Source organism: Streptomyces sp. NPDC048338, assembly GCF_043201055.1.
Taxonomy (GTDB): Bacteria; Actinomycetota; Actinomycetes; order Streptomycetales; family Streptomycetaceae; genus Streptomyces.
Genome location: NZ_JBICYQ010000009.1, coordinates 282,077 through 389,269 on the forward strand (window position 1 = coordinate 282,077; position 107,193 = coordinate 389,269).

93 protein-coding genes and 1 riboswitch (1 of these 94 running past the window's edge) are annotated in these 107,193 nt (G+C 73.2%); of the genes, 69 read left to right on the plus strand and 24 right to left on the minus strand.

All coding sequences use genetic code 11. From position 1 onward, the window contains the following. From alaS to nusB, 12 genes are all read left to right on the plus strand, one after another. Positions 1-2,303: the 3' portion of an alanine--tRNA ligase gene (alaS, locus tag ACGFZF_RS22440; protein ID WP_393556617.1), read on the plus strand. 367 nt of this gene lie to the left of the window's left edge; only the last 2,303 of its 2,670 coding nucleotides appear in the window; its start codon lies off the left edge, out of view; its stop codon occupies positions 2,301-2,303. Positions 2,304-2,305: 2 nt separating this feature from the next. Beyond that, positions 2,306-2,770, plus strand: a complete 465-nt coding sequence (ruvX, locus tag ACGFZF_RS22445; protein ID WP_393556767.1) for a Holliday junction resolvase RuvX — start codon at positions 2,306-2,308, stop codon at positions 2,768-2,770. Positions 2,771-2,871: 101 nt separating this feature from the next. Then, positions 2,872-4,662, plus strand: a complete 1,791-nt coding sequence (gene mltG / locus ACGFZF_RS22450) for an endolytic transglycosylase MltG (RefSeq protein WP_393556619.1) — start codon at positions 2,872-2,874, stop codon at positions 4,660-4,662. Beyond that, positions 4,662-5,492: a shikimate dehydrogenase gene (locus ACGFZF_RS22455; protein ID WP_393556621.1), complete on the plus strand. Its 831-nt coding sequence runs from the start codon at positions 4,662-4,664 to the stop codon at positions 5,490-5,492. Before mltG ends, ACGFZF_RS22455 begins: the two co-directional genes overlap by 1 nt. Positions 5,493-5,702: 210 nt before the next feature. Then, on the plus strand, positions 5,703-6,887 hold the full coding sequence (gene aroC, locus ACGFZF_RS22460) for a chorismate synthase (protein WP_393556623.1): 1,185 nt from the start codon (positions 5,703-5,705) through the stop codon (positions 6,885-6,887). A gap of 44 nt (positions 6,888-6,931) precedes the next feature. Then, positions 6,932-7,417, plus strand: coding sequence for a shikimate kinase (locus tag ACGFZF_RS22465; protein ID WP_384871847.1), 486 nt, complete (start codon positions 6,932-6,934; stop codon positions 7,415-7,417). Beyond that, positions 7,414-8,508, plus strand: a complete 1,095-nt coding sequence (aroB, locus tag ACGFZF_RS22470; RefSeq protein ID WP_393556625.1) for a 3-dehydroquinate synthase — start codon at positions 7,414-7,416, stop codon at positions 8,506-8,508. Before ACGFZF_RS22465 ends, aroB begins: the two co-directional genes overlap by 4 nt. Further along, a complete protein-coding gene (aroQ, locus tag ACGFZF_RS22475; RefSeq protein ID WP_147977100.1) occupies positions 8,505-8,951 on the plus strand; it encodes a type II 3-dehydroquinate dehydratase in 447 nt (148 codons plus the stop codon). Before aroB ends, aroQ begins: the two co-directional genes overlap by 4 nt. 114 nt (positions 8,952-9,065) lie before the next feature. Then, on the plus strand, positions 9,066-9,965 hold the full coding sequence (locus ACGFZF_RS22480; protein ID WP_393556627.1) for an AAA family ATPase: 900 nt from the start codon (positions 9,066-9,068) through the stop codon (positions 9,963-9,965). Positions 9,966-10,275: 310 nt separating this feature from the next. After that, the gene (locus tag ACGFZF_RS22485; RefSeq protein ID WP_393556629.1) at positions 10,276-11,382 is read left to right on the plus strand and encodes an aminopeptidase P family protein; all 1,107 of its coding nucleotides are present in this window, start codon (positions 10,276-10,278) and stop codon (positions 11,380-11,382) included. Positions 11,383-11,431: 49 nt separating this feature from the next. Then, a complete protein-coding gene (efp, locus tag ACGFZF_RS22490; protein WP_147977098.1) occupies positions 11,432-11,998 on the plus strand; it encodes an elongation factor P in 567 nt (188 codons plus the stop codon). 2 nt (positions 11,999-12,000) lie between these two features. Then, positions 12,001-12,432 (plus strand): transcription antitermination factor NusB, encoded by a 432-nt coding sequence (nusB, locus tag ACGFZF_RS22495; RefSeq protein ID WP_393556632.1) that lies wholly within the window; start codon positions 12,001-12,003, stop codon positions 12,430-12,432. 290 nt (positions 12,433-12,722) lie between these two features. On the opposite strand, the gene bldD is transcribed toward nusB, so the two are convergent. Then, positions 12,723-13,223, minus strand: a complete 501-nt coding sequence (gene bldD / locus ACGFZF_RS22500; RefSeq protein WP_030214967.1) for a transcriptional regulator BldD — start codon at positions 13,221-13,223, stop codon at positions 12,723-12,725. Between the two features lie 246 nt (positions 13,224-13,469). On the opposite strand from bldD, the gene pyrR reads away from it, so the two are divergent. The 14 genes from pyrR to ACGFZF_RS22570 all read left to right on the plus strand — a co-directional run bounded on the left by pyrR (position 13,470) and on the right by ACGFZF_RS22570 (position 30,423). Next, entirely contained in the window at positions 13,470-14,045 is a 576-nt protein-coding gene (gene pyrR / locus ACGFZF_RS22505; RefSeq protein ID WP_147977096.1) for a bifunctional pyr operon transcriptional regulator/uracil phosphoribosyltransferase PyrR, read from the plus strand. A gap of 115 nt (positions 14,046-14,160) precedes the next feature. Further along, on the plus strand, positions 14,161-15,141 hold the full coding sequence (locus ACGFZF_RS22510) for an aspartate carbamoyltransferase catalytic subunit (protein WP_147977095.1): 981 nt from the start codon (positions 14,161-14,163) through the stop codon (positions 15,139-15,141). 2 nt (positions 15,142-15,143) lie between these two features. Then, on the plus strand, positions 15,144-16,430 hold the full coding sequence (locus tag ACGFZF_RS22515; protein ID WP_356600866.1) for a dihydroorotase: 1,287 nt from the start codon (positions 15,144-15,146) through the stop codon (positions 16,428-16,430). Continuing rightward, positions 16,427-16,996 (plus strand): hypothetical protein, encoded by a 570-nt coding sequence (locus ACGFZF_RS22520; RefSeq protein ID WP_393556635.1) that lies wholly within the window; start codon positions 16,427-16,429, stop codon positions 16,994-16,996. Before ACGFZF_RS22515 ends, ACGFZF_RS22520 begins: the two co-directional genes overlap by 4 nt. Next, complete coding sequence (gene carA / locus ACGFZF_RS22525; protein WP_393556637.1) at positions 16,993-18,150, plus strand: glutamine-hydrolyzing carbamoyl-phosphate synthase small subunit; 1,158 nt, start codon at positions 16,993-16,995, stop codon at positions 18,148-18,150. The genes ACGFZF_RS22520 and carA overlap by 4 nt, the downstream gene beginning before the upstream one ends. Continuing rightward, a complete protein-coding gene (carB, locus tag ACGFZF_RS22530; protein WP_393556639.1) occupies positions 18,143-21,451 on the plus strand; it encodes a carbamoyl-phosphate synthase large subunit in 3,309 nt (1,102 codons plus the stop codon). The genes carA and carB overlap by 8 nt, the downstream gene beginning before the upstream one ends. Positions 21,452-21,750: 299 nt before the next feature. Further along, positions 21,751-22,860 carry a quinone-dependent dihydroorotate dehydrogenase gene (locus ACGFZF_RS22535; protein WP_393556641.1) on the plus strand — a complete coding sequence of 370 codons (1,110 nt, stop codon included), beginning with the start codon at positions 21,751-21,753 and terminating at the stop codon, positions 22,858-22,860. Further along, positions 22,857-23,744: an orotidine-5'-phosphate decarboxylase gene (gene pyrF, locus ACGFZF_RS22540; RefSeq protein WP_393556643.1), complete on the plus strand. Its 888-nt coding sequence runs from the start codon at positions 22,857-22,859 to the stop codon at positions 23,742-23,744. Before ACGFZF_RS22535 ends, pyrF begins: the two co-directional genes overlap by 4 nt. A 309-nt stretch (positions 23,745-24,053) precedes the next feature. Next, positions 24,054-24,377 (plus strand): integration host factor, encoded by a 324-nt coding sequence (locus ACGFZF_RS22545; RefSeq protein ID WP_147977088.1) that lies wholly within the window; start codon positions 24,054-24,056, stop codon positions 24,375-24,377. Positions 24,378-24,426: 49 nt separating this feature from the next. Continuing rightward, positions 24,427-24,990 carry a guanylate kinase gene (gene gmk / locus ACGFZF_RS22550; protein WP_393556645.1) on the plus strand — a complete coding sequence of 188 codons (564 nt, stop codon included), beginning with the start codon at positions 24,427-24,429 and terminating at the stop codon, positions 24,988-24,990. 71 nt (positions 24,991-25,061) lie between these two features. After that, entirely contained in the window at positions 25,062-25,334 is a 273-nt protein-coding gene (gene rpoZ, locus ACGFZF_RS22555; protein WP_005319902.1) for a DNA-directed RNA polymerase subunit omega, read from the plus strand. Positions 25,335-25,436: 102 nt separating this feature from the next. Beyond that, positions 25,437-26,651 (plus strand): bifunctional phosphopantothenoylcysteine decarboxylase/phosphopantothenate--cysteine ligase CoaBC, encoded by a 1,215-nt coding sequence (gene coaBC, locus ACGFZF_RS22560; protein ID WP_393556647.1) that lies wholly within the window; start codon positions 25,437-25,439, stop codon positions 26,649-26,651. Positions 26,652-26,910: 259 nt separating this feature from the next. Beyond that, positions 26,911-28,119 carry a methionine adenosyltransferase gene (gene metK / locus ACGFZF_RS22565; RefSeq protein WP_147977085.1) on the plus strand — a complete coding sequence of 403 codons (1,209 nt, stop codon included), beginning with the start codon at positions 26,911-26,913 and terminating at the stop codon, positions 28,117-28,119. Positions 28,120-28,269: 150 nt separating this feature from the next. Continuing rightward, positions 28,270-30,423 carry a primosomal protein N' gene (locus tag ACGFZF_RS22570; protein WP_393556650.1) on the plus strand — a complete coding sequence of 718 codons (2,154 nt, stop codon included), beginning with the start codon at positions 28,270-28,272 and terminating at the stop codon, positions 30,421-30,423. 129 nt (positions 30,424-30,552) lie between these two features. Here the strand turns inward: ACGFZF_RS22570 and ACGFZF_RS22575 are convergent, their stop codons facing one another. After that, positions 30,553-31,074, minus strand: a complete 522-nt coding sequence (locus tag ACGFZF_RS22575; RefSeq protein WP_393556652.1) for a hypothetical protein — start codon at positions 31,072-31,074, stop codon at positions 30,553-30,555. A gap of 305 nt (positions 31,075-31,379) precedes the next feature. On the opposite strand from ACGFZF_RS22575, the gene fmt reads away from it, so the two are divergent. The 7 genes from fmt (at position 31,380) to ACGFZF_RS22610 (ending at position 38,464) form a co-directional block, all read left to right on the plus strand. Then, complete coding sequence (gene fmt / locus ACGFZF_RS22580) at positions 31,380-32,312, plus strand: methionyl-tRNA formyltransferase (RefSeq protein ID WP_393556654.1); 933 nt, start codon at positions 31,380-31,382, stop codon at positions 32,310-32,312. A gap of 189 nt (positions 32,313-32,501) precedes the next feature. Beyond that, the gene (locus tag ACGFZF_RS22585) at positions 32,502-33,941 is read left to right on the plus strand and encodes an RsmB/NOP family class I SAM-dependent RNA methyltransferase (protein ID WP_393556656.1); all 1,440 of its coding nucleotides are present in this window, start codon (positions 32,502-32,504) and stop codon (positions 33,939-33,941) included. A 138-nt stretch (positions 33,942-34,079) separates the two neighbouring features. Next, positions 34,080-34,763: a ribulose-phosphate 3-epimerase gene (gene rpe, locus ACGFZF_RS22590; protein WP_393556658.1), complete on the plus strand. Its 684-nt coding sequence runs from the start codon at positions 34,080-34,082 to the stop codon at positions 34,761-34,763. Positions 34,764-34,907: 144 nt separating this feature from the next. Beyond that, positions 34,908-35,954 (plus strand): sugar-binding transcriptional regulator, encoded by a 1,047-nt coding sequence (locus ACGFZF_RS22595; RefSeq protein WP_147977079.1) that lies wholly within the window; start codon positions 34,908-34,910, stop codon positions 35,952-35,954. A 145-nt stretch (positions 35,955-36,099) separates the two neighbouring features. Then, positions 36,100-36,597 carry a ribonuclease domain-containing protein gene (locus ACGFZF_RS22600; RefSeq protein WP_393556662.1) on the plus strand — a complete coding sequence of 166 codons (498 nt, stop codon included), beginning with the start codon at positions 36,100-36,102 and terminating at the stop codon, positions 36,595-36,597. Next, the gene (locus ACGFZF_RS22605; RefSeq protein WP_393556664.1) at positions 36,584-36,916 is read left to right on the plus strand and encodes a barstar family protein; all 333 of its coding nucleotides are present in this window, start codon (positions 36,584-36,586) and stop codon (positions 36,914-36,916) included. The genes ACGFZF_RS22600 and ACGFZF_RS22605 overlap by 14 nt, the downstream gene beginning before the upstream one ends. Before the next feature lie 105 nt (positions 36,917-37,021). Beyond that, positions 37,022-38,464: a GuaB1 family IMP dehydrogenase-related protein gene (locus ACGFZF_RS22610; protein WP_187282602.1), complete on the plus strand. Its 1,443-nt coding sequence runs from the start codon at positions 37,022-37,024 to the stop codon at positions 38,462-38,464. A 242-nt stretch (positions 38,465-38,706) separates the two neighbouring features. Here ACGFZF_RS22610 and ACGFZF_RS22615 read toward each other — a convergent pair whose 3' ends face one another. Continuing rightward, positions 38,707-39,735, minus strand: coding sequence for a GDSL-type esterase/lipase family protein (locus tag ACGFZF_RS22615; RefSeq protein WP_393556667.1), 1,029 nt, complete (start codon positions 39,733-39,735; stop codon positions 38,707-38,709). Between the two features lie 343 nt (positions 39,736-40,078). On the opposite strand from ACGFZF_RS22615, the gene ACGFZF_RS22620 reads away from it, so the two are divergent. Together ACGFZF_RS22620 and ACGFZF_RS22625 are read left to right on the plus strand one after the other, a co-directional pair. Next, on the plus strand, positions 40,079-41,542 hold the full coding sequence (locus tag ACGFZF_RS22620) for an amino acid permease (RefSeq protein ID WP_393556669.1): 1,464 nt from the start codon (positions 40,079-40,081) through the stop codon (positions 41,540-41,542). A 10-nt stretch (positions 41,543-41,552) separates the two neighbouring features. After that, a complete protein-coding gene (locus tag ACGFZF_RS22625; RefSeq protein ID WP_015032260.1) occupies positions 41,553-42,008 on the plus strand; it encodes an Lrp/AsnC family transcriptional regulator in 456 nt (151 codons plus the stop codon). Between the two features lie 94 nt (positions 42,009-42,102). On the opposite strand, the gene ACGFZF_RS22630 is transcribed toward ACGFZF_RS22625, so the two are convergent. Further along, positions 42,103-42,645 (minus strand): Repetin, encoded by a 543-nt coding sequence (locus tag ACGFZF_RS22630; protein ID WP_393556671.1) that lies wholly within the window; start codon positions 42,643-42,645, stop codon positions 42,103-42,105. 273 nt (positions 42,646-42,918) lie between these two features. On the opposite strand from ACGFZF_RS22630, the gene ACGFZF_RS22635 reads away from it, so the two are divergent. Together ACGFZF_RS22635 and ACGFZF_RS22640 are read left to right on the plus strand one after the other, a co-directional pair. Beyond that, positions 42,919-43,728: a carbon-nitrogen hydrolase family protein gene (locus ACGFZF_RS22635; protein WP_393556672.1), complete on the plus strand. Its 810-nt coding sequence runs from the start codon at positions 42,919-42,921 to the stop codon at positions 43,726-43,728. Between the two features lie 59 nt (positions 43,729-43,787). Then, positions 43,788-45,497, plus strand: a complete 1,710-nt coding sequence (locus ACGFZF_RS22640) for a flavin monoamine oxidase family protein (RefSeq protein ID WP_393556674.1) — start codon at positions 43,788-43,790, stop codon at positions 45,495-45,497. A gap of 55 nt (positions 45,498-45,552) precedes the next feature. Here ACGFZF_RS22640 and ACGFZF_RS22645 read toward each other — a convergent pair whose 3' ends face one another. From ACGFZF_RS22645 to ACGFZF_RS22655, 3 genes are all read right to left on the minus strand, one after another. After that, positions 45,553-46,266 (minus strand): DUF5995 family protein, encoded by a 714-nt coding sequence (locus ACGFZF_RS22645; RefSeq protein ID WP_147977071.1) that lies wholly within the window; start codon positions 46,264-46,266, stop codon positions 45,553-45,555. 130 nt (positions 46,267-46,396) lie between these two features. After that, positions 46,397-47,791 (minus strand): uracil-xanthine permease family protein, encoded by a 1,395-nt coding sequence (locus ACGFZF_RS22650; protein ID WP_393556676.1) that lies wholly within the window; start codon positions 47,789-47,791, stop codon positions 46,397-46,399. Between the two features lie 165 nt (positions 47,792-47,956). Further along, complete coding sequence (locus ACGFZF_RS22655) at positions 47,957-49,225, minus strand: MFS transporter (RefSeq protein WP_393556678.1); 1,269 nt, start codon at positions 49,223-49,225, stop codon at positions 47,957-47,959. Positions 49,226-49,326: 101 nt separating this feature from the next. Here ACGFZF_RS22655 and ACGFZF_RS22660 point away from each other — a divergent pair, with 101 nt between their 5' ends. Beyond that, positions 49,327-50,493 (plus strand): ROK family transcriptional regulator, encoded by a 1,167-nt coding sequence (locus ACGFZF_RS22660; protein ID WP_393556680.1) that lies wholly within the window; start codon positions 49,327-49,329, stop codon positions 50,491-50,493. Between the two features lie 161 nt (positions 50,494-50,654). Here the strand turns inward: ACGFZF_RS22660 and ACGFZF_RS22665 are convergent, their stop codons facing one another. Beyond that, entirely contained in the window at positions 50,655-51,416 is a 762-nt protein-coding gene (locus ACGFZF_RS22665) for an SDR family oxidoreductase (RefSeq protein ID WP_393556682.1), read from the minus strand. 165 nt (positions 51,417-51,581) lie between these two features. Then, on the minus strand, positions 51,582-53,945 hold the full coding sequence (locus ACGFZF_RS22670; RefSeq protein ID WP_393556684.1) for a chitinase C-terminal domain-containing protein: 2,364 nt from the start codon (positions 53,943-53,945) through the stop codon (positions 51,582-51,584). Between the two features lie 287 nt (positions 53,946-54,232). Beyond that, a riboswitch (FMN riboswitch) is annotated at positions 54,233-54,362 on the plus strand. A gap of 221 nt (positions 54,363-54,583) precedes the next feature. Here ACGFZF_RS22670 and ribD point away from each other — a divergent pair. The 10 genes from ribD to ACGFZF_RS22720 all read left to right on the plus strand — a co-directional run bounded on the left by ribD (position 54,584) and on the right by ACGFZF_RS22720 (position 63,212). Next, positions 54,584-55,648, plus strand: a complete 1,065-nt coding sequence (gene ribD / locus ACGFZF_RS22675; protein ID WP_393556769.1) for a bifunctional diaminohydroxyphosphoribosylaminopyrimidine deaminase/5-amino-6-(5-phosphoribosylamino)uracil reductase RibD — start codon at positions 54,584-54,586, stop codon at positions 55,646-55,648. Between the two features lie 2 nt (positions 55,649-55,650). Then, positions 55,651-56,259, plus strand: coding sequence for a riboflavin synthase (locus tag ACGFZF_RS22680; protein ID WP_393556686.1), 609 nt, complete (start codon positions 55,651-55,653; stop codon positions 56,257-56,259). A 44-nt stretch (positions 56,260-56,303) separates the two neighbouring features. Beyond that, the gene (locus tag ACGFZF_RS22685; protein WP_393556771.1) at positions 56,304-56,894 is read left to right on the plus strand and encodes a nicotinamide riboside transporter PnuC; all 591 of its coding nucleotides are present in this window, start codon (positions 56,304-56,306) and stop codon (positions 56,892-56,894) included. After that, entirely contained in the window at positions 56,891-58,168 is a 1,278-nt protein-coding gene (locus ACGFZF_RS22690) for a bifunctional 3,4-dihydroxy-2-butanone-4-phosphate synthase/GTP cyclohydrolase II (protein WP_393556688.1), read from the plus strand. The genes ACGFZF_RS22685 and ACGFZF_RS22690 overlap by 4 nt, the downstream gene beginning before the upstream one ends. 88 nt (positions 58,169-58,256) lie before the next feature. Then, entirely contained in the window at positions 58,257-58,742 is a 486-nt protein-coding gene (gene ribH, locus ACGFZF_RS22695) for a 6,7-dimethyl-8-ribityllumazine synthase (protein ID WP_147977061.1), read from the plus strand. A gap of 67 nt (positions 58,743-58,809) precedes the next feature. Beyond that, on the plus strand, positions 58,810-59,082 hold the full coding sequence (locus tag ACGFZF_RS22700; protein ID WP_147977060.1) for a phosphoribosyl-ATP diphosphatase: 273 nt from the start codon (positions 58,810-58,812) through the stop codon (positions 59,080-59,082). A gap of 64 nt (positions 59,083-59,146) precedes the next feature. After that, positions 59,147-59,995, plus strand: a complete 849-nt coding sequence (gene hisG, locus ACGFZF_RS22705; RefSeq protein WP_147977059.1) for an ATP phosphoribosyltransferase — start codon at positions 59,147-59,149, stop codon at positions 59,993-59,995. Between the two features lie 49 nt (positions 59,996-60,044). Further along, entirely contained in the window at positions 60,045-60,497 is a 453-nt protein-coding gene (locus ACGFZF_RS22710) for a PH domain-containing protein (protein WP_393556692.1), read from the plus strand. Between the two features lie 208 nt (positions 60,498-60,705). Beyond that, positions 60,706-62,049 carry a hemolysin family protein gene (locus ACGFZF_RS22715; RefSeq protein WP_393556694.1) on the plus strand — a complete coding sequence of 448 codons (1,344 nt, stop codon included), beginning with the start codon at positions 60,706-60,708 and terminating at the stop codon, positions 62,047-62,049. Next, a complete protein-coding gene (locus ACGFZF_RS22720; RefSeq protein WP_393556696.1) occupies positions 62,046-63,212 on the plus strand; it encodes a hemolysin family protein in 1,167 nt (388 codons plus the stop codon). The genes ACGFZF_RS22715 and ACGFZF_RS22720 overlap by 4 nt, the downstream gene beginning before the upstream one ends. 118 nt (positions 63,213-63,330) lie before the next feature. Here ACGFZF_RS22720 and ACGFZF_RS22725 read toward each other — a convergent pair whose 3' ends face one another. Continuing rightward, positions 63,331-63,996, minus strand: a complete 666-nt coding sequence (locus ACGFZF_RS22725) for a DUF4097 family beta strand repeat-containing protein (protein WP_393556698.1) — start codon at positions 63,994-63,996, stop codon at positions 63,331-63,333. A 234-nt stretch (positions 63,997-64,230) separates the two neighbouring features. Here ACGFZF_RS22725 and ACGFZF_RS22730 point away from each other — a divergent pair, with 234 nt between their 5' ends. After that, positions 64,231-64,983, plus strand: a complete 753-nt coding sequence (locus ACGFZF_RS22730) for a helix-turn-helix domain-containing protein (protein WP_393556700.1) — start codon at positions 64,231-64,233, stop codon at positions 64,981-64,983. 109 nt (positions 64,984-65,092) lie between these two features. Here the strand turns inward: ACGFZF_RS22730 and ACGFZF_RS22735 are convergent, their stop codons facing one another. Next, complete coding sequence (locus ACGFZF_RS22735; protein WP_393556702.1) at positions 65,093-65,290, minus strand: hypothetical protein; 198 nt, start codon at positions 65,288-65,290, stop codon at positions 65,093-65,095. A gap of 81 nt (positions 65,291-65,371) precedes the next feature. On the opposite strand from ACGFZF_RS22735, the gene ACGFZF_RS22740 reads away from it, so the two are divergent. Continuing rightward, positions 65,372-68,008, plus strand: a complete 2,637-nt coding sequence (locus tag ACGFZF_RS22740) for a hypothetical protein (protein ID WP_393556704.1) — start codon at positions 65,372-65,374, stop codon at positions 68,006-68,008. Between the two features lie 72 nt (positions 68,009-68,080). Here the strand turns inward: ACGFZF_RS22740 and ACGFZF_RS22745 are convergent, their stop codons facing one another. Next, positions 68,081-69,976, minus strand: coding sequence for an AAA family ATPase (locus ACGFZF_RS22745; RefSeq protein ID WP_393556706.1), 1,896 nt, complete (start codon positions 69,974-69,976; stop codon positions 68,081-68,083). 363 nt (positions 69,977-70,339) lie between these two features. Continuing rightward, complete coding sequence (locus ACGFZF_RS22750) at positions 70,340-70,966, minus strand: uridine kinase (protein ID WP_393556708.1); 627 nt, start codon at positions 70,964-70,966, stop codon at positions 70,340-70,342. Between the two features lie 309 nt (positions 70,967-71,275). Between ACGFZF_RS22750 and ACGFZF_RS22755 the strand changes: the two genes are divergently transcribed. From ACGFZF_RS22755 to ACGFZF_RS22765, 3 genes are all read left to right on the plus strand, one after another. Next, on the plus strand, positions 71,276-72,655 hold the full coding sequence (locus ACGFZF_RS22755; protein ID WP_393556710.1) for a peptidase C39 family protein: 1,380 nt from the start codon (positions 71,276-71,278) through the stop codon (positions 72,653-72,655). 73 nt (positions 72,656-72,728) lie between these two features. After that, complete coding sequence (locus tag ACGFZF_RS22760; protein WP_393556712.1) at positions 72,729-72,875, plus strand: SCO1431 family membrane protein; 147 nt, start codon at positions 72,729-72,731, stop codon at positions 72,873-72,875. A gap of 300 nt (positions 72,876-73,175) precedes the next feature. After that, positions 73,176-74,348, plus strand: coding sequence for an acyl-CoA dehydrogenase family protein (locus ACGFZF_RS22765; protein ID WP_393556715.1), 1,173 nt, complete (start codon positions 73,176-73,178; stop codon positions 74,346-74,348). On the opposite strand, the gene ACGFZF_RS22770 is transcribed toward ACGFZF_RS22765, so the two are convergent. Continuing rightward, a complete protein-coding gene (locus ACGFZF_RS22770; RefSeq protein WP_356600786.1) occupies positions 74,311-74,592 on the minus strand; it encodes a hypothetical protein in 282 nt (93 codons plus the stop codon). The two genes, ACGFZF_RS22765 and ACGFZF_RS22770, sit on opposite strands and share 38 nt — an antisense overlap. Before the next feature lie 193 nt (positions 74,593-74,785). On the opposite strand from ACGFZF_RS22770, the gene ACGFZF_RS22775 reads away from it, so the two are divergent. Further along, complete coding sequence (locus tag ACGFZF_RS22775; protein WP_393556717.1) at positions 74,786-75,907, plus strand: hypothetical protein; 1,122 nt, start codon at positions 74,786-74,788, stop codon at positions 75,905-75,907. 12 nt (positions 75,908-75,919) lie between these two features. Then, positions 75,920-77,020, plus strand: coding sequence for a phosphotransferase family protein (locus ACGFZF_RS22780; protein WP_393556719.1), 1,101 nt, complete (start codon positions 75,920-75,922; stop codon positions 77,018-77,020). 21 nt (positions 77,021-77,041) lie between these two features. On the opposite strand, the gene ACGFZF_RS22785 is transcribed toward ACGFZF_RS22780, so the two are convergent. Further along, positions 77,042-77,410, minus strand: a complete 369-nt coding sequence (locus tag ACGFZF_RS22785; protein ID WP_356600780.1) for a hypothetical protein — start codon at positions 77,408-77,410, stop codon at positions 77,042-77,044. 225 nt (positions 77,411-77,635) lie between these two features. On the opposite strand from ACGFZF_RS22785, the gene ACGFZF_RS22790 reads away from it, so the two are divergent. From ACGFZF_RS22790 to fxsA, 4 genes are all read left to right on the plus strand, one after another. Further along, entirely contained in the window at positions 77,636-78,076 is a 441-nt protein-coding gene (locus ACGFZF_RS22790; RefSeq protein WP_017242178.1) for an Lrp/AsnC family transcriptional regulator, read from the plus strand. Positions 78,077-78,141: 65 nt separating this feature from the next. Then, the gene (locus tag ACGFZF_RS22795; protein ID WP_393556722.1) at positions 78,142-79,761 is read left to right on the plus strand and encodes an amidohydrolase; all 1,620 of its coding nucleotides are present in this window, start codon (positions 78,142-78,144) and stop codon (positions 79,759-79,761) included. Between the two features lie 519 nt (positions 79,762-80,280). Continuing rightward, entirely contained in the window at positions 80,281-81,060 is a 780-nt protein-coding gene (locus ACGFZF_RS22800; RefSeq protein WP_393556724.1) for a polyprenol monophosphomannose synthase, read from the plus strand. A gap of 47 nt (positions 81,061-81,107) precedes the next feature. Then, on the plus strand, positions 81,108-81,698 hold the full coding sequence (gene fxsA, locus ACGFZF_RS22805) for an FxsA family membrane protein (protein ID WP_393556726.1): 591 nt from the start codon (positions 81,108-81,110) through the stop codon (positions 81,696-81,698). A gap of 265 nt (positions 81,699-81,963) precedes the next feature. Here the strand turns inward: fxsA and ACGFZF_RS22810 are convergent, their stop codons facing one another. From ACGFZF_RS22810 to ACGFZF_RS22825, 4 genes are all read right to left on the minus strand, one after another. After that, entirely contained in the window at positions 81,964-82,338 is a 375-nt protein-coding gene (locus tag ACGFZF_RS22810; RefSeq protein ID WP_026278069.1) for an RNA polymerase-binding protein RbpA, read from the minus strand. A 255-nt stretch (positions 82,339-82,593) separates the two neighbouring features. Beyond that, the gene (locus ACGFZF_RS22815) at positions 82,594-83,949 is read right to left on the minus strand and encodes an MFS transporter (RefSeq protein WP_393556728.1); all 1,356 of its coding nucleotides are present in this window, start codon (positions 83,947-83,949) and stop codon (positions 82,594-82,596) included. A gap of 40 nt (positions 83,950-83,989) precedes the next feature. Next, a complete protein-coding gene (locus ACGFZF_RS22820; RefSeq protein WP_393556730.1) occupies positions 83,990-84,754 on the minus strand; it encodes a glycerophosphodiester phosphodiesterase in 765 nt (254 codons plus the stop codon). After that, positions 84,751-85,431: a YitT family protein gene (locus ACGFZF_RS22825; protein WP_393556732.1), complete on the minus strand. Its 681-nt coding sequence runs from the start codon at positions 85,429-85,431 to the stop codon at positions 84,751-84,753. The genes ACGFZF_RS22820 and ACGFZF_RS22825 overlap by 4 nt, the downstream gene beginning before the upstream one ends. A gap of 101 nt (positions 85,432-85,532) precedes the next feature. Between ACGFZF_RS22825 and ACGFZF_RS22830 the strand changes: the two genes are divergently transcribed. Next, positions 85,533-87,032, plus strand: coding sequence for a PLP-dependent aminotransferase family protein (locus ACGFZF_RS22830; protein ID WP_393556734.1), 1,500 nt, complete (start codon positions 85,533-85,535; stop codon positions 87,030-87,032). A 127-nt stretch (positions 87,033-87,159) separates the two neighbouring features. On the opposite strand, the gene ACGFZF_RS22835 is transcribed toward ACGFZF_RS22830, so the two are convergent. Then, positions 87,160-88,809 carry a hypothetical protein gene (locus tag ACGFZF_RS22835; protein ID WP_393556736.1) on the minus strand — a complete coding sequence of 550 codons (1,650 nt, stop codon included), beginning with the start codon at positions 88,807-88,809 and terminating at the stop codon, positions 87,160-87,162. A 37-nt stretch (positions 88,810-88,846) separates the two neighbouring features. After that, positions 88,847-89,041: a hypothetical protein gene (locus tag ACGFZF_RS22840; protein WP_329122987.1), complete on the minus strand. Its 195-nt coding sequence runs from the start codon at positions 89,039-89,041 to the stop codon at positions 88,847-88,849. A 454-nt stretch (positions 89,042-89,495) separates the two neighbouring features. On the opposite strand from ACGFZF_RS22840, the gene ACGFZF_RS22845 reads away from it, so the two are divergent. From ACGFZF_RS22845 to ACGFZF_RS22860, 4 genes are all read left to right on the plus strand, one after another. Then, positions 89,496-89,888, plus strand: a complete 393-nt coding sequence (locus ACGFZF_RS22845) for an ankyrin repeat domain-containing protein (RefSeq protein ID WP_393556738.1) — start codon at positions 89,496-89,498, stop codon at positions 89,886-89,888. A gap of 243 nt (positions 89,889-90,131) precedes the next feature. Further along, the gene (locus tag ACGFZF_RS22850; RefSeq protein WP_393556740.1) at positions 90,132-91,547 is read left to right on the plus strand and encodes a HEAT repeat domain-containing protein; all 1,416 of its coding nucleotides are present in this window, start codon (positions 90,132-90,134) and stop codon (positions 91,545-91,547) included. Between the two features lie 159 nt (positions 91,548-91,706). After that, positions 91,707-91,976 (plus strand): hypothetical protein, encoded by a 270-nt coding sequence (locus tag ACGFZF_RS22855; protein ID WP_393556742.1) that lies wholly within the window; start codon positions 91,707-91,709, stop codon positions 91,974-91,976. Further along, complete coding sequence (locus ACGFZF_RS22860) at positions 91,973-95,614, plus strand: hydantoinase B/oxoprolinase family protein (RefSeq protein WP_393556743.1); 3,642 nt, start codon at positions 91,973-91,975, stop codon at positions 95,612-95,614. Before ACGFZF_RS22855 ends, ACGFZF_RS22860 begins: the two co-directional genes overlap by 4 nt. Positions 95,615-95,666: 52 nt before the next feature. On the opposite strand, the gene ACGFZF_RS22865 is transcribed toward ACGFZF_RS22860, so the two are convergent. The 3 genes from ACGFZF_RS22865 to ACGFZF_RS22875 are packed head-to-tail and all read right to left on the minus strand — an operon-like array spanning position 95,667 to position 97,920. Continuing rightward, entirely contained in the window at positions 95,667-96,530 is an 864-nt protein-coding gene (locus ACGFZF_RS22865; RefSeq protein WP_393556745.1) for a biotin-dependent carboxyltransferase family protein, read from the minus strand. After that, positions 96,527-97,153: an allophanate hydrolase subunit 1 gene (locus ACGFZF_RS22870; protein ID WP_393556747.1), complete on the minus strand. Its 627-nt coding sequence runs from the start codon at positions 97,151-97,153 to the stop codon at positions 96,527-96,529. The genes ACGFZF_RS22865 and ACGFZF_RS22870 overlap by 4 nt, the downstream gene beginning before the upstream one ends. Beyond that, positions 97,150-97,920 (minus strand): LamB/YcsF family protein, encoded by a 771-nt coding sequence (locus ACGFZF_RS22875; protein WP_393556749.1) that lies wholly within the window; start codon positions 97,918-97,920, stop codon positions 97,150-97,152. The genes ACGFZF_RS22870 and ACGFZF_RS22875 overlap by 4 nt, the downstream gene beginning before the upstream one ends. A 197-nt stretch (positions 97,921-98,117) precedes the next feature. Here ACGFZF_RS22875 and ACGFZF_RS22880 point away from each other — a divergent pair, with 197 nt between their 5' ends. The 5 genes from ACGFZF_RS22880 to ACGFZF_RS22900 all read left to right on the plus strand — a co-directional run bounded on the left by ACGFZF_RS22880 (position 98,118) and on the right by ACGFZF_RS22900 (position 107,044). Beyond that, the gene (locus tag ACGFZF_RS22880) at positions 98,118-98,822 is read left to right on the plus strand and encodes a GntR family transcriptional regulator (RefSeq protein ID WP_393556751.1); all 705 of its coding nucleotides are present in this window, start codon (positions 98,118-98,120) and stop codon (positions 98,820-98,822) included. A gap of 269 nt (positions 98,823-99,091) precedes the next feature. Beyond that, complete coding sequence (locus ACGFZF_RS22885) at positions 99,092-100,618, plus strand: hypothetical protein (protein WP_356600748.1); 1,527 nt, start codon at positions 99,092-99,094, stop codon at positions 100,616-100,618. Continuing rightward, positions 100,615-101,382, plus strand: a complete 768-nt coding sequence (locus ACGFZF_RS22890) for a hypothetical protein (protein ID WP_393556753.1) — start codon at positions 100,615-100,617, stop codon at positions 101,380-101,382. Before ACGFZF_RS22885 ends, ACGFZF_RS22890 begins: the two co-directional genes overlap by 4 nt. Continuing rightward, the gene (locus ACGFZF_RS22895) at positions 101,379-102,275 is read left to right on the plus strand and encodes a hypothetical protein (protein ID WP_393556755.1); all 897 of its coding nucleotides are present in this window, start codon (positions 101,379-101,381) and stop codon (positions 102,273-102,275) included. The genes ACGFZF_RS22890 and ACGFZF_RS22895 overlap by 4 nt, the downstream gene beginning before the upstream one ends. Positions 102,276-102,322: 47 nt before the next feature. Next, the gene (locus ACGFZF_RS22900) at positions 102,323-107,044 is read left to right on the plus strand and encodes a hypothetical protein (RefSeq protein WP_393556757.1); all 4,722 of its coding nucleotides are present in this window, start codon (positions 102,323-102,325) and stop codon (positions 107,042-107,044) included. Positions 107,045-107,193: the final 149 nt, after the last annotated feature.

Below are 107,193 nucleotides of genomic sequence, written 5' to 3' on the forward strand. Positions count from 1 at the left end.
GGCTCTGGATCACCGTCTACCAGGAGGACGACGAGGCCGAGCAGATCTGGCGCGACGTCGTCGGCGTCCCCGCCGAGCGCATCCAGCGCCTCGGCAAGAAGGACAACTACTGGTCCATGGGCGTCCCCGGACCCTGTGGCCCGTGTTCCGAGATCAACTACGACCGCGGCCCCGAGTTCGGCGTCGAGGGCGGCCCGGCCGTCAACGACGAGCGGTACGTGGAGATCTGGAACCTGGTCTTCATGCAGTACGAGCGCGGTGAGGGCTCCGGCAAGGACGACTTCCCGATCCTCGGCGAGCTGCCGTCGAAGAACATCGACACGGGCCTCGGCCTGGAGCGCCTGGCGATGATCCTCCAGGGCGTCCAGAACATGTACGAGACGGACACCCTCAAGGTCGTCATCGACAAGGCCACCGAACTGACCGGCGTCGACTACGGCAAGTCCCACGAGAGCGACGTCTCGCTGCGCGTGGTCGCCGACCACATGCGCACCTCCGTGATGCTCATCGGCGACGGCGTGACCCCCGGCAACGAGGGCCGCGGCTACGTCCTGCGCCGCATCATGCGCCGCGCCGTCCGCAACATGCGCCTGCTCGGCGCCACCGGCCCGGTCGTCCAGGACCTCGTGGACACCGTCATCGGGACGATGGGCGAGCAGTACCCGGAGCTCGTCACCGACCGCAAGCGCGTCGAGACCGTCGCCCTCGCCGAGGAGGCCGCGTTCCTCAAGGCCCTCAAGGGCGGCACCAACATCCTCGACACCGCCGTGACCGAGACCAAGTCCGCCGGCGGCACGGTCCTCTCCGGCGACAAGGCGTTCCTGCTCCACGACACCTGGGGCTTCCCGATCGACCTCACCCTGGAGATGGCCTCCGAGCAGGGCCTCTCCGTGGACGAGGACGGCTTCCGCCGCCTGATGAAGGAGCAGCGGGACCGCGCCAAGGCCGACGCCAAGGCCAAGAAGACCGGCCACGCCGACGTCACCGCCTACCGGGAGATCGCCGACACCAGCGGCGCCACCCAGTTCACCGGTTACACGAACACCGAGGGCGAGAGCACCGTCGTCGGCCTGCTGGTCAACGGACTCCCGTCGCCGGCCGCCTCCGAGGGCGACGACGTCGAGGTCGTCCTCGACCGCACCCCCTTCTACGCCGAGGGCGGCGGCCAGATCGCCGACCAGGGCCGGATCAGGCTGCACAGCGGCGCCGTCATCGAGATCCGCGACGTCCAGCAGCCGGTCCCCGGTGTCTCCGTGCACAAGGGTTCCGTGCAGGTCGGCGAGGTGACCGTGGGCTCCACCGCCTACGCGACCATCGACGTGCGCCGCCGCCGGGCCATCGCCCGCGCCCACTCGGCCACCCACCTCACCCACCAGGCGCTGCGCGACGCCCTCGGCCCGACGGCCGCCCAGGCCGGTTCCGAGAACCAGCCCGGCCGCTTCCGCTTCGACTTCGGTTCGCCGAACGCCGTTCCCGGCGCCGTCCTCACCGACGTCGAGCAGAAGATCAACGAGGTCCTCTCGCGCGAGCTGGAGGTCCACGCCGAGGTCATGCCGATCGACGAGGCCAAGCGCCAGGGCGCCATCGCCGAGTTCGGCGAGAAGTACGGCGAGAAGGTGCGTGTCGTCACCATCGGCGACTTCTCCAAGGAGCTGTGCGGCGGCACGCACGTCGGCAACACCGCCCAGCTGGGTCTGGTGAAGCTGCTGGGCGAGTCCTCCATCGGCTCCGGCGTGCGCCGGATCGAGGCCCTCGTCGGTGTCGACGCGTACAACTTCCTCGCCAAGGAGCACACGGTCGTGGCCCAGCTCCAGGAGCTGGTCAAGGGCCGCCCCGAGGAGCTGCCGGAGAAGATCTCCGCCATGCTCGGCAAGCTGAAGGACGCCGAGAAGGAGATCGAGAAGTTCCGCGCGGAGAAGGTCCTCCAGGCCGCCGCCGGTCTCGTCGAGGGCGCCCAGGACATCCGCGGCGTCGCCCTCGTGACCGGTCAGGTCCCGGACGGCACCGGCGCCGACGACCTGCGCAGGCTGGTCCTCGACGTGCGCGGGCGCATCTCGGGCGGCCGTCCCGCCGTCGTCGCCCTGTTCACCACCGCCAACGGCAAGCCGCTGACGGTCATCGCCACCAACGAGGCGGCCCGTGAGCGCGGTCTCAAGGCCGGCGAGCTGGTCCGCACGGCCGCCAAGACCCTCGGCGGCGGTGGCGGCGGCAAGCCGGACGTCGCCCAGGGCGGCGGTCAGAACCCGGAGGCCGTCGGCGAGGCCATCGCCGCCGTCGAGCGTCTCGTGACGGAGACGGCGTGACGATGCGCCGCGGTCGCCGTCTCGCGATCGACGTCGGGGACGCCCGGATCGGGGTCGCCTCGTGCGACCCCGACGGGGTCCTCGCCACCCCGGTGGAGACCGTGCCGGGACGTGACGTCCCGGCCGCCCACCGGCGGCTGAGGCAGATCGCCGAGGAGTACGAACCGATCGAGATCGTGGTCGGCCTCCCTCGCTCCCTCTCCGGGGGCGAGGGGCCGGCCGCGGCCAAGGTGCGGGCCTTCGCCCAGGTGCTGGCCCGGGGGGTCGCCCCCGTCCCCGTCCGGCTGGTGGACGAGCGGATGACGACCGTGACGGCGGCCCAGGGGCTGCGGGCCTCCGGTGTGAAGTCGAAGAAGGGCCGGTCCGTCATCGATCAGGCCGCCGCTGTGATCATCCTTCAGAACGCTCTTGAGTCCGAACGGGTATCAGGTAATCCGCCCGGCGAGGGCGTCGAAGTGGGCACCTGATCGCGATACGGTAACGTTCCGCGCGATGCGGCGGCATTCGAACAACTGCCGCACTACGTAGAGGCGGACCGTCCGGACGTCTCGCGGCTGTTTGGGGATCGATGACTGAGTATGGCCGGGGCTCCGGCTCCGAACCGTGGCATCCCGAGGACCCGTTGTACGGGGACCAGGGATGGGGAGGCCAGCAGCAGCAGTACCCGCAGCAGGCGCAGTACGACCAGCAGGACCCGTACGGCCAGGGTCAGGCCCAGGGGCAGGGGCAGCCTCAGGGCCAGGCCCAGGGCTACCACCCCCAGTACCAGCAGCCGCAGCATCCCGAGCAGCAGGCGTACCAGCAGCATCAGCAGTACAACGATGCCCAGTACAACGATCCTCGGTACGCCGATCCCGCGTACGGCGACCAGACCTACGGCGGGCAGCAGCAGGGCGCGTACGGGCATCAGCAGGGGCAGCAGGGCCAGGGCTACGACACGCCCGGGTACCCCGCACAGCAGTACGACACGAGCTGGGAGACGGGCCAGGCGGCGATGCCGTACGGCGTCACCCCCGCCGATCCCTACGGGGGCCAGAGCCCGGACCTCTATGGCACCCCGGAGGCGTACCCGCCGCCGCAGCCCCCCGGCCGACGGCAGGCACCGCCCGCCCGGCCGGCCGAGCCCGAGCCGGCGACCGACTGGGACGCGGAGGTCCCGGAGGAGGAGAAGCACCCCTTCTTCACCGGCGAGGACGACGGCGACGACGAGTACGACGACGACCCGGCCGAGTCCCGCTCGCGCACGGGCGGCCGTGAGCGCCGCGGCAAGGACAAGGGCAAGAAGAAGAGCAGGAACGGCTGCGCCTGCCTCGTCGTCGCGCTCGTCCTCGCGGGCGGCGTCGGCGGCGTGGGCTACTTCGGCTACCAGTTCTGGCAGGGCCAGTTCGGTGCGGCGCCCGACTTCGCGGGCGCGGGCTCCGGCTCGGTCGAGGTCGAGATCCCGAAGGGCGCCGGCGGCTACGAGATCGGCAACATCCTGAAACGGGCCGGCGTCGTCAAGAGCGTCGACGCCTTCGTCTCCGCCCAGGGCAAGAACGCCAAGGGCAACACCATCCAGGCGGGCGTGTACACGCTGAAGAAGGAGATGTCCGCGGAGAGCGCCGTCTCGCTGATGCTGAACCCGGCGAGCCAGGCCAACTTCGTCATCCCCGAGGGCCGCCGCAACGTCTGGGTCTACGAGCAGATCGACAAGAAGCTCGAACTCGAGGCCGGCACCACGCAGGGCGTGGCCAAGGCGCAGGCCGCGAAGCTCGGCCTGCCGGCCTGGGCCGCCGGCCATTCCAAGCTCAAGGACCCGCTGGAGGGCTTCCTCTTCCCCGCGAGCTACCCGGTCGCCAAGGGCCAGAAGCCCGAGGACGTGCTGCGCAAGATGGTCGCGCGGGCGAACCAGGAGTACGCGAAGTTCGACCTGGAGGCCAAGGCCAAGGAGCTCGGCGTCAAGGGACCGTGGGAGCTCGTCACGATCGCGAGCCTCGTCCAGGCGGAGGGGACCTCGCACGACGACTTCCGGAAGATGGGCGAGGTCGTCTACAACCGCCTGAAGCCGGGCAACGTGCAGACCAACGGCATGCTCGAGTTCGACTCCACGTACAACTACGTGAAGAACCAGAGCAAGCTCGACCTCAGCCTCGAGGAACTGCGGAAGTACGACAACCCGTACAACACGTACTACTACCGCGGGCTGCCGCCCGGCCCGATCGGCAACCCGGGGGCCGAGGCCATGCAGGGTGTGGTCAACCCGACGCACGACGGCTGGTACTACTTCATCTCCCTCGACGGGAAGTCGTCCAAGTTCACCAAGACCAACGCCGAGCACCAGAAGCTGGTCGAGCAGTTCAACAAGTCGAGGAAGAACTGATGCCCGCACCACGGCGCGCAGCCGTCCTCGGCTCCCCGATCGCCCATTCGCTCTCCCCGGTGCTGCACCGGGCCGCGTATGCCGCGCTCGGGCTCACGGACTGGTCGTACGACCGCTTCGAGGTGGACGAGGAGGCGCTGCCCGGCTTCGTCGCCGGTCTGGACCCCTCATGGGCCGGGCTGTCGCTGACCATGCCGCTCAAGCGGGCGATCATCCCGCTGCTCGACGGGATCAGCGACACGGCGGCCTCGGTGGAGGCCGTGAACACGGTCGTCCTCACCGAGGACGGCCGCCGGCTCGGCGACAACACGGACATTCCCGGCATGATCGCGGCCCTGCGCGAGCGGGGCGTGGAGAAGGTGGAGTCCGCCGCCGTCCTCGGCGCGGGCGCCACCGCGTCCTCGGCGCTGGCCGCTCTCGCCCGGATCTGCTCCGGCCCCGTCACCGCGTACGTCCGCAGCGAGGCCCGGGCGGCCGAGATGCGGGGCTGGGGTGAGCGCCTGGGAGCGGACGTCCGCACCGCCGACTGGGCGGACGCCGCGGAGGCGTTCGCCGCGCCGCTGGTGATCGCCACCACCCCGGCCGGGACCACCGACGCGCTCGCGGCGCAGGTGCCGGACGCGCCCGGCACCCTCTTCGACGTGCTCTACGACCCCTGGCCGACCGCGCTCGCGGCGGCCTGGGAGGAGCGCGGCGGAGCGGTCGTCGGCGGCCTCGACCTCCTCGTCCACCAGGCCGTCCTGCAGGTCGAGCAGATGACGGGGCGCGCGCCGGCGCCCCTGGCGGCGATGCGGGCGGCGGGCGCCGCCGCGCTGCCCTCCGCCCACTGACCCCGGCATCCGCCGCACACCGGTCCGGCGCCCCCGTCGAACCGGTGTGCTGCGCTCCGATGATTGCCCGGGCTTCTCGTTCCGCATCGTCCGACTAATGGACCGGCTATCAGGTCGGGGCCCCGGACGTGGGAGGATCGAGGTCGGCGGGCCAGGGCCGCGCACCCGGTCGTGCCGTTGCAGTGCCAGGCGCGAGCATGAGGAGCATCGTTGAGCAGGTTGCGTTGGCTGACTGCGGGAGAATCCCACGGACCCGCCCTGGTCGCGACGCTGGAGGGCCTTCCCGCCGGCGTCCCGGTCACCACTGAGCTGGTGGCCGACCACCTCGCGCGGCGGCGTCTCGGCTATGGACGCGGCGCGCGGATGAAGTTCGAGCAGGACGAGATCACCTTCCTCGGCGGCGTCCGCCACGGGCTCTCGCTCGGTTCCCCGATCGCCGTGATGGTCGGCAACACCGAGTGGCCCAAGTGGGAGAAGGTCATGTCGGCGGACCCGGTCGACCCCGCGGAGCTCAAGGAGACGGGCCGCAACGCGCCCCTGACCCGGCCCCGCCCCGGCCACGCCGACCTCGCCGGCATGCAGAAGTACGGCTTCGACGAGGCCCGGCCGATCCTGGAGCGCGCCAGCGCCCGGGAGACCGCCGCCCGCGTCGCCCTCGGCGCCGTCGCCCGCTCCTTCCTCAAGGAGGCCGCGGGCATCGAGATCGTCTCCCACGTCGTCGAGCTCGCGGCGGCCAAGGCCCCGTACGGCGTCCACCCGACGCCCGCCGACGTGGAGAAGCTCGACGCCGACCCGGTCCGCTGCCTCGACGCCGACGCCTCGAAGGCGATGGTCGCCGAGATCGACCAGGCCCACAAGGACGGCGACACCCTCGGCGGCGTCGTCGAGGTCCTGGCCTACGGGGTGCCCGTCGGCCTCGGCTCCCACGTCCACTGGGACCGCCGGCTGGACGCCCGGCTGGCCGCCGCCCTCATGGGCATCCAGGCCATCAAGGGCGTCGAGGTCGGCGACGGCTTCGACCTCGCCCGGGTGCCCGGATCGCAGGCGCACGACGAGATCGTCACCACTCCCGAGGGCATCAGGCGCACCTCCGGCCGCTCCGGCGGCACCGAGGGCGGCCTGACCACCGGCGAGCTGCTGCGCGTCCGCGCGGCGATGAAGCCCATCGCCACCGTCCCGCGCGCGCTGGCCACCGTCGACGTCGTCACCGGCGAGGCCACCCAGGCCCACCACCAGCGTTCCGACGTCTGCGCCGTGCCCGCCGCCGGCATCGTCGCCGAGGCCATGGTCGCGCTCGTCCTCGCGGACGCCGTCGTCGAGAAGTTCGGCGGCGACAGCGTCCCGGAGACCCGCCGCAACGTCCGGTCGTACCTCGACAACCTGCACATCCGGTGACGGCTCCCGTGCCGCACGGACCGCTGGTCGTCCTGGTCGGGCCGATGGGCTCCGGCAAGTCCACGGTGGGCGCGCTCCTGGCCGAGCTGCTCGGCGCGCCCTACCGGGACACCGACGCCGACATCGTCGCCGCCCAGGGGCGCGAGATCTCGGACATCTTCGTCGAGGAGGGCGAGGAACACTTCCGCGCCCTGGAGCGGGCGGCCGTCCGCACCGCGGTCGCCGAGCACGAGGGCGTCCTCGCCCTCGGCGGCGGCGCGATCCTGGACGCCGGCACCCGTGAACTCCTCAGCGGCCTGCCCGTCGCCTATCTCTCGATGGACGTCGAGGAGGCGGTCCGCCGTGTGGGCCTCAACACCGCGCGGCCGCTGCTCGCCGTCAACCCGCGCCGCCAGTGGCGCGAGCTGATGGAGGCGCGCCGCCACCTCTACACCGAAGTCGCACGCGTCGTCGTCACCACCGACGACCGCACCCCCGAAGAGGTCGCGAGCGCGGTCCTCGACGCACTGGAGCTGAAGAAGGACGTATGACGGACCAGGAAGTCACCCGCATCGAGGTCGGCGGTTCGGCGGGCACGGATCCGTACGAGGTGCTGGTCGGCCGGCAACTGCTCGGCGAGCTCCCCACCCTGATCGGCGGCAAGGCCAAGCGCGTCGCCGTGATCCACCCCGAGGCGCTCGCCGAGACCGGCGAGGCACTGCGCGCCGACCTCGCCGACCAGGGCTACGAGACCGTCGCCATCCAGGTGCCGAACGCCGAGGAGGCCAAGACCGTCGAGGTCGCGGCCTACTGCTGGAAGGCGCTCGGCCAGACCGGCTTCACCCGCACCGACGTCATCGTCGGCGTGGGCGGCGGCGCGACCACCGACCTGGCCGGCTTCGTCGCCGCGAGCTGGCTGCGCGGCGTGCGCTGGATCGCCGTCCCGACGACCGTGCTGGCCATGGTCGACGCGGCGGTCGGCGGCAAGACGGGCATCAACACCGCCGAGGGCAAGAACCTCGTCGGCGCCTTCCACCCGCCCGCCGGCGTGCTGTGCGACCTCGCCGCCCTGGACTCGCTGCCCGTTCACGACTACGTCAGCGGCCTCGCGGAGATCATCAAGGCCGGCTTCATCGTCGACCCGGCGATCCTCGACCTCATCGAGGAGGACCCGCAGGCCGCCCGTACCCCGGCCGGCCCGCACACCGCCGAGCTGCTCGTCCGCTCGATCAAGGTGAAGGCCGAGGTCGTCTCCGGCGACCTCAAGGAGTCCGGCCGCCGCGAGATCCTCAACTACGGCCACACCCTCGCGCACGCCATCGAGAAGAACGAGCGCTACAAGTGGCGGCACGGCGCCGCCGTCTCCGTCGGCATGGTCTTCGCGGCGGAGCTCGGCCGGCTGGCCGGACGGCTCGACGACGCCACCGCCGACCGGCACCGCAGCGTCCTGGAGTCGGTCGGCCTGCCGCTCACCTACCGGGGCGACCAGTGGCCCAAGCTGCTGGAGACGATGAAGGTGGACAAGAAGTCCCGCGGCGACCTGCTGCGCTTCATCGTCCTCGACGGGCTCGGCAAGCCGACCGTGATGGAGGGCCCCGACCCGGCCGTGCTGCTCGCCGCCTACGGCGAGGTGTCCGCGTGAGCGAGCTCCGGCGGGTCCTCGTGCTGAACGGCCCGAACCTCGGCCGGCTCGGCTCCCGCGAGCCCGACATCTACGGCGCCACGTCGTACAAGGGCCTGGTCGAGTCCTGCCGGGCCCTCGGCGAGGAGCTGGGCTTCGACGTCGACGTGCGCGAGACCAACGACGAGGGCGAGATGATCCGCTGGCTGCACGAGGCGGCCGACGGATCCGTGCCGGTCGTCCTCAACCCGGGCGCGTTCACGCACTACTCCTACGGGATGCGCGACGCGGCCGCCCAGCGGACCGCGCCGCTGATCGAGGTGCACATCTCGAACCCGTACACGCGGGAGGAGTTCCGGCACACCTCGGTCGTCGCGGCCGTCGCGACCGGGACCATCGCCGGCTTCGGCATCGGCTCCTACCGGCTCGCCCTGCGCGCGCTCGCCGAGGAACTCACCGCCTGACGCACCCGAGGCGGCCTCCGGGCACGTCGAACCGCCCCCGCCCGTTCCCTTGTTCGGGGCCGGGGGCGGTAACGTTCCCCGGAGTATCGGCCGTACGAGACGGAGTGGCGCCGGATGCAGCACAGCGTGGGGGCTCCGTTGCCACCGCCCGAACAGCACGGATGGGCCTCGGGCGGGCCGGGAGGACACCACCCCGTGCCCCCCGCGCCCCCGCACGGGCACCAGCCTCCGCCCCCTCCGCAGCCGGCCGCGCCGCATCAGGCGCCGCCCGGTCCGCCGCCGGCCCCGGGCTGGGTTCCCGGCCCGGTCCCGCCGCACGCCGGCCCGCCGCACGCCCCTGCCTCCCGCCCGGGCGCCGCGCATCCGGCCGGCCCGCCCGCCGGTGACGCCACCGGGTACGTCCAGCTGCCGCCGGTCCCGATGCCGGCCGCGCCGCCCGCCGAGCCCGGCACCGGAGCCGCCACCCTGGCCGTCCTGCTGATCGGCCCCGCCGGAGCGGGCAAGACGACCGTCGCCCGGCACTGGGCCCGCAGCCGCCGCGTGCCCACCGCGCACATCAGCCTCGACGACGTGCGCGAGTGGGTGTGCTCGGGCTTCGCGGACCCGCAGTCGGGCTGGAACGAGCACTCCGAGGCCCAGTACCGCCTGGCCCGCCGCACCTGCGGCTTCGCCGCGCGCAACTTCCTCGCCAACGGCATCTCCTGCATTCTCGACGACGCCGTCTTCCCCGACCGGCCGGTCGTCGGCCTCGGCGGCTGGAAGCGGCACGTCGGCCCGGGCCTGCTTCCCGTCGTGCTGCTGCCGGGTCTGGAGATCGTCCTGGAACGCAACGCCGAGCGCAGCGGCAACCGGCGCCTCTCGGACGAGGAGGTCGCCTCCATCCACGGCCGTATGGCGGGCTGGTACGGCTCCGGGCTGCCGATCATCGACAACTCCAAGTACGACGTGGAGACCACCGCCCGCGTCCTGGACGAGGTGCTGGCGCGTTCCATAGCGAGCCCGCCCACCTGGTAGCCGCGGCGAGCCCGCCCACCTGGGTGCCGCCCGGCCGGACCGGCCCCGGTGCCGGGCGGGCCCGCGTCGGTCGTCGAGGAGCGCCGCCGGCGTCCGGTGCGCAGAGGCCGTCCGCGTCGCCGGCCACCCGGGCGATCGCGCGTACCGGGCCGTCCGCCGCACCGCTCACCGGACCCGCCCGCGTCGCCGGCCGTCCGCCGGCCGGGCACCCTGGACGAACCGCGGGGGCGAGGCGTCCGGACGCCTCACCCGTGGCCCGGTCGGCGGCGCTGAGCAGGACGGGCCGTCCGGCCCGTCCTAGGCTCGGAACATGTCAGAGGTGTATGCGGACCGTCGAGTGCGGCTGCGCGACCGGTGCGCGGCGGCCGGCAGCCCGGCGGCCCTGGTCTCCCGCCCCGCCAACGTCCGCTATCTCGCGGGCGGTTCGCCCCTCGGGTCCGTCCTCCTGGTCGGACCGGACGAGGACGTCCTGCTCTGCCCCGTCGCGCCCGGCGGCGATCCCGCCGACGGGCGGCTCGACGAACGGCTCCGGCAGGCCGTGCTGCCCGCGGGCGGCGGTGATCCGGCCGTCGCGGCCGTGGACTTCGCCCGCAAGGCCGGAGCGGACGCCCTCGCCGTCGAGGAGCACCATCTGACGGTGGCCCGGCACCGCGCGATGGGGTCGGTCGCGCCCCGGCTGCGCCTGGCCGACCTCGGCGGGGCCGTCGAGCAGCTGCGGATCGTCAAGGACGAGGACGAGATCGCCTGCCTGCGGATCGCCGCCGAGATCGCCGACCAGGCGCTCGGGGAGCTCCTCGAGTCGATCCTGGTCGGGCGGACCGAGCGCCATCTCGCCCTGGAGCTGGAGCGCCGGCTGGTCGACCACGGTGCCGACGGCGCCGCCTTCCCGACCTCCGTGGCCACCGGCCCGAACTCGGGCCGGGGCGGCCACCGGCCCTCAGACCGCCGGGTCGAGGAGGGCGATTTCCTCTCCGTCTGCCTCGGCGCGAACTACCGCGGCTACCGCTGCGAGATCGGCCGCACCTTCGTCATCGGCACGACGCCGGCGGACTGGCAGATCGAGCTGTACGACCTCGTCTTCGCCGCTCAGCGGGCCGGACGCGAGGCGCTGGCCCCCGGGGCCGAGTGCCGCGACGTGGACCGCGCGGCCCGGCAGATACTGGCCGCGGCGGGCCACGGCGAGGCCGTTCCGGCCCTCACCGGCCACGGTGTCGGTCTGGAAATCGACGAGGACCCGCAGCTCGCACCCTCGGCCATGGGTAAACTGGACGCTTGTGTGCCGGTCACCGTCGAACCGGGGGTCCACCTCCCGGGCCGGGGCGGGGTCCGGATCGATGACACGCTCGTCGTGCGCCAGGAGGCGGACGGCGGACCCGAGCTACTCACCATTACGACCAAGGAGCTGCTCGCGCTCTAGGGCGCGCACGCCTCTCTGGTCCCACGTCAGTCCAGGAGATTCCGCAACCGTGGCTTCCACGAACGACCTCAAGAACGGCATGGTGCTCAAGCTCGACGGGGACCAGCTCTGGTCCGTCGTCGAGTTCCAGCACGTCAAGCCCGGCAAGGGCCCGGCCTTCGTGCGCACCAAGCTCAAGAACGTGCTCTCCGGCAAGGTCGTCGACAAGACGTTCAACGCCGGCGTGAAGGTCGAGACGGCCACCATCGACCGCCGCGACATGCAGTTCTCGTACATGGACGGCGACTACTTCGTCTTCATGGACATGCAGACCTACGACCAGCTGCACGTCGACCGCAAGTCCGTCGGCGACGCCGCGAACTTCCTGATCGAGGGCTTCACCGCCTCGGTCGCGCAGCACGAGGGCTCGGTGCTCTACGTCGAGCTCCCCGCCGCCGTCGAGCTCACCATCCAGCACACGGACCCGGGCGTCCAGGGCGACCGCTCCACCGGTGGCACCAAGCCGGCCACGCTGGAGACCGGCCACGAGATCCAGGTCCCGCTCTTCATCACCACCGGTGAGAAGATCAAGGTCGACACCCGCTCGAGCGACTACCTCGGCCGGGTGAACAGCTAACCGTGGCTGCCCGGAGCAAGGCCCGTAAGCGGGCCTTCCAGATCCTGTTCGAGGCCGACCAGCGCGAAGCGTCCGTGCAGGAAGTGCTCGCCGACTGGGTGCGGCACGCGCGGTCCGACGACCGCCAGCCGCCGGTCAACGAGTTCACGATGGTGCTGGTCGAGGGATACGCGGACCACGCGAACCGGATCGACGAGCTCATCGCCACCTACGCGGTGGACTGGGACCTGGACCGGATGCCCGTCGCGGACCGGAACATCGTCCGGCTCGGCGCGTACGAGCTGATCTGGCTGGACGAGACCCCGGACGCGGTGGCGATCGACGAGGCGGTGCAGCTCGCCAAGGAGTTCTCCACCGACGAGTCCCCGTCGTTCGTGAACGGCCTGCTGGGCCGCTTCAAGGACCTGAAGCCGCGCCTGCGCCGGGACGCCTGAGAGGCGATCTCCCGGCATACGAAGGGGCCCGCAGCACTCGGTGCTGCGGGCCCCTTCGTATGCCCGGACACGGCCCCTCGCGCTGCCTCCTGGGGCCGCGGGGGTCTGTGCTACCTCCTGGGGCCCGCGGGGCTCCCAGAGCCTCCTGGGGCCAGTGGGGCGCGAGCCGGGACCGGGGCCAGGGCCCCGAGCCGGGCCGGGCGTGAAAAGACCGCCAGGGTGACGGAAGGCCCGCAGGCCTTCCGTCACCCTGGCGGCAACGTTTCTGCTGAGTGTTCAGCGGGTGTGGTTCAGCTGTCCTCGTGAGCCACGGCGCGGCGCGCGTCCGCGTCCAGCACCCCCCAGCTGATGAGCTGCTCGGTCAGCACCGACGGCGACTGGTCGTAGATGACGGCGAGCGTGCGCAGGTCGTCCTGGCGGATCGACAGCACCTTGCCGTTGTAGTCACCGCGCTGGGACTGGATGGTCGCTGCGTAACGCTGCAGCGGACCGGCCTTCTCCTGCGGGACGTGGGCCAGGCGCTCCAGGTCCAGAACCAGCTTCGGCGGCGGCTCGGCGGCCCCGCCGGGGGTCGTGCCGGGCAGGAGCTCCTGCACCGGGACGCCGTAGAAGTCCGCCAGCTCGGCGAGGCGCTGCACGGTCACCGCACGGTCGCCGCGCTCGTACGAGCCGACCACGACGGCCTTCCAGCGGCCCTGGGACTTCTCTTCCACACCGTGGAGGGAGAGGCCCTGCTGAGTGCGGATCGCGCGGAGCTTGGCCCCGAGCTGCTTTGCGTATTCGCTGGACATATAGCTCCCCGGACGCTGTGACAACGTGCGGCTCCGCCGCGTGGCTGGTAACTCACTGTGAGGTTACGCAGCGTTACTTGGCTCCGTCAAGCCGAATGGTCCGTACCGGCCCCTCCCGAGGGACGGCGCCCGGAGGGTCGGCAGGGTGGTGAGCAGGGCACTCGCCCGCCCCTGGTAAAGTCGAGGACGCAATTCCGACGTCCTTTAAGATCCGTCCCGTGAGGCGGAGAAGGAGGTCCGTTTCATATGGACGCACCGCAGCACGACACGCAGCAACCTCTCGACGAGGCCCGCCCCGTTCTGGAGGGCCCCGACATCGCACGGGTCCTGACCCGTATCGCCCACGAGATCGTCGAACGCGCCAAGGGCGCCGACGACGTGGTCCTCCTCGGCATCCCGACCCGCGGCGTCTTCCTCGCCCGCCGGCTGGCCGACAAGCTCGCCGGGATCACCGGACGCACGATTCCGGTCGGTTCCCTCGACATCACGATGTACCGCGACGACCTGCGGATGAAGCCGGCCCGCGCCATCGGCCGCACGGAGATCCCCGCCGACGGCATCGACGGCCGCCTGGTCGTCCTCGTCGACGACGTGCTCTTCTCCGGACGCACCATCCGCGCCGCCCTCGACGCCCTCGGCGACATCGGCCGCCCCCGCGCCGTGCAGCTCGCGGTCCTGGTCGACCGCGGCCACCGGGAACTGCCGATCCGCGCCGACTACGTCGGCAAGAACCTCCCCACGTCGCTGCGCGAGACGGTCAAGGTGCAGCTCGCCGAGGAGGACGGTCGCGACACCGTGCTGCTCGGCGGCAAGCCCGCCTGACCCGACCGGCACCACCGGCGGGTCCCGGGGCACACCCCTGCGCACCCGCATGTCCGACGGACCTTCTGGGGGCCACCCCGGACCCCCGACCTCCCCACCCCGGAGAGACATCCCGATGATGCGTCACCTCATCTCGGCCGCCGACCTCACCCGCGACGACGCCGTCCTCATCCTCGACACCGCCGAGGAGATGGCCCGGGTGGCCGACCGGCCGATCAAGAAGCTGCCCACCCTGCGCGGCCGCACGATCTGCAACCTCTTCTTCGAGGACTCCACCCGCACCCGGATCTCCTTCGAGGCCGCCGAGAAGCGCCTCTCCGCCGACGTCATCAACTTCGCGGCCAAGGGATCCAGCGTCTCCAAGGGCGAGTCGCTCAAGGACACCGCGCAGACCCTGGAGGCGATGGGCGTCGACGCCGTCGTCATCCGGCACGGCGCCTCCGGCGCCCCCTACCGCCTGGCCACCTCCGGCTGGATCGACGCCCCCGTCGTCAACGCCGGCGACGGCACCCACCAGCACCCCACCCAGGCCCTGCTGGACGCCTTCACCATGCGGCGCCGGCTCGTCGGCCGCGACGCCGGGCTCGGCAAGGACCTGGCCGGCCGGCGCATCACGCTCGTCGGCGACATCCTGCACAGCCGGGTCGCCCGCTCCAACGTCGACCTGCTGCACACCCTCGGCGCCGAGGTCACCCTGGTGGCCCCGCCCACCCTGGTCCCGGTCGGCGTCGAGACCTGGCCCTGCGAGGTCAGCTACGACCTCGACCGCGTGCTTCCGAAGTCCGACGCGGTGATGATGCTGCGTGTGCAGCGCGAGCGGATGAACGCCGCCTTCTTCCCGACCGAGCGCGAGTACTCGCGCCGGTACGGGCTCGACGGCGACCGGATGGCCAAGATGCCCGAGCACGCCATCGTGATGCACCCCGGACCCATGGTCCGCGGCATGGAGATCACCGCCGAGGTCGCCGACTCCGACCGCTGCACGGTCGTCGAGCAGGTCGCCAACGGCGTCTCCATCCGCATGGCGGTCCTCTACCTGCTTCTGGGCGGAAACGACTCCGCCGTCACCCACACCCGTACCGAGGAGAGCAAGTAACCATGAGCAAGATCCTTATCCGGGGTGCGAAGGTGCTGGGCGGCGAGGCCCAGGACGTCCTGATCGACGGCGAGACGATCGCCGAGGTCGGCACCGGCCTGTCGGCCGAGGGCGCGACCGTGATCGAGGCCGAGGGGCGGATCCTGCTGCCCGGGCTGGTCGACCTCCACACCCACCTGCGCGAGCCCGGCCGTGAGGACTCCGAGACCGTCCTCACCGGCACCCGCGCCGCCGCGTCCGGCGGCTACACGGCCGTCTTCGCCATGGCCAACACCTTCCCGGTGGCCGACACGGCCGGCGTCGTCGAGCAGGTCTACCGCCTCGGCAAGGAGCACGGCTACTGCGACGTGCAGCCGATCGGCGCCGTCACCGTCGGCCTGGAGGGCAAGAAGCTCGCCGAGCTCGGCGCCATGCACGACTCCGCCGCGGGCGTCACCGTCTTCTCCGACGACGGCAAGTGCGTCGACGACGCCGTGATCATGCGCCGCGCCCTGGAGTACGTGAAGGCCTTCGGCGGCGTCGTCGCCCAGCACGCCCAGGAGCCCCGCCTGACGGAGGGCGCCCAGATGAACGAGGGCGTCGTCTCGGCCGAGCTCGGGCTCGGCGGCTGGCCGGCCGTCGCCGAGGAGTCGATCATCGCCCGCGACGTCCTCCTCGCCGAGCACGTCGGCTCCCGCGTCCACATCTGCCACCTCTCCACCGCCGGCTCCGTCGAGATCGTCCGCTGGGCCAAGTCCCGCGGCATCGACGTCACCGCCGAGGTCACCCCGCACCACCTGCTGCTGACCGACGAGCTGGTCCGCTCGTACAACCCGGTCTACAAGGTCAACCCGCCGCTGCGCACCGAGCGTGACGTGCTCGCCCTGCGCGAGGCCCTGGCCGACGGCACGATCGACATCGTCGCCACCGACCACGCCCCGCACCCGCACGAGGACAAGGACTGCGAGTGGGCCGCCGCCGCCATGGGCATGGTCGGCCTGGAGACCGCGCTCTCCGTCGTCCAGCAGACGATGGTGGAGACCGGGCTGCTCGACTGGGCCGGCGTCGCCGACCGGATGTCCGTCACGCCCGCCCGGATCGGACGGGCCACCGGACACGGACGCCCCGTCTCGGCAGGTGAGCCCGCGAACCTGACGCTGGTGGATCCGGCATACCGTGGAGCCGTGGACCCCGCGGGCTTCGCCTCCCGCAGCCGCAACACCCCGTACGAGGGCCGCGAGCTGCCGGGACGCGTCACCCACACCTTCCTGCGGGGCCGGGCAACGGTCGTGGACGGGAAGCTGGCGTGACACCTCTCATCGCATTCGCTGCGGAACAGAAGTCGGCGGAGGTGACCGACTGGGCCGGGCGGCTCGGCTGGGTCGCCGGACTGCTCCTCTTCGTCGCCTTCGTCTACTGGCTGATGCGCCAGGGATGGAAGTGGCGCGGCAGCCTCCAGTCGGACCTCCCCGCCCTGTCCGCCGTGCCGGAGACCGCCGGTGACGCCACACTGACTCTCAGCGGGCGCTACCACGGCTCGACCACGGCCGGGCAGTGGCTCGACCGGATCGTCGCCCACGGCCTCGGCGTCCGCAGCCGGGCCGAGCTCCGTCTGACCGACGCCGGGATCGAGGTCGTGCGCCCCGGCGCGAACGACTTCCTCATCCCGAAGGCGGCCCTGCGCGAGGCCCGGCTCGACAAGGGCATCGCCGGCAAGGTCCTCGCCGAGGGCGGGCTGCTGATCGTCACCTGGGCGCACGGCGACAAGCTCCTCGACTCAGGCTTCCGGTCCGACCGCGCGGCGGAGCACGCCGCCTGGGTCGAGGCCGTCAACTCCATGAACCAGATCAATCCGACGGAAGGCATCGCACGATGACGACCTCCATCCAGGGAGCGGCCTCGCAGAGGCACAAGGCCGCGCCCGCCGTACTCGTCCTGGAGGACGGCCGCATGTTCCGCGGCCGCGCCTACGGGGCCGTGGGGGAGACCTTCGGCGAGGCCGTGTTCTCCACCGGCATGACCGGCTACCAGGAGACCCTCACCGACCCGTCCTACCACCGGCAGGTCGTCGTGATGACCGCGCCGCACGTCGGCAACACCGGAGTCAACGACGAGGACCCCGAGTCGCAGCGGATCTGGGTGGCCGGCTACGTCGTCCGCGACCCCGCCCGGGTCCCGTCCAACTGGCGCTCCCGCCGTTCGCTGGACGAGGAGCTGGCCGCCCAGGGCGTCGTCGGCATCTCCGGCATCGACACCCGCGCCCTCACCCGCCACCTGCGCGAGCGCGGCGCCATGCGCGTCGGCATCTTCTCCGGCAACGCGCTGCCCGACGAGGGCACCATGCTCGCCGAGGTCCGCCAGGCCCCCGAGATGAGCGGTGCCGACCTCTCCGCCGAGGTCGCCACCAAGGAGACCTACGTCGTCCCGGCGATCGGCACCAAGCGGTTCACCGTCGCGGCCGTCGACCTCGGCATCAAGGGCATGACCCCGCACCGGATGGCCGAGCGCGGCATCGAGGTCCACGTCCTGCCCGCCACGGCCACCGCGGAGGACGTCTACGCCGTCCGGCCCGACGGCGTCTTCTTCTCCAACGGCCCGGGCGACCCGTCCACCGCCGACGGCCCCGTCGCCGTCATGCGCGAGGTCCTCAGCCGCCGCACGCCGCTCTTCGGCATCTGCTTCGGCAACCAGATCCTCGGCCGCGCGCTCGGCTTCGGCACGTACAAGCTGAAGTACGGCCACCGCGGTATCAACCAGCCGGTGCAGGACCGCACCACCGGCAAGGTCGAGGTCACCGCGCACAACCACGGCTTCGCCGTCGACGCGCCCCTCGACAAGGTCTCCGACACCCCCTTCGGGCGTGCCGAGGTCTCCCACGTGTGCCTGAACGACCAGGTCGTCGAAGGTCTCCAGCTGCTCGACCAGCCGGCCTTCTCCGTCCAGTACCACCCCGAGGCGGCCGCGGGCCCGCACGACGCCGCGTACCTCTTCGACCGTTTCGTATCCCTGATGGAGGCCGAGCGTGCCTAAGCGCACCGATATCCAGTCCGTCCTGGTCATCGGCTCCGGCCCGATCGTCATCGGCCAGGCCGCCGAGTTCGACTACTCCGGCACCCAGGCCTGCCGCGTGCTCAAGGCCGAGGGCCTGCGGGTGATCCTGGTCAACTCCAACCCGGCCACGATCATGACCGACCCGGAGATCGCCGACGCCACCTACGTCGAGCCGATCACCCCCGAGTTCGTCGAGAAGATCATCGCCAAGGAGCGCCCGGACGCCCTCCTGCCCACCCTCGGCGGCCAGACCGCGCTCAACACCGCGATCTCCATGCACGAGCAGGGCGTGCTGGAGAAGTACGGCGTCGAGCTCATCGGCGCCAACGTCGAGGCCATCAACAAGGGCGAGGACCGCGACCTCTTCAAGGGCGTCGTCGAGGCCGTCAAGGCCAAGATCGGCTACGGCGAGTCCGCCCGCTCGGTCATCTGCCACTCCATGGAGGACGTCCTCCAGGGCGTCGACACCCTCGGCGGCTACCCCGTCGTCGTCCGCCCCTCCTTCACCATGGGCGGCGCCGGCTCCGGCTTCGCCCACGACGAGGAGGAGCTGCGCCGCATCGCCGGCCAGGGCCTCACGCTCTCCCCGACCACCGAGGTGCTCCTGGAGGAGTCCATCCTCGGCTGGAAGGAGTACGAGCTGGAGCTGATGCGCGACAAGGCCGACAACGTCGTGGTCGTCTGCTCCATCGAGAACTTCGACCCGATGGGCGTCCACACCGGTGACTCGATCACCGTCGCGCCGGCGATGACCCTCACCGACCGCGAGTACCAGCGTCTGCGGGACATCGGTATCGCGATCATCCGCGAGGTCGGCGTCGACACCGGCGGCTGCAACATCCAGTTCGCGATCGACCCCGAAGACGGCCGGATCATCGTCATCGAGATGAACCCCCGCGTCTCCCGCTCCTCGGCCCTCGCCTCCAAGGCGACCGGCTTCCCGATCGCCAAGATCGCCGCCCGGCTCGCCGTCGGCTACACGCTGGACGAGATCCCGAACGACATCACGGAGAAGACCCCGGCCTCCTTCGAGCCCACGCTCGACTACGTCGTGGTCAAGGCCCCGCGCTTCGCCTTCGAGAAGTTCCCCTCCGCCGACTCCACGCTGACCACGACCATGAAGTCGGTCGGCGAGGCCATGGCGATCGGCCGCAACTTCACCGAGGCGCTCCAGAAGGCCCTGCGCTCCCTGGAGAAGAAGGGCTCGCAGTTCGCCTTCACCGGCGAGCCGGGCGACAAGGCCGAGCTGCTGCGCGAGGCGGTCCGCCCCACCGACGGCCGGATCAACACCGTCATGCAGGCGATCCGCGCCGGCGCCACCCCGGAGGAGGTCTTCGACGCCACGAAGATCGACCCGTGGTTCGTCGACCAGCTCTTCCTGATCAAGGAGATCGCCGACGAGCTGGCCGCCACCGAGAAGCTCGAACCCGAGCTCCTGGCCGAGGCCAAGCGCCACGGCTTCTCCGACGCCCAGATCGCCGAGATCCGCGGCCTGCGCGAGGACGTCGTCCGCGAGGTCCGGCACGCGCTCGGCGTCCGCCCGGTCTACAAGACGGTCGACACCTGCGCCGCCGAGTTCGCCGCCAAGACTCCGTACTTCTACTCCTCGTACGACGAGGAGAGCGAGGTCGCCCCGCGCGAGAAGCCCGCCGTGATCATCCTGGGCTCCGGCCCGAACCGCATCGGCCAGGGCATCGAGTTCGACTACTCCTGCGTCCACGCCTCCTTCGCGCTCAGCGACGCGGGCTACGAGACCGTGATGGTCAACTGCAACCCGGAGACCGTCTCCACCGACTACGACACCTCCGACCGGCTCTACTTCGAGCCGCTCACCCTGGAGGACGTCCTGGAGATCGTCCACGCCGAGACGCTGGCCGGCCCCGTCGCCGGTGTCGTCGTGCAGCTCGGCGGCCAGACCCCGCTGGGCCTGTCGCAGGCGCTCAAGGACAACGGCGTGCCGGTCGTCGGCACCTCCCCGGAGGCGATCCACGCCGCCGAGGACCGCGGCGCCTTCGGCCGCGTGCTCGCCGAGGCCGGTCTGCCCGCGCCCAAGCACGGCACCGCGACCACCTTCGCCGGCGCCAAGGCCATCGCCGACGAGATCGGCTACCCGGTCCTCGTCCGCCCCTCGTACGTGCTCGGCGGCCGCGGCATGGAGATCGTGTACGACGAGGCCCGCCTCGAGTCGTACATCGCCGAGTCCACCGAGATCAGCCCCACCCGGCCGGTCCTGGTCGACCGCTTCCTCGACGACGCCATCGAGATCGACGTCGACGCCCTCTACGACGGCACCGAGCTCTACCTCGGCGGCGTCATGGAGCACATCGAGGAGGCCGGCATCCACTCCGGCGACTCGGCCTGCGCCCTGCCCCCGATCACCCTCGGCGGCTTCGACATCAAGCGCCTGCGCGCCTCCACCGAGGCGATCGCCAAGGGCGTCGGCGTGCGCGGCCTGATCAACATCCAGTTCGCGATGGCCGGCGACATCCTCTACGTCCTGGAGGCCAACCCGCGCGCCTCGCGGACCGTGCCCTTCACCTCGAAGGCCACCGCCGTGCCGCTGGCGAAGGCCGCCGCCCGCATCTCGCTGGGCGCCACCGTCGCCGAGCTGCGCGCGGAGGGCCTGCTCCCGAAGACCGGCGACGGCGGCACCCTGCCGCTCGACGCGCCGATCTCCGTCAAGGAGGCCGTGATGCCGTGGTCGCGCTTCCGCGACGTGCACGGTCGCGGCGTGGACACCGTCCTCGGCCCGGAGATGCGCTCCACCGGCGAGGTCATGGGCATCGACGCGGTCTTCGGCACCGCCTACGCCAAGTCGCAGGCCGGCGCCTACGGCCCGCTGCCCACCAAGGGCCGTGCCTTCATCTCCGTCGCCAACCGCGACAAGCGCTCGATGATCTTCCCCGCCCGCGAGCTGGTCGCCCACGGCTTCGAGCTGCTGGCCACCTCCGGCACCGCCGAGGTCCTCAAGCGCAACGGCATCAACGCCACGATCGTGCGCAAGCAGTCCGAGGGCGAGGGCCCGAACGGCGAGAAGACGATCGTCCAGCTGATCCACGACGGCCAGGTCGACCTGATCGTCAACACCCCGTACGGCACGGGCGGCCGCCTCGACGGCTACGAGATCCGTACGGCGGCGGTGGCCCGCAGCGTCCCCTGCCTCACCACGGTCCAGGCGCTCGCCGCGGCCGTCCAGGGCATCGACGCGCTCAACCACGGCGACGTGGGCGTCCGCTCCCTCCAGGAGCACGCGGAACACCTGATCGCGGCCCGCGACTAGGTCCTGTCCGGGCGATCTTTGAGGACCGGCCCGCGGCGTCGGATGTGGTGTATCGCAAGGCGGAGGATCGCCCTCGTACTGGGCGTACTCGGGCGACTCCGACAACGCCGCGAGACGCCGCAGCCGTCGTCGCGGGCCTGAGAAGATCGCCCGGACAGGACCTAGGTCCTTCGTCGGGATCAGGCCGAGCCCGGCAAGATCCCGACGAGAGGCACCAGCAGCCCCGGACGAAGCAGGGGGGACACCGGCAGGACCCGCGGTGTCCCCCTCTTCATGAGCAGACCTGGATCTGAACAGACATGTACAAGTTCTTCTTCGACCTCGTCTTCAAGCGCATGGACCCGGAGCAGGCCCACTACCTGGCCTTCCGCTGGATCCGGCTGGCGGCCCGCGTCCCGGTCCTGCGGACCTTCGTCGCCGCCGTCCTAGCGCCCCGGTACAAGGAGCTGCGCACCGAGGCCCTCGGCCTGCGGATGCACGGCCCCTTCGGTCTCGCGGCCGGCTTCGACAAGAACGCCGTCGCCATCGACGGCATGTCCATGCTCGGCTTCCACCACGTCGAGATCGGCACGGTCACCGGCCAGGCGCAGCCCGGCAACCCCAAGAAGCGGCTCTTCCGGCTGGTCCCCGACCGCGCCCTGATCAACCGCATGGGGTTCAACAACGAGGGCTCCGCCGCCGTCGCCGCCCGCCTGAGCGCCCGCGTGCCGGTCTTCAAGACGGTGGTGGGCGTCAACATCGGCAAGACCAAGGTCGTCCCGGAGGCCGAGGCGGCGGGCGACTACGTCACGTCCACCGAGCGCCTGGCCGCCCACGCCGACTACCTGGTCGTCAACGTCTCCTCGCCGAACACGCCCGGCCTGCGCAACCTCCAGGCCACCGAGTCCCTGCGCCCGCTGCTCACGGCGGTGCGCGAGGCGGCCGACCGCACGGTCACCGGCCGCCGCGTCCCGCTCCTGGTCAAGATCGCCCCCGACCTGGCCGACGAGGACGTCGACGCGGTCGCGGACCTGGCCCTGGAGCTCGGTCTCGACGGAATCATCGCCACCAACACCACCATCGCCCGCGAGGGCCTCGGCCTGAAGTCCGACCCGGCCCTGGTCCAGGAGACCGGCGGTCTGTCCGGAGCCCCCGTCAAGGAGCGCTCGCTGGCCGTCCTGCGCCGCCTCCACGCGCGGGTCGGCGACCGGATCACCCTGGTGGGCGTCGGCGGCATCGAGAACGCCGAGGACGCCTGGCAGCGCATCCTCGCCGGTGCCACCCTGATCCAGGGATACAGCGCCTTCATCTACGAGGGTCCGTTCTACGCCCGCGCGATCCACAAGGGCCTCGCCGCCCGCCTGGCGGCCTCCCCGTACGCCACCCTCGCCGAAGCCGTCGGCGCCGACACCCGAAAGGCCGCGCAGTGAACGCCCTCCCGCACCGCCCCGCATCGACGCCCTCCGGGCGGCCCCCGACGTTCGGTGCCCGCCTCCGCTCCGCCATGGACGAGCGAGGGCCGCTCTGCGTCGGCATCGACCCGCACGCCGAGCTGCTCGCCTCCTGGGGCCTGAGCGACGACGTCGCCGGCCTGGAGCGCTTCTCCCGGACCGTGGTCGAGGCCCTGGCCGACCAGGTCGCCGTCTTCAAGCCGCAGGCCGCCTTCTTCGAACGCTTCGGCTCCCGGGGCATCGCCGTGCTGGAGCGCACCGTGGCCGACGCCCGGGCGGCGGGCACGCTCGTCCTCATGGACGCCAAGCGCGGCGACATCGGCTCCACCATGGCCGCCTACGCCGAGACCTTCCTCCACAAGGACTCGACCCTCTTCTCGGACGCGCTCACCGTCTCGCCCTACCTCGGCTACGGCTCGCTGCGGCCGGCGGTGGACCTGGCGCGCGAGAGCGGCGCGGGGCTGTTCGTCCTGGCCCTCACCTCCAACCCGGAGGGCGCGGAGGTCCAGCGGGCGGTACGCACCGACGACCCGGCCGGCCTGACGATCGGCGCGACGATGCTGGCGCACCTGGCGGCGGAGAACGCGGGGGAGACCCCGATGGGCTCCTTCGGCGCGGTCGTCGGTGCCACCCTCGGCGATCTCTCGTCCTTCGACCTCGACATCAACGGCCCCCTCCTGGCCCCCGGCATCGGCGCGCAGGGCGCGACCGCGGCCGACCTTCCCGCGGTCTTCGGCCCGGCGGTCCGCAACGTCGTCCCGAACGTCAGCCGCGGGGTCCTGCGGCACGGTCCGGACGCGTCCGCGCTGCGGGCCTCGGCGGAGCGGTTCGCGCACGAGATCCGCGAGGCCGTCGGCGCCTGACGGGACCCGATCCGCCGGCCCGGCGGAGGGCTCCGGCCCGCTTTCTGCCAATCCGCAGGTCGGAGCTGTCTCACTCCTTGGTAAGAACTTGGCCGAAAAGCCGGTCCTTATGCCGGAAATGTCCTGGTCGGTCGATGCTGACCAGGACTTTTCGTCTGTTCTCGCTGACTGGAGAGGCGCGGGCCGCTAGTCTCCGGGGCAGAGTCAGCGTTCAACGGCGCAAGCGTTGTCCGCTGCTCCACTGGTGTGGGGCGACCAGCCTCCTCACCGGTCCGTATCCGACAGTTCGACATCCGAGGTGACGTAGGCGTGGCTCTTCCGCCCCTTACCCCTGAACAGCGCGCAGCCGCGCTCGAAAAGGCCGCCGCGGCTCGCCGGGAGCGGGCCGAGGTCAAGAATCGACTCAAGCACTCCGGCGCCTCCCTCCACGAGGTCATCAAGCAGGGCCAGGAGAACGACGTCATCGGCAAGATGAAGGTCTCCGCGCTGCTCGAGTCCCTGCCCGGCGTCGGCAAGGTCCGCGCCAAGCAGCTCATGGAGCGGCTCGGCATCTCCGAGAGCCGGCGCGTGCGCGGTCTCGGTTCCAACCAGATCGCCTCCCTGGAGCGCGAGTTCGGCAGCACCGGTTCCTGAGCCGGGGTGGCCGTCCCAGGCACTCCCGTAAAGCTGGAATAATCGCTGCATGGCAGCAGAGGTACGTCCGCGGCTGACCGTGCTCTCCGGCCCCTCCGGGGTGGGTAAGAGCACGGTCGTCGCTCATATGCGCAAGGTCCACCCCGAGGTCTGGCTCTCGGTGTCGGCCACGACACGAAAGCCGCGACCCGGCGAGAAGCACGGCGTCCAGTACTTCTTCGTCACGGACGACGAATTCGACAAGCTGGTCGCCAACGGCGAGCTCCTCGAATGGGCCGAGTTCGCGGGCAACCGCTACGGCACGCCCCGCCGTGCCGTCCTGGACCGGCTGGAGGCCGGCGAGCCGGTCCTCCTGGAGATCGACCTCCAGGGCGCCCGGCAGGTCAAGGAGTCCATGGCGGAGGCGCAGCTGGTCTTCCTGGCCCCGCCGAGCTGGGACGAACTGGTCCGCCGGCTCACCGGCCGCGGCACCGAGTCGCCCGAGGTCATCGAGCGCCGGCTGGAGGCCGCCAAGGTCGAGCTGGCCGCGGAGGCCGAGTTCGACACCACCCTGGTCAACACCTCCGTCGAGGACGTGGCGCGCGAGCTGCTAGCCTTGATGAACGTTGTTTGATCGATTTTTGATCGCCTGGACCTGATCACTCCGGATCAGCTCACCCAGAAGTTTCTTCGGAAGGCTAGAGCGTGTCCTCTTCCATCACCGCGCCCGAGGGCATCATCAACCCGCCGATCGACGAGCTGCTCGAGGCCACCGACTCGAAGTACAGCCTCGTGATCTACGCGGCCAAGCGCGCGCGTCAGATCAACGCGTACTACTCGCAGCTCGGCGAGGGCCTGCTCGAGTACGTCGGTCCGCTCGTCGACACCCACGTCCACGAGAAGCCGCTCTCGATCGCCCTGCGCGAGATCAACGCGGGTCTGCTGACCTCCGAGGCCATCGAGGGCCCGGCGCAGTAAGCACGTATCGCTTTTCACCACAGGCCCGGCGGAACATCCGCCGGGCCTGTGGTGTCTCATGGAGTCGTACGCATCCGAGTGCGGGGAGTGAAGTTGAGCGCCGTGGCAAAGCCGAAGGTCGTCCTGGGGGTCAGCGGCGGGATCGCCGCGTACAAGGCCTGTGAGCTGCTGCGGCGGCTGACCGAGTCGGGCCACGACGTCCGCGTCGTCCCGACCGACTCCGCCCTGAACTTCGTCGGCGCCGCCACCTGGTCCGCCCTGTCCGGCAACCCCGTCTCCACCGAGGTCTGGGAGTCCGTCCACGAGGTCCCGCACGTGCGGATCGGCCAGGCCGCCGACCTCGTCGTGGTCGCCCCGGCCACCGCCGACATGCTCGCCAAGGCCGCCCACGGCCTCGCCGACGACCTGCTCACGAACACGCTGCTCACCGCCCGCTGTCCGGTCGTCTTCGCACCCGCCATGCACACCGAGATGTGGGAGCACCCGGCCACCCAGGAGAACGTGGCGACCCTGCGCCGCCGCGGCGCCGTCGTCATCGAGCCCGCCGTCGGCCGCCTCACCGGCGTCGACACCGGCAAGGGCCGGCTGCCCGACCCGGCCGAGATCTTCGAGGTCTGCCGACGCGTCCTCGCGCGCGGAACGGCCGAGCCCGACCTGGCGGGCCGGCACGTGCTGGTGACCGCCGGCGGTACCCGCGAGCCCCTCGACCCCGTCCGCTACCTCGGCAACCGGTCCTCCGGCAAGCAGGGCTACGCCCTGGCCAGGGCCGCCGCCGCCCGCGGTGCCCGGGTCACGCTCATCGAGGCGAACACCGGCATCCCGGACCCCGCGGGCGTCGACGTGGTCCACGTCGGCACCGCCGTCCAGCTGCGCGAGGCCGTCCTGAAGGCGGCCGGTGACGCCGACGCCGTGGTGATGGCCGCGGCCGTCGCCGACTTCCGCCCCGCGGCCTACGCGGCCGGAAAGATCAAGAAGAAGGACGGCGTCGAGGCGCCCACGGTCGAGCTCGTCCGCAACCCCGACATCCTGGCCGAGATCTCCGCCGAGCGCGCCCTGCCCGGCCAGGTCGTCGTCGGCTTCGCCGCCGAGACGGACGACGTATTGGCCAACGGTCGGGAGAAACTCCGCCGCAAGGGCTGCGACCTGCTCGTCGTCAACGAGGTGGGGGAGCGCAAGACCTTCGGATCCGAGGAGAACGAGGCCGTGGTGCTCGCGTCCGACGGTGCGGAGACCGCCGTGCCCTATGGACCGAAGGAAGCTCTCGCCGAGACGGTCTGGGATCTGGTCGTTCCCCGCCTGCGTCCCGCCGTCGCGTAGGATTCCCGAGACTCTTCTTCCGGAGTTCACCGTCATGGGTGGCTGAGAATCCGGTGGAACCGGCCGCGGCCGGGCGGACGGGGCGGGTGTACGCGAGGAGCGAGGGCCGGAAATCGGCCGTGATCAGGCTCCCATCTTGCGAGACACCTGGCCCAATGCCCGATCGTGACCGATAGACTGGTCTCGGTACGACGCGGGGCGCAGCCCCCTGCCGTCCGACCTTGTTCAGCCAGCAGCCGCTGCAACCATTGGGAGCGTTGTGTCCCGTCGTCTCTTCACCTCGGAGTCCGTGACCGAAGGTCACCCCGACAAGATCGCTGACCAGATCAGCGACACCATCCTCGACGCACTCCTCCGTGAGGACCCCACCTCGCGCGTGGCCGTCGAGACGCTGATCACCACCGGCCTCGTGCACGTCGCCGGTGAGGTCACGACCAAGGCGTGGGCCGACATCCCCACCCTGGTCCGCAACAAGATCCTCGAGATCGGGTACGACTCCTCGAAGAAGGGCTTCGACGGCGCGTCCTGCGGCGTCTCGGTCTCCATCGGGTCGCAGTCCCCGGACATCGCTCAGGGCGTCGACACCGCCTACGAGAAGCGGGTCGAGGGTGACGAGGACGAGCTCGACAAGCAGGGCGCCGGCGACCAGGGCCTGATGTTCGGCTACGCGTCGGACGAGACCCCGGAGCTCATGCCGCTCCCGATCTTCCTCGCGCACCGCCTCTCGCGCCGCCTCACCGAGGTCCGCAAGAACGGGACCATCCCGTACCTGCGCCCCGACGGCAAGACCCAGGTCACCATCGAGTACGACGGCGACAAGGCCGTCCGCCTCGACACGGTCGTCGTGTCCTCGCAGCACGCCTCCGACATCGACCTCGAGTCGCTGCTCGCCCCCGACGTCCGCGAGTACGTCGTCGAGCACGTCCTCAAGGAGCTGCTCGAGGACGGCATCAAGCTGGACACCGACGGCTACCGCCTGCTGGTCAACCCGACCGGCCGCTTCGAGATCGGCGGCCCGATGGGCGACGCCGGCCTCACCGGTCGCAAGATCATCATCGACACCTACGGCGGCATGGCCCGCCACGGTGGCGGCGCCTTCTCCGGCAAGGACCCGTCCAAGGTCGACCGCTCGGCCGCCTACGCCATGCGCTGGGTCGCCAAGAACGTCGTGGCCGCCGGCCTCGCCTCGCGCTGCGAGGTCCAGGTCGCGTACGCGATCGGCAAGGCCGAGCCCGTCGGTCTCTTCGTCGAGACCTTCGGCACCAACACGATCGAGACCGAGAAGATCGAGAACGCCATCGGCGAGGTCTTCGACCTCCGCCCGGCCGCGATCATCCGCGACCTCGACCTGCTGCGCCCGATCTACTCGCAGACCGCGGCGTACGGCCACTTCGGCCGCGAGCTTCCCGACTTCACCTGGGAGCGCACGGACCGCGTGGACGCGCTGAAGAAGGCCGCCGGCGTCTAGGGCCTGTCGTCAAAGTAGCGCCGGTCGGGAGCCCGGTACCCCGCAGGGGGTGCCGGGCTCTCGCGTATCCGCCCGCCGGAGCCTCGCCGGCGCCCGGCCCGGCCGCCGGCGCACACCGGCTTGTCGGAGCGGTCTGGTAGGAATTCAGCTGTGAGCAGCGAGAACGAGAAGTCCGAGGAGCCGGCCGACGAGCCGCCCGAGCAGCTCGCGCTCATCCGGGAGACCGTGCGCACGGCGAAGGTGCCGCGGGCCAAGCCCCGGACCTGGCGCGGCGCCGCGCTGGCCAAGGAGCTGCCCGTGGCCCGGGTGGTGGTCAACAAGGGCGTGCTCCACCTCGACCAGTTCTTCGACTACGCCGTCCCGGAGGAGCTGGACGCCGTCGCGCAGCCCGGCGTCCGGGTGCGGGTGCGCTTCGGGGCCGGCAACCACCAGGTGCGCGAGGGCCGGCGCGAGGGCGGACGCCTCATCGACGGCTTCCTCGTCGAGCGGCGGGCGGAGTCGGACTACCGGGGCGCCCTCGCCGCCCTCGCCGACGTCGTCTCCCCGGAGCCCGTCCTCAGCCCCGAGCTGCTCGGCCTCGCCCGGGCCGTGGCCGACCGCTACGCCGGCAGCCTGGCCGACGTGCTCCAGCTGGCCGTCCCGCCGCGCAGCGCCCGGGCCGAGGCCAGGCCCTCGCCCGACCCGCTGCCCCCGCCGACGGCTCCCGAACCCGGTACCTGGGCGCGCTACGGACAGGGACCGGCCTTCCTCGACGCCCTCGCCCGCGGCGGTGCGCCCCGGGCCGTGTGGAACGCCCTGCCCGGGCCGTACTGGGCCGAGGAGCTGGCCCGCGCGGTCGCGGCCACCCTCGCGTCCGGCCGCGGCGCCCTCGTCGTGGTCCCGGACGGGCGTGCCGTCGGCCGGGTCGACGAGGCGCTCACACGGGTGCTGGGCGCCGGCCGGCACGCCGTCCTGACGGCGGAGACCGGGCCGGAGAAGCGGTACGCCCAGTGGCTGGCCGTCAGGCGGGGCGCGGTACGGGCGGTGGTGGGCACCCGGGCCGCGATGTTCGCGCCCGTACGGGACCTCGGCCTCGTCGCCATCTGGGACGACGGCGACGGCAGCCACAGCGAGCCGCACGCCCCGCAGCCGCACGCCCGCGACGTGCTGCTCCTGCGCGCCGCCCACGACGGGTGCGCGTTTCTGCTGGGCGGCACGAGCTGCACCGTCGAGGCCGCCCAGCTGGTGGAGAGCGGCTGGGCCCGGCCGCTGGCCGCGAACCGCGATCAGGTGCGGGCCGCGGCCCCGCTGGTGCGCACGGTGGGGGACACGGACCTGGCCCGCGACGAGGCCGCGCGGGCCGCGCGCCTGCCCACGCTGGCCTGGCAGGCGGTACGGGAGGGACTGAAGACGGGACCCGTGCTCGTCCAGGTGCCTCGCCGGGGCTACGTACCGCGCCTCGCCTGCGAACGCTGCCGCACCCCCGCGCGCTGCCGGCACTGCGCGGGACCGCTGGAGGCGCCGGAGCAGCGGGAACTGCGCTGCGGATGGTGCGGCCGGGGCGCTCCCGACTGGCACTGCGTCGCCTGCGGGTCGACCCGGCTGCGCGCCCAGGTCGTCGGCGCGCGGCGCACGGCGGAGGAGCTCGGCCGGGCGTTCCCGGCGGTGCCCGTCCGCACCTCGGGCCGGGACCACATCCTGGACACCGTGCCGGGACGGCCCGCGCTGGTGGTCTCCACACCGGGCGCGGAACCCGTCGCCGAGGGCGGCTACGCCGCGGCGCTGCTGCTGGACGGCTGGGCCATGCTCGGCCGCCCCGACCTGCGGGCGGGCGAGGAGGCCCTGCGGCGCTGGATCGACGCGGCCTCGCTCGTACGCGGCCAGGGGGACGAGGGCGCCGGCGGGGTCGTGGTGATCGTCGCGGAGCCGACGCTGCGGCCGGTGCAGGCGCTGGTGCGCTGGGACCCGGTCGGCCACGCGCAGCGGGAACTGGCCGAGCGGGCGGAGCTGGGCTTCCCCCCGGTCTCGCGGATGGCCGCGGTGTCGGGTCCGCCGGAGGCGTTGGAATCCTTCCTCGCGACGGCCGAACTGCCGCACGACGCCGAGGTGCTGGGCCCGGTGGCACTGCCCGTCGTCCGGCCCGGCGGACCTCGGCGGCCCGGCGACACCCCGCCGGGGGAACAGTGGGAGCGGGCGCTGGTCCGGGTGCCGCCCGGCAACGGCGCCGCGCTGGCGGCGGCGCTGAAGAAGGCTCAGGCCGGCCGCCTGGCCCGTGGCGGAGGCGAACCGGTGAGGGTCCGGGTCGACCCGCCGGACATCGGCTGAGGCGTGCGGGCGGCGGCTCGTCGCCCACCCGGGAACGGGGAGACCCGACCCGACTTGCCCGGCCCGCCCGGCCCGGACATGGCTCGGCCGCCCCGCTCCGCTGGAGCGTGGGCGGCCGGAGAGCGCGTGTCAGCCGTTGCGGGGGCCGGGGAAGGCAGGCGGGCGGGGTTCCTCGCGCAGCGACTGGGTCGCGGGCGTGGGCTGCGGCGGCATCGCGCGGGCGGACGGGACCACCGGGAGCGTGCGGGTCGTGCCAGGCTCGGACGCGAGGTCCTGCTCGACGGCGCCGCCACCCTGCTGGGGCGCGCGCCGGGCACCGTAACGGCGGTGGACGGCCTGCTTGGTGACCCCGAGGGCCGAGCCCACCGCGTCCCAGGAGAACCCCAGCGAACGGTCGAAGTCGACGGCCGCCGTCACCAGTGTCTCGACGCTGTCCCGCAGTTCCTGCGCCAGCCGCACCGTCGGCGCGGGCGCCCGTCCGTACACGACGAAGCCCGTCGACGGGCCGGAGCGGCGGGGGCGGTAGACATTGCCCAGTTGGGCCGTGAGCGTGCGCAGTGCGTCCACCTGCCGCCGGACCCGCTCGATGTCCCGCACCAACAGGTGCAGACTTGCCCGGGCCTGGGCGTCGTGGGTTGCGTGGTCGGCCATGTGCAAGCCTCTCGAACCGGCGTGTCAAGGGGAGCGGGCCACGGCGAACAGCGGCCCGTGTCGGTCAATCTCTCTTGACCAACGCGCCACCCGTGGTCAGGTCACGCTGCGGGGGCGTATCCGCATATGCGCGGAGCGCCCACGTGCCCGTACGCCCCCTCGCGCCCCGGCCCGGGCGGGTCCTCGACGACAGCTCCGGGGGGCCGTCCCGGCATCCGCCGTGCGCCCGCCGGGGATGACGGGCCAGCACCTAGACTGGTGCGTCGCCGCATTCCGCCCCGAGACAGACAGGCAGTCAGCCACTGATGAAGCTCGTCTTCGCAGGCACCCCCGAGGTCGCCGTACCCGCCCTGGACGCCCTGATCGCCTCCGGACGGCACGAGGTCGCCGCCGTCGTCACCCGACCGGACGCGCCGGCGGGCCGCGGCCGGCACCTCGTGGCCAGCCCGGTCGCCCAGCGCGCGGAGGAGGCCGGCATCGAGGTGCTGAAGCCGGCGAAGCCGCGGGACGAGGACTTCCTGGCCCGGCTGCGCGAGATCGCCCCGGACTGCTGCCCCGTCGTCGCCTACGGAGCGCTGCTGCCCCGCGTCGCCCTCGACGTCCCCGCCCACGGCTGGGTCAACCTGCACTTCTCCCTGCTGCCCGCGTGGCGCGGCGCCGCCCCGGTCCAGCACGCGGTGCTGGCGGGCGACGAGGTGACCGGCGCCTCGACCTTCCAGATCGAGGAGGGCCTCGACTCGGGACCGGTGTACGGCGTGATCACCGAGGACGTCCGGCCCACCGACACCAGCGGCGACCTGCTCACCCGGCTCGCCTTCGCGGGCGCCGGGCTGCTCGCCGCGACCATGGACGGCATCGAGGACGGCAGCCTGAAGGCCGTGCCGCAGCCGACCGACGGCATCACCCAGGCGCCCAAGATCCAGGTCGAGGACGCCCATGTGGACTGGAAGGCCCCGGCCCTGCGGGTGGACCGGCTCGTACGGGCCTGCACGCCGGCCCCGGGCGCCTGGACCCTCTTCCGCGGCGAGCGCCTCAAGCTGATCCAGGCCCACCCGGTGCCGGACCGCACCGACCTGGCGGCCGGCGAGCTCGCGGCCGGCAAGAACAACGTGTTCGTCGGCACCGGCTCGTACGCCGTCGAGCTGCTCTGGGTCCAGCCGCAGGGGAAGAAGCCGATGCGCGCCGCGGACTGGGCGCGCGGTGTCCGGATCGCCGCGGGGGAGCGGGTCGGGGTCTGACACCGGTCGGGAGGTCCCGCTCGGCACTCCGGGCGGACGGCTCCGGACCGCCCCTGGGCCCTGTCCGGGCCCGGTTCCTGTCCGGAGCCTCCCACCGGCCGCCCGTGGACGGGAGGCGGGTGGGAGGGCCGGTGGCACGGACGTAGGCTGGGAGGGTTCGACCTTCTCACTTCGTCAGCGGAGCACCTTTTGAGCGAGCAGGCCCAGCGCCGTACCCCGCGCACCCCCAAGCCGTACCGGCGCCCCAAGAAGGATCCCGTGCGGATCCTCGCCTTCGAGGCGCTCCGGGCGGTCGACGAGCGGGACGCGTACGCGAACCTGGTGCTTCCGCCGCTGCTCAAGAAGGCGCGTGAGAAGGAAGGGCCCGAGAAGTTCGACGGGCGGGACGCGGCGCTGGCGACCGAGCTGGTCTACGGGACGCTGCGACGCCAGGGCACCTACGACGCGATCGTCGCGGCCTGCATCGACCGGCCGCTGCGCGAGGTCGACCCGCCGGTGCTCGACGTGCTGGCGCTCGGCGCGCACCAGCTGCTCGGGACGCGCATCCCGTCGCACGCCGCCGTCTCGGCCAGCGTCGAGCTGGCCCGGGTGGTGCTCGGCGACGGCCGGGCCAAGTTCGTGAACGCCGTGCTGCGGAAGATCGCGCAGGACGACCTCGACACCTGGGTGCAGCGGGTCGCGCCGCCCTACGACAAGGACGCCGAGGACCACCTCGCGGTCGTCCACTCCCACCCGCGCTGGGTGGTGTCCGCGCTCTGGGACGCCCTCGGCGGCGGGCGGGCCGGCATCGAGGACCTCCTGGAGGCCGACAACGAGCGGCCCGAGGTCACCCTGGTCGCCCGGCCGGGCCGCGCCACCACCGACGAGCTGCTCGGCGAGGACACGTTGCCGGGCCGCTGGTCGCCGTACGCCGTGCGCCTCGCCGAGGGCGGCGAGCCGGGCGCCATCGAGGCCGTCAGGGAGGGCCGCGCCGGCGTCCAGGACGAGGGCAGCCAGCTGGTCGCCCTCGCGCTCGCCGCGGCGCCCCTGGAGGGGCGTGACGAGCGCTGGCTGGACGGCTGTGCCGGACCCGGCGGCAAGGCCGCGCTGCTCGGCGCGCTGGCCGCGGAGCGCGGGGCCGTCCTGCTGGCCTCGGAGAAGCAGCCGCACCGCGCCCGGCTGGTCGAGCGGGCGCTCGCCGGCAACCCCGGCCCGTACCAGGTCATCGCCGCGGACGGCACCCGCCCGCCGTGGCGCCCCGGATCCTTCGACCGGGTCCTGATGGACGTCCCCTGCTCCGGCCTCGGCGCGCTGCGCCGCCGTCCGGAGGCCCGCTGGCGCCGCCGTCCGGAGGACCTGGACGGCTTCGCCCCGCTCCAGCGCGGGCTGCTGCGGGAGGCGCTGCAGGCCGTCCGCGTCGGCGGGATCGTCGGCTACGCGACCTGCTCGCCGCACCTCGCCGAGACCCGGGTGGTCGTCGAGGACGTCCTCAAGGGCCGCGGCGGGCCGGCCGCCGAGGCCGAGTGGGTCGACGCCCGGCCGCTGATGCCGGGAGTGCCCGCCCTCGGCGACGGCCCCGACGTCCAGCTGTGGCCGCATCTGCACGGCACGGACGCCATGTATCTGGCCCTCCTGCGCCGCACGGCCTGACGGCGGACGCCCCGCGCGGCGGCGAAAGGCCGGGATTGCCCGGCCTGTCACGCCCGCGGGTCCCGTCGGATCGCACGGAACCGCACACGAAACGCCTCCGCGGCAAAGAAGTGCCCAAGGACATGGCAGGCTTGGCACATGGCGCAGATCAATCCCAGCATCCTGTCCGCGGACTTCGCCCGGCTCGCCGAGGAGGCGAAGGCCGTCGACGGGGCCGACTGGCTGCACGTCGACGTGATGGACAACCACTTCGTGCCCAACCTGACCCTGGGCGTGCCGGTGGTCGAGTCGCTCGCGCGGGCCACGGACACGCCGCTGGACTGTCACCTCATGATCGAGGACCCCGACCGCTGGGCCCCGCAGTACGTGGAGGCCGGGGCCGGGTCGGTCACCTTCCACGTCGAGGCGGCGGCCGCGCCCGTGCGGCTGGCGCGGGAGATCCGGGCCAAGGGTGCGCGCGCCTCGATGGCGCTCAAGCCGGCGACGCCGATCGAGCCCTTCGAGGACCTGCTCCCCGAACTCGACATGCTGCTGATCATGACGGTCGAGCCCGGCTTCGGGGGCCAGTCCTTCCTCGACATCGTGCTTCCCAAGATCCGCCGCACCCGTGAGCTGATCTCCAAGCACGGCCTGGAGCTGTGGCTCCAGGTCGACGGCGGCGTCGCGGAGTCCACCATCGAACGCTGCGCCGAGGCCGGCGCCGACGTCTTCGTGGCCGGTTCGGCCGTCTACGGCGCGGCGGACCCGGCCGAGGCCGTGCGCTCGCTGCGGGCCGCCGCGGAGTCCGCGACCGCGTCCGCGGCGTGGGCGTGTGGCCACTGAGCCGCGGGCAGATGAACGCGGCCCGTCGGAGCGTCGACAGGCCTGATCAAGGACCGCCGTATCTGACAGGATGAACGGTGAGTCCAGAGTGTGAACAGCAGTATGTGAACCACTCGTGCGTGAGCAGTATGTGAGCAGCGGTACGTGAACAGCAGTGAGGAGATCGCGGTGGCGGGTATCTCAGCGGGACGGTCAGCCCTGCGGATGGGACCCGCGGAGCTGGTGCAGGCGGCGGCCATGGCCCGCCGCTTCTACCTCGAGGGCAAGTCCAAGATCCAGATCGCCGAGGAGTTCGGCGTCAGCCGCTTCAAGGTGGCCCGGGTCCTGGAGACCGCCCTCGAACGCGACCTCGTACGCATCGAGATCCGCGTACCCGCGGAGCTGGACGCCGAGCGCTCCGACGCGCTCCGCGCCCGCTTCGGGCTCCGCCACGCCGTCGTCGTCGAGTCCCCGGCGGAGGGCGAGGACGAATCGCCCGACCCGGAGAACCTCGGCGAGGTCGCGGCCGACCTGCTCGGCGAGCTGGTCACCGAGGGCGACGTCCTGGGCCTGGCCTGGGGCCGCTCCACCATCCACATGGCGGCGGCGCTCGACCGCCTGCCGCCCTGCACGGTCGTGCAGCTCACCGGCGTGTACGACGCCGGGACGGCGGAGCGCGGCTCGGTCGAGGCGGTACGGCGCGCCGCCCAGGTCTCGGGCGGCGAGGCGCACCCCATCTACGCGCCCATGCTCCTGCCGGACCCGGCCACCGCCGCCGCGCTGCGCAACCAGACCGGCATCGCCCGGGCCTTCGAGTACTTCGACAAGGTCACCGTCGCCTGCGTCTCCATCGGCTCCTGGGAGCCGGGCATCTCGACCGTGCACGACATGCTCACGGACGAGGAGCGCGCGCACTACGCCTCCCTCGGCGTCGCCGCCGAGATGTCCGCGCACCTCTTCGACACCGAAGGACGCCGGGTGGGCCGCGACCTGGGCGAGCGCTGCATCACGGTCGAGGCGGACCGGCTGCGCCGGATCCCCGAGGTCGTGGCCATCGCCGGCGGCCAGCGCAAGGCGGCGGCGATCGGGGCGGTGCTCCGCTCGGGCCTCGTCACCAGCCTGGTGACCGACCGCGCCGCGGCGGACCACCTCCTGACGGAGGCCCCGGGGCCCCGTCCCGCCCTGGACCGCAAGGACCCGGACGGCGTCTGACAGCCGAGGGGGCGGGCGGCCGGCCGCCCCCTTCTCCGTCCCCGTGGCAGGCGGGCCGAACGGCCTCCGCACCCCGCGTACGCGCCCCGCGCCGAACGGCCTCCTCCGGCCTGCGGGACCGAAGGGCGGCCCGTAGATTCGGGGCATGCTGCTCCGGCCCGCGCGCGGGCTCCTCGCGCTCCTCCTCTGCCTCGGGGTGCTGGCCGGCTGTTCCTCCGCCGCGGACGGCGGCGCCTCGCGGAGCAGCGCCACCGCGGAGCGCACCCCCACGCTCCGGGCCACGCCTCCACCGCGGGCCACCCCCACCCGGCCGGACCCGGCGCGGTCCGCGACCGTGCCCGGACGCGTCTCCGGGCTCCCCGCCGTCCCGGTCGCCGAGCTGCCCGCCGAAGCCCGGGCGACCCTGCGCCTGATCGAGCGGGGCGGGCCCTTCCCGTACGGCAAGGACGGCGCGACGTTCTCGAACTTCGAGCGGATCCTCCCGCGCCGCGAGCGCGGCTACTACCGCGAGTACACCGTCCGCACCCCCGGCGAAAGCGACCGCGGCGCCCGCCGCCTGGTCACCGGCCGGGGCGGCGAGACCTACTACACGGACGACCACTACGAGACCTTCCGGGAGGTCGTGCCCGATGACACCCGATGACGTGCTGCGCGACGCCGTCGTCCTCGACCTCCACGGGGTCCTGGACAAGAGCGCCTTCATGGACCGCTGCGCCGCCGCACTCGGTCTGCCCGCCTGGTTCGGGCGGAACTGGGACGCCCTGGCCGACTGCCTCGGCGACCTCCCCGGCCCGGTCTCCGTCGTCGTCACCCGGTGGCAGGAGTACGCCGACGCCCGCCCGCGCGACTGGTCGATCGCCGAGGAGGTCTTCGCGGCGGCGGTCGACGCGAGCCCCTCCGGCCTCATGGTCCTGCTCGCTCTTGGAGGTTCCCCCAAGAGTGATGCCGGAAGCCTCGGATGAAACGCTCTGGACTGGTATGCCTACCACCGTGGGACAATGAACTACGTGCTTTTTCCCCTGGCTGAAATGCCTAGGGGCCACTCCGAACGACTGGATGTTCAGCACGTGCGTTTCCTCAATGACGTCAAGCCGCCGTACGACCTGACGTACGACGATGTGTTCATGGTGCCGAGCCGCTCGGCCGTGGGTTCCCGCCAGGCCGTGGACCTCGCCTCGCCCGACGGAACGGGCACGACGATCCCGCTGGTCGTGGCCAACATGACCGCGATCGCCGGCCGCCGGATGGCCGAGACCGTCGCCCGTCGCGGCGGCATCGTCGTCATCCCCCAGGACATCCCGATCGAGGTCGTCACCGACGTCGTGTCGTGGGTGAAGAGCCGCCACCACGTCCTGGACACCGCCATCGAGCTCGCCGAGCACCAGACCGTGGCCGACGCGCTCTCCCTGCTGCCCAAGCGCGCCCACGACGCCGGTGTCGTCGTCGACGAGGACCGCCGCCCGATCGGTGTCGTCACCGACGCCGACCTTTCCGGAGTGGACCGCTTCACCCAGCTGTCCGAGGTCATGTCCAAGGACCTGCTGCTCCTCGACGCGGACATCGACCCGCGCGAGGCCTTCAACATCCTGGACCAGGCCAACCGCCGCTACGCGCCGGCCGTGGACGGGGACGGGCGCCTGGTCGGCATCCTCACCCGCAAGGGCGCGCTCCGCGCGACCCTCTACACCCCGGCCACCGACGCCAAGGGGCAGCTGCGCATCGCCGCCGCCGTCGGCATCAACGGCGACGTGGCGGGCAAGGCCAAGCAGCTCCTCGACGCCGGTGTGGACACCCTCGTCGTCGACACCGCGCACGGCCACCAGGAGTCGATGATCGCCGCGATCAAGGCCGTGCGGGGGCTCGATCCGCACGTGCCGATCGTCGCGGGCAACATCGTCGCCGCCGAGGGCGTGCGCGACCTCATCGAGGCGGGCGCGGACATCATCAAGGTCGGTGTGGGCCCCGGCGCCATGTGCACCACCCGCATGATGACCGGTGTCGGCCGCCCGCAGTTCTCGGCCGTCCTCGAATGCGCCGCCGAGGCGAAGAAGTACGGCAAGCACGTCTGGGCCGACGGCGGCGTCCGGCACCCGCGCGACGTGGCCATGGCGCTCGCCGCCGGCGCGTCCAACGTGATGATCGGCTCCTGGTTCGCCGGCACGTACGAGTCCCCGGGAGACCTCCAGCAGGACGCCCACGGCCGGCTGTACAAGGAGTCATTCGGCATGGCCTCGGCCCGCGCCGTGCGCAACCGCACGAGCGAGGAGTCGGCGTACGACCGGGCGCGCAAGGGCCTCTTCGAGGAGGGCATCTCGACCTCCCGGATGTTCCTCGACCCGGCCCGTCCGGGCGTCGAGGACCTGATCGACTCGATCATCGCGGGTGTCCGCTCCTCCTGCACCTACGCCGGTGCGGCCTCTCTGGCCGAGTTCGAGGAGAAGGCCGTGGTCGGCATCCAGAGCGCCGCCGGCTACGCCGAGGGCAAGCCGCTGCACGCGAGCTGGAGCTGAGCCGCTGAACCCGCCGGCGGGGCGGACGGGCCCGGTGGCCCGTACGCGCCGCTCGTGACCGTACGCGGCCCGGGCACGCCGCCGGGCCGCGCGGGAGCGCACAGGGCCCCTGGGAACCTCTCCCGGGGGCCTTCGCCGTTCCCGCAGGGCCCGGCACCCGGTACCCGGCGCCGCGCGCTCCCGGCGACGGCCCCACGGTCGTCGCCGGGAGGGTCGCCCGGGCGGATCCCCGCCGTCCCCGTTCAGGCGCCTTCGCGTCGTGCCCGGGGCGGGCCGGACGCCTCGACGTAGCCCGCCCGCCGCAGCGCCCCGGCCACGGCCGACGCGAGGCGGGCGTGGCCGCGGTCGTTGGGGTGCAGGCCGTCGGCGAGGTCGTCCGGGGTGAGCAGCGGAAGGCCCGGCAGCAGCGTGAGCCGCCCGTCGCCGTCCGCGACCAGGTCCCGGGCCGCGTCCTCCATCGCGGCCCGGAGCTCGCCGAGGGTGGCCCCGAGGGCGTTCCCGGTGGTCTCGGCCGCCGGGCGCAGGACGGGGGAGAGGAGCAGCAGCGGGGTGTCCGGATGTCCCTGGCGCACCAGCGTGACGAACGCCCGGGTCGTCTCGTAGAGCAGCGACGCCGAACACGGCACCGCTGCCCAGCAGTTGGTGCCGAAGGCCAGGGTCAGCAGGTCGCCGGGCAGGCTCGCGAGCTGCTCGGCGAGCGGCAGTTCGCCGCGCGCGCCGCCCGCGAACCCGAGGTTGACCGTGTCCAGCCCCAGTTCCCGGCCCGCCGTGGCCGGCCAGGAGTACGCGGGCCGCGTCGACCACCAGCCCTCGGTGATCGAATCGCCGTGCACCAGCCAGCGCGGTCGGCGGGGCGCCGGGGCGAGCGAGCCGCCGTCCGGGCGCAGGCCCAGGACCACGGGGGCCTGGCTCTCCGGCAGGTGGACGGTGAACGAGCCGCCGCCGGGCGGCAGTCGGAGGGTGACGGTCGACTCCTCCACGGGATCGGTGAAGACCTCGGCGACGCACTCGCCGCCCCGCCACAGGGCGAAGCAGTGGCGCAGCTCGCGCAACGCGTCCCCGCGGCCGGGGACGGCCGCGCGGTAGCGCAGCTCGACCGCCCGGGTGCCGGGCGCCGCCTCGAACTCGACGCGTACACCGATGGGCAGCGCGGCGCGCTCGGCGGTGTCCCACGGCAGCCGCGCGAGGTCCGCGGGATCGGCGCGCACGGCGCGTCCGTGGTCGAGCCAGGCGGTGCCGCGCAGGAAGGGTTCCGGGTCGAGCCAGCCCACCGAAGCCTCCGTTCGGGAAGACGCCGAGGGGTCGCACAGTGCGTGATGGGGCATGAGGAGTCAATGCACAGGGACCGGGGGGTTCACACCCCCAATGTGTCGATTCATGCGGTGGGGCGCAATGTTTCCCCGTCTGTTCCGCCAGCGCGCAATGATCATCTACTCATGCGCAACAACCCTGCATTACGGATGCGAAGCACCGGGCTCTAGCATCGTGCTTCGTACCAGGAGTGGCGGCGACCGCCTGCTCGGCGGTCTCCACCCCTCGCGGGCTGCTCCGGCATGCCCGCGCTCCGCCGCGGTCGTCGCGCCCCCGACAGGCAGCGATCAAGGAGCCCCCGCAGTGCTGGATCAAGGCGCAGCCCCGCCGGCCACCGAGCCGACCGTCCCCAAGGCGTCCGCGCTCTCCGCCCTCACCCGGCGCAAGCCGGTGGAAGCCCTGGTCGAGGAAGGTGGCAAGGGCGAGGGCGGCAGCCTTCGCCGGTCCCTCTCGATGTGGCAGCTGACGATGATCAGCATCGGCGCCACCCTCGGCACCGGCATCTTCGTGGTGCTCGGCGACGCCGTGCCGCAGGCGGGTCCGGCCGTCACGCTGGCCTTCGTGATCGCGGGCCTCACGGCCCTCTTCTCCGCCCTCTCGTACGCGGAGCTGGCCGGCACCATCCCGGTCGCCGGCTCCTCCTACTCGTATGCGTACGCAACGATGGGTGAACTGGTCGCCTGGGTCTGCGGCTGGTGCCTGGTCCTGGAGTACGGCGTCTCCGTGGCCGCCGTGGCCGTCGGCTGGGGCGAGTACGTCAACGAACTTCTCGACGGCACCATCGGCGTCACCATCCCCGACGCGCTCTCCTCCGCGCCGGGCGAGGGCGGCATAGTCAACCTGCCCGCGCTGGTCGTGGTCCTGCTCGCCATGGTCTTCCTGCTCGGCGGCGCCAAGGAGTCCGCCCGCGCCAACACGATCATGGTCGTCGTGAAGATCGCCGCGCTCGTGCTCTTCTGCACCATCGGCTTCATGGGCTTCAAGTCCGGCAACTACGCCGACTTCATGCCGCTCGGCATGGCCGGCGTCAGCGCCGCGGGCGCCAGCCTCTTCTTCTCCTACATCGGCTTCGACGCCGCCTCCACCGCGGGCGAGGAGGCGAAGAACCCGCAGCGCGACCTGCCGCGGGCGATCATGCTCTCGCTGATCATCGTCACGGCCCTCTACGTCCTCGTCGCCGCCGTCGCCGTCGGCGCGTGGAACTGGAAGGACTTCGAGGGCTCCGAGGCCTCGCTCGCCGCGATCATGAACGATGTCAGCGGTCAGGCCTTCTGGGGCACGCTGCTCGCCGCCGGCGCCGTCATCTCGATCGCCAGCGTGGTCCTGACGGTCCTCTACGGCCAGACCCGCGTCCTGTTCGCGATGTCCCGCGACGGTCTCGTCCCGAAGGTCTTCGGCAAGGTCAGCCCCAAGACCGGCACCCCCCGCGTCAACACCGTGATCGTCTCGCTCTTCTGCGGCGTCCTCGCGGCGGCGATCCCGCTCGGCGAGCTCGTCGACGCCACGAGCATCGGCACCCTGTTCGCCTTCGCCCTGGTCAACATCGCGGTGGTCGTGCTGCGCCGGACGCGCCCGGACATGAAGCGCACGTTCCGGGTGCCGCTCGGCTGGACCTTCCCGATCCTCGGCTTCGGCTTCTGCGTCTACAACATGTTCAGCCTCGGCACGACGACCTGGGTCGTCTTCGGGTGCTGGATGGCCGTGGGCCTCGTGTTCTACTTCCTGTACGGCATGCGCCGCTCCCGACTGGCCTCCGCAGAGAAGTGATCCGCCCGTAGTGCGACTCAACGACCTCGACGAACGCATCGTCCACGCCCTGGCGGAGGACGCCCGTCGCTCGTACGCCGACATCGGCTCGCTCGTCGGGCTCTCCGCGCCCGCCGTGAAGCGGCGCGTGGACCGGCTCCGCGCCGAGGGCGCGATCACCGGCTTCACCGTACGGGTGGACCCGGCGGCGCTCGGCTGGGAGACCGAGGGGTTCGTCGAGATCTACTGCCGCCACAACACCTCGCCGGACGACATCCGGCGAGGTCTGGAGCGGTATCCCGAGGTGGTGTCCGCGTCGACCGTCACCGGTGACGCGGACGCCGTCGTGCAGGTCTTCGCCTCGGACATGCGCCACTTCGAGCGGGTCCTCGAGCGCATCGCGGGCGAGCCGTTCGTGGAGCGCACCAAGTCGGTGCTGGTGCTCTCGCCGCTCCTGCGGCGCTTCTCCTCCGGCTCGCCCGCGTAGGACACCCTGGGCGGGTTCGGGTCCTCCGGGCGGCGAAGGGCGGTGCGGGCCGTGGTTCCCGCACCGCCCTTCGCGCCCTTCGCCCACCCCGGGGTCACTCCGTCGGGTACTCGAGCCGCCAGGGCAGTACGTGGAAGTCGCCCGTCCCCGCCCGGACCTTCTCGAACGGGGCCGTGCTCATGCAGGGGGGCAGTTCCTTGTACTCCTCCCTGGTGATCCAGTTGTAGCCGAGCCGGTCGTGCCGGCCGTCGTCGTGGACGGAGATGCCGACCCGCTTGTTCCGGAAGCCGTCCACGTCCGTCTCGGTGACGACGCCCGTGACGACCGCCACCTTGCCGCCCGTGACCAGGCAGTCCACCTCGGCCACCGCGTAGCCGCCCTTGCCGTCCTTGTAGTGGCTGAACCGGATCGTCCCGGTGGCGGCCTCCGGATCCTTGTTGTCCTTCGCCGCCAGATGCGCGTCGAACGAGAAGGTGATGTCGTCCCCCGCCGGGCGGTACAGCTTCGCGGTCCCGGTCAGCGCGGACGCCTCCCGGCTGCCGCCCCTCCCGTCGCCCGAGGCGACGGCGGAGCTCGCGGCCCCGGCGGTGATCAGCAGTGCGGCGGCGACGGCGGCGATCTTCGTACGGCGGTTCATGTCGGTCCTTTCGGCAGGTCAACCGGACAGCCACCACTCTTCCGCCCGGCCCGTCCCCGGGCGTCAGGCCGGGGAACGGTCCCGCCTCCGCCGCGCGGCGGGGAGGGCGTAGCCCCCTGGGACCAGGGGGCGCGCAACGAATCACCGCCCCACCGGGTGATCGCGCAACGCATCGACGGTCGGTCCGCAACGGTCGCGCCTTGTCCCGGGAGAGTCCGGAACCGTACCGTTTTTGACGTCTTCCCCTTCGCTCCGGACCCCCGAGGATCGCCCATGCCCGCGCTGCGCACCGCCCTGCTCCAGAGCTCCGGTGAGCTCGGTGACGTGGCCGCGAACCTGAAGCTCCTCGACGAGGCCGCCGCCCGCGCGGCCGCCGCCGGGGCCGGGCTCCTCCTCGCTCCCGAGCTGTTCCTCACCGGGTACGCCATCGGCGCCGACCTGGCCCGTCTGGCCGAGCCGGCGGACGGCCCCTCCGCCCGCGCGGTCGCCGCCGTCGCCGTGCGCCACGGCCTGGCCGTCGGCTACGGCTACCCCGAGCGCGACACCGAGCGGCACGGAGTCCTGTACAACGCCGCCCAGGTGTTCGGCGCCGACGGCGAGGTGCTCCTGCACTACCGGAAGACCCACCTCTACGGCGCCTTCGAGCGGCAGTGGTTCACCCCCGGAGACGACAGCGTCGTCCAGGCGGAGCTCGGCGGCCTCACGGTCGGCCTGATGATCTGCTACGACGTCGAGTTCCCGGAGAACGTGCGGGCGCAGGCGCTGGCCGGTACGGACCTCCTCCTCGTACCGACCGCGCTCATGCACCCCGCCGAGGTCGTCGCCGAATCGGTCGTCCCCGTGCGCGCCTTCGAGAACCAGATGTACGTGGCGTACGCCAACCGGGCCGGCACGGAGGGCGAGTTCGAGTTCGTCGGACTCTCCACGCTCGCCGGCCCCGACGGCACCGCCCGGGCCCGCGCCGGCCGCGGCGAGGACCTGGTGCTCGGCGACGTCGACCCCGCCCTCCTGGCCGCCTCGCGGACGGACAACCCGTACCTGAGCGATCGCCGTCCCGGCCTCTACGGCTCCCTCGCCGTCTGACCCCGGCCCGCCCCGCCCGTCTCCCTCCCCAGTCTTTCCCCGCAAGGAGTCCGTACCCCATGACGTCCACGGTGCCCACCGCCGTCCAGCACACCGACGCGCAGCCGCCGATCACCATGTTCGGTCCGGACTTCCCGTACGCCTACGACGACTTCCTGGCCCACCCGGCCGGTCTCGGCCAGATACCCGCGACCGAGCACGGCACCGAGGTCGCCGTCATCGGCGGCGGGCTCTCCGGCATCATCGCCGCGTACGAGCTGATGAAGATGGGCCTCAAGCCCGTCGTCTACGAGGCCGACCAGATCGGCGGCCGGCTGCGGACCGTCGGCTTCGAGGGCACCGGCACCGACGGGCTGACCGCCGAGATGGGCGCCATGCGCTTCCCGCCCTCCTCCACCGCGCTCCAGCACTACATCGACCTGGTCGACCTGAAGACCTCGCCGTTCCCGAACCCGCTCGCCGAGTCGACCCCGTCGACCGTCGTCGACCTCAAGGGCGAGTCGCACTACGCCGAGACGGTCGACGACCTGCCCCAGGTCTACCGCGACGTCGCCGCCGCCTGGAACGCCTGCCTGGAGGAGGGCGCCGACTTCTCCGACATGAACCAGGCCATGCGCGAGCGCGACGTCCCGCGCATCCGCGAGATCTGGTCGAAGCTCGTCGAGAAGCTCGACAACCAGACCTTCTACGGCTTCCTGTGCGACTCGGAGTCCTTCAAGTCCTTCCGGCACCGCGAGATCTTCGGTCAGGTCGGCTTCGGCACCGGCGGCTGGGACACCGACTTCCCGAACTCCATCCTGGAGATCCTCCGCGTCGTCTACACCGAGGCCGACGACCACCACCGCGGCATCGTGGGCGGCTCCCAGCAGCTGCCGCTGCGCCTGTGGGAGCGCGAGCCGGAGAAGATCGTCCACTGGGCGCCCGGCACCTCGCTGCGGTCCCTGCACGAGGGCGACCCGAAGCCGGCCGTGACGCGGCTGAACCGCACCGCCGGCAACCGGATCACGGTCACCGACGCCTCCGGCGACATCCGGACGTTCCGGGCGGCGATCTTCACCGCGCAGTCCTGGCTGCTGCTGTCCAAGATCGCCTGCGACGACTCGCTCTTCCCGATCGACCACTGGACCGCGATGGAGCGGACCCACTACATGGAGAGCTCGAAGCTCTTCGTGCCGGTCGACCGGCCGTTCTGGCTGGACAAGGCCGTCGACGACGAGGGGAACCCGACGGGCCGCGACGTCATGTCGATGACCCTGACCGACCGGATGACCCGCGGCACGTACCTCCTGGACGACGGCCCGGACAAGCCGGCCGTGATCTGCCTGTCGTACACCTGGTGCGACGACAGCCTGAAGTGGCTGCCGCTGTCCGCGAACGAGCGGATGGAGGTCATGCTGAAGTCGCTCGGCGAGATCTACCCGAAGGTCGACATCCGCAAGCACATCATCGGCAACCCGGTGACGGTGTCCTGGGAGAACGAGCCCTGGTTCATGGGCGCGTTCAAGGCCAACCTGCCGGGTCACTACCGCTACCAGCGGCGCCTGTTCACCCACTTCATGCAGGACCGGCTGCCCGAGGACAAGCGGGGCATCTTCCTGGCCGGCGACGACATCTCGTGGACGGCCGGCTGGGCCGAGGGCGCCGTGCAGACCGCGCTGAACGCCGTGTGGGGCGTCATGCACCACTTCGGCGGCGAGACGGACGCCACGAACCCGGGCCCGGGTGACGTGTACGACGAGATCGCCCCGGTGGAACTTCCGGAGGACTGACCCCGTTGGGGGAGTGGGGCGGACAGTACCGGTGCGCGAGCGGCCGCGAGAGCGGTCAGCCGCACCGTGCGAGCGGCGTCAGCAGCATCCGCCCCACCAGACCCACCGACCGGTCGAGGCGTTCCCGGAACTCCTCGGCCAGGTCGGGCAGTCCACGCAGCTGCCACAGCGAACGGGCGGCGAGCCAGGCCCCGTCGCGGGCCCGGTCCAGGCTCCAGCAGCCCAGCAGGTGCGTCAGCGGGTCCGCGACCTCCAGCAGGTCGGGCCCCGGCATCAGTTCCTCGCGGATGCGCTCCTCCAGCAGGACGAGGATGTCGCCGACGCGGTCGAACTCGTCCTCCAGCTCCGCGGGCGCGCAGTCGAGCGTCCGGCAGCTGTCCACCACGGCCAGCGCCAGGTCGTGCCCGATGTGCGCGTTGATCCCGGCCAGGGCGAACTGCAGGGGGCGGACGCCGGGGTGCCGCCGGTACTGGAAGAGCGGCCGCCAGCAGGCCGGGGCCGGGCAGCCGGTGGCGACCGCGTCGACCACCTCCAGGTACCGCTCCGCGAATCGGACGTCGAGGGTCGCGGCGGCCCGCCGGTCGGCGAAAGTGCCCGCCTCGATGGCGTGGCCGATCTCCTCCGTCACCGTCAGGTAGACCCGGTTGAACACCGCCACCCCGTCGGCGGGGTGCCAGGTGGAACGGAAGCTCCGCATCCGGTCCACCACGGGGTCGACCGCCGTGAACTGCCCGATGTACCCCGTGCCGGTCTGCTGGGTCTGCGCCATGAGGGCAGCGTTCCAGCAGCCGGGCCCGCAAGGGAGCATTCCGGGCCGGGCTTGACCGGAACGGGCGAACGGGACGCCCGCCGGCCGGCCGGTCCGTCCGTCCGCACCGGGTTCGGTCCCGGCCCCGGCCCTACGGCTTGCCTCCGCCCTCGTCGGCGCCCTCGTACGAGCTGGTGCCGGCGTCCAGCAGCGGTTCCTGCTGCTTGAGGTGTGCCGGGGCGAAGGCCCGCAGGACGTGGTAGCCGGTGATCACCACGATCGTGCCGAGCGCGATGCCGCCGAGCTCGAAGGTGTCGGTGAAGGTCAGCTTCACGCCGCCGACGCCGATGATGATGCCCGCCGCGGCCGGCACCAGGTTGAGCGGGTTGCGCAGGTCCACCCCGGCGTTGGTCCAGATCTGGGCGCCGAGCAGGCCGATCATGCCGTAGAGGATCACGGTGATGCCGCCGAGGACGCCGCCGGGGATCGCGGCCACGACCGCGCCGAACTTCGGGCACAGGCCGAACAGCAGCGCGAAGCCGGCCGCGGCCCAGTAGGCGGCCGTGGAGTAGACCCGGGTGGCGGCCATCACGCCGATGTTCTCGGAGTACGTGGTGTTCGGCGGACCGCCCACCGCGGTGGAGAGCATCGAGGCGGCGCCGTCCGCGGCGATCGCGGTGCCGAGCTTGCCGTCGAGGCGGTCGCCGGTCATCTCGCCGACCGCCTTGACGTGACCGGCGTTCTCCGCGACCAGCGCGATCACGACGGGCAGCGCGACCAGGATCGCCGACCACTCGAAGCTGGGCGCGTGGAACGACGGCAGGCCGATCCAGTCGGCCTGCGAGACACCGGAGAGGTCGAGCCGCCAGTGGTCGGTGACCTGGCCGCTCGCGGACATCGAGTGGATCTTGCCGAAGACCAGGTCGAAGACCCAGGAGACGGCGTAGCCGAAGACGAGGCCGAGGAAGATCGCGATGCGGGACCAGAAGCCCCGCAGGCAGACGACGGCGAGACCGGTGAAGAGCATCACCAGCAGGGCGGTCCACTGGTCCTGCGGCCAGTACGTCGAGGCGGTCACCGGCGCGAGGTTGAAGCCGATCAGCATGACGACGGCGCCGGTGACGATCGGCGGCATCGCCGCGTGGATGATCCGGGCGCCGAACCGCCGTACGGCCAGACCGGCCAGGAAGAGCACCCCGCCGACCACGAACACCGCGCCCGTGACCGTCGCGCTCGTGCCGCCGGAGGCGCGGATGGCCGCGGCGACACCGACGAACGACAGCGAGCAGCCCAGGTAGCTGGGGACCGTGCCCCGCGTCGCGAGAAGGAAGATCACCGTGGCGACGCCGGACATCATGATCGCGAGATTGGGGTCGAGCCCCATCAGGACCGGGGCGACGAACGACGCCCCGAACATCGCGACCACGTGCTGGGCCCCGAGGCCGACCGTACGGGGCCAGGAGAGGCGCTCGTCCGGCCGGACGACGGCGCCCGGAGCGGGTGTTCGCCCGTCGCCGTGCAGGGTCCAGCGCACGCCGAGGTTCATGGGGTGGCTCCAGTTCTCCGGTTCCGGCGGCCGTGTCGTGGCCGCAAAAGATCAGCCACATGGTAGTGCGCCGCTGGTCAGCGGGGTTCCGGACCTCCCGTGCCCTGGCCGGACGGTCCCGCCCGGCCCGCGAGCCGGACGGCGCCGCCCACCGGACGGGAAACCCTACGAGACCTGGCCCGAGCGGGTCGCCCGGCTCGCGCCGCCCTCCTTGCCGGGCGCTCCGGCAGCGGCCCGGACGCCGTCGGCCGGCACGTCGGCGCCGGACGCCGGGCGGGACGCCTGGCGGAGCACCCCGGCACCGACCACCAGGCCGAAGGTCAGCAGGGTGACCAGGCCGAAGGAGACCATCAGGGAGGTCGCGTCGGCGATGCCCCCGATCGCGGAGGGGGCGATCAGCCCCGAGGTGTACGTGATGGTGGCGACGCCGGCGATGGCCTGGCTCGGGTTGGGGCCGCTGCGCCCCGCCGCCGCGAAGGCGAGCGGGACGACGACCGCCACCCCGAGGCCGATGAGCCCGAAGCCGGCCATCGCGACGGCCGGGTGCGGGGCGAAGACCACGAGCAGCCCGCCGGCGGTCGCCGCGGCACCGCCGACCCGCACGGTCCGTACGGCGCCGAACCGGTCCACGACCCGGTCGCCGACCAGCCGGGCGACGGCCATGGTCAGCGCGAAAGCGGTGGTGGAGGCGGCCGCGACGCCCGCCGACGAGCCCAGCTCGTCGCGCAGGTACACCGCCGACCAGTCCAGGCTGGCGCCTTCGGCGAAGACGCCGCAGAAACCGATCGCCCCGATGATCAGGGCCGACTTCGGCGGCAGGGAGAAGCGCGGGGGCGGCTCCTCGTCCGGCGAGCTCTGCAGGTCGAGGACGCCCTGGCAGCAGACGAGGCCGAGGGCGGTCAGGACGATCGCCCCGGTCAGGTGGTGGAGCCGGGCGTCCGCGCCGAGGTGCGCGGCCACCGTGCCGGCCGCGGAGCCGATCAGGGCGCCCACGCTCCACATGCCGTGCAGGCTCGACATGATCGACTTGCGGAGACGGTTCTCCACCTCGACGCCCAGGGCGTTCATCGCCACGTCGGACATGCCGGCGGTCGCGCCGTAGACGAAGAGCGCCGCGCACAGGCCGTAGATGTTCGGGGCGAGGGACGGCAGGGTCAGGGACAGGGTCCACAGGGCGAGCAGGCCGCGCAGGGCGGTACGGGCACCGAAGCGGTGGCTGATCGCACCGGCCAGGGGCATCGCGAGCGAGGCGCCGATCGCGGGGAAGGCCAGGGCGAGTCCCAGCTGTCCCGCGCTGACGCCGGCGTGGTCCTGGATCCACGGGACCCGGGTGGCGAAGCTCCCGGTGACCGCGCCGTGGACGCAGAAGACGGCGGCGACGGCGAAACGCGCGCGTCGCAGCCGCTCGGTACCGAAGACGGTCTCGCCCGCCATGTGCCCTCCCTCGTCGTGGTGCGCCGTAAACTATCAGGAACCCTGCCTGATAAATAGTTGGGCGACGGAACCGACGCTCGAAAGTCTGAGAGGATCCCGGCATGCCCGCATCCCCGAGCACCGCCCGGGCCATCAACGACCGGCTCGCCCTGCGACTGCTCCAGGACGAGGGGCCGCTGACGGCGACTCAGCTGAAGCACCTGACCGGACTGTCCCGGCCCACCGTCGCCGACCTCGTCGAGCGGCTGAGCGGATCCGGACTCGTCCGCGTCGTGGGGGAGTCCGGCGCCGCCCGGCGCGGCCCCAACGCCAAGCTGTACGGGATCGCCGCCGACCGCGCCCATCTCGCCGCCCTCGACGTGCGCACCCGATCCGTCTCCGTCGTGGTGGCCGACCTGCTGGGCAACACGCTCGGCGAGGCGTCCCTGCCGGTCGGGGACGGCACGGCGACGGGCCCCGCCGTGGAACAGGCGGCCGCCCTCCTCGAACGCACGGCCAAGGAGGCCGGCATCGAGGCCCTGCACAGCGTCGGGATCGGCGCGCCCGGGCTCATCGACCCGGCGACCGGCCAGCTCAACGACTCCTCCGGGCTGCCGGCATGGCACCGGCGGCTGGTGCCCGCCCTCCAGGAACGGCTGCCGGCGACCGTCCTCGTCGAGAACGAGACCAACCTGGCGGCCGTCGCCGAGCAGCGGGTGGGGGCGGTGCGCGACCGCGACACCTTCGTGCTGCTGTGGCTCGGTCAGGGCGTCGGCGCGGCCGTCGTCCTGGACGGGCGGCTGCGGCGGGGAGCCTCCGGCGGCGCGGGCGAGATCGGCTTCCTGCCCGTGCCGGGCACCTCGGGCCTGCCCTCGGCCGGGGACTGCGCGGGCGGCTTCCACGAGCTGGCCTGCGTGGCGGCGGTCGACGCCCTGGCCGTACGGCACGGACTGGACCCCCTTGACGCCCTGGCCTCGGGCGACGGCCCCTTCCTCGACGAGCTGGCGGACCGCCTCGCCGTCGGCGCCGCGGCCGTCGTCTCGGTGCTCGATCCGGGCTGCGTGGTCCTCGGCGGCGAGACCGGCCACGCCGGCGGTACCGCGCTCGCGGCCCGGGTGGAGGAGCGCCTGGCCCGGCTCTCACCCCTGCGCACCGAGGTCCGGCCCACCGCGCTGGGCGACACGGCGGTGCTGCGCGGCGCCCTGCTGGCCGCCCGCGACGCGGCCCAGGACGAACTCTTCGGCCCCGCGGGCCTCGACCACGCCGGACAGGCCGGGCTCACCCCTTAGGTCGTGTCCGGGCGATCTTCGAGGACCGGCCCGCGGCGTCGGATGTGGTGTATCGCAAGGCGGAGGATCGCCCTCGTACTGGGCGTACTCGGGCGACTCCGACAACGCCGCGAGACGCCGCAGCCGTCGTCGCGGGCCCGAGAAGATCGCCCGGACAGGACCTAGGGGACGCTCCCCGGTCCGCCGCCGAAGCGCGCCGCCAGGAACTCGTCGAACGTCACCCGGCCGACCGCCGACTCCGGGGCGAGGTGGCCGCCGTGCCGCAGACCCCGGTACGCCTTGCCCGCCAGCGGCACCTCCACCAGCCGCCGGGTCCGGCCGCTCGCCTTGAGGTACGCGGCCGCCAGATCCGGGAGGCTCAGGATCTCCGGACCGCCCATGTCCGCCACGCGTCCGAGCGGACCGCCGGCCGCGAGCTCCGCGAGGCGGGTCGCGGCCTCGGTGACCTCCAGCGGCTGGTCCCGCACCCCCTTGGGCAGCAGCATCACCGGCGGCTTGGCCAGGCCCTGCAGCAGCCGGAGGATCAGGTCGTGGAACTGGGTCGTGCGCAGGAGGGTCCAGCCGAGTCCGGACTGCTGGATCATCCGCTCCACGGCGTACTTCGCGCGGTAGTAGCGCAGCGGCACCCGGTCGACCCCGACGATCGAGATGTACACGAGGTGCGGTGCGCCGCCGGTCCGGTGCGCGGCCTGGATGAGCTGCCGCGCCGCCTCCTCGTCGCCCTTCACGATGTTCGTGCAGTGGACGACGGTGTCCACGCCGTCGAGCGCGCGGTCCACCAGGGGGCCGCCGCGCCGCAGGTCGACGGCGTACGGAGGGGAGTGGCGGCTCAGGACGCGCACCTCGTGCCCGTCCGCCCGCAGCCGCTCGCACACGGGGCGGCCCAGCGTGCCCGTCCCGCCGGTCACCAGGATCGTGGTCATGTCTCCAGCGTGAACGCCTTCGCCGCGGCCCGCACACGCGGGCCGCGGCGATCGCGGGGGAGGACCCGGCGGCGGCAAGGGCCGTGAGAACCGCCGCCGGGCGTTCTTCAGCGGGCCGGGCTCCCGGTGCGCCGGCGGTTCACCGGTGCACCGGGGCGGCCGGCGTCAGCAGGCGCCGAGGTCCTTCCAGACGCCCCAGTCACCGGTCGTGCCCGGCTCCTCGTTCTGGGTCCACCACTGGGCCTTCCACTTGTGGCCCTTGTGGGAGACCTCGGTGCCGCCGTTGTAGACCGTGCCGGCCACGTACGCCGGAGCCGTGCAGCTGCCGGTGGGCGGAGTGGTCGGCGGCGTCGTCGGCGGGGTGGTGGGAGGCGTGGTCGGCGCGGTGGGCGTCGGGGTCGGCGTCGAGCCGCCCGGCTCCACCGTCGTCGTGCCGCGCGCCAGGTCACCGGCGAGCGCGTAGGTGGTGCCGTTGACGGTCACCGTCCAGTTCGACGGCGTGGAGACGGGCAGGTAGTAGTTGAACGCCAGGTCCACCGTCGCGCCCGGGGCCAGCGACTGCCAGGCCGGGAGCTTCAGGGAGACCCGGTGGAAGTCGCCCTTCAGGCCGCCCACGTTGCTGCCCGTGTGGTCGCTGCTGATGACCTTCGTGCCGAAGCCGGACTGGTCGGAGGCGTTGCCCGGGGACGAGGTCGCGTAGTCGAACCGGAACTCCGTGCCGCCGGGCAGCGCGGTCTGCGTGTTGTTGGTGATCCGGATCTTCGGGGTGATCGGGTAGTTGGAGTCGCCGAGCTTGAACTCGGTGAACTCCACGCCCACGTTCACGGCCTGCGTCGGCAGCGTCGCGTCGGACTTCTTCGCGCCGTACGGGGTGGCCGCCCTGAACTTGTCGTACATCAGCGAGGTGAGCGTGGAGCCCATCTCGTACTGGCCCTTGGCCGCGTTCCAGGCGTAGTCGCCGGCCATCTCCCAGATCATCGTGCCGCCGATGCCGCGGTTCACCACGTAGTCGGCTTTCGCGGCGATCGACTGCTCGTCCTCCGTGGAGAGGAAGACCTTCTTCTGCGCGTTCCACAGCCACGGCGCGACCAGCGTCGCGTCGTACTTGCGGGCGTAGGTGCCGGTCAGCGTGGTGTTCGCGGGGAAGCCGTACCGGGTGACGTAGTCGCCGACGATCCCCTTCTCGAGGTTCTTGGCGTGCCACATCGGGTTGGAGCCCGCGGGGGACTCCACGCCGTTGGTGTCCTTGTCGTGCCAGAGGTTGTCGATGCCGACGGCGCCGTCACCGCACTTGGTCAGACCGGAGCCGGCCGGGCAGGTGGTCGCGGTGGCCTTGCCCCACAGGCCGTCCGTGCCGCCCTGCACGTTCTTGTGGCCGCGGGTGTAGTACGGCAGGCCGATGTTGATCCGGCCGGCCGGCATCGAGCCGCGGAAGTAGTGGTACGCCCAGTCGGTGTTCAGGTAGCCGATGCCGCCGTACTGCGAGGAGCCGTAGACGTTCGCGGCGGCCAGCTCGCCGTCCTTGCCGTCGTCGAAGAGCGAGGCGTTCGGCCCGACGTACTCGTTCCAGGCGCCGTGCAGGTCGTAGGACATGATGTTGACGTAGTCCAGATACTTCTGCATCTGGAAGGTCTCCATGCCGCGCAGCAGGTAGCCGGAGGAGGGCGCGGCGACGGTCAGCAGGTAGTGCTTCCCGTCGGCGGCGCCGGCCCGGTCGAGCTTCTCGCGCAGCGACTTCATCAGCACCGCGTAGCTCTGCACGAGGCCCGCGCGGCGGGCGTTGGCCAGCTGCCAGTCCAGCGGGTTGCCCGCGTCCTTCATCGTCGTCGGGTACTCGTAGTCGATGTCGACGCCGTTGAAGCCGTACTTCTTGATGAAGGCGACGGCCGAGTCCGCGAACGTGTCGATCCCGGCCTGGTTGACCGAACCGTCGGCGTTGGTGGCCATCGAGTAGAAGCCGCCGGAGTTCACCCGGGCGCCGTTGTCGTCGAAGTAGCCGCCGGTCTCCGCCCAGCCGCCGACCGAGATCAGCGTCTTCACGTCCGGGTGCTGCTTCTTGAATTTGTTCAGCAGGTTGAAGTGGCCCTTGTAGGCGAAGGCCGGGTCCATCTCCGCGCCGGCGACACCGGGCCAGGTCATCCCGGTGGCCGCGTTGTTCGGGCCGTCCGTGCCGACGGAGAGCTTGTTGTCGGAACCGATGTGGCCGAACGCGTAGTTGATGTGGGTGATCTTGTCCCACGGGATGTTGTTGGCCAGGTAGGCGGGCTCGCCGTTCTTGCCGGTGCGCCAGCCGGTGAAGTAGCCGATGACCCGGCGCTGGTGGTCGGCACCCATCTTCTCGCGGCCCTCGGCGTCGTAGACCGAGCAGTAGGGCACGTCGACGCCGGGGGTCTTGTACAACCCGTCGGGGCGACAGGACTCGTTGTCGGCCGCGTACGAGACGCCGCCGGAGAGCGAGCTGATCAGCAGCCCGGCGACGGCCGCGCCGGACGCGAGCAGCGAGGCTCTCGCCTTCGTGGGGGACAACACGATCGGTTTCCTCCTGAATGGGGGTACCACCACGCCCCCAGGGCGTAGGGGGAGTGGGCCGAACACAACGAACAAGGGGGTGGGTCGTGTTGGGCCCGTGGAGTGCGCACGCCGGCGGGCCGTACCTCGGAGGTGACACGGAGATTAAGAGGACTAGACCAGTGCGTCAATAGGTCTGGACCATTTGGCGTGGATGTGAGGTGCACACGGCATGTTGTGAGCCAGGCCACAGGGCCTCGCCCGCATGGCCGACGATCGTCCGTGGCACACTGGCCCTGTATCAGCAGCAGCGCACTCCGGGGTCGGTGTAATTCCGAACCGGCGGTATAGTCCGCGACCCGTCCGCAGCCAGCGGCCGGTTGACCAGGTGAGATTCCTGGACCGACGGTGAAAGTCCGGATGGGAGGCAGTGCGCGGCGGGCGACCCCTCACGGGGCCGTCGGCCGTATTCCGCTGGTCGCGACGGCCGGATCCTCCGGCCGGCAGCCGGTCTCGCCGGCGATCGCGGCGATCGGTGTACGCGCCCTCGGCGTTCCCGGTGCGAGGTGTCCCACCCGCTCTGTCGTCATCGACAGCCCCGGAGTCCGTGCCCGAAGAGGCAGGAGGACCCGGTGGCCGAGCAGGCCGAAGTGAACGCCATGCGCCGAGCCGTCGCGCTCGCCGCCCGCGGACTCGGCTCCACCAGCCCCAACCCGGTCGTCGGCTGCGTCATCCTCGACGCCTCCGGACACCAGGTCGGCGAGGGGTACCACCAGCGCGCCGGCGGACCCCACGCCGAGGTCCACGCCCTGCGCGCGGCCGGTGTCCTGGCCCGCGGCGGCACCGCGTACGTCACCCTCGAACCCTGCAACCACACGGGCCGCACCGGCCCCTGTGCCCAGGCCCTGATCGACGCCGGGATCGAACGCGTCGTGTACGCGGTCGCCGACCCGAACCCGCAGGCCACGGGTGGTGCGGACACCCTGCGCGCGGCCGGCGTCGAGGTCGTCGGGGGCCTGCTGGAGGACGAGGCCGAGGCGGGCAACATCGCCTGGCTCACCTCCGTGCGCCGCGGCCGGCCGTACGTCCTGTGGAAGTACGCCGCCACCCTCGACGGCCGGATCGCCGCCTCCGACGGCACCTCCCGCTGGATCTCCTCCGCCGAGTCCCGCGCCGACGTCCACCGGCTGCGCGCCGAGGCCGACGCCGTCGTGGTCGGCTCCGGCACCGCCCGCGCGGACGACCCCCACCTGGCCGTGCGCGACGTCGAGGGCGCCGTCCAGCCCCTGCGGGTCGTCGTCGACACCGAGGCGCGCGCCGTACGGCCCGGTGCCCGGATCCTCGACGACGCCGCCCCCACCCTGATCGCGATCGCCGAGGACGCCGACACCTCGCTGACCGACGTCGTGCGGCTGCCGCGGGCCGACCGCGGCCTGTCCGTGCCCGCCCTGCTCGCCGCCCTCCACGAGCGCGGCGTCCGCTCCGTGCTCCTCGAAGGCGGCCCGACGCTCGCCGCCGCCTTCGTCGCCGCGGGAGCCGTCGACCGGGTCGTCGGCTACCTCGCCCCGGTCCTCCTCGGCGCCGGCCCGAACGCCCTCGCCGACGCCGGAATCACCACCCTCGCCGACGCGTTGCGGCTCGATGTGACCGAGACCGTGCGCATCGGACCCGACCTGCGGATCACCGCCACCCCCGTCACCCCTGCCACTGCCAAGGAGCGCTGAGCGTGTTCACCGGAATCGTCGAAGAACTGGGTGAGGTCACCGCCGTCGAGCGGCTGGCGGACGCCTCCCGCTTCCGCCTGCGCGGCCCCCTGGTCACGGAAGGCGCCAAGCACGGCGACTCCATCGCCGTCAACGGTGTCTGTCTCACGGTCGTCGAGTTCGGCAACGGCGAGTTCACCGCCGACGTGATGGCCGAGACGCTTCTGCGTTCCTCGCTCGGCGCGCTCGAGGTCGGCTCCCGGGTCAACCTGGAGCGCCCGATGGCCGTCGGCGACCGCCTCGGCGGACACATCGTCCAGGGCCACGTCGACGGCACCGGCTCGATCCTCGACCGGACCCCGTCGGAGAACTGGGAGATCGTCAGGATCGCCCTGCCCGCGCACCTCTCCCGCTACGTCGTCGAGAAGGGCTCCATCACCGTCGACGGCGTCAGCCTCACCGTCGTCGAGGCCGCGGACGACTGGTTCAGCATCAGCCTCATCCCCACGACCCTCGCCCTGACCACGCTCGGCATCAAGCGGAGCGGTGACCCGGTCAACCTCGAGGTCGACGTCATCGCCAAGTACGTCGAGCGGCTGCTCGGCCCGAACGCACGGGAGAACGTCAAGTGAACTGGCTCAACTCCGAGGCGTTCACCGTCCTCGACCAGCACATCATGTGGTCCGACATGATCGGCAACACGATCGGTCTGATCGCCCTCGCGCTCGGCTGGCGCCGCTCCATCCTCACCTGGCCCGCCCAGCTGCTCTCCGGCGTGATCCTGGTCGGCGCCTACGCCTCCGCCCACCTCAGCGGCGGCGTCGGCAAGCAGCTCCTGGTCATCGGCGTCGCCGCCTGGGGCTGGTGGCAGTGGAACCGGGGCAGGCAGCAGGCCCAGGACGGCTCCATCGCCGTCCGCTTCGCCACCTGGAAGGAACGCGGACTGCTCCTGGCGGGCGCGGCCCTCGGCACCCTCGCCGTCGGCGGTCTGTTCACCCTCTACCCGTCGCTCTCCTGGAGCCCCTGGGCCGACGCGTACATCTTCGTCGGCACCCTCGTCGCGATGGTCGCCCAGGCCCGCGGCCTGGTCGAGTTCTGGTTCGCCTGGCTCCTGGTCGACCTGGTCGGCGTGCCCCTCGCCTTCAACAGCGGCCTGGCCTTCTCCGGCCTGGTCTACGTCATCTACTTCGCCCTCGTCATCTGGGGCATGCGCGACTGGTGGCTCCGGACGCGCACGACCTCCGCTCTGGAAGGAGCCACGGCATGAGCGCGCTTCCGCTCTGGGACGCCACCGACCTGTCCCTGGACCCCGTTGAGCAGGCCGTCCGCGACATCGCCGCGGGCCGCCCCGTCGTCGTCGTCGACGACGAGGACCGCGAGAACGAGGGCGACCTCGTCATCGCGGCCGAGAAGGCCACCCCCGAGGTCGTCGCCTTCATGATGAGCGAGTGCCGCGGCCTGATCTGCGCCCCCATGGAGGGCGACGAGCTGGAGCGCCTCGAGCTCCCGCAGATGGTCGAGCACAACACCGAGTCGATGCGCACGGCCTTCACCGTCTCCGTCGACGCGTCCACCGCCCACGGCGTCACCACCGGCATCTCCGCCGCCGACCGCGCCACCACCCTGCGCATGCTGGCGAGCGGCACCCACGAGGCGTCCGACTTCGTCCGGCCCGGCCACATCTTCCCGCTGCGCGCCAAGCCCGGCGGCGTGCTGGCCCGCAACGGCCACACCGAGGCCGCGGTCGACCTCGCCCGGCTCGCGGGCCTGCGCCCGGCCGGCGCCATCGTCGAGATCGCCGGCGAGGACGGCGTCATGCTGCGCCTGCCCGAACTGGTCCCGTTCGCCCGCAAGCACGGCCTGACGATCATCTCGATCGAGGACCTCATCGCCTACCGCCGCTCCTCCGAGCCGACGGTCCGCCGCGAGGCCGAGGTCCAGCTGCCCACCGCGCACGGCGAGTTCACCGCGTACGGCTACCGCTCCACCGTCGACGGCGTCGAGCACGTCGCCCTCGTCCACGGCGAGATCGGCGACGGGGAGGACGTCCTGGTCCGGGTCCACTCCGAGTGCCTGACCGGCGACATCTTCCACTCGCTGCGCTGCGACTGCGGCCCCCAGCTGGAGGCCTCCATGGACCGGATCACGGAGGCGGGCCGCGGCGTCGTCGTCTACCTGCGCGGTCACGAGGGCCGCGGCATCGGCCTGCTCTCCAAGCTGCGGGCCTACGAGCTCCAGGAGCGGGGCCGCGACACCCTCGACGCCAACCTGGAGCTGGGCCTGCCCGCCGACGCCCGCGACTACGCGGCCGGTGCGCAGATCCTCGGCGACCTCGGTGTCCGCAGCCTCCGGCTGATGACCAACAACCCCGACAAGATCGCCGCCCTCACCCGGTACGGCCTGAACGTCGAGGGCCGCGAGCCCATGCCGGTCCAGGCGGGCGAGCACAACCTCCGGTACCTGCGCACCAAGCGGGACCGGATGGGGCACGACCTGCCCTGGCTGGAGGCCGGCCCGGCGTCCACCTGCGGCAACCAGTAGCCCACCCCGCCCCAACCGCGGAGACCACTCCGCGCGCAGTACCCACCGAACAGCACACCAGGCACAGAGAAACCGAGCAGGGAGAGACATGAGCGGCAAGGGCGCACCCGTCCTCAGCGTGAAGAACTGCAGCGACCTCCGGGTCGCGGTCATCGCGGCGCAGTGGCACGAGAAGATCATGGACGGCCTCGTCGACGGCGCCCTGCGCGCCCTGAGCGAGCTCGGCATCGACGAGCCGACCCTGCTGCGCGTCCCCGGCAGCTTCGAGCTGCCCGTGGTGGCGAAGGTACTCGCCGGTCGCGGCTACGATGCCATCGTCGCGCTCGGCGTCGTCATCCGTGGCGGAACCCCGCACTTCGAGTACGTGTGCCAGGGCGTGACCAACGGCCTCACCCAGGTCTCGATCGACACCGGCGTACCCGTCGGCTTCGGCGTCCTGACCTGCGACACCGAGGAGCAGGCCCTGGACCGGGCCGGCCTCGAGGGTTCGAACGAGGACAAGGGCCACGAGGCCGTCACCGCCGCCGTCGCCACCGCGACGACGCTGCGCACGGTCAGCGAACCCTGGCGCTGAGCCCGCCCACCACCCGGCGGAGGCACTGCGCGCCCGCTCGGTAGCACCCCGTACTCTTAGGACCATCATGGCGAACAAAACCTTCGAAGAGCTCTTCGCCGAGCTCAAGCACAAGGCCGAGAACGGCGACCCGGCCACCTCCCGCACCGCGGAACTGGTGGACAAGGGAGTCCATGCCATCGGCAAGAAGGTCGTCGAGGAGGCCGCCGAGGTCTGGATGGCCGCCGAGTACGAGGGCAAGGAAGCCGCCGCAGAGGAGATCTCGCAGCTGCTGTACCACGTCCAGGTGATGATGGTCGCCCGCGGGATCTCGCTCGACGACGTCTACGCCCACCTCTGACGGGTCCGGCCCCGACGCCCACCGCACCACCTCCAGGCAACTCCCAGAAAAGGAAGCCCACCTCATGCTGCGCATCGCCGTCCCCAACAAGGGTTCCCTCTCCGGACCTGCGTCGGCCATGCTCCATGAGGCCGGCTACCGCCAGCGCAAGGAGTCCAAGGAGCTCGTCGTCATCGACCCGGAGAACGAGGTCGAGTTCTTCTACCTCCGGCCGAAGGACATCGCGATCTACGTCGCCTCCGGCAAGCTCGACATCGGCATCACCGGCCGCGACCTGCTCCTGGACTCCGGCGCGAACGCGGCCGAGATCCTCCCGCTGAACTTCGGCCGCTCCACTTTCCGCTACGCCACCCGGCCCGGCACCGCCCAGGGCCCGGAGGACTTCGGCGGGATGACGATCGCCACCTCCTACGAGGGCATCGTCGCCAAGCACCTCGCCGACCAGGGGATCGACGCCTCCGTCGTGCACCTCGACGGCGCCGTCGAGACCGCGATCCAGCTGGGCGTCGCCCAGATCATCGCGGACGTCGTCGAGACGGGCACCTCCCTGCGCAACGCCGGCCTGGAGGTCATCGGCGAGCCGATCCTCCGGTCCGAGGCCGTCGTCATCCGCCGCGAAGGCGCCGACGAGGACCACCCGCAGGTCCAGCAGTTCCTGCGCCGCCTGCAGGGCGTCCTGGTCGCCCGCTCGTACGTGATGATGGACTACGACTGCCGCGCCGAGCACCTGGAGCAGGCGGTCGCCCTCACCCCGGGCCTGGAGTCGCCCACGATCTCGCCCCTGCACAACGAGGGCTGGGTCGCCGTGCGTGCCATGGTCCCGGCCAAGGAGGCGCAGCGGATCATGGACGACCTGTACGAGCTCGGGGCCCGGGCCATCCTGACGACCGCCATCCACGCCTGCCGCCTCTGACCGGCGCCGCAGGCAGACCCCAGGCAACACGGCGCGAAGGAACCGAGCGATGTCCGACCCCACCCTGCCCGCCCTCCCGGTCACCTTCCGGCCGGGCCGCACCCGGGCGGTCCTGCTGACCGTCGGCGCGGCGATGTTCGCCGTCATCACCGCCGTGGCGCTGATGCTGGAGAAGCTCGGGCCGGGCGAGCGGGCCAGCTTCATCCTCACCGCGGCGCTGTTCCTCGGGGTCCTCGCGATGCTCAGCCGTCCCAAGGTCGTCGCGGACGACCACGGCGTCACGGTCGTCAACATCACCCGGACCCGCCGGCTGGCCTGGGCCGAGATCCTGCGGGTCAACCTCCGGCCCGGCGACCCCTGGGTCTTCCTGGACCTGAGCGACGGCACCAGCATGCCGGCCCTCGGCATCCAGCCCGGCATCGCCAAGGAGCAGGCCATCCGCGACGCCCGGGCGCTGCGCGCCCTGGCCGACAGCCACGGCACCGGGCCGGACACGCGCTGAGTCCCCCATACGGGGCCGACCCCCTGCCCAGGCGGCGGTCGGCGTGACTACTCTGGAGGCGGTGGTGCCGAGCGGCGCCACCGCCTCGCGCGTGCAGGGCCGCTGCCGCGGCCCGCGAGGCCACCCTGCGACCCGAGGAGTGACTCCCTCCAGCAATGGACGGATCGTCCGGTAGTACCTGCGCCGCCCCCTCCATGGAGGCGGCGGCATGATCATCCCTCTCCTGCTGCTCGCCGCAGCCCTCCTCCTGATCCTGGCCAACGGCTTCTTCGTGGCCGCCGAGTTCGGCCTCGTCACCGTCGAACGGGCCGAGGCCGAACGGGCCGCCGCCGACGGCGACCGACGAGCCCGTACGGTGGTCAAGGCGCTGCGCGAGCTGTCCTTCCAGCTCTCCGGCACCCAGCTGGGCATCACGATCACCTCCCTCGTCGTCGGCATGCTCGCCGAGCCCGCGCTGGCCGGCCTCCTCGACGGCCCCCTGACCGCCACCGGACTGCCCGAGGGCGCCGTCTCCGGGATCTCGGTGGTGATCGGCATGCTGCTCGCCTCCGCCGTCCAGATGGTGATCGGCGAGCTCGTCCCCAAGAACTGGGCGGTCTCCCGACCCCTCCAGGTGGCCCGCTTCGTGGCCGGCCCGCAGCACGTCTTCTCCGCCGCCTTCCGGCCGGTGATCGCGCTGCTCAACAGGGTCGCCAACCGGCTCGTCCGGCTCCTGGGCGTCGAGCCCGCGGAGGAGCTCGACTCCGTACGCACCCCCGGCGAGCTGGTCTCCCTCGCCCGCCACTCGGCGCTGGCCGGCACCCTCGAACAGGACACCGCCGACCTGTTCGTCCGCACGCTCACGCTGGGCGGCCTCACCGCCCAGCACGTGATGACCCCGCGCGTGAAGGTCAGCGCGCTGCAGTCGGACGCCACCGCGGCCGACGTCGTCAACCTCACCCGCGCCACCGGTCTGTCCCGCTTCCCGGTCTACCGCGAGCGCATCGACGAGATCGTCGGCATGGTCCACCTCAAGGACGCGCTCGCCGTGCCCCCGCACGAGCGGCTGCGCACGCCCGTGGGCCGGATCGCCGTCGCCCCGCTGCTGGTGCCCGAGACCCTGCCGGCCCAGGCGCTCCTGGAGCGGCTGCGGCGGGAGCAGCCGATCGCCGTCGTCGTCGACGAGTACGGCGGCACGGCCGGGGTCGTCACCCTGGAGGACATCGTGGAGGAGCTCGTCGGCGAGGTCCGCGACGAGCACGACGCCGCCGCCGACGAGCGGCCGGAACTGGCCGTCGTGGCCGCCGGCGAGGACGGCAACCCCGCCTGGGAGGCGGACGGCTCCTGCCGGGTGCACACCCTGCACCGGATAGGGCTCGACGTGCCCGACGGCCCGTACGAGACGGTCGCCGGGCTCGTCGCCGACCTCCTGGGCCGGATCCCCGCCCCCGGGGACCGCGCCGAACTCCCCGGCTGGCGGCTGTCGGTGCGGCAGGTCGACCGGTTCCGCGCCGAGCGGGTGCGGATCGTCCGGACGGCCGATCAGCCCCTCGTGCCGGAGGCGGTGCGATGAGTCTGCTCCAACTGCTGTTCGCGGCCCTGCTGGTGGTCGCCAACGGCTTCTTCGTGGGCGCCGAGTTCGCGCTCGTCTCCGTACGCCGCAGTCAGATCGAACCCCTCGGGGGGAAGCGGGCCCGCCAGGTGCTGCACGGTCTGGAGAACCTGCCGCAGATGATGGCGGCGGCCCAGTTCGGCATCACCGTGTGCTCGCTGACCCTGGGCGCGGTGGCCGAGCCGACCGTGGCCCGGCTGCTCGAACCCGTCTTCCACGCGCTGCGGGTGCCGGACGGCCTGATCCATCCGCTCGGGTACGTCGTCGCGCTCGCGGCGGTGGTCTTCCTGCACCTCGTCATCGGCGAGATGGTGCCGAAGAACCTCGCGATGGCGGCCCCGGAGCGGACCGCGTTGTGGCTGGGGCCGGGGCTGGTGGGCTTCGCCCGGCTGTGCCGGCCGGTGACCGCCGCCCTGGGCGCCTGCGCCCGCCTCGTGCTGCGCGCCTTCAAGGTCGAGCCGAAGGACGAGGTGGAGGCGGTGTTCACCAGTGCCCAACTCGGGCGTCTGGTCGAGGACGCGGGCCTGGCCGGACTGATCGGCCCGGTGGAGCAGGAGCGGCTGGAGGACGCCCTGGAACTGGGCAGCCGCCCGGTGACCGACGTCCTGATCGCCCCGGCGGAGCTGGTCACGGTCCCGCCGTCCGTCACTCCGCGGGAGATCGAGGAGCTCACCGTCCGCACGGGCTACTCGCGGTTCCCGGTGTGCGCCGGCGGACGCGGCGGCTACATGGGCTTCGTGCACGTCAAGGACGTCCTCGACCTGGAGGACCGGGAGCGGGCGGTGCCCCAGCACGTCTGGCGCCCGATGGCGACCGTACGGGCCGAGCTGCCGCTCGACGACGCCCTGACGGTGATGCGCCGCGCCGCCACCCACCTCGCCCGGGTCGTCGATGTCTCGGGCCGGGTGCTGGGCCTGGTGGCTCTGGAGGACGTCCTGGAGATGCTGGTGGGCGAGGTCCGCGACCCCGCGCACCGCGAGGATCCGCTGGTCGCGGTGCGGCCCGTGGGGGTCCAGCGCCCGGAGCGGTCGGCACGGCGCGCGGAGGATGCCCGAGGGCGGCCGCCGGCAGGGCTGTCGACCGCGGACGGTGCGCCCTCCGAGGCCGAGGTGCTGACCGGCTGACCCCGGAGGGTGCCGTCGCCGGCCGAGGGCCCGACGGGCGCGGGCCGGCGAACGGGCCGCCGGGGCTCTCGTGACGACCGACGGCTTTCCGGTCGCACGGGCCCCGGCCGGACCGTCCTCAGAGGCTGCGCGCGGTGATGTCGCCGTGGGAGGTCGTCGCGCGGATGTCGAGCGCGGCGGTGCCGTCGCTCTTGAGGGCGTTGGCGACGCGGCCGTAGCCGGTGCCGGCGTCCAGCGCGGCCGAGACGCCCGCGGCGGCGGCCACCGTGATGTCGCCGGACTCGGTGCGGAGCACGACCGTGCCGCCGACGGCCTCGGCGATCCGGATGTCGCCGCGCGAGGTGGTGATCTCGGAGGGGCCGCCCAGCCGGCCGACCTCGACGTCGCCGTCGACCGCGGTGAGGCGGACGCTCGCGGCCTCGTCGATCCTGATCCGGCGGTACGCGCCCTCGAAGGCGACGTCGCCGAGGCGGCCGACGCCGTGGAGCTCCGCCGCGGCGGCCTTGGCCTCGACGCGGGAGCCGGCGGGCAGCCGGACGGTGACCTCCAGGGATCCGGTGGCACCGACGAGCCGCTTCTCGGAGGCGGGGGTGTGGATCCGCAGGACTCCGTCGGCGTAGGCGATGGTGGTCCGCTCGGCGCTCGTGACGTCGGCGCTCTTGGAGGGGTCGGCGGGCAGGACCTCGACGGTGGTGTCGGCGCGGTCGTCGGCGACGATGCGGACCCGGCCGGCGGGGATGTCCAGGACGGCGGAGATCGGGGCGGTGGTGTCGAACTTCTGCATCGTGCTCTCCTGTGCTCGCTCGTTGTTTCTGACATTGGAAAAGCTACGTTGCTTTCTAGTTCTTGGCAACATGCTCGTTGCGTAGAATCCGGATAACGCCAGCTAGAGGCAAGGATTCTGTTGCAACGGCTCTGCTCGTAATGCAACGCAACAGGGTCGATCATTGCAATGAGTGAGAAGTGAACGCTATAGTGGGTCCAGGCGACACCACGAACGAGCACCAGGGAGACCGCGATGCCGGGAGGCAGGCTCACTCAGCAGGAACGTCAGCAGATCGCGCTGGGGCTGGCGGACAGCCTTCCCTACGCCGAGATCGCGAGACGTCTCGATCGTCCGACCTCGACGATCACGCGTGAGGTCATGCGCAACGGCGGCCCCACCGGCTACCGCTCCGACCTGGCCCACCGCGCCACCGAGCGGCGCGCCCACCGTCGCCGGTCCGCGCCCGCCCGAGGGCCGGAGTCGGCCCCCCTGCCGCACGGACGCGAGGCCGAGGCCGTGGCGGAGTACGAGGAGACGCTCACCACCGTCCTCATGAGCTCGGGCGTGCCCAAGATGGCGGCGCGGGTGCTGACGAGCCTGTTCACCGCCGACGCGGGCAGCCTCACCGCCTCCGAGCTCACCCAGAAGCTCCAGGTCAGCCCGGCGTCGATCTCCAAGGCGATCGCCTTCCTGGAGAGCCAGAGCCTCGTCCGCCGGGAGCGCGACGAACGGCGTCGCGACCGCTACGTCGTCGACGACGAACTCTTCTTCCAGGCGACCATCGCCAGCGCCCGGGCCAACGACGAGCTCGTGAAGACAGCACGGCTGGGCGTCGCCGTACTCGGCCCCCAGACCCCTGCCGCCAACCGGCTGGAGAACATCGCCCGCTTCCTCGACTTCATCAGCGAGAGCATCACCCGGGCCGCCGAGCAGGCCCGCGAGGTCCTCCACACCAAGCCCGTCCCGGCCCCGGACGACGCCCCCGCGGATCCCGCCGGGGCCTGAGCCCTGCGGGGACCCGGCCCCGGACCGTGCGCCCCGCGGCGGACGGGGCGGCCCTGCTCCCCTCCGTGTGGTCTCGGAAGCACGGCGCGTTCGGCGCGGCCGCCCCTGCTCAGCCGCGCCATGCGGCCAGCGCCGCGGTCACCGCGGCGGCGAGGGTGAGCACGGCCGCGAACGCGCAGGCCGCCTGCCGGAGGGCGGCGGGGTAGCCGGCGCCCTCGATGCGCGCGAGCTTCCCCGCGCCCGCGCCGGCCAGCAGGGCGATGACGACGACGAGTGCGGCGGCGAGCAGGGCGACGAAGGTGGTCACGGCGATCTCCCCGTATCGGGTGGGTGTGGACGTGACCGAACTTTCCGGAATCGGCGTTCGCCGGGGTTCACCGGAACGAAGATGGACGAAGGTGAACACGGCTCGGGGGACGGTCAGGTGCGCGGGGACGAACGGACGGCGCGGAGCGCGGCGTTGCGGGAACTGCACGAACGACTCGAGGACGGGCGGGCCCGCAGCCGGCTGACCTTGGACCAGCTCGTCGTCCGGGCGGAGCGCGGCCGCACGACGGTGTGGAAGGCGTTCCGCGAGGTGCCGTCGGCCGAGACCGTCGCCGCCCTGGCCCGCGTGCTGAGGCTGCCCGCCGACGAGCTGCTGGCGCTGCGCCGCGCCGCGGCCGGGGAGGACGTCCGGGAGGAGCCCGGGCCGGGTATGCCGATCGGCGACTGCGATCCCCACGCGCTGGAGGTCCACCCGGCGGGGCCGGACCGGGAGCGGTGCGCGCTGCCGGGCTACGTCCGCCGGGCGCACGACGCGGCGCTGGACCGGGTGGTCCAGGACGCGATCGGGGGACACAGCCGGATGGCGGTCCTGGTCGGTACGTCCTCGACGGGGAAGACACGGGCGTGCTGGGAGGCGGTCCAGCCTCTCGCCGCGCACGGGTGGCGGTTGTGGCATCCCTTCGACCCGACCAGGGCGGCGGCCGCCCTCGACGCCGTGCACCGGCTCCGCCCACGGACGGTGGTGTGGCTGAACGAGGCCCAGCACTATCTGGGCGACACCCGGCTCGGCGAGGAGATCGCCGCTTCGATCCACACCGTGCTCACCGACCCCGAACGCGCGCCGGTCCTCGTGCTGGCCACCCTGTGGCCGGTGTACGAGCGTGCGTACCGGGCGGCGCCCACGCCCGGAGGGCCGGATCCGCACACCCGGGCCCGTGAACTCCTGGCCGGCCGTACGGTCACCGTGCCGCCCCGCTTCGACGCGCAGGCGTTGAGCGACGCCCATGCCCTGGCCGAGGCGGGCGACCGGCTGTTGAGCGACGCCCTCGTCCGAGTCTCCGACACCGGGGAACTCACCCAGGACCTCGCGGGCGCTCCGGAACTCCTCGACGCCTTCGAGCACGGCACCCCGGCCGCCCGCGCGCTGCTGGAGGCCGCGATGGACGCCCGCCGCCTCGGCGTCGGCCTGCATCTTCCCCGTGCCTTCCTCACCGAGGCCGCCCTCGACTACCTCGCGGACAGCGACGACGACCTTCTCGCGGAGGGCTGGGACGACGCCGCCTACGCCGAACTCGGCCGGCACGTCCACGGAAGGCAGGCACCCCTGCGGCGGGTCCCCGTCCGCCCCCGCCTCCGTCCCCCGGGCGCCGCCGTGGACCCCGGCGCCGGGTCCAGCCCGCCGGCGGGATCCGTGTACCGGCTCGCCGACTACCTGGAGCAGCACGGCCGCAGCGTCCGGCGGCCGCTCTGTCCCCCCGCGTCCTTCTGGCACGCCACCCACGCCCACCTCAGCCACCCCGACGAGCTCGACCGCCTCGCCCAGGCGGCCGGGGCCCGTCACCGCCTCCAGTGGGCGCACCACCTCAGCCGCTCGGCAGCCGAGCGCGGCAGCGCCTCCGCCCTCGTCCGCCTGGCGCAGGCGTGCGCGGAGGCGGGGGATCACACGGCGGCCGAGGCACTGGCCCGCCGGGCCGCCGGAGGGGGCCGGGCCGAAGCCCTGGTCGAACTGGCCACGATCCGCGCGCGCGACGGCGACGCGGGAGGCGCCGAGGCCCTGCTCGGCGCAGCCGTACGGTCCGGATCGGCCATGGCCCGTGTGGATCTGATGCTGAGACGGGAGGCGGCCGGCGACGAGGAGGGCGCGGAAGCCGAGGCCCGCCGCGCAGCCGAGGCCGGGAACGTCCGCCCACTCCTCCTCCTCGCCCGCGTGCGGGCGAAGACCGGAGGCAGGGAGAGTGCCGAACCGCTGTTCCTGGAGGCGGCAGCCCTGGGCGACCGGAGCAATGCCCCCGCATACCTGGCCCGTGTGCGCTTTCGGGCCGGGGACCAGGAGGGCGCCGAAGCCGTCATCCGGGAGTCCGCGGAAGCGGGAGACCCGCACGCCATGTGCACCCTGGGCGAGCTGCGTGAGCGGGCCGGGGACCGGAAGGGAGCCGAGGAACTTCTCCAGCGCGCCGCCGCCGCGGGCGACCTCACCGCCGTCGGGCACCTGGCTCTGATACGCGAGCGCGCCGGGGACCGGGAGGGCGCCGAGGAGCTCGCGTTCCGTGCCGGCCGGCACGCGCTTCTCCGTCTGACGGAGACCCGGGAGGAGGCCGGTGACCGGACGGGCGCGGAGGCCGTGGCCCACCGAGCCGCACGAGCGGGGCACACGTACGTGTACGTCCTCCTGGCCGGGATGCGGGAGAAGGCCGGGGACCACCAGGGTGCCGACGCCCTCGCTCGCGAGGCCGTGCTCGCCGGCCACACCAGGGATCTCGTCGCGCTCTTCGACACCTGGCACAGGAGCCCGGAACGCGTGGAAGGAGCCCTCCACGAGGCCGCCGCCGCCGGCGACTACGGCGCCCTCAGCCACCTGGCCCTGATGCGTGCGCGGGCCGGGGACCGGGAGGAGGCGGCGACCCTGGCCCGCCGGGCGGTGGACACCGGTGACGGCGCCGTCGGCGACTTCTGGGGGAAGATCCGCAGGGATCTCTGGCCCCACGGGCTGGATCCCGAGGGGACGCCCACCGCACCCTGGTCCGCGACGAGCGCCTGACAGGTCCGGGGTGCGGCACCGGAAAGCGCCGGAGCCCCGCCCGGGCCCGCTCCGGCCCGCCCCGGCCCGCCGTCAGGGCCCCGTCGGATCCTGCCGGCCCCGGGCGGACGGTCCCCGCCCCGACAGGACCTCCCCGTACGCCTGCATGAGGTCGGCGAGCCGCAGCGTGGCCAGATCGTCCCGGGTGGGCGTGCCGGGGTAGCCGGCGAGCCGCAGATCGCGGTACGCGCAGGACTTCTCGTACAGGGTGCGCAGGAAGCGGCCGTTGCCCAGCTCGTCGATCCAGCCCTGGTCGACGACGTGCCCGCTGATCGAGCGGAGCTCGTCCAGCGCCTCCTCGTCCCAGCGGTCGCCGTTCGCCGCCGCCAGCACCTCGCCGATCGCGGTGAGTTCGAGCGGCCGGTAGGAGGGGAAGTCCACCCGCGTGGTGAAGCGTGAGGAGAGTCCCGGATTGGTGGCGAGCAGCCGGTCCATCCCCTCCGGGTAGCCGGCCAGGATCACCACCAGGTGGTCGCGGTTGTCCTCGGCGCGCTTGAGGAGGACCTGGAGGGCCTCGTCGCCGTAGGCGTCGCCCTTGCTGTAGCCGGTGTTGGACAGCGAGTACGCCTCGTCCACGAAGAGGACTCCGCCGATCGCCGAGTCGATCAGCTCGTTCGCCTTGACCGCGGTCTGCCCGAGGAACTCGCCCACCAGATCGGCCCGTTGGGCCTCCACCAGATGATCGCCGCCGAGCAGGCCGAGTGCGTAGAAGACCCGGCCCAGGATCCGGGCCACGGTGGTCTTCCCGGTGCCGGAGGGGCCGGAGAAGACGAAGTGCCGTTTCGGCGGCTGGACGGGCAGTCCCTGCCCCGCCCGTAACCGGGCCATCTCCAGCTGCGCCGAAAGCGCCTTGACCTGCCGTTTCACCGGCTCCATCCCGACCATGCGCTCCAGCTCGGCCAGCGCCTCGGCCAGCAGGACCGGGTCCGTGGGGCTGGCGGGGAAGCGCGGCGGCGCGGGCTGGACCGGGAGCACCGCCTTCTGCCGTACGGAGTCCGGGGGCTCGGGGGATGTGCCCGAGGCTGCCGGAGGCGCCGGGTCCGGGCCCAGGCGCAGTCCGTCGGAGGCGGGCCCCTCGGCGTCGCCCTGCGCCGCCTCGACGGTGTCCTGGCCGAGTCCGCCCAGGGTGACGGCGGCGAGCCCGGCGGTCTCGTCCGGCCCGAAGCCGTCGTACTCGGCGATCGCCGCGAGCCGGGCCGCCGTGTCCATGAAGGCCGGATCGATCCGGTGCACCGCCCGGTAGAGGGGGAGTGCGGCGGCACTGCGCCCGGTGCCCTCGTGCGCCCGGGCCAGCCAGTACCGCAGTTCCTTGCGCTGGGGCTGCTCGCTGCGGCAGCGCATCAGGGCCGCCGAGAGCAGCGGTTCGGCCTGCCCGTACATCTCCAGCCGGACCCGGGCCATCCCGCCGAAGAGGCCGGACTCGATGCCCAGCAGCGGGTCGTTCACCAGGGGCTCGGTGTGCCGGACCAGCTGGTCCCAGTCCTTGACCAGGTACGACCGGCAGGCGTGCAGGAAGCGGACCTGCGGGTCGGTGTCGATCGGCGGCAGTCCGGCCAACGCCCGGTCGAGCTCCGGCACATGGCGTCCGTCGAGCCAGTGCGAGGCGTGCGCGAGCAGCAGGTCGCGGGTGCTCTCGAGGACGGGCTGGACCCACCAGCCCAGCCAGTACCAGGAGTTCAGGGTCCGGCGGTGCCGGGCGCGCTGCTCGCCGAAGCGGTCGCGGTTGCGGTACATCCGCAGCAGCGCCGTCGTGGTGTCCACCCGGAGCGCGTGCAGACCGAGCCAGCCGTCCGCCATGCCGGGGTCGATGCGTACCGCGGTCCGGAACTCCTCCTCGGCCTGCGGATAGGCGCCCATCGTGTAGGCGTCGACTCCCCGCAGCCAGGCGAGCTCGGCCGGGGCATGTCCGCCCTGCGTGCCGATGTCCATCGGGTCCCCCACAAAACGTGTCCCCGTAGTTGTCCCGGGGGGCGGGCGCCCGCCGGACTCCGTACACAACCGCGTTCCCACGGACGGGATTTGACCGCACCGAGGGCATCGTACCTGCGCAGAGGGGGCGCGACGAAGGAGAAGTGCATGATCCGGCGGCGATAACCCTGGGTGAGCATCGGGGTTCGCGGCGGCGCGGAGAAGGGGCGGATCGGGGCAGAACGAAGCCCCCGATCACGGGGGAACAACCGGGGGCTTCGCGTCCGCGGCGGCTCCGTAAAGCCGCACATTGAGAACGTAAGACCTGTACGGCCCTTGGGTCAAGCAGAGTTGAGGCACTTGCGGGCGTCGAGTTCCGGCCCGTCAGTGAGGTGGCAGCGAACGATCACGGTGGGTGACGAGGAGGTCCGAGTGTGGTGCCACAGCGGGCCCTGGAAGCCACTCGTATCCCTCCTGGCACTCACGTATCAGGGCGTCGGCGAAGGGGCGCGAGGGGTCGGCCGCGAAATGGCGCGACTCGGCCACCGTCCAGCCGTCCCAGAAGGCGGACTGGGCCGGTCCGTCGCGCCGCCGGCCGCGTGCCCACGACTCCCCGGCGTCCCGCTCCATCCACAGCAGCGCCGCCAGGTGCGGGCGCAGCGTCCGCCGGCCCGCACCGACGCCCTCGACGAGGACGACCGGCGCCGGGGGGAGGGCGCGAGGCGGCCCGAAGACCCGGAGATTCCAGTCGTACGGGTGGTAGCGCGCGGCCTCGCCCCGGGAGAGCGGGCCGATCACCTGCTCCCGCATCCGCCCCGTCCACGCGAACAGCTCCGCGTGGGTGGCGAGGTCGTCGAGATGGAGGACCGGGGCGGCCAGCAGGTGGGCGAGCCGGCCGGCGAAGGTGGACTTCCCCGAGCCGGCGTGACCGTCGACCGCGACCAGCCGTACCGGCCCGCAGGACGGCGGCAGGCGGCGCAGCGCGTCGGCGGCGCGGTCGAGGTGGTTCATGGAGGCAAGGGTAGGTGACCGTCCCTCTGCGGCGGTCGCCGCAGGTCAGCCGCGTACGAGTGCCAGTGGTCGAGACCAATATTGGTCCGGCGACGCGGGCCGAATCGCTGGCAGAAGCCCGCCGGGAACCGCGATAGTGGTCCCCGCCCGGCACGCACCGCACCGCACGAACGCGCCCAGCGCCCCCGTGCACCCACGCACCCGCCCGCCCGACAGGTCCCGGCCGCTCCTCCCTCGGCGCATCGCGCCGCCCGGGGCGTTCGTGGTACCCGCCCGCCTCTGCCGTTCTCCGACTGGGGGTCACCGCCCATGACCAGCTCCACCCCGCGCAGAACCGTCCTCGCCGCCGCCCTCGCGGCCGCCGCGGGCACCGCCGCGGCCACCGCGCCGCCGGCAGCCGCCACGGACCGGGCCGCCGCGGAGTCCGCCGTGGACCCGGCGGCCGACCCCGCCGCGCCCCGCCTCGTGGACAACCGCTTCTGGACCTCCTACACCGACTGGCGCTGCGGCGGCTCCCACGGCACCCGGGCGATCGCGGGCCACCGCCCGGGCCTCGTCATCGGCACGCCGGCCGGCCGCACCGACTACGCCGACCCGCACACCGGGACGACCTCCACCTGGGAGTACGCGAGCTGGACCTCCCCGGTGCACACCTCCCGCGTCCCGGCCACCGAGGTCATCGCCTCCTGGAACGCCGACACCCCGGCCGGCACCTGGATCCAGATCGAACTGTCCGGCACCTACCACGACGGGACCGCCACGCCCTGGTTCGTGATGGGCCGCTGGGCCGCGGGTGACACCGACATCCGGCGTACCTCCGTCGACGACCAGAGCGACGGCCGCAGCTCGATCTGGACCGACACCTTCTCCGTCGACGACGCGTCGAGCGGGCTGCGCCTGGTCTCCTACCGGCTGCGCCTGACGCTGTACCGCACCCCGGGCACCGACCTGACGCCGACGGTCTGGCGGCTGGGCGCGATGGCCTCCGACATCCCCGACCGGTTCGAGGTCCCGGCCTCGGCGCCCGGCCTCGCCCGCGAGCTGACCGTCCCGCGCTACTCGCAGAACGTCCACGTCGGCCAGTACCCCGAGTACGACAACGGCGGCGAGGCGTGGTGCAGCCCGACCTCCTCGCAGATGATCATCGAGTACTGGGGGCGCCGGCCCGGCCCCGAGGCGCTCGCCTGGGTCGACCCGGCCTTCGGCGACCCCCAGGTGTGCCACGCGGCGCGCTTCACCTTCGACTACCAGTACGAGGGCTGCGGGAACTGGCCCTTCAACGCGGCCTACGCGGCCACCTACCAGGACATGAACGCGGTCGTCACCCGCCTCGGCTCGCTGACCGACCTGGAGACCCTGGTCCGGGCGGGCATCCCGGCCATAACGTCGCAGTCCTTCCGCAAGGAGGAGCTGACCGGGGCCGGGTACGGCACCTCCGGTCACCTGATGACCGTGATCGGCTTCACCGCGGAGGGCGACGTGATCGCCAACGACCCGGCCTCGCCCGGCAACGAGGCCGTGCGCCGGGTCTACCGGCGCCGCGAGTGGGAGAACATCTGGCTGCGGACGAAGCGGTACAACGCGAGCGGCAAAGTGGTCTCCGGCACAGGGGGTGTCTGCTACCTCTACTTCCCGGACCGGCCGACGCCCGCCCAGCGCAAGGCATTGGCGGCCGTCGGCGTCCGCTGACGCGTGCGGGCGGCCGCGGTGCCGTGAGGAACGTCTCCACCCCGCGCCGCCCTCCTCGGGCAGGGTGGTGGCCATGACCGCCACCACCCACTCCGCCGCCCGCACCCGCGCCCGCACGGGTGGCCCGAAGGACAACGGCCCCCAGGTGCTCGAACACGTGCTGGGCTGGACCCTGGTCGTGCTCCTCGCCGTGCTCGTCACCCGCGCCGGACTGATGTGACCCCGGGGCGGGCCTCCCCGGCGCCCGCCCCCTCCCGGCGCCTGCCCCGCCCGCCCCGCCACCCGCCCCCCGTCACTGCCGCCCCCGCAGCGGCGGCCGTCACAGGCGCCCGCTGCGGCCGGTCCACGGCAGGCGTGTGACCCGCACCCGCCGAACGGGCATACTCCCCGCGCCACAGCCGCCGGTCCGCCTCTCCCGCGATCCGTCGGAGGCAGCATCGGCGCAGAGCCGAGTACCGGCGACGCCCGCCCCACCCCGGCGCGCGCCGCCGCAGCGCCCGACAGGGAGGAGTGCGCCGCCATGCCCGACCGTGCCGCCCAGACCGTGGAACGCCTGCTGCCCACCGAGGAGGCCGGGGAGCTGCTCGCCCTGGTCCGCGACATCGCGGTGCGGGAGATCGCTCCCGCCGCCGCCGAGGAGGAGGCCGCCGGACGTTTCCCCCGCGAGGTGTTCACGCTCCTCTCCGAGTCCGGCCTGCTGGGCCTGGTGTACGACGCCGAGTACGGCGGCGGGGGCCAGCCGTACGAGGTGTACCTCCAGGTGCTCGAGGAACTCGCCGCCGCCCGGCTCACCGTGGGCCTCGGGGTCAGCGTCCACACCCTGTCCTGCCACGCCCTCGCGAACTTCGGCACCGCCGAGCAGCGGACCGCCCACCTCCCCGCGATGCTCGGCGGCGGGCTGCTCGGCGCGTACTGCCTCTCCGAGCCCGCCTCCGGATCGGACGCCGCCTCGCTGCGGACCAGGGCCGTCCGGGACGGCGACGACTGGGTGATCACCGGTACCAAGGCGTGGATCACCCACGGAGGGATCGCCGACTTCCTCACGGTGATGGCCCGCACCGGCGGCGAGGGGGCCCGGGGGATCACCGCGTTCCTGGTGCCCGGGGACGCGCCGGGCGTCGATGCCGCCCCTCCCGAGCGCAAGATGGGTCTGAAGGGCTCGCCCACCGCCCAGCTGCACTTCGACGGAGTGCGGGTCCCGGACGCGCGAAGGATCGGCGAGGAGGGGCAGGGCTTCGCGATCGCGCTCTCCGCCCTCGACTCGGGCCGCCTCGGCATCGCGGCCTGCGCCGTGGGGGTCGCGCAGGCGGCGCTGGACGAGGCCGTCGCGTACGCGCGGGAGAGGCGCCAGTTCGGCCGGCCGATCGCGGACTTCCAGGGGCTCCGCTTCCTGCTCGCCGACATGGCGACCCGGATCGCGGCCGGGCGGGCGCTGTACCTGGAGGCGGCGCGGATGCGGGACGCGGGGCGCCCCTTCGCGCGGCAGGCGGCCATGGCGAAGCTCTTCTGCACGGACGCGGCGATGCAGGTGACCACGGACGCCGTGCAGGTGCTGGGCGGCTACGGCTACACCGCGGACTTCCCGGTCGAGCGCTACATGCGCGAGGCGAAGGTGCTCCAGATCGTGGAGGGCACCAACCAGATCCAGCGGATGGTCATCGCACGTCACCTCGCCGGACCAGAGTCCCGCTGACGCCGCTGACCCGTACGGTGCGGTTCGCCCACACCGGAGCCGCGGCGAGCCGGTTCCATTCCTGGTCGCTGCGGCCGGGCAGGGTCCGGCCATGGCTGGCCCAGTGCCGGACGAGCGCGCGGTAGATGGGCGGGTCGGCGTACGCGGAGTTCGCTTCGGCCTGCTGCGGAACCGATTCTTCGACGCCCGGGTCGACCAGGCGCCTCCGTCCGTAGCCGCTCGGGGTGGTGTAAAGCGAGGTCATGCCCGGCTCAACGCGGCCCGGGGGGAAGGGGTCACCGCCGCGGGGATTCGCGCGCGAGTTCGCGGGGTTCCCCCGCGCCGGTGACATCCGGCGGGCCCGGCCCGCTCCCCGGGAGCGGTGCCTGCACGGCTCTGGTCTCCCGAGCAGTTTCTGACGTACCGTCAATTCCCGCTCGCCGACCAGGAGGTCCGCCGTGTCCGACGACCGGCCCGTCGCGCTCGACGAATACCCCGTGCACCAGGCCCCGCTCTCGATGAAGCACCACGTGAGCGGCGACCGCAACGCCTACGACCGCTGCATCTTCCACGTCTTCGACCACCGGGGCCGTGCCCTGCTCATCGCCGGCCTCGGCGTCTACCCCAACGCCGGGATCGTCGACGCCTACGCCACCCTCCGCGTCGGCGACCGGCTGCACGCCGTCCGCGCCTCCGACGCCCTCGGCGACGACCGCACGGACCTCGCCGTCGGGCCGCTGCGCATCACCGTCGACGAACCCCTCAGGACCCTCACCCTGCACTGCGACCCCGACCCGGACGACCCCGACGGGCTCTCCTTCGACGTCACCTGGACCGGTGACTTCCCCGCCGTCTGGGAGCCGCACCACACCCAGCGCCGCGGCGGCCGGCTCGTCCTCGAAGGCCGCCGCTTCGTCCAGGCGGGCCACTGCACGGGCACCGTGCGGGCCGGGGGCGAGGAGTTCGCCGTCACGCCGGGGGACTGGACCGGCACGCGCGACCGCAGCTGGGGCGTACGGCCCCTCCCGGGCGAGGAACCCGGCCGCGCCGACGAGTTCCGGCCGGAGGGGTTCCACTGGCTCTGGATCCCGATGCGCTTCGAGGACCGCTTCCTGATGGTGATCGCCCAGGAGGACGCCGACGGCTACCGCACGCTGAACGAGGCGGTCCTCGTCCGCGACGGGCGGCGCGACGTCCAACTCGGCTGGCCCCGCACGGAGATCGTCTACCGGCCCGGCACCCGGCACCCCGAGCGCGCCGTCGTCCACCTCACCGACCCCGCGGGGAAGCCCCTGGAGATCGGCGTCGAGATCCTGGCCTCCTCGCCGCTCGCGATCGGCGCCGGCTACCCGCCCGCCACCGACTGGCAGCACGGCACCTGGCAGGGCCGCCACTGGACCGACCGGCGGGTCTACGACCTCTCGGACCCGGCCGCCCACCCCATGGCCGCCTTCGGGGTCACCGACCACGCGGCCCGCTTCACGCTGGACGGCCGCACCGGTCACGGGATCTTCGAGCACGGCTCCTTCGGACGCCACGACCCGAGCGGCTTCGCCGACCACTCCTCCGTCGCCCGGTAGGAAGGGGCAGTCATGGCCACGGCACCGCGACCCCGCACCACCACCCGTGACCCCGAAGAGCTCGGCCGGCGACTCGCCGGCTGGCTCGACGGCCGCCTCCCCGGCGCCGGAGTCGGCGGACTCGCCGTCCCCGGCTCCAACGGCATGTCGAGCGAGACGCTCCTCTTCGACCTCGACCACCCCGACGCCCCGGCACGCGGCTGCGCCCTGCGGCTGGCCGCCGACCCCTCCGCGTACACGATCTTCCCCGTGTACGACATGGAGCGGCAGCACCGGGTGATGAGCCTGGTCGGCGAGCACACCGACCTTCCGGTCCCGCGCGTGCTCTGGCTGGAGCCCGACCCCGGGCCGCTCGGGGCGCCCTTCTTCGTGATGGAGCGCGCCGAGGGCCGCGTGCCGCCGGACGTCATGCCCTACACGTACGAGGGCAACTGGCTGCACGCCGCCACCCCGGCCGAACGCGCCCTGCTGGAGGCCGAGTCCGTCTCCGTACTCGCCCGCCTGCACGACCAGTTCCCCGCGAAGGAGGCGGAGTTCCTCCTCCCGGACGGCGTGGGCAGCCCGCTGCGGCGCCATGTCGACGCCCAGCGCGCCTACTACGCCTGGGTGGTGGACGGCCTCGCGCCCTCGCCGCTCATCGAGTCCGCCTTCGCCTGGCTGGAGGACCACTGGCCGGACGACGAGGGCCCGGCCGTCCTGAACTGGGGCGACGCGCGCATCGGCAACATCGTGTACGACGGGTTCCGGCCCGCGGCCGTGCTCGACTGGGAGATGGCGGCCCTGGCCCCGCGCGAGGTCGACCTCGGCTGGACCGTCTACCTGCACCGCTTCTTCCAGGACCTGACGGTGGGCTTCGGCCAGTCCGGCCTGCCGGACTTCCTGCGCCGGGACGCGGTCGAGCGGCGCTACGCCGGACTCACCGGCCACACGCCGCGCGACATGGACTTCCACACCCTCTACGCGGCGCTGCGGCACGCGATCGTGATGCTCAGGGTCGCGTACCGCCAGGCGCACTTCGGAGAGGTCCGTGTGCCGGAGCGCACCGAGGACGTGGACGGTCTGATCCTGCACCACGCCACGCTCGCGGCGATGGTGCGGGGAAGCTACTGGTGAACGACGGGCGCGGGCGTCGCCTCAGGCGGCGCGCCGCATCTGCGGCACCCTGATCGGACGCGAGCCCGGACCGCCGACGTGCGAGAAGGGCTGCGTCCGCCAGTCGAGTCCCTGAGGAAGCGTCAGCAGGAGCGCGGTGTCCTGCTCCTGGAGCTCCAGGGTCTCGTCGGCGGGGCGCGCGTCGGAGGCCGCGCGGCCGGTGCCGGGGCAGACCGTCAGGACGAACGGGTTCCACGGCGTGGGGCACAGCGCGTGCTCCGGGAGCACGTCCTCGTCCGCGAGCAGGCCGATCGGCTGCACGCAGTCCGGGCAGATGACCCGGAACATCTCGAACGTGTCGTAGGCATCGAGCTCGTCGGTCGCCTCGACCGAATCAACAGGCTCCTGCATGGAGAATCTCCCCCTCGGGTGGGTCGACCAGGTACTTGTGGCCTCGACCACAGCAAGCAATTCCCATACGGCGGACCGCATAACCGTGAGGTGCCGCCCGAGCACGGCCACAAACCTGTGGCGTTCGTCACATGCCTGTCGCAGGTGCCCCGGCGGTGCCCAAAGCATCCCAAAGGGTCGCCACCCGGCTGTGCCGATCACAGCCCGGGGCAATAGGTTGACCGCATGGAGGAGCTGGATCGTCAGATCGTTGAGTTGCTCGTCAAGGACGGGCGCATGAGCTACACCGACCTGGGCAAGGCCACGGGCCTGTCCACCTCGGCCGTACATCAGCGCGTCCGCCGCCTCGAGCAGCGCGGGGTCATCCGCGGCTATGCCGCCGTCGTGGACCCGGAGGCCGTCGGTCTGCCGCTGACCGCCTTCATCTCGGTCAAACCCTTCGATCCCAGCGCCCCCGACGACACCCCGGACCGGCTCGCGGACATCCCGGAGATCGAGGCCTGCCACAGCGTGGCCGGCGACGAGAACTACATCCTCAAGGTGCGCGTGGCGACCCCGCTGGAGCTGGAGCACCTGCTCAGCCGCATCCGTTCGCAGGCCGGCGTCTCCAGCCGGACCACCGTCGTCCTGTCCACCCCGTACGAAGCCCGGCCGCCGCGCATCTGAGCGCCGCCCCGTCAGCGCCCGCCGGCGCCCGCCGGGGACGACAGGGCAGCCCTTAGCCTGGTCGCATGAGCGAGTACGAACACCGCACCGTGCTGTTGCGCGGTGGAGAAGTCCACAGCCCCGCCGACCCCTTCGCGACCGCCATGGTGGTGGAGCGCGGCCACGTCGCCTGGGTCGGCTCGGAGGGGGCGGCCGACGCCTTCGCCTCCGGCGTGGACGAGGTGGTCGACCTCGACGGCGCGCTGGTCACCCCGGCGTTCGTCGACGCCCATGTGCACACCACCGCCACCGGTCTCGCGCTGACCGGCCTCGACCTGTCGACCGCCGCCTCGCTCGCCGAGGCCGCGGACCGCATCCGGACCCACGCCGCCGCCCGTCCCGGCGACCGCATCCTGATCGGCCACGGCTGGGACGCCTCGCGCTGGCCCGAGCGACGGGCACCGCGCCGCGACGAGCTCGACGAACTCACCGGCGGCCGCCCGCTGTACCTGACCCGGATCGACGTGCACTCGGCCGTCGTCACCACGGCCCTGCTCGACCTGGTGCCCGGGATCCGCTCGCTCGACGGCTTCCGGGACGGCGAGCCGTTGACCGGGGACGCCCACCACGCCGTCCGCGCCGCCGCCTACGCGGCGATCTCGCCCGCCCAGCGCACCGAGGCCCAGCGCGCCGCCCGCGCCCGGGCCGCCTCCCTCGGGATCGGCACCCTGCACGAGTGCGGCGGACCCGAGATCTCCTCCGAGGCCGACTTCACCGGACTCCTGGACCTCGCCCGCGACGAGGCCGGCCCGCGGCTGGTCGGCTACTGGGCCGACCTCGACGTCGAGCGCGCCCGCGCCCTCGGCGCCGTCGGCGCGGCCGGCGACCTCTTCGCGGACGGCTCGCTCGGCTCGCACACCGCGTGCCTCCACGAGCCCTACGCCGACCACGCCGCCGCGGGGCACACGGGCGTCGCGCACCTCGACGCCGACACCGTCGCCGCCCATGTCGTCGCCTGCACCGAGACCGGCCTGCAGGCCGGCTTCCACGCGATCGGCGACGCCGCCGTCGGCGCCGTCGTCGACGGAGTCCGGGCCGCCGCCGAGAAGCTCGGCCTCGCCCGGATCCGCGCGGCCCGCCACCGCGTCGAGCACGCCGAGATGCTGACCCCCGAGACCGTCGCCGCCTTCGCCGAACTCGGCCTGACCGCGTCCGTCCAGCCCGCCTTCGACGCGGCCTGGGGCGGCGAGGAGGGCATGTACGCGGAGCGTCTGGGCGCCGAGCGGGCCCGCACCCTCAACCCGTACGCCGCCCTGCTGCGCGCGGGCGTGCCGCTGGCGTTCGGTTCGGACAGCCCGGTCACCCCGCTCGATCCCTGGGGCACCGTCCGCGCTGCCGCGTTCCACCGCACCCCCGAGCACCGGATCTCCGTCCGTGCCGCCTTCACCGCCCACACGCGGGGCGGCTGGCGGGCGGTCGGCCGCGACGACGCCGGCACCCTCGTGCCGGGCGCACCGGCCGACTACGCCGTCTGGCGCACGGACGAGCTGGTGGTCCAGGCTCCCGACGACCGGGTCGCCCGCTGGTCGACCGACCCCCGCTCCGGGACGCCCGGGCTGCCGGACCTGACCCCCGGCGCCGACCTGCCGGTGTGCCTGCGCACGGTGGTGTCCGGACAAACCGTGTACGTACGGCCGAACGAGTGACGTAAGGGGCCTCCGTACCGCCGATCGATGATCCACCGGCTCGACGGCGACCTGCGGATCCTCCCCGCTGACCAGGCATGATCAGGGGTATCCGCAGGTCAAACGAGTGTTGACAGCGAGCCGCCACCGGCCGGTAGGTTCGGCGGGTCCACCACAGGACGTCCGACCGGTTTCGAACCTCCACGCAGTCGTCGAACGCCGCTGGGTCAAGGGACGGTGTGCCGCACCGGCGCGCCGCACCGGGAACCAGGTTCAGCGCCCGCGCCTCGGGGGCGAGGGAAGGTTTCTCCGGCGGAGGGTGCGACCCGGGTGGGGCCCGGACGTTCAGTAGACAACGGCTCTCGGTCGACCCGCAGCCAGCGGGACCCAGGTCGGCCCGAAGGACCCCGGGCCCCCATCCCGCACCGCTCGTGCGCGTCCGTGCGACGGCCCCGTATCCTCGACCCGCCCCGCCGGGACCCGAGTCGCCGACCAGGCTCGCTATGGTGGGGGTTCGCGTTGGTATCCGAAGGGGCAGCAGTGAACGACGGTGGCCAGAGGCGTTACGGCCCGCTCGGCAGAGCCTTGGTGATCATTCCGACCTACAACGAGGCGGAGAACATCAAGCCGATCGTCTCGCGTGTACGGGAGGCCGTACCGGAGGCGCACGTCCTCGTCGCCGACGACAACAGCCCCGACGGCACGGGCAAGTTCGCCGACGAGCTCGCCGCCGAGGACGACCACGTCCACGTCCTGCACCGCCAGGGCAAGGAGGGGCTCGGCGCGGCGTACCTGGCCGGCTTCCGCTGGGGCATCGAGAACGGCTACGGCGTCCTCGTCGAGATGGACGCCGACGGCTCCCACCAGCCCGAGGAGCTGCCGCGGCTGCTCACCGCGCTCAAGGGCGCCGACCTGGTCCTCGGCTCCCGCTGGGTGCCGGGAGGCCGGATCGTGAACTGGCCCAAGTCCCGCGAGTTCATCTCGCGCGGCGGCAGCCTCTACTCGCGCGTGATGCTCGACGTGCCGATCCGCGACGTCACCGGCGGCTACCGGGCGTTCCGCAAGGAGACCCTGGAGGGCCTCGGCCTGGACGACGTCGCCTCGGCCGGCTACTGCTTCCAGGTCGACCTGGCCCGCCGCGCGGTCGCGGCCGGCTTCCACGTCGTCGAGGTGCCCATCACCTTCGTGGAGCGCGAGATCGGCGACTCCAAGATGAGCCGCAACATCGTCGTCGAGGCCCTCTGGCGGGTCACCGGCTGGGGTCTCACGGCCCGCGCGAACAAGGTCGGCAAGCTCCTCGGCCGCAGGTCCGGGAGCTGATCCCGCCTTTACGACGTTCCGGCGGGGCGCCAGGCACACTGGGGGTCATGACGACCGGCGCACAGCCTCCCCTCGCCCCCAAGCGCTCCCGCGCGCGCACGTTCCTCCCGCTCGCCCTCGCCGTCTGGCTGGTCCTCGAGATCTGGCTGCTCATCATGGTGGCGGGCGCGATCGGCGGGCTCGCCGTCTTCGGTCTGCTGGTCGGAGGCGCCGTGCTCGGCGCCGTGGTGATCAAGCGGGCGGGCCGGCGGGCCTTCGGCAACCTCACGCGGACCTTCCAGCAGGCACAGGAGGCGGCGCAGACCGGCGTCGCTCCGTCCGCCGAGACCCCGGGCTCGGACGACCGCAACGGCTTCCTGATGCTCGGCGGTCTGCTGCTGATGATCCCCGGCCTGATCTCCGACGCCGTCGGCCTGCTGCTGCTCGTGCCCCCGGTCCGCTCGTTCCTCGGGCGGCGCACGGAGAAGGCCGTCGAGCGCCGGATGAGGGTCGCGTCGGCGGGCAGCCTGCAGGACGCCTTCCAGCAGGCTCGCATCCACCGCCCGGACGGCAAGATCGTGCCGGGTGAGGTCATCCGTGAGGACGCGTCCTCCGGCTCGCGGGGCTCCGGGGAGTCCCGTCCCCCGCTGACCTCCTGAGCGGCGCCCTGCCGGCCTCCCAGGACCACCGGGCGGTTCCCCGGCGGGGCCTCCCGTCCGGATCCGCCCCGCACCCTTCTTCGCGGCGCGGTCCCGCGGCCCCTCTCCGGAGGGCGCGGGACCGCGCCGCGGCCGGATCCGCGTGCCGCACGTGAGGCCGTGCCACTCCCGGATCCACGCCCGGCCCGCGCACGCACGACGCCGAGGGGCCCGGTACACACGTGGTGTACCGGGCCCCTCGGCGTTGCTCGGGCCGCGCCGTCCGTCAGGCGGACTTGCGGCTGTCGCGCGGGTGGACCGCGATGTTCATGGCGCCGGAACGAAGGACCGCCAGCCTCTCGGCCAGCACCTCCTCCAGCTCCTCGCGGGTGCGCCGCTCCATCAGCATGTCCCAGTGCGTACGCGCCGGCTTGCCCTTCTTCTCTTCGGGGCCGTCCCCGTCAACGAGGAGTGCCTGGCTGCCGCAGACCTTGCACTCCCACTCCGGCGGAATTTCCGCTTCCACCGAGAAGGGCATCTCAAAACGATGGCCCTTCTCGCATGCGTACTCCACGGCCTGGCGCGGGGCCAGATCGATGCCGCGGTCGGTCTCGTAGCTGGTCACCACGAGGCGCGTGCCGCGAAGAGCTCGCTCACTCATGAATCGTGCCTCCCGGGCTTGTCGCCCACAGGACAGGTGTCGCTGTCGTCGTCATCCGGTCAACGTCCGGTCGGCGGTAAAGATTCCCGTTCCGGGTCATGCGTCGCCCGTCGTGCCGCCCCTTGTTCTACCCACCAGTGCCCGGTTTGTCACATCTGGCAGCAGATGTCACCCAGCGTCTTCACTAAGTCAGCACGCAGTAACGGTCCGCCTGGCAGGCCAAAGGCGTACACTACCGGCCTTTCACTTCCGCGTCTAAATCCGTTCAGGAACCGGGTTGCCCGCGGCGGCCACGGCCGCCCGCACCGGGACCCGCGCGAGGAGCACGAAGCCGACGACGAAGAAGATCACCAGAGAGATGATGGCATCCCGATAGCTGCCGGTCAGCTGATACGCGAGACCGAACACCAGTGGCCCCAGCCAGCTCAGGCCGCGGTCGCTCATCTCGTAGGCCGAAAAGTACTCCGCCTCCTTGCCCCGCGGCACCAGATGGGAGAACAGCGACCGCGACAGGGCCTGGCTGCCGCCGAGCACCAGGCCGATCGCCGCCGCCAGGAAGAAGAACGCCACCGGCGCGCCGGCCGGCAGGAAGTACCCCGCGGCCAGGATGAGGGCCCAGACGGCCAGCGACGCCAGGATCGTGCGCTTGGCGCCGTACGACCGTGCCATCCGGCCCATGCCCAGCGCGCCCCCGATCGCCAGGACCTGCACGAGCAGGACCGCGGTGATCAGCGTCGTCTGGTCGAGCCCCAGCTCCTCGGAGCCGAAGACCGACGCCTGCGAGATGACCGTCTGCACCCCGTCGTTGTAGATCAGGTACGCCAGCAGGAACGACAGCGTCAGCGGATGCCGCCGCATGTCCCGCAGCGTCGCCATCAGCTGGCGCCAGCCGCCCCCCACGCTTCCCTCGGCGTTCGGCGGTATGCGGCGGTCGCGCAGCCGCCGCAGGGGCACCAGGGTGAAGGCTCCCCACCACAGCCCGGCCGAGGCGAGGCAGACCCGCACCGCGGTCCCCTCGGAGAGCCCGAAACTCTCGTGGCCGGAGTACACGACCAGGTTCAGCACCAGGACCAGGGCGCCCGACGTGTAGCCGAAGGCCCAGCCGCGGGAGGAGACCGCGTCGCGCTCGTCCGGCTCGGCGATCTGCGGCAGGTACGCGTTGTACAGCACCATCGAGACCGCCAGCGAGGCGTTCGCGACGATGAGCAGGAACGCGCCCAGCAGATAGCGGTCGCCGTCCAGGAAGAACATGCCCATGGTGGCCGCCGCGCCGAGGTAGGCCGCCGCGGCCAGCAGCGGCTTCTTGCGGCCCGTCCGGTCCGCCACCGCGCCCACCAGCGGCATCACCAGCACCGCCACCACGATCGAGGCCGAGACGGCGTAGGCGAAGAGCGAACCCGCCCGCACCGGGATGCCCAGGGGGTGGACGAAGCCCTCCGCGTCGGCCGCCGCCCTGGCCACGGACGTGAGGTAGGGGCCGAGGAAGACGGTCACCACGCTCGTCGAGTAGACCGAGCAGGCGAAGTCGTAGAAGTACCAGCCGCGCTGTTCGCGCCGGCGGTCCGCCGGGTCGACGGCGTGCTCCTCCGGCTCTGCGGTGTTGGCGGTCAAAGCGCGGCCCCCTCGGTCGTGCCCATGGCGGGACGCGCGCTCAGACCCACACTCCCCGGTCGGTCAGCACGGCACGCAGCGTCTCCAGATGATCGGTCATGATGCCATCCACCCCCAGGTCGAGGAGAGAGTTCATCCGCTCCGGATCATTGATGGTCCACACATGGACCTGCAGGCCGCGGGCGTGCGCCGCGCGGACGAAGCGGCGGTCGACCACCGGGACACCCGCCTGGCTCTGCGGTACCTGCGCGGCGACGGCCCCCGACCGCAGCGCGGCCGGGATCCCGAAGGAGCGAAGGCGCAGTCCGAGGACGCCGCTCACGCCGTACGAGGTGGCCAGCCGCGGTCCCGCGAGGCGGCGGGCCCGCGCGACCCGGCTCTCGGTGAAGGAACCCACGCAGATCCGGTCCCACGCCCCGGTCCTCCGGATCAGTTCGACCAGCGGCTCCAGCGAGGACTCGGCCTTGAGGTCGACGTTCCAGCGGGCCTCGGGGAACTCCTCCAGCAGGTCCTCGAAGAGCGGCAGCGGCTCCTTGCCGGCCACGCGCGCCTCGCGCACCGCGTCCCACGGCAGGTCGCGTATGCGTCCGGCGGCGTCCGTGACCCGGTCGAGCGTCGCGTCGTGGAAGGCCACGAGCGCCCCGTCCGCGGTCGTGTGGACATCGGTCTCGAAGTAGCGGTACCCGGCCGCCGCGGCGCGCCGGAAGGCGGCGGCGGTGTTCTCGAGGCCGTCGGCCGAACCCCCGCGGTGGGCGAACGGGATGGGGGCGGGGTGGTCCAGATACGGGTGGCGTACGTCAGTCACGGCCGCAGTATGGCCTGTCCCGGCGTCGCGGAGGCGACCACGGTGCTGCCGCGGTCCTCCTCGGGGACGGCGAACCGGCGCAGGAAGAACTGGGCGAGGGGGCCGATGGTCAGCGCGTACAGCACCGTGCCGACCCCGACCGAGCCGCCCAGCAGGAAGCCGGTGGCGACCACGGCGACCTCGATCGCCGTGCGGACGAGGCGGATCGAGCGGCCGGTGAGGCGGTGCAGACCGGTCATCAGGCCGTCACGCGGGCCGGGTCCGAAGCGCGCGGCGATGTAGAGGCCGGTGGCCACCCCGTTCAGGACGATGCCGAGGACGAGCAGGGCGATCCGCGCCGCGAGTCCGTGGACGGCCGGGACCAGGGCGAGCGTGCCGTCCATCGCCAGGCCCACGGCGAAGACGTTCGACACGGTGCCCAGACCCGGCCTCTGGCGGATCGGGATCCACAGCAGCAGGACGACCGCGCCCACGATGATCGACACGACGCCGATGGTCAGTCCGGTCCGCTCGGCGAGACCCTGGTGGAGTACGCCCCACGGCTCCAGCCCCAGTCCTCCGCGCACCAGGAGGGCCGAGCTGACGCCGTACAGCGCCAGCCCGGTGTAGAGCTGTGTGAGCCGGCGGGGCAGACGGCGGCCGGTGAGCCGGCCGCGGAGGCCGGAGGCGATGGACAAGGAATGCCCCCTGTGTGGTGGGAGTGGACTGACTCATGACACTCTGTGGCGGGGGAAGGCGTGCCAACCATGGCCAATTCGACGAAGGTGGACTGATTTCCATGGCTCAGTGGACCTCGGCGGTGGGACCGGCCCAGTTGGCCCGGCAGCTGCAGGCGCAGCAGCCCCGCCCCGCCGGACCGGGCGCCCGCAAGCCGCCCGCCTACCGCGCGCTGGCCGACGGTATCCGGCTGCTCGTCCTGGAGGGCAGGGTCCCGGTCGCCGCCCGGCTCCCCGCCGAACGCGAACTGGCCGTGGCGCTCACCGTCAGCCGTACGACGGTGGCCGCCGCCTACGAGGCGCTGCGCGCGGAGGGCTTCCTGGAGTCGCGGCGCGGGGCCGGCAGCTGGACCGCCGTGCCGGCCGGGAACCCGCTGCCCGCACGCGGTCTGGAACCCCTTCCCCCGGAGTCGCTCGGTTCGATGATCGACCTCGGTTGCGCCGCGCTGCCCGCGCCCGAGCCCTGGCTGACCCGCGCCGTCCAGGGGGCCCTGGAGGAGCTGCCGCCGTACGCCCACACGCACGGGGACTACCCGGCCGGGCTGCCCGCGCTGCGGCAGATGCTCGCCGACCGGTACACCGAGCGGGGTATCCCCACCATGCCCGAGCAGATCATGGTGACCACCGGGGCGATGGGCGCGATCGACGCCATCTGCCATCTCTTCGCGGGGCGCGGCGAGCGGATCGCCGTCGAGTCCCCGTCCTACGCCAACATCCTCCAGCTCATGCGGGAGGCCGGTGCCCGGCTCGTCCCGGTCGCGATGGCCGAGGGTCTCGCGGGCTGGGACCTGAACCGCTGGCGGCAGGTGCTGCGGGACGCGGCCCCGCGGCTGGCGTACGTGGTCGCCGACTTCCACAACCCGACCGGCGCGCTGGCCGACGAGGACCAGCGCCGGCAACTGGTCGACGCGGCCCGTTCGGCGGGCACGGTGCTCGTCGTGGACGAGACCATGTCCGAGCTGTACCTGGAGGACGGGCTGGAGATGCCCCGCCCGGTGTGCGCCTTCGACCCGGCCGGATCGACGGTCCTGACGGTCGGCTCGGCGAGCAAGGCGTTCTGGGCCGGCATGCGGATCGGCTGGGTGCGGGCCGCACCCGACGTGATCCGCTCGCTGGTGGCGGCGCGGGCCTACGCGGACCTCGGCACGCCGGTCCTCGAACAGCTCGGCGTCAACTGGCTGATGCGGACCGGCGGCTGGGACCAGGCCGTCACCATCCGCCGCAGCCAGGCACGGGAGAACCGGGACGCGCTCGTCGCGGCCGTGCGCGACCGGCTGCCCGAGTGGGAGTTCGACGTCCCGCGCGGCGGCCTGACGCTGTGGGTCCGCACGGGCGGTCTCTCCGGCTCCCGCCTCGCGGAGGTCGGCGAGCGGGTCGGCGTCCGCGTCCCCTCCGGCCCGCGCTTCGGGGTGGACGGCGCCTTCGAGGGCTATGTCCGGCTGCCCTTCACGGTCGGCGGCCCGGTCGCGGAGGAGGCGGCCGCCCGGCTCGCGGCGGCGGCCCGCCTGGTCGAGTCGGGCGCGGCGACGGGCATCGAGCCGCCGCGGGCCTTCGTGGCGTGAGGCGAGGGAGCCGGGTGTCCGCCGGGACGGTCGGACCCGGCCCCCGTCGGGGTGTGACGCCGGAGGCCCGGCGCGGACGGTCGTCCGCGCCGGGCCTCCGGTCGTTCCTGCCTGTTCCTGTCCGCGCTCAGCCCTCGGCCGGGACCGGCGCGTGCAGGGGCGGCGGGCCGGGGTCGCCGACCGGCGCGGGCGTGCGGGCCGCGTCCGGCGTCGGGGCGGGTGCCGGGTCGGGGGCCGAGCCGGGAACCGTCTCGACCGCCGTTCCCGTGCCGTCCGGCCGCTCCGGCAGCAGTTCCAGGACGGCGAGCCGGTGGGCCTCGCTCGTCGCGTCGTCGTACGGGTCGGGGGTGGCCGGCACCTGGAGACGGAGGGCCGGGCCGGTGCCGAGGCGGGCGTAGCCGCGGCCGGGCGGGACGGCCGGGGTCGGCGTCGTGTGCGGCGGGACGCCGAGGACGGAGGCGATCTGCTCGGCGGACGCGGGCCCGAGGACGACCCGGGCGCGGGTGTGCGTCCATACCGTCTCGGACAGGGCGTCGAGACCGTCGAACTGCTCGGCCACCACCACCGTGACCTGTGCGGCGCGTCCGTGCCGCAGCGGGACCTGGAGCAGGTCCTGCGGGTCGCTCCGGCCGTCGGCCGCCGCCAGGTGACCGAGCACGCTGGGCCGGTCGAGCAGGATCCACAGCGGGCGCTTGGTGTCCTCGGGGGCCGGGTGGCCCGCCTGGCGGGCCCGGTTCGCCGCGATCAGCCGCCGCTCGGTCTCGTGGGCCGCCCACTCCAGGCTGGCCAGCGCGCCCGCCAGGCCGCACTCGACGGCCAGGACACCGGCACGGCCGGTGAGGCAGGCGTACTCGCCCGTGCCGCTGCCCTCGACGACGAGGACGTCGCCGTACGGCAGGGCCTGCAGCGCGAGGGAGCGCAGCAGGGAGGTGGTGCCGCTGCCGGGCGGGCCGACGGCCAGCAGGTGCGGCTCGGTGGAACGGGGGCCGGTGCGCCACACGACGGGGGGAGCGTCCTGCGGCCCGCCGGCGGCCAGCACCGGGACCGTGCGCTGTACGGAATCGGCGTCGGTGAAGCCGAGGACGGTCTCGCCGGGCGCGGTCACGAAGCGCTGGGCGGCGATGTCGGTGGGCAGGGCGGGCAGCACGGTCATGACCAGCTTGTTGCCCTCCTCGTCCCACTCGAAGTGGTACTCGCGGCCGCGCCCCGACTTGGCGTGCAGCAGCTGCTCGATGCGGGCCCGCGCGGCGGGCTCGCCGTCCGTGAAGTAGGCGGGGTAGCTGATCCGCAGACGCGTCGGGCGGCCGGCGTCGTCGAAGGCGGGGTCCGCGAAGGCGCCGCTCCAGTCGCCACCGTGGGAGAACAAGGGGGCCGGGTCCTCGGGGACGGAGAAGTACGGCACCAGAGCCTCGTAGAGGCCCTTGAGGCGTTCGATCTCGGCGTCGTCGGGTCCGGTCTTCACGACCGGGCGCTCCCGCCCCTTCCACGCGGCGGCGCCCATCACCGACACCAGAGCCAGCAGCGGCCCGTACGGCACGAGGGCGACGACGAAGACGCAGGCCGCGACCAGGAACAGCGTGGGACCGCGCCGTTCCTTGGGGGTCGCGGCCCACCTGGCCCGCGCGGTCGCGGCCAGCTTCCGCAGACCACGCGAGATGGTGATCAGCGGATGGAGCACATCGGTGGCGTTGTCGGCGGCCGTGCGCGCGATCTCTCGACTGCGAGCGATCTGGGCGCTGCCGCTGCTCAGAATGCGGGGGAGTGGTCGCCGGGCCACGTCGTACTCCTGGAGTTGTGGAAGGGGCTGTGGAACGTCAGAACTTGATCCCGCCCAAGAGGCTGGCGAGGCTCTGTCCGCCTGCGGTGATGCTCGGGGCGATGGCCGTGCCCGCGAGGTAGAAACCGAAGAGGGAGCTGACGAGGGCGTGCGACGCCTTCATGCCGTCCTTCTTGAAGAACAGGAAGCAGATGATGCCGAGCAGGACGACGCCTGAGATGGACAGGATCATTTGGGGTTCTCCTGGTTGAGGGGACAGTCACCATGAGTCCTTCCAGGTTCACAGCAAGTATCTATGCGACTAAAGGTGCATACAGGTGAAATACGAGCGATTTCACTTGACTGGCGGACGAAGAGGGGTGGCCCGAGTGGCGAAACGCGCGGAGCGCGCTAGCGCGGCGGACGGGTCGGTCGGGGCGGACGGGGTGGTCCGGTCGGCGCCGGGGGACGGCGCGGGGCGGGTGTGCGGAGCGGGCTCACACCCGGGCCGCATCCGGCTGTGAGGTGGGTGCTCGGCGCGCCGGCGCCCGGGTGTGAGCTGCGGTGATCTTTGCCGTGGACGCGCCGCGTCATGTCGTCCGGCGGGCAGTACCCTGTCGATTCACTCGTTCGGTCGCGGTCGCGTTGCGCGGGTCCACGGCCGCACGCGGCACGAACAGCACCGAACGGAAAGGCGGACACGTCCGATGAGCGAGACCCCCGACCCCGAGGTCGTCGAACTGGCCGGCAAGGTCTTCGACCTGGCGCGAGGAGGCGACGCCGAGGCGCTGGCCGCCTATGTCGACGCGGGTGTGCCCGCGAACCTCACGAACGACAAGGGCGACTCCCTCGTCATGCTCGCCGCGTACCACGGGCACGCCGAAGCGGTGGCGGCGCTGCTCGCCCGCGGCGCCGACGCGGACCGCGCGAACGACCGCGGACAGACCCCGCTCGCCGGCGCGGTCTTCAAGGGCGAGGACGCCGTGATCCGCGCGCTGCTCGCTGGCGGGGCAAATCCGGAAGCGGGGACTCCGTCCGCCGTGGATACTGCTCGGATGTTTGGGAAGACAGAAGTGCTGGAGCTGTTCGACGCCCGGTGACGTTCCGGGTGAACGTGCACTGAACCCCAGGTGAGAGCGGTGTCGTAAATGTGGTCGCGGTGGCGAAATGGCTGGGTCATCATGACGTCGGGCCCGCACGGGACCACCGACGAGAGGCAGAGGAAGATGGAGAACACCAAGCGAAGGACGACGGGCGGCCCTACATGTTGCTGCGCGGCCTAGGCGATCACCAGTCCCCGGTACTCCCCGGTCGTGTCGACAGCTTGATGTGAGGCATCTTCCATGTTCGATCCAGTCATAGCGCCGAGCGGCACCCTGCTCGGCCTGCTGCAGAGGGGCCGCGGCGACGGCACTCTGCACGCGCTCGCCGCGCCACGCGCCGAGGCCCTCGCGGCCCTCAACCACTGCGTTCTCAGCGACCCCCGCCACGACTGGCAGGTCGAGAACCGCTCCCTCTACTACGCACGCCTGTACCTCGACCTGCACGGCGGGCTCGACGCCATCGAGACCCACCTCTTCGCGGCCGAGGACCACCTCGACACCGAGGAGAACAGGACCGGGCTCGCGCTCGCCGTCCTGGGGCACCTCGCGTCCTACGGCCGCCCGGACGCCCTGGCGCTGCTCCGGCGGTACGCCGCCACCGGCAGCAACTGGGCCTGGGCGCTCGACGAGCTCGCCCTGCGCGACGACGACGCGGGCCTGCGCTCGCTCGCCGTCCCGGTGCTCGCCCGCTTCCCGGCCACCCCGGAGGGCGAGGCCGAACTGGCCTGCGCCGTGCGCGACGCCTTCGAGCCCCGGCCGTGGCGGCTGTGGGCCGAGGACCAGCGCGACGCCGTCGGCACCCGGGTCAGGGCCGCCCAGGAACGGGGCTCCTTCGACCGGTGGCAGCGTCAGATGCGACCCAGCGGGCCCCGGCCCGGCTGGAGCGTCCAGGCCGTGTTCGACTGGGCCCAGGAGGGCCTGGAGCGCGGCACGGTCCTGCACGGACCCGCCGCCCGCTGCCTGAACGCCGTCGCCGGCCCCGACGACCGGCCCGCCATCCTCGACGCAGCCCGCCGAGGACCGGACGGGGCGCGCTGCGCCGCCCTCCACTACCTGGCCGAGGCCCGCGATCCCGCCGTCCTCGACCTCATCGAGGCCGCGGCGTCCGACGGCTCCCACACCCTCGCCGAAGCGGCCGTCTCGGCCTTCGAGCGGATGTGCGGCGAGGCCGCCGTCGACCGCGCCCGCGGCTGGGTCCACCGGCCCGACGCCCTCGGCGCCGCGGCCGCCGCGGTCCTCGCCTGCCGCGGCGGTGCCCAGGACGCCCAGCTGGTGCTCGGCGCCCTGCGCGAGACCGTCCGGGCCGAGGGGCCCGACGCCACCGCCCTCTACGCCCTGGTCGACGGCACCGGCCGTCTCGGCATCGCCTGCGCCGCTCCCGTGCTGCGGCACGTCTACCGGGAGACCGCCTCGTCCCAGCTGCGCGGCCGGACGGCCCGCGCCCTCGCGGCCACCGACCCCACCTACGCGACGGGATTCGCCGTCGAATGCCTCTGGGACTGCGAGGAGACGACCCGCGAGGTCGCGGCGTTGCACGCCGAGACCGGTGACGTACGCGTCGCGGAGCGACTGCGCCGTCTCGCCGCGGACCCCGCCGAGGAGGCCGAGGTCCAGACGGCGGTACGCAACCGGATAGGCCCCGACCTGCAGGTCTGAGCCCGCCGGGCCGGCCCGGCCGGACCGGGACCCCGCCACTCCGGGGCCGGTGCGCTCCGGCAGGCCCGGGGCGGTGACGGGAGACGACGGCGAAGCGCCCGGGTACCGGGGCGGCGCGGCCTGCGGCGGGAGACCCCCGCCGAACGTGGCCCCGCCCCGGTGCCGGCGCGAGGCGCGGCCGCGGTTCCCGAGGGCCGGAGCACGGGCCGCACCCGGCACGCGGCCCCCGGCCAATCGGTGCGGGACGTCGGCGGACCGCCGCGGGGGCGCCACGACCTGCTGCCGCAGCTCCTCCGACTGGCGGCCTCCGAGCTGCGGCACGGGGCGGACGGCACCGTGGACCGACTCGACCGGCGCGCCGAGCACGCCCTCGCCGCCGCGCTCGCCGCCGTGTCCCTGGAGGCCTCCGTGGCCACAATGGGGGAATGAGCGGGCGCTGGGAGTTCTGGATCGACCGTGGCGGCACCTTCACCGACATCGTGGGCCGGCGGCCCGACGGCCGGCTCGTCACCCGCAAGCTCCTCTCCCACGATCCGGCCCGCCCCCAGGACGCCGCCGTCGCGGGCATCCGCCTCCTCCTCGGGCTCGCACCGGACGAACCCGTTCCCGCCGAGCGGATCGACGTCGTCAAGATGGGCACGACCGTCGCCACGAACGCGCTCCTCGAACGGCGGGGCGAGCCGACCGTGCTCCTCGTCACCGAGGGCTTCCGGGACGCCCTGCGCATCGCCTACCAGAACCGGCCCCGGCTCTTCGACCGCCACATCGTGCTCCCGGACGCCGTCCACGAGCGGGTGATCGAGGTCCCCGAACGCGTCGACGCCCACGGCCGTCTCGTGCGGCCGCTCGACGAGGGCGCCGTCGCCGCCGGGCTCGAGGCCGCGTACCGCGACGGCTTCCGGTCCGCAGCCGTCGTCCTCCTGCACGGCTACCGGCACCCCGAGCACGAGGTCCGCGTCGCCGCCCTCGCCCGCGCCGCGGGCTTCCCCCAGGTCAGCAGCTCCCACGAGGTCAGCCCGCTCATCAAGCTCGTGCCGCGCGGCGACACCACCGTCGTCGACGCGTACCTCTCGCCGATCCTCCGCCGCTACGTCGACCGGGTGGCCGGCGAACTCGCCGGAGTGCGGCTGATGTTCATGCAGTCCAACGGCGGCCTGCGCGAGGCCGCCCACTTCCGCGGCAAGGACGCGGTCCTGTCCGGTCCGGCCGGCGGCGTCGTCGGCATGGCCCGCACCGCGCAGCGCGCGGGCTTCGACCGCGTCATCGGCTTCGACATGGGCGGCACCTCCACCGACGTGTCGCACTACGCCGGCGCGTTCGAACGCGAACTGGGCACCCAGGTCGCCGGGGTGCGCATGCGGGCCCCCATGATGAGCATCCACACCGTCGCCGCGGGCGGCGGCTCCGTCCTCCACTACGACGGGCGGCGCTACCGCGTCGGCCCGGACTCCGCCGGCGCCGTACCCGGCCCCGCCTGCTACCGCCGCGACGGGCCGCTGACCGTCACCGACGCCAACGTGATGCTCGGCCGCGTCCAGCCCGCCCACTTCCCCGCCGTGTTCGGCCCCCACGGCGACCAGCCCCTCGACGCCGACGTCGTACGGGAGAGGTTCACCGCTCTCGCCGAGCGGGTCGGCGGCGGACGCACCCCCGAGGAGGTCGCCGCCGGCTTCCTGGAGATCGCCGTCCTCAACATGGCGAACGCCGTCAAGAAGATCTCCGTCGAACGCGGCCACGACGTCACCCGCTACGCACTCACCAGCTTCGGCGGCGCCGGCGGGCAGCACGCCTGCGCCGTCGCCGACGCGCTCGGCATCGACACCGTCCTCGTGCCCCCGCTCGCCGGCGTCCTGTCCGCGTACGGCATCGGCCTCGCCGACGCCACGGCCATGCGCGAGCAGTCCGTCGAGGCCGGGCTCGACGCCGCCGGCACCCCCGCACGGGTCGCGGAGCTCTGCGCCGGACTCGCCGACCGGACCCGTGCGGAGCTGCGCGAGGACCGGCTGCCGGACGCGGCGATCAGCACCCGCGCGCGCGTCCTGCTGCGCTACGCCGGCACGGACGCGAGCCTTCCGGTCGATCTCGCCCCGCCCGCGGAGATGACGGCCGCGTTCACCGCTGCCCATCGCGCGCGCTACGCCTTCACCATGGACAAGCCGCTCGTCGTCGAGGCCGTCTCGGTCGAGGCCGTCGGACGCGCCGGGCCGCACGGTCCGGTCCTGGCCGAGCCCGGCGACCGGCGAGCCGCCCCGGTACCGCGGGCCACCGTCCGCGCCTTCGGCGGCGGGGAGCCCGCGGACACTCCCCTGTACCGGCGCGAGGAGCTGCGCCCGGGCGACACCGTCGACGGGCCGGCGATCCTCGCCGAGGCCGACGCCACCACCGTCGTCGACCCCGGCTGGCGCGCGGAGGCCGGCGACGACGGCCGCCTCGTCCTCACCCGCGTCCGGCCCCGCCCGGCCCGCGTCGCCGTCGGCACGGACGTCGACCCCGTCCTGCTGGAGGTCTTCAACAACCTCTTCATGGCGATCGCCGAGCAGATGGGCGTCCGGCTGGAGAACACGGCCCACTCCGTCAACATCAAGGAGCGCCTGGACTTCTCCTGCGCCCTGTTCGACGCCGAGGGCAACCTCATCGCCAACGCGCCCCACATCCCGGTCCACCTGGGCTCCATGGGCGAGTCCATCAAGGAGGTGCTGCGCCGGGGCGGCGACCGGCTCCGCCCGGGCGACGTGTACGCGATCAACGACCCGTACCACGGCGGGACCCATCTGCCCGACGTCACGGTGGTGACACCGGTCCACGACGACGCGGGGGAGAAGCTCCTCTTCCTCGTCGCGTCCCGGGGCCACCACGCCGAGATCGGCGGCATCACCCCCGGCTCCATGCCCGCCTTCAGCCGGACCGTCCACGAGGAGGGCGTCCTCTTCGACGACTGGCTCCTGGTCCGCGACGGCCGGCTGCGCGAGGACGAGACCCGGGCCCTGCTCACCGGCGCGCCGTACCCCTCCCGCGACCCGGACACCAACCTCGCCGACCTGCGCGCCCAGATCGCCGCCAACGAGAAGGGCATCGAGGAACTGCGCCGCATGGTCGACCAGTTCGGCCTCGACGTGGTCCACGCCTACATGCGGCACGTGCGGGCCAACGCCGAGGAGTCCGTCCGCCGGATCGTCGGCGGGCTGCGGGACGGCGCGTACCGCTACGAGACCGACGACGGCGCCGTGATCCAGGTCGCCGTCCGGGTCGACCGCGAACGGCGTTCCGCCGTCATCGACTTCGCCGGCACGTCCCCGCAGCGGCCCGGCAACACCAACGCGCCGACGTCCGTGGTCATGGCCGCGGTCCTGTACGTCTTCCGCACCCTCGTCGACGAGGACATCCCCCTCAACAGCGGCTGCCTGGAACCGCTGGAGGTCCGCGTCCCGCCCGGCTCGATGCTCGCCCCCGTCCACCCCGCCGCGACCGTCGCGGGCAACGTGGAGACCTCCCAGGCCGTCACCGGCGCCCTCTACGCCGCTCTCGGCGTCCAGGCCGAGGGCTCGGGCACGATGAACAACGTGACGTTCGGCAACGCCCGCGTCCAGTACTACGAGACGGTCGCGAGCGGCTCCGGCGCGGGGGACGGCTTCGACGGCGCCGACGCCGTCCAGACCCACATGACCAACTCCCGGCTCACCGACCCCGAGATCCTGGAATGGCGCCACCCGGTCCGGGTCGACGCGTTCACCGTCCGCGAGGGAAGCGGCGGCCGCGGCCGGTGGCGCGGCGGCGACGGCGTCGAACGCCGCCTCCGCTTCCTGGAGCCGATGACCGTGGCCCTGCTGAGCGGCCACCGCCGGGTGCCGCCGTACGGGATGGCCGGCGGCGAGCCGGGCGCCCTCGGCGAGAACCGCGTGGAGCGCGCCGACGGCACCGTCGACCGGCTGCGGGGCGCCGACACGACGGACGTCGGCCCGGACGACGTGCTCGTGCTGCGCACCCCCGGCGGCGGAGGATACGGCCCGCCCCGTACGACCGCCGGGGAGTCGTCCCCGGGAGGCGGCTGCGCACCCCCCGAGGCGTGACCCGGGCCGCGCCCCGGCCCGCACGGGTGCCCCCGCGCCGGCCGTCGGCCGCTCAGCGGACCGGGACGAACCGCACCACCGTGCCCGGGACCGCCTGGGCCGCGGCCGACAGGTCCGCTTCCCGGACGACGGCCACCACCGGATAGCCGCCCGTCGTCGGATGGTCCGCCAGGAAGACCACCGGACGGCCGTCCGGCGGCACCTGGACGGCGCCCAGGACCATCCCCTCGCTGGGGAGCTCGCCGGGGACGGCCCGCTCCAGGGGCGGGCCCCCGGTCCGCAGCCCGATGCGGTTGCTCGCCGCGGAGACCCGGTAGGCGCGCGTGGCGAAGGAGCGCAGCGCGCCCGGCGTGAACCAGTCGTCACGGGGGCCGAGCCGGACCCGCAGGACGAGTTCGTCCGGCGGGCCCGGCCAGGGGGGAGTGTCGACCGACCCCCGTGCGGCCGTGTCCCCTCCCAGCGGCAGCACGGCCCCGTCCGCCAGCGGTTCCGGGCCGAGCCCGGACAGCAGGTCGGTGGAGCGGCTGCCGAGTACCGGTTCGACGGCGATCCCGCCGCCGAACGCCACGTACGAGCGCAGGCCGCGCACGGCCGCGCCGACGGTGAGGAGCGAACCGGCCCCGACCCGCACGGCCGTCCCCCACGCGGCCGGACGGCCGTCGACGGTGACCGGGCACGGCGCCCCGCCCACCGCGACCGTCACCGGGCAGCGGGGCCGTACGGCGCATCCGTCGACCGTGGTCTCCAGGACGGCCGCGTCCTGCGGATTGCCGACGAGTCGGTTCACCAGCCGCGCGGCCCCCGGGTCCAGCGCGCCCGAGCGGGGCACGCCCAGATGGGCGTACCCCGTGCGTCCCTGGTCCTGCACGGTGGTCAGTGCCCCGGCCCGGACGACCGCGAGAGCACGATCGCTCATCGGCCCGCCGCCACGAAGCGCACCCGGGTGCCCGGCGCGAGGAGCGCGGCCGGTTCCCGGGACGCGTCCCAGAGCACGGCGTCCGTCGAGCCGATCAACCGCCAACCGCCGGGCGACGACCGCGGGTACACACCCGTGTACGGTCCCGCGAGCGCCACCGAACCGGCGGGCACCGAGGTACGGGGCGTGGCCCGCCGCGGCACCTCGTACCCCGCGCCGAGGCCGGTCAGGTATCCGAACCCCGGCGCGAACCCGCAGAAGGCGACCCGGAACTCGGCGGACGAGTGGATCCGGACCGCGGTCTCCACGGACACCCCCCACAGGCCGGCGACCTCCGCCAGGTCGGGACCGTCGTACCGGACCCGCACCTCGACCGCCTTCTCCACGCGCGCCCGGAGTGGCGGAACGGTCCACTCCCGCAGCTGCCCGGCCAGCAGGTCCGGCGCCTCCACACCGTCGAGCAGCACCGTGCGCGCGGCCGGCACGATCTCCCGTACGGCGGGCAGCGCGCCCAGCCCCCGGCGGCGCAGCAGCTCGGCGTGGAAGGCCTCGGTCTCGGCCCCGCTCGTCAGCTCCACGAGCAACGCCCGCTCGCCGACCCGGAACACCCGGCGCGCCTTCATACGAACGCCTCCACCCGGACCCCGGTGGCCTCCAGCCGCGCCCGGACGCGCCGGGCCAGCCCGACCGCGCCCGGGGTGTCGCCGTGCAGGCAGAGGGAACGGGCCCGCACCGCGACGGTCTCACCGCAGTGCGAGGTGACGACCCCGAACCGGGCCAAGGACACCGAACGCTCCACCACCCGCGCCGGATCGGTGACGACGGCACCCTCCTGCCCCCGTGGCAGCAGGGTGCCCTCCGCGGTGTACGCCCGGTCGCCGAACGCCTCCGCGACGACCGGCAGACCGGCCTTCCCGGCGGCGGCGTGCAGCCGGGAGCCCGGCAGGCCGAGCACCGGAAGCGGCTCGCCGCCGCCACCGAGGAGCACTCCCTCGGCGACCGCAGCGGCCTGCTCCTCGTCGTGGACGACCCGGTTGTAGAGCGCGCCGTGCGGCTTGACGTAGGAGACCCGGGAGCCCGCCGCGCGGGCGAAGACCTCCAGCGCGCCGATCTGGTAGGCCACTTCGGCGGCCAGTTCGTCCGCCGGAACGTCCATCGAGCGCCGGCCGAAGCCGGCCAGGTCGCGGTACGAGACCTGGGCGCCGATCCGTACCCCGCGGGCCGCGGCCAGCTCGCACACGCGGCGCATGGTGGCCGCGTCCCCGGCGTGGAAGCCGCAGGCCACGTTGGCGCTGGTGACCACGGAGAGGAGTTGCTCGTCGTCGGTCAGCGTCCAGCGGCCGAAGCCCTCGCCGAGGTCGGCGTTGAGGTCGATCGCGGCCTGGATCATGGGTCGTTCCCTTCTTCCCCCGGGTGGTGCTCGATCTGCACCTCGCAGAGGGGAAGGAGCGTGCCTGAGTGACGTGCCGAAGAGCCGTGCGGTGTCGTCAACGTAGAGGATTGTTGAACGATCCGACAAGAGGCATGTTGTCTCGTCCTTGTTTGTGCGATTGACTCGCCGCGGACTACGGAGGGAAACGGAACATCGTGGGCGGAATCGACGAACTGGCCGACGACCGGGCGCTGCTGGGGCGCACGAGCACGGCGGAGCGGGTGGCCGACATCCTGCGCACCCGGATCGCCGAGGGGTTCTTCCCGCCGGGCACCCGCCTGTCGGAGGACAGCATCGGCGGCGCGCTCGGAGTGTCGCGCAACACACTGCGCGAGGCGTTCCGGCTGCTCACGCACGAGCGGCTGCTCGTCCACGAACTCAACCGGGGCGTCTTCGTCCGGGTGCTGGCCGTCGAGGACGTCGCCGACCTCTACCGCACCAGGCGCCTCGTCGAGTGCGCCGTCGTGCGCGGTCTGGGGGAGCCGCCGTTCCCGCTGGAGGGCCTCGTCGAGGCGGTCCGGGAGGGCGAAAAGGCGGCCGGCGCGACGGACTGGAAGGGCGTCTCCACCGCCAACATCCACTTCCACCGCGAACTGGTCGCCCTGGCCGGCAGTGCCCGTACGGACGAGCTGATGCGGGGCGTCCTCGCCGAACTCCGGCTCGCCTTCCACACCGTGCACGACCCCCGCGGACTGCACGAGCCGTATCTCGTGCGCAACCGGGAGATCCTGGACGCACTGCGGGCCGGCGACCTGGCGACGGCCGAGCGGCTGCTGGCGCGCTACCTCGACGACTCGCGTGCCCGGATCGTCGAGGTCTACGCCCGGGCGGTCGAGGAGCCGGGCCAGCCGAAGGGCTGAGGGCGGCGGGGCACGGTCGGGGAGCGGGGTCGGGGGAGCGGGGGAGCGGGCCGGACGATCCGGTTCCGGGGTGCGTCGTCCCCGATCGGGGGACGCCGAGCCGCACGGCCCGCGGCCTGCGGCGGCCGGTCCGGCCGGCGACAGCCCGGCCCCGGGGGGCCTCTCCCGGGGTGCGCGGGCCGCCGCGCAACCCTCCAGCTTGCCCGCTCCGACCGGTCGCATCTGCGCCGTTTCGACCGTTGTCTGTGCGAGGACCTAATCTGTGCTCCGTGACTTCGCCTGCCTCGACGGACTTCGTTCCGCCCCAGCTCAGCGCGGGGCCGCGGCCCGCACCGGGCCCGGCCGCCGACGAAGGGCTCGCGCGGCGGCTCCGCGCGCTCGCGTGCACGGCGCCGCTGCACGACCTGGACACGCGCAAGGCGAACCTGGCCGGTGAGTACTCGGTCTACGCGATGGCCGAGGTGGCACTCTCCGCCATCGACCTCGTCACCCTGAACATGGACTTCGACACGGGCGCCGACCACGAGCAGATCGTGGCCCGCCTGCTGCCCCGCGTCGCCGCCCAGGCCCCCGGCCGCGCCGTCGCCGAGCACGAGCGCGTCGCCCGCTGGGTCCTGGAGAACCTGATCAACGTCGGCAGCGTCGACCGCGGCTTCCGCGCCGTCTACGGCACCTTCGGCGCGGACGGCGCCTACACCCGCCGCGACTACGACTTCAAGCTGATCGAGGAGGTCCCCGGGTACGGCGGCGGCGTCTACCTGCGGACGACCGACGAGGCGGTCAACGTCCTCGTCGGCGCCCTCGACACCGACGTCACCAGCGCCCAGATCGCCGCCGAGGTGAAGCTGGAGGTGCTGATCAGCCGGGGCCGCCTCGCCGACGCCCAGCTCGCCGCCGAGCAGGCCCGGTACCGCACCGTGCAGTACGCCGAGACCCTCCGCAAGACCCTGGAGGCGACCCGGCGCAACGTCCGCGCGGTGGACTGGCTCAACGCCGTCCCCGACATGATCGCCGAGGCGCTGGACCACGTCGCCGACCGGTACCGCCACGAGAACGCGATCCTCACCAACATCCGCAAGGCCCGTGACGAGGCCGAGGACCAGGAGCACAAGCGCCGCGCCGCCGAGCTCGTCGACATCGTCAAGGACTGCATCCGCCGTCACACGCAGCTCCAGTCCCGCCTCCTGGAGGCGGGACCGCTGTTCCGCGCCGAGCAGGACCGGCAGGCCTTCGCCGCCCCCACCTCGTACACCGGGATAGACCTGTACGGGCAGCTGGTCGCCCCGCTGCTGCCGCTCCCCGTCGAGCAGGCCACCAGGGTCACGGACGCCTTCTTCGCCCGTGGCACGGGACTGCGCACCCCCGTGTCCGTGCGCGTGGGCGATCTGGTCGAGATGCTCCTCACACCGCCCGTCGAGCGGGAGCACCTCGGCGCGGAGATGCCCGAGCCCGACCTGATCGCCACGCCCGACGACAGCCGCTTCAGCGAGGAGCAGCTGGCGCAGGCGATGCGGCTGCTGGACCTGGAGCACGACGCGCCGCGCCGGCTCTCCGGCCTCCTCGCCGACGCACGGCGCCTCGACCCGGACCTCCCGTACCTGGTCGCGCTGCTCGCCGTGCACGCCGCGAGCCCGCCCGTCGGCACGGCCTACCGGCAGGGCGAGGAGCGCCTGCTGTTCGCGGTCGACGACGGCGCACAGCTCGACGACCCGGAGTTCGGTGGCGCCGACCTGATCGTCGGCACAGCCCTGCTCGACGCCGCCGGCATGGCCGCGGACCGCACGGAGGCCTCATGACCGCGCACGCCACATCCCGTCCGACGGGCGAGCACGCCACGCCCGCGACTCCGCCGGGTGCCGCGGGCGGCACCCGGCCGGCCACCGACGGCCTCGTCGACGGTCCGCGCGCCGACGGCGAGACCGTCGCCCTCGGTGGCGCACAGCCGCCGGCCGTCGTGCTGCCCGCGCCGCCCGCGTCGCCCGCGTCGCGGACCGGGGCCCGGGCCGCCGTCCTGCCCGGAGCCCCGTCCGCACCCGCCGCCGTCGGCCTCCCGACGCCCACGACGGCCGGGGCCGCGCCGTCGGTGGAGGCCCTGCTCCCGCCCGCGCCGCCGGTCGAAGCCTTCGTCGTGCCCGTGCCGGACGTGGCGGACCCCGTCGTGCCCGCGCCCACGCCGCCGGTGGAGGCCGTGCCCACCCCCGCGCCGCAGCCCCACGCCTCCGAGCCCGTGCCGCAGGCGGCAGCCGCCCCCGAGCCCGAAGCCCCCGTCCGCGCCGAGGACGCCCCTGCCGAGGACGCCCCCGCCGCCGGGGCCCTTCGGCCGCGCGCCGTCGTCGGTACGGTCCCGATCCCCGCACCCGCCCCCAAGAGCCCCGCCCCGTACGTACGGGCCGTCCGCCTCGCGCCCGGTGTCGCCGATGCCTCCGGACCCCCCGCGGCCGGCGTGGAACGCCGGGCCGCCGTCAGCGTCCGGCCCGTCCGGCTGCCGCTGGCCCGGCCCGCCGACGCCGAGCCCACCGCACCACCGACCACCCGTACCACCGAGGAGCCCCAGCCGTGAGCGACCACCACGGAGATCACGCCGACGCGTGGAGCGAGCCGGAGGCCCCGCAGACCCCCGCCGGACCTGCCGCGGTCACGCCCGCCGACGCCGCCGACGCGGCCCGGCTCGTCTCCTTCGGGCTCCAGCCCAAGCTGCTGCCGGCGCGCGACGCCGAGTACGCCGAACTGCTCCGGCGCTACCGCGAGGACCCCGCCTTCGCGCGACTCGCCGACGCCGTCGCCACCGGCCTCGGGCTGATCGTCCTCGAGGTCTCGCCGCGCGCCGGCATGGCCGTCACCGCCGGCGAGGACTCCGTCTTCGCCGTCCGCATGGGCGACTACGCCCGCCGCGCCTCGACCGACTCCGCCGACCGCTTCCTGCACGGGCTCGCCCACCTCGCCGTCGCCGCCATGGCCTTCCCGCGGCCCGAGGACCTCGCCGACGACGGCTACATCGGCCGCCTCACCGTCAACGGCGTCGACGCGTTCGTCCGCCAGGCCTGCCGCCGCCTCGAAGAGCGCGCCGAGGAGCAGGGCGAGAACACCGACCCCGCCACCGACGCGCCCGGCCTGGAGGCGGCCTGGCGCATCTACGCGCGCCGCAGCGCCACCGGGGCCACCAAGGACGCCCGTCGCCTGGCCGGCTCCACCACCGGCATCGTCGGCAAGGCCGTGGCCTTCCTCACCGACTCCGGCTTCCTCCAGCGCACCGGTGACGACGCGGGCGGCGCCTACCGCACCACGGCCCGCTACCAGCTCCAGGTCCGCGACATGGCCGGCAGCGCCGCCATGGCCGAACTCCTGGAGCTCGGCGTCGTCCCCGTCAGCGACGGCTCGGCGACCCTGCTGCCGCCGCCCGCGGGCGACGACCTGGAGCTCGCCGCCGACGCCGGCCTGCCCTTCCACGCGTAACCGCCCCCGAAGACCACGCAGAACACAGACGACGAGAGTCCGCCGCCATGTACGAGTTGTCCCGGGTCCGCCTCTACTCCATCGGTCCCGCCGGTGCGCGCTACGCCGACACCGTCCTGGACCTGCGCGGAGTCGGCGCGCCCGTGCCGAACCCCGCCCCCACCCAGGCGGAGTTCTTCGAGGAGGAGCCGGTCGGCCCGCCGCGCCGCCCCGCGCCCGCCGGTGTGCTCTTCCTGGAGAACGGCGGCGGCAAGTCCGTCCTCCTCAAGCTGATCTTCTCGGTCATGCTCCCCGGCCACCGCAACACCCTCGGCGGCGCCAGCTCGGGCGTGCTGCGCAAGTTCCTGCTCGCCGACGACTGCGGCCACGTGGCCCTGGAGTGGCAGCACACGCTCACCGGCGAACTCGTCGTCGTCGGCAAGGCCAGCGAGTGGCGCGGCCGCCAGGTCTCCAACGACCCGCGGAAGTTCGCCGAGGCCTGGTACTCGTTCCGCCCCGGGCCCGGACTGAGCCTGGACTCCCTGCCGGTGGCCGAGGCCACCTCCGTACGCCCGCCCGTCGAGGGCGCGTCCGGCGCCCAGGGCCGCCGCCGGACCATGAAGGGCTTCCGCGACGCGATCACGGACGCCGGCAAGGCGTACCCGCACCTGGAGGTGTACTGGGAGGAGATCCACGACCGCTGGAACGAGCACCTCGGCGAACTCGGTCTGGACCCCGAACTCTTCCGCTACCAGCGCGAGATGAACGCCGACGAGGGCGAGGCCGCCGGCCTCTTCGCGGTCAAGAAGGACTCCGACTTCACCGACCTCCTCCTGCGCGCCGTCACCGACACCCGGGACACCGACGGCCTGGCCGACCTCGTCGGCGGCTTCGGCAACAAGCTCGGCCGCCGCGCCGAACTCACCGCCGAACGCGACTTCACCGCCGGCTCCGTCGACCTCCTCGGCCGCATCGTCGAGGCCGCCGAGACCCGGGCCCGAGCCCGCGACGTCCACGCCGGCGCCGAGCGCCGCACGAGGACGCTGGCCCGTCGCCTCTCCGCCCGCGCCACCGGCGAGCGCGGCCGCGCCGCCGAGCTGGCCCAGCAGGTCACCGAGGCCGCGCACGCCGTCTCCGACGCCGAGCACGCCCGCGGCCGGAGCTCCCTCATCGCCGCCGAACTGGCCTACCGGCACGCCTCCCTGGCCCTCACCGTCGCCGAGAAGAGCGCCGCGTCGCAGCGCCGCGAACTCACCGACGCCCGCACCCTGCACTCCGCCTGGCAGGCCGCCGAGGCCGTGCTGCGCCACCGCGCGGCGAGCGACCGCTCCGGCCGCGTGGCCGCCGCTATCCGCGAGGCCGAGCGCGATGCCGCCCCCGCGCTCGCCGCCCGCGCCACGGCCGCCGCCGCCCTCGTACGCGCCCTGCACGCGGCGGCCGAGGACGGTGAACGCCACGCCGCGGAGGAGGAGGAGCGCTCCGCCGCCCTCCAGGAGGCCGGCGAGACCGCCCACCGCGACGCCACCGTCGCCGCGACCGAGGCCCAGCGCGCCCGCAGCGAGGCCGGCCACCTGCGCCAGCGCCTCGCCGAGGTCGAACAGGAGACCGCCGAGGCGGTCCGGGCCGGCTGGCTCGACGACACCGCGCCGGACGCCGACCCCGCGCGGGCCGCCCTGGCGGCGAGCGACGCCGAGAAGACGACGGTCGCCGCCTGGGACGCGGCCCGCGACGCCGCCCGCTCCGCCGCCGACCACGCGCGTGACGCCGCCGCCGCCGAGGCCCGTGCCGAACTGGCCGCCGCCCGTGCCACGGACGCGGCCGACGCCGCCGAGAACGCCTACGACGCCGAGCGCCGCGCCGCCGAGTCCCTCGCGGGCGACGACCGGCTGGCCGAACTCCTGAGCCTTCCGCCCGCGCACGCCCCGTTCCCGGGCCAGCGGGTGGCGGAGTCCGCCGCCTCCCAGGACCGCACGGGCCGCCCGGACCCGGACGACGAGCAGGACTCCGCCGACGGCGCCCCGACCGCTCCCGCCGGCCGCGCTCCCCACGGCCCGCTCACCGTCACCGAGTTCGACCGCAGCGCCGACGAACTGCGGCGCCTGCTCGAACAGTCCATCGCCTCCGCCGAGCGCCAGCTGTTCGACCTGCGCACCGCCGCCGCCGACGACGCCCGCATCCTCGGCGCCCTCGGAGACGGCGGCCTGCTGCCGCCCGGCCCCGACGTCCTGGCCACCGTCGAGTACCTCGGCGAGCACGGCATCCCGGCCCTTCCCGGCTGGCGCTACCTCGCCCAGGCGGTCGACCCGGCCGACCACTCCAGCGTCCTCGCCGCACGCCCCGAACTGGTCGACGGCGTCGTGATCACGGACCCCGTCTCGTACGCCCGCGCCCGCGAGGTGCTCGCCACGGCAGCCCTGCTGCCGCGGTCCACCGTCGCCGTCGGCACGGCCGCCGCCCTGCTCGCACCCGTACCCCGCCCCGGCGACGCCGGGAGCGGCGACGGCGACGTCTTCCTCGTCCCGCCGAACCCGGCCATGCACGACGAGCAGGCCGCCGACGAGGAGCGCCACGCCCTCCGCGCCCGCGCCGTCGCCCGCGACGAGGAGATCCGGATCCTCGCGGCCCGGCTCACCGGCGACCGCTCGCTGGCCGCGCGGATCGGCTCCTGGCGCGCCGACTGCCCGCCCGGCATGCTCGTCGAACTCTCCGCCGTCGCCGCCACCGCCCGGGAGACGGCCGAGGCCGCCGCGGTCACGCTCGCCGAAGCCCGGACCGTACGGGCCGAGGCCGACGAGGCCGCCGCCGACGCGGCCCGCGTGCGGGACGAGCGGCAGGAGGCCGCGCAGCGCGCCCGCCGCGCCGCCGACGCCCTGGCCGGCCTGGCGTTCCGGCTGCGCGAGCGCTCCGCCTGGCAGGCCAAGCTCCGCGAACTGGCCGACGACGCGGCCGAGTCCGAGGCACGCGCGCAGACCTGCCTGGAGCGGGCCCGCGCCGCCGACGAGGACCGCCGCGCGGCCCAGCGCACCGCGGACGACGCCCACCGCACCGCCCGCGCCCTGCGGGCCGAGCGGGCCGAGATCGCCGGGGCACCCGACCAGCTCCCCGAGCCGGACGCCGACGCCCCGCGCACCGCGCTCCCCACCCTCCGCGAGGCCTACCGCGCCGCGTCCCAGCTGTACGAGAAGGTCGGTGTCGGCGCCGACCTGCGCGCCGAGCAGGCCCGCGCCGAGAGCGACGAGTCCGCCGCCCTCGCCGAGCTCGACCGGCTCACCAACAAGGTCCGCACCCGGGCCGAGCAGCTCCTGGAGTCCACCGACGGCGCCGACGGCCCGTCCCGCCAGGCCGCCGCCGCGCGGGCCGAGTCCCTGGTCCAGATGCTGGAGACGCGCGCGTCCGAGGCGAGCGAGAAGCTCGGCCGGCTCCGCGGCGAGGCCGAGCGACTGGCACCCGAGGACGGCGAGGCGCACACCGAGCTGCCCGAGGACCGGGTCCCCGCCGACGCCGAACAGGCCCAGAGCCTGCTCCGCACGGCCACCGGCGAACTCGCCGCGCGCACCGACGCCCTAGAGGCCGCGCGCACCGCGCACGCCCATCTGCTGCGCGCCCACCGCGCCTCCGAGGACGCCGCGAGCGGCTTCGGCGAGACGGCCGCGCTGCTGCGCGACCTCCTCCGCGACCACGCGGAGGAGGAGCAGGACGGCCCCGAGCCGTACCCCGGCACCCTGGAGGAGGCCCGGCAGTCCGCGGCCGACGCCCGCCGCTCGCTGCGCGCCTGCGTCGCCGAGCTCGCCGGCGCCGACGCCTCGGTACGCGAGGCGAGCGACATCCTCGTCCGGCACGCCAACTCCAGCCGGTACGAGCAGGTCCGCACCCCCGCCCGGCAGCAGATCCGCGAACTGCCCGCGGCGGCGCTCCCCGAGCACGCCGCCAAGTGGGCGGAGGCCTTCGCGCCCCGGCTGCGGGTCCTCACCGACGAACTGGCACAGCTGGAACGCAACCGTGACTCGATCGTCGACCGCCTCCGCGGTCTGGTGGAGTCCGCGCTGACCACGCTCCGCTCCGCCCAGCGGCTCTCCCGGCTGCCCGAGGGCCTGGGCGAGTGGTCGGGGCAGGAGTTCCTGCGCATCCGGTTCGAGGAGCCGGACCAGGCCACGCTCACCGAACGGCTGGGAGAGGTCGTCGACGAGGCGACCCGCGCCGCCCTCAAGAAGAACTCCGACCTGCGCCGCGACGGCATGTCGCTGCTGCTCAGGGGAGTCCAGGCGGCTCTCGAACCGCGCGGTGTCGCCGTCGAGATCCTCAAGCCGGACGCCGTCCTGCGGGCGGAGCGCGTCCCGGTCGGACAGATGGGCGACGTCTTCTCCGGCGGGCAGCTCCTGACCGCGGCCATCGCGCTGTACTGCACGATGGCGGCGCTCCGTTCCAACGACCGGGGCCGCGACAAGCACCGCCACGCGGGCACGCTGTTCCTCGACAACCCGATCGGCCGCGCCAACGCCACGTACCTGCTGGAGCTCCAGCGGGCCGTCTCGGACGCGCTGGGCGTCCAGCTGCTCTACACGACCGGCCTGTTCGACACCACGGCACTCGCCGAGTTCCCGCTGGTGATCCGGCTGCGCAACGACGCCGACCTGCGCGCGGGCCTGAAGTACATCAGTGTCGAGGAGCACCTGCGCCCGGGACTTCCCCAGCAGCGCACGGAGGGCGAGACGGTGCACGGCGAGATCACGGCGACCCGGATGTTCCGCCGCAGCCAGGTCGACGAGCCCCAGCCGGCCGCGGCGGACTGACCCGCACCGGAAATGCGGTCGGGGCCGCCCCCCCCCCCGGGGGGGGGGGCGCCCCCCCCGGGGGGGGCGGGGCCCCGGGGGGCCCCCCCCCCCGGCGGGGCGGGGGGTGGGCCCCCGCGCGGGGGGCCCGGGCCCCCCCCCGCCCCCGG

What these genes read in the sequence shown, in the direction of transcription:
- ACGFZF_RS22720 (WP_393556696.1), top strand. Translation starts at nt 62,046, where the DNA reads ATGAGTCTGCTCCAACTGCTGTTCGCGGCCCTGCTGGTGGTCGCCAAC.
- bldD (WP_030214967.1), bottom strand. Translation starts at nt 13,223, where the DNA reads ATGTCCAGCGAATACGCAAAGCAGCTCGGGGCCAAGCTCCGCGCGATC.
- ACGFZF_RS22810 (WP_026278069.1), bottom strand. Translation starts at nt 82,338, where the DNA reads ATGAGTGAGCGAGCTCTTCGCGGCACGCGCCTCGTGGTGACCAGCTAC.
- ACGFZF_RS22770 (WP_356600786.1), bottom strand. Translation starts at nt 74,592, where the DNA reads ATGACCTCGCTTTACACCACCCCGAGCGGCTACGGACGGAGGCGCCTG.
- mltG (WP_393556619.1), top strand. Translation starts at nt 2,872, where the DNA reads ATGACTGAGTATGGCCGGGGCTCCGGCTCCGAACCGTGGCATCCCGAG.
- ACGFZF_RS22850 (WP_393556740.1), top strand. Translation starts at nt 90,132, where the DNA reads ATGTTCGATCCAGTCATAGCGCCGAGCGGCACCCTGCTCGGCCTGCTG.
- ACGFZF_RS22690 (WP_393556688.1), top strand. Translation starts at nt 56,891, where the DNA reads ATGAGCGCGCTTCCGCTCTGGGACGCCACCGACCTGTCCCTGGACCCC.
- ACGFZF_RS22755 (WP_393556710.1), top strand. Translation starts at nt 71,276, where the DNA reads ATGACCAGCTCCACCCCGCGCAGAACCGTCCTCGCCGCCGCCCTCGCG.
- carA (WP_393556637.1), top strand. Translation starts at nt 16,993, where the DNA reads ATGACGACCTCCATCCAGGGAGCGGCCTCGCAGAGGCACAAGGCCGCG.
- ACGFZF_RS22640 (WP_393556674.1), top strand. Translation starts at nt 43,788, where the DNA reads ATGACGTCCACGGTGCCCACCGCCGTCCAGCACACCGACGCGCAGCCG.
- ACGFZF_RS22635 (WP_393556672.1), top strand. Translation starts at nt 42,919, where the DNA reads ATGCCCGCGCTGCGCACCGCCCTGCTCCAGAGCTCCGGTGAGCTCGGT.
- ACGFZF_RS22740 (WP_393556704.1), top strand. Translation starts at nt 65,372, where the DNA reads ATGGACGAAGGTGAACACGGCTCGGGGGACGGTCAGGTGCGCGGGGAC.
- aroB (WP_393556625.1), top strand. Translation starts at nt 7,414, where the DNA reads ATGACGGACCAGGAAGTCACCCGCATCGAGGTCGGCGGTTCGGCGGGC.
- ACGFZF_RS22655 (WP_393556678.1), bottom strand. Translation starts at nt 49,225, where the DNA reads ATGGCGGGCGAGACCGTCTTCGGTACCGAGCGGCTGCGACGCGCGCGT.
- ACGFZF_RS22630 (WP_393556671.1), bottom strand. Translation starts at nt 42,645, where the DNA reads ATGAACCGCCGTACGAAGATCGCCGCCGTCGCCGCCGCACTGCTGATC.
- ACGFZF_RS22790 (WP_017242178.1), top strand. Translation starts at nt 77,636, where the DNA reads ATGGAGGAGCTGGATCGTCAGATCGTTGAGTTGCTCGTCAAGGACGGG.
- ACGFZF_RS22575 (WP_393556652.1), bottom strand. Translation starts at nt 31,074, where the DNA reads ATGGCCGACCACGCAACCCACGACGCCCAGGCCCGGGCAAGTCTGCAC.
- ACGFZF_RS22830 (WP_393556734.1), top strand. Translation starts at nt 85,533, where the DNA reads ATGGCTCAGTGGACCTCGGCGGTGGGACCGGCCCAGTTGGCCCGGCAG.
- ACGFZF_RS22650 (WP_393556676.1), bottom strand. Translation starts at nt 47,791, where the DNA reads ATGAACCTCGGCGTGCGCTGGACCCTGCACGGCGACGGGCGAACACCC.
- ACGFZF_RS22750 (WP_393556708.1), bottom strand. Translation starts at nt 70,966, where the DNA reads ATGAACCACCTCGACCGCGCCGCCGACGCGCTGCGCCGCCTGCCGCCG.
- ACGFZF_RS22485 (WP_393556629.1), top strand. Translation starts at nt 10,276, where the DNA reads ATGTCAGAGGTGTATGCGGACCGTCGAGTGCGGCTGCGCGACCGGTGC.
- ACGFZF_RS22795 (WP_393556722.1), top strand. Translation starts at nt 78,142, where the DNA reads ATGAGCGAGTACGAACACCGCACCGTGCTGTTGCGCGGTGGAGAAGTC.
- ACGFZF_RS22765 (WP_393556715.1), top strand. Translation starts at nt 73,176, where the DNA reads ATGCCCGACCGTGCCGCCCAGACCGTGGAACGCCTGCTGCCCACCGAG.
- ACGFZF_RS22685 (WP_393556771.1), top strand. Translation starts at nt 56,304, where the DNA reads ATGTGGTCCGACATGATCGGCAACACGATCGGTCTGATCGCCCTCGCG.
- ACGFZF_RS22515 (WP_356600866.1), top strand. Translation starts at nt 15,144, where the DNA reads ATGAGCAAGATCCTTATCCGGGGTGCGAAGGTGCTGGGCGGCGAGGCC.
- ribD (WP_393556769.1), top strand. Translation starts at nt 54,584, where the DNA reads ATGCGCCGAGCCGTCGCGCTCGCCGCCCGCGGACTCGGCTCCACCAGC.
- ACGFZF_RS22510 (WP_147977095.1), top strand. Translation starts at nt 14,161, where the DNA reads ATGATGCGTCACCTCATCTCGGCCGCCGACCTCACCCGCGACGACGCC.
- ACGFZF_RS22760 (WP_393556712.1), top strand. Translation starts at nt 72,729, where the DNA reads ATGACCGCCACCACCCACTCCGCCGCCCGCACCCGCGCCCGCACGGGT.
- ACGFZF_RS22845 (WP_393556738.1), top strand. Translation starts at nt 89,496, where the DNA reads ATGAGCGAGACCCCCGACCCCGAGGTCGTCGAACTGGCCGGCAAGGTC.
- ACGFZF_RS22715 (WP_393556694.1), top strand. Translation starts at nt 60,706, where the DNA reads ATGATCATCCCTCTCCTGCTGCTCGCCGCAGCCCTCCTCCTGATCCTG.
- ACGFZF_RS22745 (WP_393556706.1), bottom strand. Translation starts at nt 69,976, where the DNA reads ATGGACATCGGCACGCAGGGCGGACATGCCCCGGCCGAGCTCGCCTGG.
- ruvX (WP_393556767.1), top strand. Translation starts at nt 2,306, where the DNA reads ATGCGCCGCGGTCGCCGTCTCGCGATCGACGTCGGGGACGCCCGGATC.
- ACGFZF_RS22860 (WP_393556743.1), top strand. Translation starts at nt 91,973, where the DNA reads ATGAGCGGGCGCTGGGAGTTCTGGATCGACCGTGGCGGCACCTTCACC.
- ACGFZF_RS22660 (WP_393556680.1), top strand. Translation starts at nt 49,327, where the DNA reads ATGCCCGCATCCCCGAGCACCGCCCGGGCCATCAACGACCGGCTCGCC.
- ACGFZF_RS22645 (WP_147977071.1), bottom strand. Translation starts at nt 46,266, where the DNA reads ATGGCGCAGACCCAGCAGACCGGCACGGGGTACATCGGGCAGTTCACG.
- gmk (WP_393556645.1), top strand. Translation starts at nt 24,427, where the DNA reads ATGGCAGCAGAGGTACGTCCGCGGCTGACCGTGCTCTCCGGCCCCTCC.
- ACGFZF_RS22875 (WP_393556749.1), bottom strand. Translation starts at nt 97,920, where the DNA reads ATGATCCAGGCCGCGATCGACCTCAACGCCGACCTCGGCGAGGGCTTC.
- ACGFZF_RS22840 (WP_329122987.1), bottom strand. Translation starts at nt 89,041, where the DNA reads ATGATCCTGTCCATCTCAGGCGTCGTCCTGCTCGGCATCATCTGCTTC.
- pyrR (WP_147977096.1), top strand. Translation starts at nt 13,470, where the DNA reads ATGGACGCACCGCAGCACGACACGCAGCAACCTCTCGACGAGGCCCGC.
- ribH (WP_147977061.1), top strand. Translation starts at nt 58,257, where the DNA reads ATGAGCGGCAAGGGCGCACCCGTCCTCAGCGTGAAGAACTGCAGCGAC.
- hisG (WP_147977059.1), top strand. Translation starts at nt 59,147, where the DNA reads ATGCTGCGCATCGCCGTCCCCAACAAGGGTTCCCTCTCCGGACCTGCG.
- ACGFZF_RS22865 (WP_393556745.1), bottom strand. Translation starts at nt 96,530, where the DNA reads ATGAGCGATCGTGCTCTCGCGGTCGTCCGGGCCGGGGCACTGACCACC.
- ACGFZF_RS22600 (WP_393556662.1), top strand. Translation starts at nt 36,100, where the DNA reads ATGCTGCTCCGGCCCGCGCGCGGGCTCCTCGCGCTCCTCCTCTGCCTC.
- ACGFZF_RS22605 (WP_393556664.1), top strand. Translation starts at nt 36,584, where the DNA reads ATGACACCCGATGACGTGCTGCGCGACGCCGTCGTCCTCGACCTCCAC.
- ACGFZF_RS22725 (WP_393556698.1), bottom strand. Translation starts at nt 63,996, where the DNA reads ATGCAGAAGTTCGACACCACCGCCCCGATCTCCGCCGTCCTGGACATC.
- ACGFZF_RS22535 (WP_393556641.1), top strand. Translation starts at nt 21,751, where the DNA reads ATGTACAAGTTCTTCTTCGACCTCGTCTTCAAGCGCATGGACCCGGAG.
- ACGFZF_RS22455 (WP_393556621.1), top strand. Translation starts at nt 4,662, where the DNA reads ATGCCCGCACCACGGCGCGCAGCCGTCCTCGGCTCCCCGATCGCCCAT.
- ACGFZF_RS22700 (WP_147977060.1), top strand. Translation starts at nt 58,810, where the DNA reads ATGGCGAACAAAACCTTCGAAGAGCTCTTCGCCGAGCTCAAGCACAAG.
- ACGFZF_RS22900 (WP_393556757.1), top strand. Translation starts at nt 102,323, where the DNA reads ATGTACGAGTTGTCCCGGGTCCGCCTCTACTCCATCGGTCCCGCCGGT.
- ACGFZF_RS22665 (WP_393556682.1), bottom strand. Translation starts at nt 51,416, where the DNA reads ATGACCACGATCCTGGTGACCGGCGGGACGGGCACGCTGGGCCGCCCC.
- ACGFZF_RS22785 (WP_356600780.1), bottom strand. Translation starts at nt 77,410, where the DNA reads ATGCAGGAGCCTGTTGATTCGGTCGAGGCGACCGACGAGCTCGATGCC.
- fmt (WP_393556654.1), top strand. Translation starts at nt 31,380, where the DNA reads ATGAAGCTCGTCTTCGCAGGCACCCCCGAGGTCGCCGTACCCGCCCTG.
- fxsA (WP_393556726.1), top strand. Translation starts at nt 81,108, where the DNA reads ATGACGACCGGCGCACAGCCTCCCCTCGCCCCCAAGCGCTCCCGCGCG.
- ACGFZF_RS22730 (WP_393556700.1), top strand. Translation starts at nt 64,231, where the DNA reads ATGCCGGGAGGCAGGCTCACTCAGCAGGAACGTCAGCAGATCGCGCTG.
- ACGFZF_RS22710 (WP_393556692.1), top strand. Translation starts at nt 60,045, where the DNA reads ATGTCCGACCCCACCCTGCCCGCCCTCCCGGTCACCTTCCGGCCGGGC.
- ACGFZF_RS22890 (WP_393556753.1), top strand. Translation starts at nt 100,615, where the DNA reads ATGACCGCGCACGCCACATCCCGTCCGACGGGCGAGCACGCCACGCCC.
- ACGFZF_RS22465 (WP_384871847.1), top strand. Translation starts at nt 6,932, where the DNA reads ATGGGCTCCGGCAAGTCCACGGTGGGCGCGCTCCTGGCCGAGCTGCTC.
- ACGFZF_RS22780 (WP_393556719.1), top strand. Translation starts at nt 75,920, where the DNA reads ATGGCCACGGCACCGCGACCCCGCACCACCACCCGTGACCCCGAAGAG.
- rpe (WP_393556658.1), top strand. Translation starts at nt 34,080, where the DNA reads ATGGCGCAGATCAATCCCAGCATCCTGTCCGCGGACTTCGCCCGGCTC.
- ACGFZF_RS22480 (WP_393556627.1), top strand. Translation starts at nt 9,066, where the DNA reads ATGCAGCACAGCGTGGGGGCTCCGTTGCCACCGCCCGAACAGCACGGA.
- ACGFZF_RS22870 (WP_393556747.1), bottom strand. Translation starts at nt 97,153, where the DNA reads ATGAAGGCGCGCCGGGTGTTCCGGGTCGGCGAGCGGGCGTTGCTCGTG.